This is a genomic window from Sediminicoccus rosea, assembly GCF_033547095.1.
GTDB lineage: Bacteria > Pseudomonadota > Alphaproteobacteria > Acetobacterales > Acetobacteraceae > Roseococcus > Roseococcus rosea.
In genome coordinates, this window is record NZ_CP137852.1 from 3,745,001 (window position 1) to 3,857,840 (window position 112,840).

104 protein-coding genes and 3 tRNA genes (2 of these 107 cut by a window edge) are annotated in these 112,840 nt (G+C 69.3%); 31 read left to right on the top strand and 76 right to left on the bottom strand.

Going from position 1 to position 112,840, the window contains the following annotated elements; translation table 11 throughout:
- On the bottom strand, positions 1-444 hold the 5' end (the start) of the coding sequence (locus R9Z33_RS17895) for a Bug family tripartite tricarboxylate transporter substrate binding protein (RefSeq protein ID WP_318647920.1). It extends 522 nt beyond the left edge of the window; only the first 444 of its 966 coding nucleotides appear in the window; it begins with the start codon at positions 442-444; the stop codon falls past the left edge of the window.
- Between the two features lie 52 nt (positions 445-496).
- Positions 497-1,360, bottom strand: a complete 864-nt coding sequence (locus tag R9Z33_RS17900) for a LysR family transcriptional regulator (RefSeq protein WP_318647921.1) — start codon at positions 1,358-1,360, stop codon at positions 497-499.
- A gap of 104 nt (positions 1,361-1,464) precedes the next feature.
- Between R9Z33_RS17900 and R9Z33_RS17905 the strand changes: the two genes are divergently transcribed.
- Positions 1,465-1,695: a DUF1127 domain-containing protein gene (locus R9Z33_RS17905; RefSeq protein WP_318647922.1), complete on the top strand. Its 231-nt coding sequence runs from the start codon at positions 1,465-1,467 to the stop codon at positions 1,693-1,695.
- An 8-nt stretch (positions 1,696-1,703) separates the two neighbouring features.
- On the opposite strand, the gene R9Z33_RS17910 is transcribed toward R9Z33_RS17905, so the two are convergent.
- Positions 1,704-2,498: a serine protease gene (locus R9Z33_RS17910; RefSeq protein ID WP_318647923.1), complete on the bottom strand. Its 795-nt coding sequence runs from the start codon at positions 2,496-2,498 to the stop codon at positions 1,704-1,706.
- Between the two features lie 170 nt (positions 2,499-2,668).
- Here R9Z33_RS17910 and R9Z33_RS17915 point away from each other — a divergent pair, with 170 nt between their 5' ends.
- From R9Z33_RS17915 to R9Z33_RS17930, 4 genes are all read left to right on the top strand, one after another.
- Positions 2,669-3,436, top strand: a complete 768-nt coding sequence (locus R9Z33_RS17915) for an ImuA family protein (protein WP_318647924.1) — start codon at positions 2,669-2,671, stop codon at positions 3,434-3,436.
- A gap of 118 nt (positions 3,437-3,554) precedes the next feature.
- A complete protein-coding gene (locus R9Z33_RS17920; RefSeq protein ID WP_318647925.1) occupies positions 3,555-4,904 on the top strand; it encodes a DNA polymerase Y subunit UmuC family protein in 1,350 nt (449 codons plus the stop codon).
- Positions 4,905-5,138: 234 nt separating this feature from the next.
- A complete protein-coding gene (locus R9Z33_RS17925) occupies positions 5,139-8,285 on the top strand; it encodes an error-prone DNA polymerase (protein WP_318647926.1) in 3,147 nt (1,048 codons plus the stop codon).
- Positions 8,286-8,479: 194 nt separating this feature from the next.
- Complete coding sequence (locus R9Z33_RS17930; RefSeq protein ID WP_318647927.1) at positions 8,480-8,905, top strand: hypothetical protein; 426 nt, start codon at positions 8,480-8,482, stop codon at positions 8,903-8,905.
- On the opposite strand, the gene R9Z33_RS17935 is transcribed toward R9Z33_RS17930, so the two are convergent.
- Positions 8,900-10,222, bottom strand: coding sequence for an MATE family efflux transporter (locus R9Z33_RS17935; RefSeq protein WP_318651669.1), 1,323 nt, complete (start codon positions 10,220-10,222; stop codon positions 8,900-8,902). The genes R9Z33_RS17930 and R9Z33_RS17935 overlap by 6 nt on opposite strands.
- 5 nt (positions 10,223-10,227) lie before the next feature.
- Entirely contained in the window at positions 10,228-11,478 is a 1,251-nt protein-coding gene (locus tag R9Z33_RS17940; protein WP_318647928.1) for an NAD(P)/FAD-dependent oxidoreductase, read from the bottom strand.
- 73 nt (positions 11,479-11,551) lie between these two features.
- On the opposite strand from R9Z33_RS17940, the gene R9Z33_RS17945 reads away from it, so the two are divergent.
- The 4 genes from R9Z33_RS17945 to R9Z33_RS17960 all read left to right on the top strand — a co-directional run bounded on the left by R9Z33_RS17945 (position 11,552) and on the right by R9Z33_RS17960 (position 15,446).
- Positions 11,552-12,433 carry a TauD/TfdA dioxygenase family protein gene (locus R9Z33_RS17945; RefSeq protein WP_318647929.1) on the top strand — a complete coding sequence of 294 codons (882 nt, stop codon included), beginning with the start codon at positions 11,552-11,554 and terminating at the stop codon, positions 12,431-12,433.
- Positions 12,430-13,302, top strand: coding sequence for a fumarylacetoacetate hydrolase family protein (locus R9Z33_RS17950; protein ID WP_318647930.1), 873 nt, complete (start codon positions 12,430-12,432; stop codon positions 13,300-13,302). The genes R9Z33_RS17945 and R9Z33_RS17950 overlap by 4 nt, the downstream gene beginning before the upstream one ends.
- A gap of 71 nt (positions 13,303-13,373) precedes the next feature.
- Positions 13,374-14,348, top strand: coding sequence for a Bug family tripartite tricarboxylate transporter substrate binding protein (locus R9Z33_RS17955; RefSeq protein ID WP_318647931.1), 975 nt, complete (start codon positions 13,374-13,376; stop codon positions 14,346-14,348).
- A gap of 3 nt (positions 14,349-14,351) precedes the next feature.
- Positions 14,352-15,446, top strand: coding sequence for an Ldh family oxidoreductase (locus R9Z33_RS17960; protein WP_318647932.1), 1,095 nt, complete (start codon positions 14,352-14,354; stop codon positions 15,444-15,446).
- Between the two features lie 141 nt (positions 15,447-15,587).
- Here the strand turns inward: R9Z33_RS17960 and R9Z33_RS17965 are convergent, their stop codons facing one another.
- Together R9Z33_RS17965 and R9Z33_RS17970 are read right to left on the bottom strand one after the other, a co-directional pair.
- Entirely contained in the window at positions 15,588-15,983 is a 396-nt protein-coding gene (locus R9Z33_RS17965) for a nuclear transport factor 2 family protein (RefSeq protein ID WP_318647933.1), read from the bottom strand.
- Positions 15,983-17,194, bottom strand: a complete 1,212-nt coding sequence (locus R9Z33_RS17970) for a nucleotide sugar dehydrogenase (RefSeq protein WP_318647934.1) — start codon at positions 17,192-17,194, stop codon at positions 15,983-15,985. The genes R9Z33_RS17965 and R9Z33_RS17970 overlap by 1 nt, the downstream gene beginning before the upstream one ends.
- Positions 17,195-17,271: 77 nt before the next feature.
- Between R9Z33_RS17970 and R9Z33_RS17975 the strand changes: the two genes are divergently transcribed.
- Genes R9Z33_RS17975 through R9Z33_RS17985 form a run of 3 tightly spaced genes read left to right on the top strand, consistent with a single transcriptional unit; the run spans position 17,272 to position 19,837 of the window.
- On the top strand, positions 17,272-18,240 hold the full coding sequence (locus R9Z33_RS17975; RefSeq protein ID WP_318647935.1) for a Bug family tripartite tricarboxylate transporter substrate binding protein: 969 nt from the start codon (positions 17,272-17,274) through the stop codon (positions 18,238-18,240).
- A 9-nt stretch (positions 18,241-18,249) separates the two neighbouring features.
- Positions 18,250-19,119: an isocitrate lyase/PEP mutase family protein gene (locus R9Z33_RS17980; RefSeq protein WP_318647936.1), complete on the top strand. Its 870-nt coding sequence runs from the start codon at positions 18,250-18,252 to the stop codon at positions 19,117-19,119.
- 4 nt (positions 19,120-19,123) lie between these two features.
- On the top strand, positions 19,124-19,837 hold the full coding sequence (locus R9Z33_RS17985; protein ID WP_318647937.1) for a haloacid dehalogenase type II: 714 nt from the start codon (positions 19,124-19,126) through the stop codon (positions 19,835-19,837).
- On the opposite strand, the gene R9Z33_RS17990 is transcribed toward R9Z33_RS17985, so the two are convergent.
- The 10 genes from R9Z33_RS17990 to dusB form a co-directional block, all read right to left on the bottom strand.
- Positions 19,838-20,662 carry an inositol monophosphatase family protein gene (locus tag R9Z33_RS17990; RefSeq protein WP_318647938.1) on the bottom strand — a complete coding sequence of 275 codons (825 nt, stop codon included), beginning with the start codon at positions 20,660-20,662 and terminating at the stop codon, positions 19,838-19,840. It abuts the gene before it with no gap.
- Positions 20,659-21,987, bottom strand: a complete 1,329-nt coding sequence (gene hflX / locus R9Z33_RS17995; RefSeq protein ID WP_404830689.1) for a GTPase HflX — start codon at positions 21,985-21,987, stop codon at positions 20,659-20,661. The genes R9Z33_RS17990 and hflX overlap by 4 nt, the downstream gene beginning before the upstream one ends.
- Positions 21,971-22,300, bottom strand: coding sequence for an RNA chaperone Hfq (gene hfq, locus R9Z33_RS18000; RefSeq protein ID WP_404830612.1), 330 nt, complete (start codon positions 22,298-22,300; stop codon positions 21,971-21,973). The genes hflX and hfq overlap by 17 nt, the downstream gene beginning before the upstream one ends.
- Before the next feature lie 88 nt (positions 22,301-22,388).
- Entirely contained in the window at positions 22,389-23,033 is a 645-nt protein-coding gene (locus R9Z33_RS18005) for an HAD family hydrolase (RefSeq protein WP_318647940.1), read from the bottom strand.
- Entirely contained in the window at positions 23,030-23,902 is an 873-nt protein-coding gene (locus tag R9Z33_RS18010) for a D-amino-acid transaminase (protein ID WP_318647941.1), read from the bottom strand. The genes R9Z33_RS18005 and R9Z33_RS18010 overlap by 4 nt, the downstream gene beginning before the upstream one ends.
- A 24-nt stretch (positions 23,903-23,926) precedes the next feature.
- Positions 23,927-25,321, bottom strand: coding sequence for a nitrogen assimilation response regulator NtrX (gene ntrX, locus R9Z33_RS18015; protein WP_318647942.1), 1,395 nt, complete (start codon positions 25,319-25,321; stop codon positions 23,927-23,929).
- A complete protein-coding gene (locus R9Z33_RS18020) occupies positions 25,311-27,554 on the bottom strand; it encodes a sensor histidine kinase NtrY-like (RefSeq protein WP_318647943.1) in 2,244 nt (747 codons plus the stop codon). Before R9Z33_RS18020 ends, ntrX begins: the two co-directional genes overlap by 11 nt.
- A gap of 13 nt (positions 27,555-27,567) precedes the next feature.
- Positions 27,568-29,010, bottom strand: coding sequence for a nitrogen regulation protein NR(I) (ntrC, locus tag R9Z33_RS18025; protein ID WP_318647944.1), 1,443 nt, complete (start codon positions 29,008-29,010; stop codon positions 27,568-27,570).
- A complete protein-coding gene (locus R9Z33_RS18030) occupies positions 29,007-30,176 on the bottom strand; it encodes a two-component system sensor histidine kinase NtrB (RefSeq protein ID WP_318647945.1) in 1,170 nt (389 codons plus the stop codon). Before R9Z33_RS18030 ends, ntrC begins: the two co-directional genes overlap by 4 nt.
- Positions 30,173-31,213 (bottom strand): tRNA dihydrouridine synthase DusB, encoded by a 1,041-nt coding sequence (dusB, locus tag R9Z33_RS18035; protein WP_404830614.1) that lies wholly within the window; start codon positions 31,211-31,213, stop codon positions 30,173-30,175. Before dusB ends, R9Z33_RS18030 begins: the two co-directional genes overlap by 4 nt.
- Before the next feature lie 112 nt (positions 31,214-31,325).
- Between dusB and R9Z33_RS18040 the strand changes: the two genes are divergently transcribed.
- The 3 genes from R9Z33_RS18040 (at position 31,326) to ypfJ (ending at position 34,809) form a co-directional block, all read left to right on the top strand.
- Complete coding sequence (locus R9Z33_RS18040) at positions 31,326-32,471, top strand: bifunctional 2-C-methyl-D-erythritol 4-phosphate cytidylyltransferase/2-C-methyl-D-erythritol 2,4-cyclodiphosphate synthase (protein ID WP_318651671.1); 1,146 nt, start codon at positions 31,326-31,328, stop codon at positions 32,469-32,471.
- A gap of 293 nt (positions 32,472-32,764) precedes the next feature.
- Positions 32,765-33,946 (top strand): acetyl-CoA acetyltransferase, encoded by a 1,182-nt coding sequence (locus R9Z33_RS18045; RefSeq protein WP_318647947.1) that lies wholly within the window; start codon positions 32,765-32,767, stop codon positions 33,944-33,946.
- Positions 33,947-33,987: 41 nt separating this feature from the next.
- Positions 33,988-34,809 carry a KPN_02809 family neutral zinc metallopeptidase gene (ypfJ, locus tag R9Z33_RS18050; protein WP_318647948.1) on the top strand — a complete coding sequence of 274 codons (822 nt, stop codon included), beginning with the start codon at positions 33,988-33,990 and terminating at the stop codon, positions 34,807-34,809.
- A gap of 15 nt (positions 34,810-34,824) precedes the next feature.
- On the opposite strand, the gene R9Z33_RS18055 is transcribed toward ypfJ, so the two are convergent.
- From R9Z33_RS18055 to R9Z33_RS18080, 6 genes are read right to left on the bottom strand one after another with little or no spacing between them, the layout of a single operon-like run.
- Entirely contained in the window at positions 34,825-35,856 is a 1,032-nt protein-coding gene (locus R9Z33_RS18055) for an ABC transporter ATP-binding protein (protein WP_318647949.1), read from the bottom strand.
- Complete coding sequence (locus R9Z33_RS18060; RefSeq protein WP_318647950.1) at positions 35,853-36,821, bottom strand: ABC transporter ATP-binding protein; 969 nt, start codon at positions 36,819-36,821, stop codon at positions 35,853-35,855. Before R9Z33_RS18060 ends, R9Z33_RS18055 begins: the two co-directional genes overlap by 4 nt.
- Positions 36,821-37,723, bottom strand: coding sequence for an ABC transporter permease (locus tag R9Z33_RS18065; RefSeq protein WP_318647951.1), 903 nt, complete (start codon positions 37,721-37,723; stop codon positions 36,821-36,823). Before R9Z33_RS18065 ends, R9Z33_RS18060 begins: the two co-directional genes overlap by 1 nt.
- A gap of 3 nt (positions 37,724-37,726) precedes the next feature.
- Positions 37,727-38,707, bottom strand: a complete 981-nt coding sequence (locus tag R9Z33_RS18070; RefSeq protein WP_318647952.1) for an ABC transporter permease — start codon at positions 38,705-38,707, stop codon at positions 37,727-37,729.
- A 6-nt stretch (positions 38,708-38,713) separates the two neighbouring features.
- Complete coding sequence (locus R9Z33_RS18075; RefSeq protein WP_318647953.1) at positions 38,714-40,294, bottom strand: ABC transporter substrate-binding protein; 1,581 nt, start codon at positions 40,292-40,294, stop codon at positions 38,714-38,716.
- A 43-nt stretch (positions 40,295-40,337) separates the two neighbouring features.
- On the bottom strand, positions 40,338-41,417 hold the full coding sequence (locus R9Z33_RS18080; RefSeq protein ID WP_318647954.1) for an AI-2E family transporter: 1,080 nt from the start codon (positions 41,415-41,417) through the stop codon (positions 40,338-40,340).
- A gap of 43 nt (positions 41,418-41,460) precedes the next feature.
- Between R9Z33_RS18080 and R9Z33_RS18085 the strand changes: the two genes are divergently transcribed.
- On the top strand, positions 41,461-42,120 hold the full coding sequence (locus R9Z33_RS18085; RefSeq protein WP_318647955.1) for a DsbA family oxidoreductase: 660 nt from the start codon (positions 41,461-41,463) through the stop codon (positions 42,118-42,120).
- Positions 42,121-42,204: 84 nt separating this feature from the next.
- Positions 42,205-44,652 carry a PAS domain-containing sensor histidine kinase gene (locus tag R9Z33_RS18090; RefSeq protein WP_318647956.1) on the top strand — a complete coding sequence of 816 codons (2,448 nt, stop codon included), beginning with the start codon at positions 42,205-42,207 and terminating at the stop codon, positions 44,650-44,652.
- Positions 44,653-44,659: 7 nt separating this feature from the next.
- Here the strand turns inward: R9Z33_RS18090 and mfd are convergent, their stop codons facing one another.
- Entirely contained in the window at positions 44,660-48,100 is a 3,441-nt protein-coding gene (gene mfd / locus R9Z33_RS18095) for a transcription-repair coupling factor (protein ID WP_318647957.1), read from the bottom strand.
- Positions 48,097-48,402 (bottom strand): FAD assembly factor SdhE, encoded by a 306-nt coding sequence (locus R9Z33_RS18100; protein WP_318647958.1) that lies wholly within the window; start codon positions 48,400-48,402, stop codon positions 48,097-48,099. Before R9Z33_RS18100 ends, mfd begins: the two co-directional genes overlap by 4 nt.
- Before the next feature lie 19 nt (positions 48,403-48,421).
- Between R9Z33_RS18100 and recG the strand changes: the two genes are divergently transcribed.
- The 9 genes from recG to R9Z33_RS18145 all read left to right on the top strand — a co-directional run bounded on the left by recG (position 48,422) and on the right by R9Z33_RS18145 (position 57,849).
- Positions 48,422-50,512, top strand: coding sequence for an ATP-dependent DNA helicase RecG (gene recG, locus R9Z33_RS18105; protein WP_318647959.1), 2,091 nt, complete (start codon positions 48,422-48,424; stop codon positions 50,510-50,512).
- Positions 50,513-50,567: 55 nt separating this feature from the next.
- Positions 50,568-51,311 (top strand): ABC transporter ATP-binding protein, encoded by a 744-nt coding sequence (locus R9Z33_RS18110; RefSeq protein ID WP_318647960.1) that lies wholly within the window; start codon positions 50,568-50,570, stop codon positions 51,309-51,311.
- Entirely contained in the window at positions 51,308-52,039 is a 732-nt protein-coding gene (locus R9Z33_RS18115) for an ABC transporter permease subunit (RefSeq protein WP_318647961.1), read from the top strand. Before R9Z33_RS18110 ends, R9Z33_RS18115 begins: the two co-directional genes overlap by 4 nt.
- Positions 52,040-52,043: 4 nt before the next feature.
- On the top strand, positions 52,044-53,963 hold the full coding sequence (locus R9Z33_RS18120; RefSeq protein ID WP_318647962.1) for a GldG family protein: 1,920 nt from the start codon (positions 52,044-52,046) through the stop codon (positions 53,961-53,963).
- Entirely contained in the window at positions 53,960-54,952 is a 993-nt protein-coding gene (locus R9Z33_RS18125) for a DUF4340 domain-containing protein (protein ID WP_318647963.1), read from the top strand. Before R9Z33_RS18120 ends, R9Z33_RS18125 begins: the two co-directional genes overlap by 4 nt.
- Positions 54,953-55,001: 49 nt before the next feature.
- The gene (locus R9Z33_RS18130) at positions 55,002-55,442 is read left to right on the top strand and encodes an NUDIX hydrolase (protein ID WP_318647964.1); all 441 of its coding nucleotides are present in this window, start codon (positions 55,002-55,004) and stop codon (positions 55,440-55,442) included.
- A gap of 38 nt (positions 55,443-55,480) precedes the next feature.
- Positions 55,481-56,464 (top strand): Bug family tripartite tricarboxylate transporter substrate binding protein, encoded by a 984-nt coding sequence (locus tag R9Z33_RS18135; protein ID WP_318647966.1) that lies wholly within the window; start codon positions 55,481-55,483, stop codon positions 56,462-56,464.
- Positions 56,465-57,226 carry a TorF family putative porin gene (locus tag R9Z33_RS18140; protein WP_318647967.1) on the top strand — a complete coding sequence of 254 codons (762 nt, stop codon included), beginning with the start codon at positions 56,465-56,467 and terminating at the stop codon, positions 57,224-57,226. It begins immediately after the preceding gene.
- 62 nt (positions 57,227-57,288) lie between these two features.
- Positions 57,289-57,849 (top strand): histidine phosphatase family protein, encoded by a 561-nt coding sequence (locus tag R9Z33_RS18145; RefSeq protein WP_318647968.1) that lies wholly within the window; start codon positions 57,289-57,291, stop codon positions 57,847-57,849.
- Positions 57,850-57,859: 10 nt separating this feature from the next.
- Here R9Z33_RS18145 and panC read toward each other — a convergent pair whose 3' ends face one another.
- From panC to R9Z33_RS18175, 6 genes are read right to left on the bottom strand one after another with little or no spacing between them, the layout of a single operon-like run.
- Positions 57,860-58,696, bottom strand: a complete 837-nt coding sequence (gene panC / locus R9Z33_RS18150; RefSeq protein WP_318647969.1) for a pantoate--beta-alanine ligase — start codon at positions 58,694-58,696, stop codon at positions 57,860-57,862.
- Entirely contained in the window at positions 58,696-60,114 is a 1,419-nt protein-coding gene (locus R9Z33_RS18155) for a M20 family metallopeptidase (protein WP_318647970.1), read from the bottom strand. The genes panC and R9Z33_RS18155 overlap by 1 nt, the downstream gene beginning before the upstream one ends.
- Positions 60,115-60,116: 2 nt before the next feature.
- Positions 60,117-60,677 carry a glutathione S-transferase family protein gene (locus tag R9Z33_RS18160; RefSeq protein WP_318647971.1) on the bottom strand — a complete coding sequence of 187 codons (561 nt, stop codon included), beginning with the start codon at positions 60,675-60,677 and terminating at the stop codon, positions 60,117-60,119.
- The gene (locus R9Z33_RS18165; RefSeq protein WP_318647972.1) at positions 60,674-60,982 is read right to left on the bottom strand and encodes a c-type cytochrome; all 309 of its coding nucleotides are present in this window, start codon (positions 60,980-60,982) and stop codon (positions 60,674-60,676) included. The genes R9Z33_RS18160 and R9Z33_RS18165 overlap by 4 nt, the downstream gene beginning before the upstream one ends.
- A 58-nt stretch (positions 60,983-61,040) precedes the next feature.
- Positions 61,041-61,508, bottom strand: coding sequence for an MmcB family DNA repair protein (locus R9Z33_RS18170; RefSeq protein ID WP_318647973.1), 468 nt, complete (start codon positions 61,506-61,508; stop codon positions 61,041-61,043).
- Complete coding sequence (locus R9Z33_RS18175; protein WP_318647974.1) at positions 61,505-61,789, bottom strand: 4a-hydroxytetrahydrobiopterin dehydratase; 285 nt, start codon at positions 61,787-61,789, stop codon at positions 61,505-61,507. The genes R9Z33_RS18170 and R9Z33_RS18175 overlap by 4 nt, the downstream gene beginning before the upstream one ends.
- Before the next feature lie 26 nt (positions 61,790-61,815).
- Between R9Z33_RS18175 and R9Z33_RS18180 the strand changes: the two genes are divergently transcribed.
- On the top strand, positions 61,816-62,223 hold the full coding sequence (locus R9Z33_RS18180) for a metallopeptidase family protein (RefSeq protein ID WP_318647975.1): 408 nt from the start codon (positions 61,816-61,818) through the stop codon (positions 62,221-62,223).
- On the opposite strand, the gene R9Z33_RS18185 is transcribed toward R9Z33_RS18180, so the two are convergent.
- The 8 genes from R9Z33_RS18185 to R9Z33_RS18220 form a co-directional block, all read right to left on the bottom strand.
- Positions 62,220-62,696, bottom strand: a complete 477-nt coding sequence (locus tag R9Z33_RS18185) for an MOSC domain-containing protein (protein ID WP_318647976.1) — start codon at positions 62,694-62,696, stop codon at positions 62,220-62,222. The genes R9Z33_RS18180 and R9Z33_RS18185 overlap by 4 nt on opposite strands.
- 68 nt (positions 62,697-62,764) lie before the next feature.
- Complete coding sequence (locus R9Z33_RS18190) at positions 62,765-63,715, bottom strand: Bug family tripartite tricarboxylate transporter substrate binding protein (protein WP_318647977.1); 951 nt, start codon at positions 63,713-63,715, stop codon at positions 62,765-62,767.
- Between the two features lie 105 nt (positions 63,716-63,820).
- On the bottom strand, positions 63,821-64,573 hold the full coding sequence (locus R9Z33_RS18195) for a hypothetical protein (protein ID WP_318647978.1): 753 nt from the start codon (positions 64,571-64,573) through the stop codon (positions 63,821-63,823).
- A 96-nt stretch (positions 64,574-64,669) separates the two neighbouring features.
- Positions 64,670-64,999 carry a YnfA family protein gene (locus R9Z33_RS18200; RefSeq protein WP_318647979.1) on the bottom strand — a complete coding sequence of 110 codons (330 nt, stop codon included), beginning with the start codon at positions 64,997-64,999 and terminating at the stop codon, positions 64,670-64,672.
- 7 nt (positions 65,000-65,006) lie between these two features.
- Entirely contained in the window at positions 65,007-66,155 is a 1,149-nt protein-coding gene (locus R9Z33_RS18205) for a DegT/DnrJ/EryC1/StrS family aminotransferase (protein WP_318647980.1), read from the bottom strand.
- Positions 66,156-66,257: 102 nt separating this feature from the next.
- Positions 66,258-67,277: an NAD-dependent epimerase/dehydratase family protein gene (locus tag R9Z33_RS18210; RefSeq protein ID WP_318647981.1), complete on the bottom strand. Its 1,020-nt coding sequence runs from the start codon at positions 67,275-67,277 to the stop codon at positions 66,258-66,260.
- 70 nt (positions 67,278-67,347) lie between these two features.
- Entirely contained in the window at positions 67,348-68,271 is a 924-nt protein-coding gene (locus tag R9Z33_RS18215; RefSeq protein ID WP_318647982.1) for a potassium channel family protein, read from the bottom strand.
- Positions 68,271-68,618, bottom strand: a complete 348-nt coding sequence (locus tag R9Z33_RS18220; RefSeq protein ID WP_318647983.1) for a RidA family protein — start codon at positions 68,616-68,618, stop codon at positions 68,271-68,273. Before R9Z33_RS18220 ends, R9Z33_RS18215 begins: the two co-directional genes overlap by 1 nt.
- Before the next feature lie 47 nt (positions 68,619-68,665).
- On the opposite strand from R9Z33_RS18220, the gene R9Z33_RS18225 reads away from it, so the two are divergent.
- A complete protein-coding gene (locus tag R9Z33_RS18225) occupies positions 68,666-69,196 on the top strand; it encodes a TIGR00645 family protein (RefSeq protein ID WP_318647984.1) in 531 nt (176 codons plus the stop codon).
- Between the two features lie 18 nt (positions 69,197-69,214).
- On the opposite strand, the gene dnaE is transcribed toward R9Z33_RS18225, so the two are convergent.
- From dnaE to R9Z33_RS18400, 35 genes are all read right to left on the bottom strand, one after another.
- Positions 69,215-72,634, bottom strand: a complete 3,420-nt coding sequence (gene dnaE / locus R9Z33_RS18230) for a DNA polymerase III subunit alpha (protein WP_318647985.1) — start codon at positions 72,632-72,634, stop codon at positions 69,215-69,217.
- 38 nt (positions 72,635-72,672) lie between these two features.
- Complete coding sequence (locus R9Z33_RS18235) at positions 72,673-73,857, bottom strand: glycosyltransferase family 2 protein (RefSeq protein WP_318647986.1); 1,185 nt, start codon at positions 73,855-73,857, stop codon at positions 72,673-72,675.
- Positions 73,858-73,921: 64 nt separating this feature from the next.
- Positions 73,922-75,616 carry a hypothetical protein gene (locus R9Z33_RS18240; RefSeq protein WP_318647987.1) on the bottom strand — a complete coding sequence of 565 codons (1,695 nt, stop codon included), beginning with the start codon at positions 75,614-75,616 and terminating at the stop codon, positions 73,922-73,924.
- A 107-nt stretch (positions 75,617-75,723) separates the two neighbouring features.
- Positions 75,724-77,163, bottom strand: a complete 1,440-nt coding sequence (locus R9Z33_RS18245; RefSeq protein ID WP_318647988.1) for an NAD-dependent succinate-semialdehyde dehydrogenase — start codon at positions 77,161-77,163, stop codon at positions 75,724-75,726.
- Between the two features lie 133 nt (positions 77,164-77,296).
- The gene (locus R9Z33_RS18250) at positions 77,297-78,433 is read right to left on the bottom strand and encodes a CaiB/BaiF CoA transferase family protein (protein ID WP_318647989.1); all 1,137 of its coding nucleotides are present in this window, start codon (positions 78,431-78,433) and stop codon (positions 77,297-77,299) included.
- Positions 78,434-78,509: 76 nt separating this feature from the next.
- Positions 78,510-79,190, bottom strand: coding sequence for an ABC transporter ATP-binding protein (locus R9Z33_RS18255; RefSeq protein ID WP_318647990.1), 681 nt, complete (start codon positions 79,188-79,190; stop codon positions 78,510-78,512).
- Positions 79,191-79,232: 42 nt separating this feature from the next.
- Positions 79,233-80,483: a lipoprotein-releasing ABC transporter permease subunit gene (locus tag R9Z33_RS18260; RefSeq protein WP_318647991.1), complete on the bottom strand. Its 1,251-nt coding sequence runs from the start codon at positions 80,481-80,483 to the stop codon at positions 79,233-79,235.
- Positions 80,483-81,796: a proline--tRNA ligase gene (gene proS, locus R9Z33_RS18265; RefSeq protein ID WP_318647992.1), complete on the bottom strand. Its 1,314-nt coding sequence runs from the start codon at positions 81,794-81,796 to the stop codon at positions 80,483-80,485. Before proS ends, R9Z33_RS18260 begins: the two co-directional genes overlap by 1 nt.
- A gap of 438 nt (positions 81,797-82,234) precedes the next feature.
- Positions 82,235-82,528 carry a DUF1467 family protein gene (locus tag R9Z33_RS18270; protein WP_318647993.1) on the bottom strand — a complete coding sequence of 98 codons (294 nt, stop codon included), beginning with the start codon at positions 82,526-82,528 and terminating at the stop codon, positions 82,235-82,237.
- On the bottom strand, positions 82,500-84,134 hold the full coding sequence (locus tag R9Z33_RS18275; RefSeq protein WP_318647994.1) for a ribonuclease J: 1,635 nt from the start codon (positions 84,132-84,134) through the stop codon (positions 82,500-82,502). Before R9Z33_RS18275 ends, R9Z33_RS18270 begins: the two co-directional genes overlap by 29 nt.
- 14 nt (positions 84,135-84,148) lie before the next feature.
- The gene (locus R9Z33_RS18280; RefSeq protein ID WP_318647995.1) at positions 84,149-84,943 is read right to left on the bottom strand and encodes a type III pantothenate kinase; all 795 of its coding nucleotides are present in this window, start codon (positions 84,941-84,943) and stop codon (positions 84,149-84,151) included.
- Positions 84,927-85,661 carry a biotin--[acetyl-CoA-carboxylase] ligase gene (locus tag R9Z33_RS18285; protein WP_318647996.1) on the bottom strand — a complete coding sequence of 245 codons (735 nt, stop codon included), beginning with the start codon at positions 85,659-85,661 and terminating at the stop codon, positions 84,927-84,929. The genes R9Z33_RS18280 and R9Z33_RS18285 overlap by 17 nt, the downstream gene beginning before the upstream one ends.
- On the bottom strand, positions 85,658-87,079 hold the full coding sequence (gene nuoN / locus R9Z33_RS18290) for an NADH-quinone oxidoreductase subunit NuoN (RefSeq protein ID WP_318647997.1): 1,422 nt from the start codon (positions 87,077-87,079) through the stop codon (positions 85,658-85,660). The genes R9Z33_RS18285 and nuoN overlap by 4 nt, the downstream gene beginning before the upstream one ends.
- Entirely contained in the window at positions 87,079-88,584 is a 1,506-nt protein-coding gene (locus R9Z33_RS18295; RefSeq protein ID WP_318647998.1) for an NADH-quinone oxidoreductase subunit M, read from the bottom strand. Before R9Z33_RS18295 ends, nuoN begins: the two co-directional genes overlap by 1 nt.
- A 3-nt stretch (positions 88,585-88,587) precedes the next feature.
- On the bottom strand, positions 88,588-90,498 hold the full coding sequence (gene nuoL / locus R9Z33_RS18300; RefSeq protein ID WP_318647999.1) for an NADH-quinone oxidoreductase subunit L: 1,911 nt from the start codon (positions 90,496-90,498) through the stop codon (positions 88,588-88,590).
- Between the two features lie 4 nt (positions 90,499-90,502).
- The gene (nuoK, locus tag R9Z33_RS18305; protein ID WP_318648000.1) at positions 90,503-90,814 is read right to left on the bottom strand and encodes an NADH-quinone oxidoreductase subunit NuoK; all 312 of its coding nucleotides are present in this window, start codon (positions 90,812-90,814) and stop codon (positions 90,503-90,505) included.
- Positions 90,814-91,497, bottom strand: coding sequence for an NADH-quinone oxidoreductase subunit J (locus R9Z33_RS18310; RefSeq protein ID WP_318648001.1), 684 nt, complete (start codon positions 91,495-91,497; stop codon positions 90,814-90,816). Before R9Z33_RS18310 ends, nuoK begins: the two co-directional genes overlap by 1 nt.
- Positions 91,494-91,982, bottom strand: a complete 489-nt coding sequence (gene nuoI / locus R9Z33_RS18315; protein WP_318648002.1) for an NADH-quinone oxidoreductase subunit NuoI — start codon at positions 91,980-91,982, stop codon at positions 91,494-91,496. The genes R9Z33_RS18310 and nuoI overlap by 4 nt, the downstream gene beginning before the upstream one ends.
- A complete protein-coding gene (gene nuoH, locus R9Z33_RS18320) occupies positions 91,979-92,989 on the bottom strand; it encodes an NADH-quinone oxidoreductase subunit NuoH (RefSeq protein ID WP_318648003.1) in 1,011 nt (336 codons plus the stop codon). Before nuoH ends, nuoI begins: the two co-directional genes overlap by 4 nt.
- Positions 92,990-92,993: 4 nt before the next feature.
- The gene (gene nuoG / locus R9Z33_RS18325) at positions 92,994-95,015 is read right to left on the bottom strand and encodes an NADH-quinone oxidoreductase subunit NuoG (protein ID WP_318648004.1); all 2,022 of its coding nucleotides are present in this window, start codon (positions 95,013-95,015) and stop codon (positions 92,994-92,996) included.
- 4 nt (positions 95,016-95,019) lie between these two features.
- On the bottom strand, positions 95,020-96,321 hold the full coding sequence (gene nuoF, locus R9Z33_RS18330) for an NADH-quinone oxidoreductase subunit NuoF (RefSeq protein ID WP_318648005.1): 1,302 nt from the start codon (positions 96,319-96,321) through the stop codon (positions 95,020-95,022).
- Between the two features lie 3 nt (positions 96,322-96,324).
- Complete coding sequence (locus R9Z33_RS18335) at positions 96,325-96,927, bottom strand: complex I 24 kDa subunit family protein (RefSeq protein ID WP_318648006.1); 603 nt, start codon at positions 96,925-96,927, stop codon at positions 96,325-96,327.
- Positions 96,928-96,932: 5 nt separating this feature from the next.
- A complete protein-coding gene (locus tag R9Z33_RS18340; RefSeq protein ID WP_318648007.1) occupies positions 96,933-97,088 on the bottom strand; it encodes a hypothetical protein in 156 nt (51 codons plus the stop codon).
- Positions 97,085-98,317 carry an NADH-quinone oxidoreductase subunit D gene (locus R9Z33_RS18345; protein WP_318648008.1) on the bottom strand — a complete coding sequence of 411 codons (1,233 nt, stop codon included), beginning with the start codon at positions 98,315-98,317 and terminating at the stop codon, positions 97,085-97,087. The genes R9Z33_RS18340 and R9Z33_RS18345 overlap by 4 nt, the downstream gene beginning before the upstream one ends.
- Positions 98,314-98,922: an NADH-quinone oxidoreductase subunit C gene (locus tag R9Z33_RS18350; protein ID WP_404830690.1), complete on the bottom strand. Its 609-nt coding sequence runs from the start codon at positions 98,920-98,922 to the stop codon at positions 98,314-98,316. The genes R9Z33_RS18345 and R9Z33_RS18350 overlap by 4 nt, the downstream gene beginning before the upstream one ends.
- Before the next feature lie 25 nt (positions 98,923-98,947).
- Entirely contained in the window at positions 98,948-99,481 is a 534-nt protein-coding gene (locus R9Z33_RS18355; protein ID WP_249732032.1) for a NuoB/complex I 20 kDa subunit family protein, read from the bottom strand.
- Between the two features lie 4 nt (positions 99,482-99,485).
- On the bottom strand, positions 99,486-99,854 hold the full coding sequence (locus tag R9Z33_RS18360; RefSeq protein ID WP_213612655.1) for an NADH-quinone oxidoreductase subunit A: 369 nt from the start codon (positions 99,852-99,854) through the stop codon (positions 99,486-99,488).
- Between the two features lie 221 nt (positions 99,855-100,075).
- Positions 100,076-100,152 (bottom strand) — tRNA-Asp (locus R9Z33_RS18365).
- Positions 100,153-100,215: 63 nt separating this feature from the next.
- A tRNA-Val gene (locus R9Z33_RS18370) sits at positions 100,216-100,290 on the bottom strand.
- 109 nt (positions 100,291-100,399) lie between these two features.
- On the bottom strand, positions 100,400-100,672 hold the full coding sequence (locus tag R9Z33_RS18375) for an HU family DNA-binding protein (RefSeq protein WP_213612654.1): 273 nt from the start codon (positions 100,670-100,672) through the stop codon (positions 100,400-100,402).
- 229 nt (positions 100,673-100,901) lie between these two features.
- Entirely contained in the window at positions 100,902-103,298 is a 2,397-nt protein-coding gene (lon, locus tag R9Z33_RS18380; RefSeq protein WP_318648009.1) for an endopeptidase La, read from the bottom strand.
- Between the two features lie 130 nt (positions 103,299-103,428).
- Positions 103,429-104,685: an ATP-dependent Clp protease ATP-binding subunit ClpX gene (gene clpX / locus R9Z33_RS18385; protein ID WP_318648010.1), complete on the bottom strand. Its 1,257-nt coding sequence runs from the start codon at positions 104,683-104,685 to the stop codon at positions 103,429-103,431.
- A 158-nt stretch (positions 104,686-104,843) separates the two neighbouring features.
- Positions 104,844-105,515, bottom strand: coding sequence for an ATP-dependent Clp endopeptidase proteolytic subunit ClpP (gene clpP / locus R9Z33_RS18390; protein ID WP_318648011.1), 672 nt, complete (start codon positions 105,513-105,515; stop codon positions 104,844-104,846).
- A gap of 176 nt (positions 105,516-105,691) precedes the next feature.
- Positions 105,692-107,014, bottom strand: a complete 1,323-nt coding sequence (tig, locus tag R9Z33_RS18395; RefSeq protein WP_318648012.1) for a trigger factor — start codon at positions 107,012-107,014, stop codon at positions 105,692-105,694.
- A gap of 40 nt (positions 107,015-107,054) precedes the next feature.
- Positions 107,055-107,139: transfer RNA gene (locus tag R9Z33_RS18400), tRNA-Leu, on the bottom strand.
- A gap of 69 nt (positions 107,140-107,208) precedes the next feature.
- Between R9Z33_RS18400 and R9Z33_RS18405 the strand changes: the two genes are divergently transcribed.
- From R9Z33_RS18405 to R9Z33_RS18415, 3 genes are all read left to right on the top strand, one after another.
- On the top strand, positions 107,209-107,793 hold the full coding sequence (locus tag R9Z33_RS18405; RefSeq protein WP_318648014.1) for a DUF1643 domain-containing protein: 585 nt from the start codon (positions 107,209-107,211) through the stop codon (positions 107,791-107,793).
- Positions 107,790-108,767, top strand: coding sequence for a polysaccharide pyruvyl transferase family protein (locus tag R9Z33_RS18410; protein WP_318648015.1), 978 nt, complete (start codon positions 107,790-107,792; stop codon positions 108,765-108,767). Before R9Z33_RS18405 ends, R9Z33_RS18410 begins: the two co-directional genes overlap by 4 nt.
- A gap of 157 nt (positions 108,768-108,924) precedes the next feature.
- A complete protein-coding gene (locus R9Z33_RS18415; RefSeq protein WP_318648016.1) occupies positions 108,925-109,785 on the top strand; it encodes a hypothetical protein in 861 nt (286 codons plus the stop codon).
- Positions 109,786-109,789: 4 nt separating this feature from the next.
- Here the strand turns inward: R9Z33_RS18415 and R9Z33_RS18420 are convergent, their stop codons facing one another.
- Positions 109,790-112,177 carry a 1-deoxy-D-xylulose-5-phosphate synthase N-terminal domain-containing protein gene (locus R9Z33_RS18420; RefSeq protein ID WP_318648017.1) on the bottom strand — a complete coding sequence of 796 codons (2,388 nt, stop codon included), beginning with the start codon at positions 112,175-112,177 and terminating at the stop codon, positions 109,790-109,792.
- A gap of 71 nt (positions 112,178-112,248) precedes the next feature.
- A protein-coding gene (locus tag R9Z33_RS18425) for a malonyl-CoA decarboxylase (protein ID WP_318648018.1) crosses the window boundary here: on the bottom strand, positions 112,249-112,840 show its 3' portion. It continues 809 nt past the right edge of the window; 592 of the gene's 1,401 nt are visible here — the last part of the coding sequence; its start codon lies beyond the right edge, outside the window; it ends in the stop codon at positions 112,249-112,251.

Genomic DNA, 112,840 nt, shown 5'->3' on the forward strand with positions numbered 1-112,840 from the left:
ATCGGGCCGCGCCTTCGCCGCCTCGATCATCTGCGCCAGGGTGCGGAAGGGCGTGGAGGGATGCGCCGTCAGCGCATAGGGACAGGTGCCCAGCAGCGAGCAGAAGGTGAAGGCCTCCATCACCCGGTAGGGCAGGCTCATCAACGTCTCATTGCCGGCCAGCGTATCATTCGCCAGCATCCAGGTGTGGCCGTCGGGCTGCGCGCGCGCCGTCTCGGTCGAGGCGACGGAGCCCGAGGCGCCGGCGCGGTTGTCCACCACGACCGGCCGGCCGAGGATCTCCTGCAGGCGCGGCTGCAGGATGCGCGCCACCGTGTCGTTCGAGCCGCCCGGCGGGAAGGGGATGATGATGCGGACCGGCCGCTCGGGCCAGGATTGAGCCCAGCTTCCCGTGGCCAGGGCGGGACTCGCGAGCAGGGCGGTGATGGCGGAACGGCGCTGCATGTTGGTTTCCCCGGTGTGACCGCGGCAGCAGATCACAGCCATGCGCGCCGCCTCAAGCGGCTTGTGCGAAGCCCGCGCGGATCGCCTCGACCAGCGCCTTGCCGCCGGGCAGCAGCGGCGCCTCGCCCAGCGCCAGGAGAATTCCCATTTCGCCGAGCGGCGGCAGGCCCTCCGCCTCCCCCATCCAGACCAGCCCCGGCGGCAGGCGCGTCGGCGTCGAGATGGTCAGCGCCAGGCCCGCCAGGGCCACAGCGAAGCAGCCCGACTGCGTGGTGCTGTTGTAGCTGACGCGCACCCGCCGGCCCTCGCGCCCCAGCGCCTCCAGCGCGGCACGGCGCCAGGTGCAGCCGGGATGGGCCGCGGCCAACGGCAGCGGGTCGCGCTTGTGCAGCGTGCTGCCCTGCGGGCCCACCCAGCGCAGCGGGCCGCGCCACACCTCCTCGCCATCGCGCCCATGGCCCTCGGTCAGCAGGGCGAGGTCCAGATGGCCGTGCTCCAGGCGTTGCGCGAGTTCCTCGGAACTCATGCAGAGCACATCCACCTCGATCCCCGGATGGGTGCGGGCGAAATGCGCGAGGATGCCGGGCAGCCATTGCAGGGCGTAGTCATCGGGGCTGCCCAGGCGCACCTGGCCGGTGAGTGCGGGCGCCCGGAAGGTGGTGATGATCTCCTCGTTCAGCGCCAGCAGGGTGCGGGCACGCTCCAGCAGCCAGGCGCCCTTGGGCGTGGGCTCCAGGCCGCGATGGCCGCGGCGCAGCAATTCCTCGCCCAGGATCTCCTCGAGGCGGCGCATCTGCATGGAGACGGCGGATTGGGTGCGGCCGATCTTCTCGGCCGTGCGGGTCACGCTCTCCCCCTCGGCGATGAGGACGAAGCTGCGGAGCAGTTCAGGGTCGAGGCCGGCGGGGAGGTTCATGTGGCAACATCACGATAATTGATGTTCACCGTCAAGATTAGTCGTTTGAATGATGATTCCAGGGCTGGGATAACCCAAGGGCGCTTTCACCAAAGGAAAAGATCATGTCCGCCCAGTTCAGCCCCCTTCCCTCCGCCCTGCGGCTTTCCGCGCGGTTCGGGACGCCGAAGGTCGGCCTTGGCTGGGTGACGTGGCTGGCCCGCTTCTGGCGCGCCTATGACACGCGCCGCCAATTGGCCGAGTTGGACCCGCATCTGCTGCGCGACATCGGCGTGACGCGGCTGGACGCGCAGCTCGAGGCCGCCCGCAAGCCCTGGGACATCCAGGGCGGCTGAACCCGGCCTCAGGGTCGGGGGGCGGTGCCGGCCAGCCGGCCCGCCGCCCACCCGGCCGCCTCCCGCCAGGGCCGATGGCGCATCGCCACCGCCGGCTGCTCCGGCGCGGCGGCGAGCGGAACGCCCAGGCGCTCCGCCTCGGCCATCGCCTCGCGGATGTCGAGGATGAAGACCTGCCGCCGTGCCCCCTCGGCCAGGCCGGCCAGGTCCATGCCGGTCAGGGCCGCGAGCAGCGGCGCGGCGCCCGGCTGCGGCAGGGCCGTGGTCAGCCCCATTACACGGCCGCTGCCATCCACCACGGGCCCGCCGGAAAATCCCATCAGCGCGCCGAGTCCCGCCGTGAAGCCGGGGCCGAAGCCGCGCATCTGCACATAGGGCCGCGCCACCCGCCCCTCGGCCAGGGCGCGCCCCAGTCCCTCGGGCCCGAGCGCCCAGACCGCCTCCCCCGTCACCGGCAATTCAGGCGCGAGCGGCGCCGGGCGCAGGAATCCCTCGGGCATGCGCAGCACGGCGAGGTCCATGCGCGGGCTGGCGGCGACCAGCCGGGCCGGCGCCTCGGCCAGCCCATCGGCCCGGCGCAGCGTGACCGGGCCACCCGCCTGGCGCAGCACATGGGCGTTGGTCAGGACGTGGCGGCCATCCACCGCGATCGCCGCACCCACGGTGACGCCGCCCGCCTGCAGGCTGGCCAGGCTGTCCCGCGCCACCCGCGCGGCGGGCGTCCCCGCGGCCTGCTCCGCCGGCAGGGCGGCGCAGCCGGCCAGAAGCAGCAACCCCAGGAACATTCCGAGAAAGCGGCGCATGTTTTCCGGCATGGCAATGTTGCACCCGCGGTTCGATCTCCTTCAGATTGAGATGTAAAAATTAACAATTTCCGAAAGATGGACGTCGGACATGGAACTCCAAGACCCTGTCGCGGCACCCAAAGCTTGACCTGCGGGGGCGCCAGGGATTAGAACATTTCAAGAACAACATGCTGCTCTCCCCGCGCCCCTCCCCGCCCGAACCCGAGACGCCCAGCCCGGCGGCGATGGACCGCGCCGCCCTGCTGGCGGGGCTGCGCGCGCGGATCGCCCGCTTCGATCCGGGGCTCGAGACCGGCCGTGCCACCCTGCCCCTCTCGCCCGAGCTGGACGCCCACCTCCCCTGGGGCGGCCTGCCGCTCGCCGGGCTGCATGAGGTGCTGGCGGCCGAGCCCGGGGCCGGCATGGGCTTCGCTGGCCTGCTGCTGGCCCGCGCCCAGGCGGCGCTGCCCGGCCGTTCCGTCCTCTGGATCGCCGATGAGCCGGATGCCTATCCGCCCGGCCTCGCCAGCCTGGGCCTTTCCGCCGCCAGCCTGATCCTGGTCCGCGCGCCCCGCCCGGCCGATGCGCTCTGGGCGGCCGAGGAAGGGTTGCGCTGCCCGGCCATCGCCGCCGCCCTGGTGATGAACGTGACGCCCGACCTCACCGCCGCGCGCCGCCTGCAACTTGCCGCCGAGACGGGGGGCGGCATCGGCCTGCTGCTGCGCGGCGAAGATGAGAGCCCCGGCCCCACCGCGGCGCTGACCCGCTGGCGCCTGGCGGCCCGGCCCAGCGAGGGTGGCTCGGTCCATCAGCTCGGTGACCCGGCCTGGGAGATCGCGCTGCTGCGGGCGCGGGGCGGACGGCCGGGGGCCTGGGCGGGCGAGTGGGACGCGCTCAGGGGCGAATTGCGGGTGATGGGGGCGGCCGCGCCAAGCCGGCGGGCGTTGGGCGCATGAAAAGGGCACGAAAAGAGGCCTCCGGGGGCTGGGCCCGGGAGGCCCCAGCCCCCAATCCCTTCAAGGCACTGCGCGCCGCGGCCCGGAAAATCCATTTGTCCGAAAAGGCACATGGCGCATGACGGGGCGGCGCGCTGCACGGACGCCGCGGCTGCCGCTCTTCGAGGCGGGGCCGCCAGTGGCACCGGCCCTCGCCCCCGCCACCGGGGAAGCCACCGGAACCCGCCGCTTCCTCATGCTGCACGGGCCAGGCCTGGCCTCCCCGCGCGCCGCCATCTGGGCGCTGCGCTTCTCCCCCCTCGTCGGCCTCTGGCGCGACGAAGGGCTGCTCATCGAGACCACCGGCCTGCCGGAGCCCGAACCCGCTTTGCTGGCCCGCGTGCTGGCGGCCTTCGAGACAGCCGGGCATCCGGCGCGGGGCTTGATCGGCGCTGCCCCCGCCGCGCTGGCCGCCCTGCTGCGCGCCGGCCTGCCCCCCCAGGTGCTGGACCCCATGCCCGATCTGGCACGCCTGCCGGTCAGCGCCCTCGCCCTGCCGGCCGAGGTGATCGCCGCCCTGCATCGCCTCGGCCTGCGCGAGGTGGCGGCGCTGGAGGCACAGCCGCGCGGCCCGCTGGCCCGGCGCTTCGGCCCCGCCATCGCACAGGAACTGGCGGCGCTGCGCGGCGCCATCGCCCCCTTCACCCCCATCCGCCCGCCGCCCCGCCACCGCGTGGCGCGGGACTGCCTTTCGCCGCTGGTCACCGCCCCAGGACTGGAGCGCGCCATCGGCGGGCTGATCGCGCAGCTTTGCGAGGGGCTGCTCGCCGCCGGCGAGGGCGCGCGGGTGCTGCGCCTCACCGCCTTCCGCGGCGATGCCTCCTGGCAGGAACTCCGCCAGGGCCTGGGCCAGGCGAGCCGCGAGCCCGCCCATCTGCACCGCCTGCTGGCCCGGCGCGTGGAGGAACTGCGGCCCGAACTGGGCTTCGAGCGCCTGGTCCTGGCGGCCGAGGTGACGGAGGCGCTTGCCCCCCGCCAGGCCGGATTGCCGGGCGAGGACACGGCGCCCGAGGAACTGGCCGCTCTGCTCGACCGGCTGGGGCAGCGGGTGAAGCTCTGGCGCCTCGCGCCCCATGCCTCGCATTGGCCCGAGCGCGCGCTGCGCCGCGTCAGCCCCTTCGCGAAGGTGGCCGAGTTCCAGCCGGCGTCACGCCCGGTGCGGCTGCTGCGGCGCCCCCTGGCGCTGGAGGCCGTGGCCCTGCTGCCCGATGCGCCCCCTTCCCTGCTGCGGCTGGGGCGGCAGAGCCACCGCATCCTGCGCGCCATGGGGCCGGAGCGGCTGGAGCCCGAATGGTGGAGCGGCCACGGCGCCCGCCCGCGCGACTATTACCTGGTGCAGACCCAGGACGGCGCCCGCTGGTGGGTCTGCCGCAGCGGCGCCCCCGGCGCCGCGGACGCCAAGTGGTATCTGCATGGATATGTGTGTTGATGCCCTCAGACGCCGGGCGCCGGCTCTGCCGGCTTGGCTTCGCCGCGCCACGGGTGCGCCGGGCCATGGGTCCGGTTGGGCGGCGCCGGCCGCAGGCGCGGCCGGATTCTCGGAAGGAGCGCTGCTCATCCGAGCGCGGGAGCGCCCTCCGCGTATCCGCGCCGAATAGGCGCGGCGGAACGCTTCAGCGTTCCGAAGCCAAGCCGGCGGAGCCGGCGCCCGGCGCCTGAGGGCATGACATATGGCGAGCCCGCGGCGCTCTCGAACTTCTCCTTCCTGGAGGGGGCCTCGCATGCGCGGGAGCTGGTCGAGACGGCGCAGCGCCTGGGCCACTCGCTGATCGGCGTGGCGGACCGGCAGGGCTTCGCCGGCAGCGTGCAGGCCATGGTGGCGGCCGAGCAGGCGGGGCTGCGCTACCTGCTGGGTGTGCGGCTCACCTTGCTGGACGGCACGGAATACCTGGCCTGGCCCAGCGACCGCGCCGCCTATGGGCGGCTGACCGCCATGCTCTCGGCGGCACGGATGGAGGCGCCCAAGGGCGAATGCCCGCTGACGCGCGAGGCGCTGCTCGCCGCCGCACCCGGCCAGGCCCTGGCGCTGTTGGCCCCTCGCAAGCCCGACGCCGCCTTCGCCGCGCGGCTCCGGCGCGATGCGGCGGAGTTCGGCCGCGCGCTGGCGATGCCGCTCATGGTCGCCGCCCATCACCGCGCCATCGGCGATGACCGCGCGCGGCTCGATGCGCTGGCCGCCATGGGTGCCAGGCTGATCGCGGCCGGCGGCGTGCGCTACCACGTCCCGCAGCGGCGCCGGCTGGCCGATGTGCTGACCGCCATCCGCCTGGGCCGCCCCGTGGAGGAGCTCGGCCTGGACGCCGAGCCCAATGGCGAGGCCTGCCTCAAGCCGGAGGGCGAGTTGCGCCGCCTCTTCCAGGGGCATGAGGCGGCGGTGGATCGCGTGGCGGAGCTGGCGGAGGTCGCGCGGTTTTCCCTCCGCGAGCTCGCCTATGAATACCCGGATGAGATCCTCGACCCCGGCCGCACCCCGCAGCAGACGCTGGAAGCCCGCGTGGCCGAGGCCGAGCGCCGGATCTGGCCGGAAGGCACGCCGCCGAAGGTGGCGCGCCAGATCGCGCATGAACTCGCGCTGATCGCGAAGCTGAACTACGCGCCCTATTTCCTGACGGTGCACGAGATCGTGCGCTATGCGCGCTCGCGCGGCATCCTCTGCCAGGGGCGCGGCTCGGCGGCCAATTCGGCGGTGTGCTACGCGCTCGGCATCACCGCCGTGCCGCCCGACAAGCATGACCTGCTCTTCGAGCGCTTCATCAGCGAGGCGCGCGACGAACCGCCCGACATCGACGTGGATTTCGAACATGAGCGGCGCGAGGAGGTGATCCAGCACATCTACGAACGCTACGGCCGCCACCGCGCGGCCATCGCCGCCACCGTGATCCGCTTCCGCGAGCGCAGCGCGATCCGCGAGGTGGGCAAGGCGCTGGGCCTGGATGAGGCGGTGACGGCGCCGCTCGCCAAGGCCGTCTGGGGGGCGGGCGACGCCACCTGGGCGGAGATCGCGGCCGAGCATGGGCTGGATGCGGAGGACCCGCGCCTCAAGCTCGCCTGCGAGCTGGCCGATGAGATCCAGGATTTCCCGCGCCACCTCGCCACCCATGTCGGCGGCTTCGTCATCACGCGCGGGCCGCTCACCGAGCTGTGCGTCGTGACCCGCGCGGCGATGGAGAACCGCCACACCATCGAATGGGACAAGGACGACATCGAGGCGCTGCGCATGCTGAAGGTGGATGTGCTGGGCCTGGGCATGCTGAGCTGCATCCGGCGCGGCCTGGCGCTGATCGGCAAGTCGGCGCTGACCGAAATCCCGCAGGACGACCCCGCCACCTATGAGATGCTGAGCCGGGCGGACAGCCTCGGCGTCTTCCAGGTGGAGAGCCGGGCGCAGATGAACATGCTGCCGCGCCTGCGCCCGCGCGAGTTCTACGACCTGGTGATCGAGGTCGCGATCGTGCGCCCGGGCCCGATCCAGGGCGACATGGTCCATCCCTATCTGCGCCGCCGCAATGGCGAGGAGGCGGTGGAGGTGCCGCCGGGATTGGAGGAGGTGCTGGGCAAGACGCTCGGCGTGCCGCTCTTCCAGGAGCAGGCGATGAAGATCGCGATCGTCGGCGCCGGCTTCTCGGCCACGCGCGCGGACCAGTTGCGGCGTGCCATGGCGACCTTCAAGCGCAACGGCCAGCTCCCGCAATTCCGCGCGGAGTTCCTCGAGGGCATGGCGCGCAACGGCTATGACCCCGGCTTCGCCGAGCGCTGCTTCCGCCAGCTGGAAGGCTTCGGCACCTATGGCTTCCCGGAGAGCCATGCGGCGAGCTTCGCGCAGCTGGTCTACATCTCGGCCTGGCTGAAATGCCACCACCCGGCGGCCTTCGCGGCGGCGCTGCTGAACAGCCAGCCCATGGGCTTCTATGCGCCGGCGCAGATCATCCGCGACGCGCGCGAGCATGGCGTGCGGGTGCGGCCGATCGATGTGACCATCAGCGAGTGGGACTGCACGCTGGAGGGGGAAGAGCTGCGCCTCGGCCTGCGCCAGGTGACGGGCCTTTCCGACAAGGTGGCCGGGCGCATCATGGCCGCACGCCCCTTCGCCGATTTCCGCGACCTGGTGCGGCGTGCGAGCCTGGATCGGGGCGCGGTGGAGCGCCTGGCCGAGGCCGATGCGCTGCGGGGCCTGGGTCTCGACCGCCGCGCGGCACTCTGGGAAGCGGCGGCCGTCGAACACGCGACAGCCCTCGCCGCCCCCATCACCGAGGCCGCGCCGCAACTCCCGCTGGCGACGGCGGGCGAGCGCGTGGTGCTGGATTATGCCGGCACCGGCCTGACCCTCGGCCCGCATCCGCTGGCGCTGCTGCGGGGTGAACTCGCACGGCGCGGCGCCGTCAGCACGCTGGACTACGCCCGCGCGCGGCAGGGGAAGTGGCTGCGCGTGGCGGGGCTCGTGCTGGTGCGGCAGCGGCCGGGCAGTGCCAAGGGCGTGATGTTCTTCACCATCGAGGATGAGCACGGCACGGCCAATCTCGTCCTCTTCCCCGACATCTCGCAGCGCTTCCGGCGCGAGGTGGTGGCGGCACGCCTGGTCATCGCCGAAGGGCGCCTGGAGCGCACCGAAGCGCATGTGCCCATCCTGCACCTGCTGGTCCGCAAGCTGGAGGATCATTCGGCCCTGCTGCACGGGCTGCATGAGCTGGATGGCGACACCTGGGCCAGGACCATCGCCCATGCGGATGAGGTGCTGCGGCCCAACCTCTCGCCCGATCCACGGGTGAAGCGGAAGGAAGCGCTACGCCAGCCCAGCAGGGATTTTAAGTGATGGCCTTCTTGCCTCGAGCGCCGGCGCAGGCTGCGGCGGCTTGGGGGGCGGCCTTCCGACATGTGGCGTGGTTGGGGAAGGCATCGCGTAGCCGCCGGCGGCGGTGCGGCCGGATCCTCCAGAGGCCGTCCCAATGGTTATTTGCGAATCATTCTCATTTGCAGCATACTCGCCGCAGCACGGAGAACCTGCCCATGGCGACTCGCGGCCTTCCCACCTGGCCCCACCTCAATGAGTGCGCGGACAACCTGCCCGATCCCGAGCGGCTGCTGCTGGATGCCGCCCGCGCCTGGGCCGGGCCCGGCCCCGCCGGCCCGGTGGCGGAGGCCGCGCTGGTCCTCGCCGCCGCGGGCATCGAGGGCGCGGCGCTTCGCCTCGATCCGCTGCTGCGCGCCCTGCCCGGCCTGCAGCTCGCCTGCCCACTCTGCCCCGCGATCCACACCACGGAGGCCGCGCTGCTGCTGGCGATCGGCGCCGTGCAGCAGGGCCGGCGCAGCGTGGCGCTCGGCCTGCTGCATCGCCTGGCCCCGCCGCTTGCCGCCTATCGGGCCATGCCGGCGCTCATCCTCCTGGCCTGCGCGCTGCGCCGCGGCGGCGTCACCTTCGAGCCGCGCCTATGAGCGTGGCCCCCAGACGCTGGCCCGCACCGCCACCGCCGCGAGCACGCCATAGGCGGTGACACCCAGCGCCACGGCGAGGAACTGCCCATCCATGCCGAAGCCCAGCACATCGCCCAGCAGCCAGCCGCCGCCCACCGCGATGCCCAGGCGCGAGAGGCCGGCCGCGATCGGGTAGCCCATCCGCCCCGCACCCATCGCCGCGAAATACATCGCCATGCCGAGGCCGAAGCCGCCAAAGGCCGGCCCGATGAAGGTCAGCGCGCGGGCCGCGATCGCCGCCACCTCGGCATCCGAGGCGAAGAGGTTGGCGAAGAACATCGGGAAGATCGCGACCGAGATGCCCACGCTGGAACAGACGCCGAAGGCCATCATCCCGCCCACCCAGGCGGTGCGCCGCGCCGTCTCCCAATCGCCCTGCCCCACCGCGCGGCCGACCAGGGCCGTGAGCGCCGAGCCCACGCCGAAGGCGAGCGGGATCATCATGAATTCCAGCCGCGCCGAGACGCCGTAAGCCGCCACCACCGCCGCGCCATAGGAGGCGAGCCGCGCCGTCACCAGGATGGTGGCGAGGTTCGCGATCAGCGCCAGCGTGCAGGCGATGGCGCCGACGGCCAGGATGCGCCGGAACAGCGCCCATTCCAGCCGTACGCGCAGATTGGGCGTGAAGCCCGCAGCACCCGAGAACACGACCTTCGCCATCACCCCCGCCGCCGCCCAGAAGCAGAGCGCGAAGGCGAGACCGAGCCCGATCAGCCCGAGGCCCAGCACCTCCGCCAGCACGAAGCCCAGCGCGGGGTAGCCGAGCCAGGCGAAATTCAGCACCCGCGCCGCCAGCGCATGCTTGCCCGCGCCACGCAGGATGGAGCCGAGCGTATTGGCCATCCAGGCCGGCACGGCGCCGAGCCCGAACATCACCGCCGCATAGGGCGCACCCGCCGCCGCCGCCTCCGGCCCGCCGATCCAGGTCAGCAGCGTCCAGGGGAAGCCCGCGAGCAGGATGACGAACATGGCCGCGAAGCCGAGCGCGATGAGCAGCGCATGCACGGCAAGCGCCGAGGCCTCCTCCGGCTTCTTGGCACCCAAGGCGCGGGCGATGGCGCTGACCACGCCGCCGCCCATGGCACCCGCCGACATCTGCCCCAGCAGCAGCGCGAAGGGCAGCACCACCGCCCAGCCCGCCAGCGCCGAACGGCCGAGCCGCGCCGCGATCCAGGTCTCGATCAGCAGCGCCACCACCTGCAAGGCGGAGAGCACCGTGGTGGGCGCGGCCAAAGCCAGGATCCGCTTGGCCAGCTCGGCCGAGCTGGGCCGCGCCATGGCGCTCACGCGAAGCGCTCCACCCCGAAGGGCGTGAGGTCGGCATTGGGCCGCGGCCCCAGCATGGCGGCGGCGAGCAGCGCGCCGGTCGGCGCCGAGCCGGTGAGCCCGAGATGCCCATGACCGAAGGCGCACCAGAGGCCGGGCCAGGCCTTCACCGGGCCGACCACGGGCAGGCTGTCCGGCAGGCAGGGGCGATGCCCCATCCAATGCGGCTTCGCCCCACGCGTATCGGCCTGCGGATAGACCTTCGCCAGATCCTCCAGCAGCAGCGCGGCGCGGGCCGGATTGGGGGGCGCCTCCGTGCCGCCGAACTCGACGGTGCCTGCGATGCGAAGCCCCTCCTCCATCGGCGTGATGAAGGCCTTGCGGTCGGCCGGTACCACAGGGCGGCGCGGCATGACGCCCGGATTGGGCAGCATGATGTGATAGCCGCGCTGGCTCTCCAGCGGCACCTTGATGCCGAGCGGTGCGAGCAGCTTGGCCGACCAGGCGCCGGCGGCCAGCACCACATGGTCGGCCAGGAGCGGCGTGCCATCCACCAGCGCGCCCGTGACGCGATGCCCCTCGGTGGTCAGGGCCGAGACGCTGCCGCGCAGGATGCGCCCGCCCATGCGCTCGATGCCGCGCGCGATGACGCGCGCCTGGCGCAGAGGATTCACCGAATGGCCCTGGCGCGGCAGGAAGACGCCCACGCCATAGGTGGAGGATACCTCCGGCTCCAGCGCCAGGATCCCGGCGCGGTCCAGCACCTGCATCTCGAGCCCATGCGCGCGGCGCAGCGCCCAGGCCGCATCATCTTTCGCGAGGTGCTCGGCGTCCCGATAGAGGTAGAGCTGGCCGTGATGGGCGATGAGGTCGAGCGCGCCTTCCGCCTCCAGGATTTCCAGGTGCCGCTCCTCCGCGCCGTGCAGCAGTACGGCCAGTGCCTCGGCGATCTCCTGCACGCGCTCTGGCCGCGCCTCGAGCACGAAGCGCCAGAGCCAGGGGAAGGCCGCGGGCCAGTAGCGCGTTGGGATATGCAGCGCGCCCTTGGGGTCGAGCAGCATGCCAGGCACCTGCTTCAGCACGCCCGGCATGGCGAGCGGCGCAACCGAACCGCCCGAGATCGCGCCCGCATTGCCCGAGGAGGTCCCCTCGCCAGGACCGTCGCGGTCCACCAGCGTCACCTCCGCGCCCTGGCGCGCCAGATACCAGGCGGAGCACAGCCCGACGATGCCGGCGCCGATGACGAGGATGCGAGGTCTGGGGTCCATGGGAGCGATGCTCGCGCATGATTGACGCGCCCGCAATGCGGCCCGACACTTTCGGCAAAGACGGAGGAACACCATGCGGATCGTGCCCAACAACACGGGCCTCGGCGCGCGCATCTTCGACCTGGATCTGAGCCGGCCGCTGGAGGCCGGGGAGTTCCGCACCCTGCTACGGGCACTTGGCGAATATGGCGTGCTCTGCTTTCCCGGGCAGGACCTCGATGCGCCGCAGCTTTCGGCCTATGCGCGCCGCTTCGGTGACCTGGAGGTGAACGTGGCGAACATGTTCCACGCGCCGGGCCTGCCCGAGATCATGATCCTCTCCAACAAGCGCGATGCGGCGGGCAAGCCCGTCGGGCTGAACGATGCTGGCCAGGGCTGGCACACCGACATGAGCTATTCGACCGAGATCGCGCTCGCCAATGTGCTGCACGCCAAGGAAGTGCCTCTGCGCGATGGCCGGCCGCTCGGCGACACGCAGTTCCGCAACATGCACGCCGCTTATGAGGACCTGCCGGCCGAGGTGAAGCAGCGCCTGGAGGGCCGCGTCGCCATCCATGACTTCCAGAAGTTCTGGGACATGATGCGCATCCGCCCCGGCTCCATCCGCGCGCCGTTGACGCCGGAGCAGCGCGCGAAGAAGCCGCCGGTGCGCCAGCCCATCTTCCGCACGCACCCCATCACCGGCCGGCGCGTGCTCTATTGCAACCCGGGCTATGCCATGGAGATCGAGGGGCTGGCAAAGACCGAGAGCGACGCGCTGCTCGACTATCTCTTCCGCCATCAGAGCCAGGCGAAATACCTGCACAGCCATGCGTGGACGCCGGGCGATGTGCTGATGTGGGACAATATCGGCACCACCCACAACGCCAAGGCCGATTACGGTCCGGACGAACCGCGCTTTATCCTCCGCGCCCAGGTGATGGCGAGCCTCGACTACGCGGCGCTGGCGGCATGAGGCTCGCGACGCTGAAGGATGGCCGGCTCGCCGGCGTGCTGCCCGGTGCGCTGGTGCCGCTGGCGGAAGCGCTGCGCGCGGCGGGTGGCGGCGCCCTGCCCCAGGCGATGACCGCGCTGCTGGCCGACGAGGCGGCGATGACCGAGGCCGCACGCGCCATCGCCTTCGCCGCCCGCCCGGAAAACGCGGCGCTGCGCGTGCCACTGGACGAGGCGCTGCTGGAGGCGCCGCTGCGCCCGGGCAAGATCATCGGCGTCGGCCGCAATTACGGCGCGCATGCGAGCGAGGTGGGCGGGCCGAAGCTCGAAGCACCCAAGCTCTTCCTCAAGCCCACCTCCTCCATCTGCGGCCCGGGTACCGCCGTGCAAATCCCGCGCGCCGTGACCAAGCCGGATTGGGAGGCGGAGCTTGCCGTCATCATCGGCGCGCCGGCCTATGAGGTGGAGGAGCGCGTGGCCCTCGATCATGTCGCCGGCTACACCATCCTGAACGACATCTCGGCGCGCGAATTCCAGTTCGACCAGCCGCTGGCCATGACCAGCTTCGCCAAGGGCCTCGCGCAATTCTGCCCGATCGGCCCCTGGATCGTGACGGCCGATGAACTGAGCGAGCCCTGGGCGCTGGACGTGGACTGCACGCTCAACGGCGAGAGCGTGCAGCATGGCAACACGCGGGAGCTGATCTTCTCCGTGCCCGCGCTGATTGCCTACATCAGCCGCTTCATGCGGCTGGACACGGGCGATGTCATCGCCACCGGCACGCCCGCCGGCTCCGGCCATTTCCGCACCCCGCCCCGCTACCTGAGAAGCGGCGATGCCCTGGCGCTCAGCGTCGCGGGCATCGGCACGCTCCGACATTCGATCGCGTAGGAGGCTGATCGCTTCTGTTGGGTTCACCAGAAGCGTGAATCAGCCTCCCAACATCGTCGAGGAAACCACCCATGCTCCGCGCCCTCAGCCTGCTGCTCCTGCTGACGACACCTGCCCTCGCCCAGCCCCGCGCGCCAGGGACGGACTACCCGAACCGCCCGGTGCGCGTCGTCGTGGCGCTCGCCCCCGGCGGCAATGCCGACATCAATGCGCGCCTTGTTTCCACCGCGCTCGGCAATGCGCTCGGCCAGCAATTCATCGTCGAGAACCGGCCCTCGGGCGGCGGCGTGGTGGCGATGGAGACGGTGGGGCGCGCGGCGCCCGATGGCTATACGCTGCTGGTCGGCGCGCTCGGCTCGCATGCGCTGAATGTCGGGCTCTACCGCAACCTGCCGGTGCATCCGCTGACCGGGCTTGATCACATCACCATCAGCTCGGAGAGCGCGATGGTGGTGGTGGCGCACCCGTCCACCGGCTGGCGCAGCCTGGCCGACATGCGCGCGGCGCTGCTGGCGCGGCCGAACCACTACACCTTCGGCTCCTCCGGCAACGGCACCACGGGGCACATCGCCTCGGCGCTGCTGCTCAGCCAGATGGGGGTGACGGCGCAGCACATTCCCTATCGAGGCTCGGCCGCATCCTTCGCCGATCTCTCCGCCGGGCGCCTGCAGTTCCAGACGGACACGATCTCCTTCGTCGAGCAGCATGTGCGCTCGGGCACAGTGACAGGCCTGGCCATCGGCACCAACACGCGCTCGCCCATGCTGCCCGACGTGCCGACGGCGGCCGAGGCGGGCGTTCCCGGCTTCCAGGCGACGACCTGGACGCCGTGGTCGAGCGCCATCGGCACGCCGCCGGTCATCCTCGAATTCCTGCAGCAGCAGATCGCGGCGCAGCTCGCCGCGGGGCCGGTGCGCGAGCGCATCCTGGCACTCGGCAACACCATCCCGGAGAACATGACGCCGGTGCGCACCCGCGCCTTCATCGCCGCCGAGATCGAGAAATGGGTGCCCATCGTGCGGGCCACCGGTGCGACGGTGGATTGAGCCATGCTGCACGCGAGCCATGATTCCATCCGCGCCCAGATCCTCGCCATCCTGGCGGCCTGGGGCAGCCCGCCGCACCTGGCCGAGACCACGGCCGACATCATGGTCGAGACCGACCTGACCGGCGTGGACAGCCACGGCATCTCCATGCTGATGGCCTATGAGGAGCTGCTTCAGAAGGGCCAGCTCCGCATCGCGGGCGAGCCGCGCGTGGTGCGCGACTTCGCGGCAACGGCGATGGTGGATGGCGCGGACGGCCTCGGCCATCCAGCGGCCTTCATGGCGATGAAGCTGGCGGTCGAGAAGGCGCGGGCCTTTGGCATCGGCGCGGTGGGCGTGGTGAACAGCCACCATTTCGGGGCGGCCGGCTGCTATGCGCGCATCGCCTCCGATGCCGGGCTGATCGGGCTGGTGACCTCCTCCACCCGGGGCATCCTGATGGTGCCGACTCGCGCGGCGGAACCGGTGCTGGGGACCAACCCCATCGCCTTCGCGGCACCCGCCGGCAAGCACAAGCCGGTCGTGCTCGACATGGCGACCACGACCGTCGCGGGCAACAAGGTGAAGGTCTATCACCTGAACGACAAACCCATCCCGGAAGGCTGGGTGCAGGATGGCGAAGGGCGGCCCGTGACGGACAGCCACGTCGCCAATGACTACGTGTTCAAGCACAAGGATGGCGGCATCACGCCGGTGGGCGGGCCGGAATCACTGGGCGGGCACAAGGGCTACGGCCTGGCGCTGATGGCGCATATCCTGGGCGGCACGCTGGTGGGCGCCAGTTTCTCGCCCCTGCGCAACCGCACGCAGAAGCCGGATGACCCGAACAATATCGGCCACTTCATGCTGGCGGTGGACCCGCGCGCCTTCCGCGACATCGATGGTTACGAGAGCGACCTCGACGCGGTGATCGACGTGCTCCACGCAACCCGCCCGGCCGATCCCGCCAAGCCCGTGCTCGTGCCGGGCGAGCCGGAAGAGGCCTCGCGCGCCAGGCGCCTGGTCGAGGGCATCCCCATGCCCGAGAGCCTGGTGCAGCATGTGAAGGACGTCGCCGCCCGCGCCGGCGTGGACTACATGCTGAAGGCGGCCCACTGATCCCGACCGCCCAGCAAGCGCAACAGATCAAACGAAAGCGTGCCTCCTGAGGATCCGGGCCGAACAGGCCCGGCGGCTCACTTCAGCGATCCGAAGCCAAGCGCGCGGACGCGCGCGCCCGGCGCCTGAGGGCATCAAAAATCAAACGGAGCGCAGCTCCGTATGAAAGCTTTTGCTGACGATCTTCCAGCCCTCGGCTGTCTTCAGCAGCAGCAGGTAGTCCGTGAAGTAGCGCGGCGGGATGCAGCAATTCACCTTCACGCAGGCAGCGTCCTCGCCCGCCATGTCGATGGCGAGGATGCGATCCTCCCGCGCCAGGCCGCGCGAGGCGGGCGAAGGGCGGCCCGCGATCATCGTGAGCCAGTCCGCGCGAGGCAGGTCCACCACCGCGCCCTCCACCACGTTGTAGAGATGCGCGACCGGATGGAAGGCGGCCGCGATCTTCGTGCCGTCGCCCTCATGCAGCCCATCGAGATAGGTGCGGACGACGGCCTCGATCTGGGCCAGGGCGGGCAGCGTCATGGAACCATCGGGCATCACATGTCCTCCTCGTCGCGGAACAGGCCGCGTGTGTCCAGGATGCGCCGCCCGGCGCGCTGCTCGGGCCGGATGCGGCGGAAGGCGGCGTGGTCGGTCAATACCAGCAAGGCACCAGGGCCGGCCAGGGCCTGGTCCAGCGGCAGCAGCGGGGCCGGAAGACCGGCGGGGGCGGCGGGCAGGTGCGGTTCCACCACCACCACCTGCCCCGGATGGCGCCGCGCCAACTCTGTCGCGATGTCGAGCGCCGGACTCTCGCGCAGGTCCCCCACATCCGCCTTGAAGGCGAGGCCGAGGCAGATCACCCGCTCACCCGCCGTGCAAAGCGCCGAGGCCTCCTCCAGCACCGCTGCGCGCTTGGCCGCGTCCACCGCGCGCGCGGCGGGGATGAGGCGCGCGGCCTGCGGCGCGCCATGCGCCAGGAACCAGGGATCCACCGCGATGCAATGGCCGCCGACGCCGGGCCCGGGCCGCAGGATGTTCACGCGCGGGTGGCGGTTCGCCAGCTCGATGACGCGCCAGGCATCCAGCCCATGGCGCGCCGCGATCAGCGAAAGCTCATTGGCGAAGGCGATGTTCACGTCGCGGAAGGCGTTCTCCGAGAGCTTCACCATCTCGGCCGTCGCCGCATCCGTGCCCACCACCTCGCCACGCACGAAGAGGCGGTAGAAGGCCTGGGCGCGGCGCGTGGCCTCGTGCGTCAGGCCGCCGGCCACGCGGTCATTCTCCACCAACTCGGTCAGGATGCGGCCGGGCAGCACGCGCTCCGGCCCATAGGCGATGGCGAGGTCGGTGAGGCCGGGGCGGAGTTCGCGCAACAGCGCGCCCACGCGCGCTGTTGTGCCGATGGGGCTCGTGCTCTCCAGCAGCACGAGGTTGCCCGGGCGCAGCGCGGGAGCAAGCGCCCGCGTCGCGTCCCAGACATGGTCCAGCAGCGGGGCCTGGCCGGGCCCGAGTGGCGTCGGCACCGCGATGATGAACACATCGGCCGGCGGCGGCTCGGCGTGCACTGTGAAATGGCCGGCGCGGAGCGCGCGCTCCAGCAACGCCTCGACCGCGGCCTCGGTGATGTGGATGCGGCCTGCGGCCAGGGTGGCGCGCACCTCGGCGTTGCTGTCCACGCCCTGCACCGCCATGCCGCGGCTGGCGAGCAGGGCCGCGGTGGGCAGGCCGACATAGCCGAGGCCGATCACGGTGACGCGTGGATTCATGAATCCAGGGTTGCATATTCGCGGGGCTTCCGCCCACAGCGAACACGGGTGAAACTCCCCGCCAAAGGGGAAACTTCATGATCCGCAGACGTTCACTGCTGGCCGCGCCGGCCATCCTTCCCGCCCTTGCCTCAACGGGGGCGCAAGCCCAGCCGGCCTGGCCGCAAAAGCCCGTGCGCCTCGTCGTGCCCTATGCGGCCGGCGGCGGCACCGACATCCTGGCGCGCGCCCTGGCCGAGGCGCTGCGGCCGACGCTGCCGCACCCCATCATCGTCGAGAATCGGGCGGGTGCAGCCGGCGTGATCGGCAGCGAGCTCGTGGCCCGCGCGGAACCTGACGGCCACACTCTGACCGCCGTCGTCTCGACGCATGTGATGAACCGCCACGTGCTGGCGCAGATTCCCTTCGACCCGATCCGCGACTTCACGCCCGTTTCCATGCTGACGCGCAACACCATGGTGCTGGCGGCGTCGCACACGCTGCCCTTCACCGACATCCAGGGCCTGCGCGCCTTCGCCGCCGCCAATCCCGCGCGGCTCTCCACCGGCAGCACAGAGGCGCTGTCGCAATTCATCGGGCAGGAGCTGGCACGCCGCCTGCGCCTGGAAATCCCCGATGTGCAGTATCGCTCGGGCGGGCAATTGATGACGGATGTCGTGGCGGGCCACCTGCCGCTCGGCTGGACCAGCACGGCGAGCGCCACGCCGCATCTCGCCACCGGCCGCACGCGCATCATCGCGGTCAGCACGGCCACGCGCACGCCCTTCTTCCCGGACGTGCCCACGGTGCAGGAGCAGGGCATCCCCGATTTCGACCTGGCAGGCTGGGTCGCGTTGCTGGCGCCGGCCGGGCTGCCTGATGCCATCTCGGCCCGCATCCGCGCCGCGGTGGATGGCGCCTTCGCCGACCAGGCCTTCCGCGCCCGCTTGACGGCGCTCGGCATCGAGCCTGACCTGCGCCCGCCCGCCGAAACCCTCGCCGCCATGCAGCGCGAGGACCGCATCTGGGCCGCGGCCTCCGCCGCCGGCCACATTCAACGCCAGTAGAGGAATTCCATGGCAAACCCCTCCCTCAAGGCCGCCTTCGACGCGAAGAAGTTCATCGTCGCCCCCGGCATCTTCGACATGATCAGCACCCGGGTCGCGGATGGCATGGGGTTCGATTGCCTCTACGCCACGGGCTTCGGCACCGTCGCCTCGCATCTGGGTGTCGCCGATGCCGGCATCGCGACCTACACCGACATGGTGGGCCGCATGGGCCGCTTCGCGCAGATGGCGAAGACGCCGATCATCGCCGATGCCGATACCGGCTACGGCGGCCTGCTGAACGTGCGCCACACCGTGATGGGCTATGAGGCGGCCGGCATCTCGGGCATCCAGCTCGAGGACCAGGAGATGCCTAAGAAGTGCGGCCACACGCCCGGCCGCAGCGTGATCCCGGCGGAGGACATGGTTCTCAAGCTCAAGGTCGCGGTGGAAGCCCGGCGTGATCCCAACTTCCTGATCGTGGCCCGCACCGATGCGCGCACCAGTCTGGGTTTGGAAGAGGCGATCCGCCGCGGCCGCATGTATGGCGATGCGGGCGCCGACATCGTCTTCATCGAAAGCCCCGAGACCGAGGCCGAGATGGTCGAGATCGGCCGCTCCATCAACAAGCCGCTGCTGGCGAACAATGTGGAAGGTGGGCGCACGCCCATCCTGCCCGCCGCGCGCCTGAAGGAGATCGGCTACAGCATCGCGATCTATCCGGGGGCGGGCTTCCTGGCGGTGAGCGCGGCGCTGGAGCGCGTCTATTCCCACCTGCTGAAGAACGGCGACACCAACGGCCTGCCGGCGCAGGAAAGCTATGGGTTCGGCCGCATGTGCGAGCTGATGGGCTTCCCGGAGGTCTGGGAGTTCGACAAGAAATGGGCGCGGAAGGACTGAGCGGATGCAACAGGTCAAGGCTCTCGTCTTCGACGTCTTCGGCACGGTGGTGGATTGGCGCAGCGGCGTCGCGCGCGAACTCGCGGGCTATCTCTCGGCGATCGGCCGCACCGACCTCGATCCCTTCCTGCTGGCCGATGCCTGGCGCCGCCGCTACCAGCCCGCGATGGAGGAATGCCGCTCGGGCCGGCGGCCCTTCACGCGGCTCGACGTGCTGCACCGGGAGAACCTGGAGGCGATGCTGGGCGATCACGGCGTCACCGGCTGCAAGGCGAGTGACCTGGATGCGCTGAATCTCGCCTGGCACAAGCTCGATCCCTGGCCGGACGTGCTGCTGGGCCTGCATCGGCTGAAGCGCAAGTATTTCCTGGCGCCGCTCTCCAACGGCAACATCGCGCTGCTGGCGAACATGGCCAAGCGCGCGCGCATCCCCTGGGATGCGATCCTCGGCGCCGAGCCGGTGCAGGCCTACAAGCCGCAGCCCGAGGCCTATCTCCGCACCGCCGAATTGCTGGCGATGCAGCCGCATGAGGTCTGCCTCGTGGCCGCCCATAATGGCGACCTGCGGGCGGCGCGCGCGGCGGGCCTCGCCACCGCCTTCATCCCCCGCCCGGTGGAACATGGCGCAGGGCAGACGATCGACCTCACGGCCGAGGACCCGTGGGACTGCGTGGCGGCGGATTTCGTGGATCTGGCGGCGCGGCTCGGCGCCGGCTGATCAACCGAGCAGGCCCTCGCGCAGGGCCTGCCACCCTTCCCGGTCGGGCGCGCAAACCAGCCCGCCCGTATGCTTGCGCGGCGAATAGGCGCTGCCATCGAACTGCGCCGAATAGCCGCCCGCCTCGGCATGGATGAGCACGCCGGCTGCATGATCCCAGGGCATGAGCTTGTTGTAGACCAGCGCGTGCAGCCCGCCCGTCGCGGCCAGGCGGTATTCGTGCGCGGCGCAGCGGAAATTGAGCGTGCCCGCAAGCTGCGCGAGGCGCGGCAGGAGATGCGCCTTGCGCTCCGGCGGCAGGAATCCCCAGGAGATGGCGCCCACCATCCCGCCCAGCGGCACGGGAGCGGCGACGCGGCAATCCACCCGATGGCCGGAGGGCGCCTCCACCCAGGCCCCCTCGCCACGCAGCGCGATGACCGTGTCGTCGCCCATCGGGTCATGGATCCAACCCGCGATGGTCTCACCGTGATGAACCGCCGCCAGCATGACGCCGAACAGGGGCACGCCGCCCGCGAAGTTCGCCGTGCCGTCCACCGGGTCCAGGATGAAGCAGAGCTCGGCATCCAGCATGCGCGTGAGCAGGCCGGGATCGGCCGCCGCCGCTTCCTCGCCCAGGATCATCGCCGCCGGATATCGCGCCGAGAGCTCGGCCGTCAGCGCGCGCTCCGCCGCTTCATCCGCCTCGGTGACGAGGTCGAGCGGGCCGGATTTCGTGCGGATGTCGCCGCTGGCAAGGCGCCGGAAGCGCGGCAGGATCTCGGCCTGGGCGGTGCGGCGCAGCAGCCCCGCCACCTCGCTGGCGGCAGCGGCGGAGAACCTCAAGACAGCAGCTCGTAGCGCGCGCGGTTGGCGGGCGAGATGCGAACGGTGAGCTGGATGCGATCCTCGCCGTCCACGCGCTCCAGCACCTCGCCATGGCGGTAGAGCCAGGCGAGGCGCGAGCCATCCTCGCTCGGCAGGTCGAAGCGCTCGGTCAGCATGCTCTCGGCGAGGCGCGCATCCAGCGCATCGCGCAGCACGTCCAGCCCCTCGCCCGTCAGCGCCGAGACCGCGACCGCACCGGCCGCGCGCGAGGCGATCGCCTCGGGCCCGCCCAGCAGGTCGGCCTTGTTCAGCACCTCGATGCAGCGGCCGCGCCAGCCCTGATCGAGCGCCGCATCGGGCCCTTCGGTCATCTCGTCCAGCACGGAATTCACGTCGTTGCGCTGCGCCGTGCTGTCAGGATGCGCCACGTCCCGCACATGCAGGATGATGTCGGCTGCCGCGACTTCTTCCAGCGTGGCGCGGAAGGCCTCGATGAGCTGCGTCGGCAGGTCGCTGATGAAGCCCACTGTGTCGGAGAGGATGGCATGCCGCCCCGAGGGAAGCGTGATCTGCCGCATCGTGGGATCGAGCGTCGCAAACAGCTGGTCCTGCGCGTAGACGGCGGCGCCGGTCAGCGCGTTGAACAGCGTGGACTTGCCGGCATTGGTGTAACCGACCAGCGCGATGACCGGGAACGGCACGCGCTCGCGCGCCTTGCGGTGCAGGCCGCGGGTGCGCCGCACCTGCTCCAGTTCGCGTTTGAGCTTGATGATGCGCTCGCCGATCAGGCGGCGGTCGATCTCGATCTGACTTTCGCCTGGGCCGCCCAGGAAGCCGAAGCCGCCGCGCTGCCGCTCCAGGTGCGTCCAGGAGCGGACGAGGCGCGTGCGCTGGTATTCGAGATGCGCGAGTTCGACCTGCAACGTGCCCTCGCGCGTGCGGGCGCGCTCGCCGAAGATCTCGAGGATGAGGCCGGTGCGGTCGATGACCTTCGCACCCCATTCACGCTCCAGGTTGCGCTGCTGCACGGGGGTGAGTGCCGCGTCCACGATGACAAGGGTGGCGCCCTGCTCCTGCAGCGCCTGGCGGACCATCTCCACCTGCCCCTCGCCGAGCAGGGTGGAAGGCCGGCGCTGACGCAGCGGATGGATCGCCGAATGGACGATCATCACCCCGATGGAGGCAGCGAGGCCGACTGCCTCGGCCAGCCGGGCCTCCGCCGCGCGAGGCAGGCCGCCCGTGGGCGCGAATTCCAGGATGTTCGAACGCTGGGTGCGCTCGAAGGGCAGGATGACGGCGGCGCGGGTCGGCGCCGCCGCGACATCTTCACTCTTCGCGGGCAGCGGCCGGCTCCCGCGACATGGTGAGCGTGGTCTCGCGCAGCGGCGTGCCCGTCGCGGGCGGCGTGGCCGCAGCGGTGCCCGCTGCCTGCGGATCGAACAGCATGATGGGCGCGCCCGGCATCACCGTGCTGATCGCATGCTTGTAGACCAGCTGCGTGTGCCCATCGCGCCGAAGCAGGACGGAGAAATTGTCGAACCAGGTGATGATGCCCTGGAGTTTGACACCGTTGACGAGGAACACCGTCACCGGGGTCTTGCTCTTGCGAACGTGGTTCAGGAACACGTCCTGCACGTTCTGGGATTTCTCGGCCATCACGGCCTCCTTCTTCTTCTTGGTCGCGGGTCCCCGTCACCGGGAAGGCCCGTCGCCTTGCCATCAGGGCAATGTCGGGCGTCCCGGATCACTTGTCCAGAGCGTGCAAGCGGGCCGCAAGTTGCACGCCGTCGGTGAAGGCCAGGTCGGGGGCGCAGGCGGCGATGCCGCCATCATGCGCGGCATCGCCCAGCAGCACGGCGCAGCAGCCCGCCGCCCGCGCCGCCTGCATGTCGATCGCCGTATCGCCCACGTACCAGACATGCGGGCCGGCACTGAGGCCCATCTGTTGCAAGGCCAGGTGCAGGGGCGCGCCGGAGGGCTTGTCCGCCACCGCATCCCCCGCGCCCACCAGCGTGCGGAATCGCGGCGCCCAGCCGAGATGCGCGGCCTCCTTCCGCAGGAGCGGCCCCTGCTTGTTGGAGACGACGCCAAGCGGCAGATGCGCCAGTGCATCCAGCATGGCGAGGCTCGCCGGCAGGGGCCGGATCACCTGTAGATGCGTCGCGTGGACCGAATCGTAGAAGATGTCCCGCGCGCGCTCCCACTCCGCGCCGAAATGCTCCGGAAAGCTGTCGCGGAGCGACTTGCGGACATTGGCCAGCACCTGTTCGCGCGTCCATGCGGGCTTGCCGAAGGCGGCGAAGGCCGCGTTCAGCCCGGCCTCGATCGCAGCCCAGCCATCGATCAGCGTGTTGTCCCAGTCGAACAGGATGGCGGTGGGCGCCCTCATGCGGCGTTCCCAAGCCCGGCATGCACATGCCGCGAGAAAAGATCGAAGAGGCGCCGCGTGACGGGGCCGACCGTACCATCCCCCACCGCGCGGCCGTCAATCTTCACGATCGGCTTCACGAAGGACGTGGCGGAGGTCAGGAAGGCCTCCCGCGCCGCCTGCAACTCCGCGAGGCTGAAGGGTTCGAGGCTGTAGGGGATGCCCGCCGCCTCCATCTCCGCGATCAGCGCGCCGCGCGTGCAGCCGGGCAGGATCACATGATCCAGCGCGCGGGTGCGGAGCACACCCGCCGCATCCACGATCCAGAAGGAAGTGGCGGCGCCCTCGGTCACCATGCCGGTCGCTTCCTCAAAGAGGATGGCCTCGGCCGCGCCCGCATCGCGCGCCGCCTGGCGGGCCAGAACATTGGGCAAAAGGTTCACGCTCTTGATGTCCCGCCGCGCCCAGCGCAGGTCGGGATGGGTGATCGCCGCGATGGTCCAGCGCTCCACATCCTTGGGATAGGGCGGGATGTGCCGCACGGTGACGACGAGCGAGACCGGTACGGGCGTCTTCGGGAAGGCATGGTCGCGCCGCGCCACGCCGCGCGTCACCTGCATGTAGAGCAGGCCATCCGTCACGCGGTTGCGGCGGGCCACCTCCATCAACACCATGCGGAGTGCCGCGCGCGGCATGGGCATGGGCAGGTGGATCTCCTTCAGCGAGCGTTCCAGCCGGTCGAGATGGCGGCCCTCATCGATGAAGCGGCCGCGGTAGAGGTGCACCACCTCATAGATCCCGTCGCCGAACTGGTAGCCGCGATCCTCGATGTTCACCGAGGCGTGGCGTTGGGGCAGGTAGGCCCCGTTCACATAAGCGATCTTCGACATGCAGCCCTTCTTTCCCCGCGCAGGTTACGCGGTTCCGGAGGCCCTGTCTTCGGCGTGGACGCCCAGGAATTTCAACTTCCGGTGCAGCGCGCTGCGCTCCATGCCGACGAAATTGGCAGTCCGGCTGATATTGCCGCCGAAGCGCAGCAGCTGCGCCTCCAGATATTGCCGCTCGAAGGCCTCGCGCGCGTCGCGCAGCGGCAGCGTCATGATCTCGCTGGAACGGTCGAGCCGCAGCATGGAGGGTGCGGTGGAAACGATCTCGGGCGGCAGGGATTCGGCCCGGATTGGCGAACCGGAATCGCCCGGCGCCATGATCAGCAGCCAGTCCATCAGGTTGCGAAGCTGGCGCACATTGCCTGGCCAGTCATGCGTCTGCAGTGCGGCTATGGTGTCCTCCGCCAGCGCACGGGGTGCCAGGCCGGAGCTCTCGATGGAGCGCGTCATGAAATGGCGGGCGAGCGCGGGCACATCCTCCCGCCGCTCGCGCAGGGCCGGCATGCGGAGCGGCACGACGGAGAGGCGGTAGAACAGGTCCTCGCGGAAGCGCCCCGCCGCGATCTCGGCCTGCAAGTCCTTGTTGGTGGTGGCGATGACGCGCACATCCACCTTCACGCGCGTGGCGCCGCCGATGCGCTCGAAGCCCTGCTCCTGCAGGGCGCGGACGATCTTGCCCTGGGTCTCCAGCGGCATGTCCGAGACCTCGTCCAGCAGCAGCGTGCCACCATGGGCGCGCTCCAGCGTGCCGGCGCGGCGCGGCTGGTCGCCGCGCGGCTCCACGCCGAACAGCTCCTCCTCGATGCGCGAGGGGTCGAGCGTCGCGCAGTTCAGCGCGACGAAGGGGCCATCGGCGCGGCGCGAGCGGGCATGCAGCATGCGCGCCGCCACCTCCTTGCCGGTGCCGGGCGGGCCGCTGATCAGCACGCGCGAATTGGTCGGCGCCACGCGCTCGATGGCCGCGCGGATCTGCGCCATGGCGGGCGAGACGCCGATCAGCTCCGCCTCCGAACCCGCACGCAGACGAAGGTCGCTGATCTCGCGCTTGAGCTTCGCCGCCTCGAGCGCACGCGAGACGATGAGCAGCAACCGGTCGCTCTTGAAGGGCTTCTCGATGAAATCGAAGGCGCCCTTCTGGATCGCCTGCACCGCCGTCTCGATATTGCCATGGCCCGAGATCATCACGCAGGGCACATGCGGCTCCTCGCGATGGAGAGCATCGAGGATCTCGAGCCCATCCAGGCGCGAATTGGCCAGCCAGATGTCCAGGATGACGAGCGATGGCCGGCGCGCGCGGAAATGCGCGATGGCCGTGTCGGAATTATGCGCCTGCCGCGTCTCGTAGCCCTCATCGGAGAGGATGCCGTCGATCAGCGAGCGGATATCCGGCTCGTCGTCTACGATCAGGATGTCATGCGCCATGGCGAGGCTCCCTGCTCTCCGTCTCGGCGCCGGCGGCCTCGGCCTCCAGCTCCGGCAGGATCAATTCGGCGCGCGCACCCAGGCCCGCACGCGCGTCGCCGAGCCGGATGCTCCCGCGGTGGTCCTCCATGATCTTCTTCACGATCGCGAGACCAAGGCCGGTTCCCTTTGTCTTGTGCGTCACATAGGGCTCGGTCAGCCGGTCCCGCTGGTCACCCCCCGGCAGTCCGATCCCGTCATCTTCGACGGCGATGATCAATCGCCCCGCCTCGGAAGACAAGCTCACACGGATATGGCCGACCGGCCTGGGGCAGGCAAGGCCCTCATCCTCATCCCGCTGCACGCGCATGGCGATGGCATCCGCCGCATTGTTGAGCAGATTCGTGAGGGCCTGGTTGATCAGGCGGCGGTCACAGGCGGCAAAGTGCTTTTCCTCGGGCAGGTCGGTCACCCAGGCGATCTCGGGGCGGGATTGCTGCTGCAGCACCAGGGCCTCGCGCACCAGCCGGCCCATCTCCTCGGGGCGAATCACCGGCTGGGGCATGCGGGCGAAGGCGCTGAACTCATCCACCATGCGCCCGATGTCGCCAACCTGGCGGACGATGGTGTCGGTGCAGGCGGTGAAGGTCTCGGGGTCGTGCGTGATCTGCTTCAGGTAGCGCCGCTTCAGGCGCTCGGCACTGAGTTGGATGGGGGTCAGCGGGTTCTTGATCTCATGCGCGATGCGCCGGGCCACATCCGCCCAGGCGGCCTGGCGCTGGGCGGTGAGCAGGGCGGAGATGTCGTCGAAGGTCAGCACATGGCCCTGCCCCTCCATCTCGGGCGAGAGGCGGGCCAGCAGCGTCTTGCGTTCATTGGGCGGGCCCACGCGGATCTCAGCCGTGCGGGTGGTGCCGGGCTGGGCCAGCAGCCCGGCGAATTCCGGCGCCACCTCGGCCATCGGCCGGCCGATCTCGCGCTCCAGATCGAGGCCGAGGAGCTGGCTCGCGCTGCGGTTGGGCAGGTTCACCCGCAGATCCTGGTCGAGCCCCACGATGCCGGCCGAGACGCCGCCCAGCACGGCCTCGGTGAAGTTCTGCCGGTCGGCGATCTGGCGATAAGCTTCGAGGAGCTCGCTGCGCTGGGCGGCGAGCTGGTTCGTCATGCGGTTGAAGGCCCGGCTGAGGCTGCCGATCTCGTCATCGCCATCCCCTTCCTCCACGCGCACCGAGAGGTCACCGCCGCGCACCCGCTCGGCCGCGGTGATGAGGCGCGAGATGGGCCCGGCGAGCTGGTTGGCCAGGACAAGGCCGACCAGCACGGCGGCCAGCAGCACGAGCAGCGCGCCGATGGCGAAGATCATCACGAAGGTGATCTGCAGCCCCTCGCGGTTGCGGTCGATCGCCTGGTAGGCGGTCACCGCCTGCTCGGTGCGCTGCATGTGCTCCAGCACCGAGGAATCGACCGGCCGGCCGATCATCAGCTGCAGGCCGGAAGCCGGGGTCAGCGCCACGATGGCCCGCACCCGATTCTCCTCCTCGACCGCGACCACCGCGACCTCGCCGCCGGTCGCGATCTCGATCGCCCAGTCGGGCGGGGGCGAGAGCAGGAAGGCGGAACTGACCCCGGCATGCGCGACGACGCGCCCCAGCAGCGGCTCGAACACCACCGCCTCGGTCAGGCCGCGGGCGCTGGCCTGGGTGGCCAGCACGCGGGCGAAGGCGAGGCTCTGGTCGGGCAGCAGCACCACGGCGCGGTTCAGGTCATTCGCCATGGCCAGCGCGTCGGCGCGAATGTTGTTCTGGTGCTCCTCGAAATAGGCGCGGCTCGCCATGAGCGAGGCTTCGAGGGCGGTGCGCACGCGGTCGCTGAACCAGGCCTGGATGCCGAGGTTGAAGAAGATCGCCGAGAAGCCGGCGAGCAGCATGGCCGGCACGATGGCGACGACCGAGAAGAGCAGCACCAGCCGCGTGTGCAGCCGAGAGCCGGCCGAGCCGCGCCGCCGCTCAGCCCAGACGCGCACCAGCTGCCCGGCGAGCGAGGCCAGCAGCAGCAGGATGATGGCGAGGTTGATGAGGACGAGCGCGACCACCTGCCCCGGCCGGGTCGGCCCGAGCGGGCTGCCGTCGGAGAGCACGACGAAGGTGAGGATGCCCATCACCAGGGCGCCCACCGCGAGGCCGAGCGTCACACCCCGGCCGAGCAGCATGTCGGCCAGGCGTCGCAGCAGCGGCACCCGGGCTGGTTTCGACATGCTCAGGGCGTGCTCATGACAGGCCGCGCACGACCGGCAATTCGAGGTCGCGCAGCTTCTTGCGCAGCGTGTTGCGGTTGAGCCCCAGCAGCGCCGCGGCCTTGATCTGGTTGCCGCGGGTGGCGCTGAGCGCGAGGCGCAGCAGCGGGCGCTCCACCTCCGAGATCACGCGGTCATGCAGGTCGCGAATGGGGATGCCATCCTTGTGGGCGGCCATGAAGAGCTTGAGGTGGCGCTCCACGGCCTGTTCCAGCGTCTCGCTCGCGCGCGGCGCGCCATCGGCGGGCGCCTCGGCCTCGGCCAGCTCGGCGGCGACCGCTTCCTCGCCGATCGTCTCCTGCGGGTAGAGGGCGGCAAGCCGGCGCATCAGGTTTTCCAGCTCGCGCGCATTGCCGGGCCAGGAATGGCGCTTCAGCCGCTCGAGCGCCTCGTTGCTCAGCGACTTCATGGGCAGGCCGGAGGCGCGGGCGCGTTCCAGGAAGTGCCGCGCCAGCAGGGGGATGTCCTCGGTCCGCTCGCGCAGCGGCGGCAGACGGATGGGCACCACGTTCAGGCGGTAGAACAGGTCCTCGCGAAACAGGCCGGCGCGGATCGAGGCGCGCAGGTCCCGGTGGGTCGCGGCGACGATGCGGACATTGGCCTTCACCGGCTGGCGGCCGCCCACCGTGGTGAACTCACCCTCCTGCAGCACGCGCAAGAGCCGGGTCTGAGCCTCGGCCGGCATGTCGCCGATCTCGTCCAGGAACAGCGTGCCGCCGGCGGCCTGCTCGAACCGGCCTACGCCGCGGGTCAGCGCACCGGTGAAGGCGCCGCGCTCATGCCCGAAGAGCTCGCTCTCGATCAGCTCGCGCGGGATGGCCGCCATGTTGATGGCGACGAAGGGGCCCTGCCGGCGCTTGCCATAGTCATGCAGCGCGCGGGCGATCAGCTCCTTGCCGGTGCCGCTCTCGCCCGTGACCATGACGGTGAGGTCGGCGGTCGTCAGGCGCGCGACGGTGCGGTAGATTTCCTGCATCGCGGTGCTGCGGCCCACGAGCGGGAGGCGCTCGCCCGGCTCGCCCTCCTCGTCCGCGGGCAGGGCTGTCGCGGGCTGCGCCAGGGCGCGCTCGACGACGTTGAGCAGCTCCTTCAGGTCGAAGGGCTTGGGCAGGTATTCGAAGGCGCCGCGTTGGGCGGCCTTCACCGCCGTCGTGAAGGTGGATTGCGCCGACATCACCACCACCCGGAGATCGGGGCGGATGCGCTTCATGCGCGGCAGCAGGTCCAGTCCGTTCTCGTCCGGCATGACGACATCGGTCACGACGAGATCGCCCTCGCCATCCTCCACCCAGCGCCACAGCGTGGAGGCGGAGGAGGTCGCGCGCACATTGTATCCAGCGCGCGTCAGCGCCTGGGAGAGGACGGTGCGGATCGCGCGGTCGTCATCGGCGATCAGGATGGTGCGGGATTCGGTCATTCGTCACTCTCGTTCGCCGCCTCGTCCCCACGCAGATTGGGCGGCTGGGCTGGCAGGGACAGTCGGAAGGTGGTGCGGCCGGGACGGCTGTCGCATTCGATGAGGCCGCCGTGATTGGAAACCAGCTTCGCCACGAGCGCGAGGCCGAGCCCCTGCCCGCCGCGCTTCGTGGTCACGAAGGGCTCGAACAGGGTGGAGCGCAGCGCCTCGGGGATGCCGGGGCCGTTGTCGCGCACGATGACCTGCAAGGGCAGGTGCACGCGCTCGCTGCTGCCGGGCACCGCGATCCGCACGCCGTGGTGATAGGCGGTGGCGAGCTGGATCTCGCCCGCGCCGCCGGTGGCGCCGCCATCGCTCAGCGCCTCGGAGGCGTTCTTCACGAGGTTGAGCAGGATCTGGATCAGCTGGTCCCGGTCGCCCCAGACGGCGGGCAGCGAGGGGTCGTATTCCTCGACGATGCGCAGGTGGCAGGCGAAGCCCGATTGCGCCACGCGGCGCACATGGTCGAGCACGGAATGGATGTTCACCGCGCGGCGCGTGATCGGCCGGTCGGAGAACATCTCCATCCGGTCCACCAGGTTGCGGATGCGATCGCTCTCTTCCTGGATCAGCAGGCAGAGCTCGCGGTCGCCCTCCGAGGCGCCCTGCTCCAGCAACTGCGCGGCGCCGCGGATGCCGGAGAGCGGATTCTTCACCTCATGCGCCAGCATGGCGGCCATGGCGGTGGCGCCGCGCGCCGCGCCCAGGAAGTGCAGCTGGCGGTCCAGCATCGCGGCGGTCGAGCCATCCTGCAGGGTCAGCACCACGCCATCCTGCAGGTCCGGCATGGGCGCGCCATAGACCGAGACGCCATGCCGGTGCAGCCGCGGGCTTTCGAGCGACAGGTCATGGTCCGCCACCGGGCTGTCCTGCAGGCGGATCTGGTGCAACAGCGCGAAGAGCCGGTGGTCGGCCGGCAGCAGCTCGGCCAGCTGCATGCCCATCAGGGTCTGCTGGGATTGCTGGAAGAAGAGCTCGGCCGCCGGGTTCACGAAGCGGAAGCGGTCCTCGCCATCCAGCACCACGGCCGGCATGGGCAGCGCCAGAAGGATGGCGGCGCTGTCCGGCGGTGCCAGGGCGCGCGGGCGGCGGGCCAGGGCGGCCACGCGGCTGATCACACCGGTCATGCCGCCTCCTGCCAGGGGGTTTCGGCCGGCGCGTGGCCGCGCTCAATCAGCGGCCCGTAGAAGCCCATGATGAGGGATTCCGCCGCCTCGCCCATCTCGACGCGATTGACCTGGGCGCGGAACTCGGCACTGCCCGGCAGGCCGCGCGAATACCAGGCGACATGCTTGCGCGCCATGCGCACGCCCACCCCCTCCCCGTGATGCTCCAGGATGGCGCGGTAATGCTTGAGCAGGATGGCCAGCTGCTCCTCCAGCGTCGGGTCGGGCAGGCGGATGCCCTCGCGCAGGAAGGCGGCGACCTGGCGCGGGAACCAGGGCCGGCCATAGCAGCCACGCCCGATCATCACGCCATCGGCGCCCGAGCGCGTCAGCGCATCCAGCGCATTGTCCACCGTCACGATGTCGCCATTGGCGATGACCGGGATGCTGACCGCCGCCTTCACCGAGGCGATGAAATCCCAGTCCGCGACACCGGTGTAGAGCTGCTGGCGCGTGCGGCCGTGGATGGTGACAAGGCGGATGCCGCATTCCTCGGCGATGCGGGCGAGCTTGGGCGCGTTCAGGCTCTGGTGGTCCCAGCCCATCCGCATCTTCAGCGTCACGGGCACGGGCACGGCCTTGACCACCGCCTCGAGGATCGCGGCCGCGCGGATTTCGTCGCGCATCAGCGCCGAGCCGGCGCTCTGGCCGACCGCGACCTTCTTCACCGGGCAGCCGAAATTGATGTCCACGATCGCGGCGCCCTTGTCCACGACGAGGCGAGCCGCATCGGCCATCACCGCCGGGTCGCAGCCGGCGAGCTGGACCGAGGACGGCCCGCCCAGTTCGTCCGTCGTGTCGCACATCTTCAGGCTCTGGCGATTCTCGCGGATCATGGCGGCCGAGGCGATCATCTCGCTCACCACGAGCCCGGTGCCCTCGGCCCGCGCAAGGCGGCGGAAGGGCAGGTCCGTCACGCCCGACATGGGTGCCAGGATCACGGGCGTTTCGATGGTCACATCGCGCGCAAGCGAGATGGGCCGAAGGCGGTTGCTCATCATTTGGGCAGGCATACGCAAAACCGAGCCCGGCGTCCACGGCGCGCGTATCGCCGCGCGAGATTTCCGTCCCAGAATTCCCGTCCCCGCCGATATGGCCTATTCGGACGGGATCATGATCGCAGCCCTTCTCCTGGCCGCCGGGCGCGGCGAGCGCTTCGGCGCCCCCGAACCCAAGCAATATGCGCTGCTGCTCGGCCGCCCCGTGCTCCGGGTGGCGGCGGAGGCGCTGCTGGCCGGCGGGCATGTCCAGGCGTTGCAGCCGGTCTGCGCCGCGGGCGAGGAGGTGCGCATCACCGCCATGCTGGAGGGGCTGCCCCATCTGCCGCCCGTGACCGGAGGGGCCACGCGCCAGGCCAGCGTGAAGGCCGGCCTCGCCGCCCTCGCGGCGCTCAACCCCAGCGCCGTGCTGGTGCATGACGCGGCCCGGCCGGTGATCCCTGCCGGGACCATCCCTGCCCTGCTCGCCGCCCTCGAACACCGCGCCGGCGCCATTCCGGCGCAGCCCGTCTCGGACACGCTGAAGCGCGGCGAGGCCGGCGTGATCGGCGAGACGGTGCCCCGCGCCGGCCTGTTCCGCGCCCAGACGCCCCAGGCCTTCCGCTTCGAAACATTGCGCGCCGCCCATGAGGCCGCCTCCGCCGAGGCGACGGATGACGCGCAGCTGCTGGAATGGATCGGCGAGAGCGTGGCGCTCGTCCCCGGCCACGAAAGCAACGTGAAAATCACCTTCCCGGAGGATCTGGCCCGCGTGGAATCCACCCTTCAGCCGCGGCTGCTGCCGCGCATCGGCACTGGTTTCGACGTGCACCGCCTGGTGCCCGGCCGCCCCCTCATCCTCTGCGGCGTGACCATCCCGCACGAACTCGGCCTCGATGGCCATTCGGACGCCGATGTCGGCATCCATGCGCTGTGCGACGCGATCTACGGCGCGCTGGCCGAGGGCGACATCGGCCGCCACTTCCCGCCCTCGCAGATGAAGTGGCGCGACGCCGACAGCGCGCAATTCCTGGTCCATGCCATGGAGCGCGTGCGGGCGCGCGGGGGCATGCTGGTCAATGCCGACGTCACCCTGATCTGCGAGCAGCCCAAGATCGGCCCCCACGCGGCGGCCATGATCGCGCGCCTCGCGGAGATCATGGGGGTGGAAGCACGGCGCGTCGGCGTGAAGGCGACCACGACGGAGCGGCTGGGCTTCCCCGGCCGAGGCGAGGGCATCGCCTGCCAGGCGGCGGTCAGCCTCATGGTTCCGGACTGACTTTTGTCCGATTGAATCGCGCCCGGCGAGCGGCCGAAAAAAAAGCCGCTCCTTGCGGAGCGGCCAAGTCAAGGTTGAGGAAGGCAAAGCTGTCGGGGCTGAGTCAGCGCCCGACGAAGGCAGATATAGGTTGCGCGAAGGGCGGTTCAATACCCTTTCGAAAATGTATCGCTTAACGAAGTCTCCATATGTGCTATTTTCGCAACATGTCCGGACCTTGTCCCGGCGCCGCGGTAGCACTGGCGGCCCTTCTGGGCCTGCCCTAACCTCACCGAAACGAGAGGGAAGCTGCCATGACCGCATCGCAACATGACGCCGCCATCATCGGCTGGGCGCATAGCCGCTTCGGCAAGCTGGAGGACGCACCGGACGCCGAGGCCCTGATCGGCCTTGTCGCGCGGGAGGCCATCGCCGATGCCGGGCTGGAGCCGCACGAGGTGGATGCCGTCTTCCTGGGCACCTTCAACGGCGGTTTCCAGGCGCAGGACTTCCCCTCCTCCCTGGTGTTCCAGGCCGTGCCGGAGCTGCGCTTCAAGCCCGCCACCCGCTTCGAGAATGCCTGCGCCACCGGCACCGCCGCGATCCATGGCGCGCTGGACTTCCTCGGCGCGAAGCGCGGCCGCATCACGCTTGTGGTCGGCGTGGAGAAGATGACTTCCACCCCCGGGCCGCGCGTGGGCGAGATCCTGCTCTCCGCCTCGCACCTCAAGACCGAGAGCGGGATCGAGGCGGGCTTCGCCGGCGTCTTCGCCCGCATCGCCGAGGCCTATTTCCAGCGCCATGGCGACAGCTCCGACGCGCTGGCCGCCATCGCCGCCAAGAACCACGCGAACGGCGTGGACAACCCCTATGCCCAGATGCGGAAAGACCTCGGCTACGAGTTCTGCCGCAACGAGAGCGAGAAGAACCCCTTCGTCGCCCGCCCGCTGAAGCGCACCGATTGCAGCCTCGTCTCGGACGGCGCGGCCGCGCTCATCATCGCCGAGGGCGACGTGGCCGCCACCGCCCGCCGCGCCGTGCGCTTCCGCGGCACCGCCCAGGTGAATGACTTCCTGCCCATCGCCCGGCGCGACATCATCCGCTTCGAGGGCGCTCGGGAGGCCTGGGCGCGGGCCTTCGCAGCCTCCGGCCTGACGCTGGCCGACCTCTCCTTCGCCGAGACGCATGACTGCTTCACGATCGCGGAACTCATCGAATACGAGGCGATGGGCCTGACGCCGGAAGGCCAGGGCAGCCGCGCCATCCTCGAAGGCTGGACCCGCAAGGATGGCCGCCTGCCGGTCAACCGCTCGGGCGGGCTGAAATCCAAGGGGCATCCGATCGGCGCGACGGGCGTTTCCATGCACGCGCTCGCCGCCATGCAGCTCACCGGCGAGGCGGGCGCGATGCAATTGCCGCGCGCCGAGATCGGCGGCGTCTTCAACATGGGCGGGGCCGCCGTCGCCAACTATGTGAGCATCCTCGAACGCGTCTGAGCCCGGCGCGGGCCTGCGCGAAGGAGCCGGCGCCGATGCGGATGGATGACGAACGCGAGAGCCGCAACCTCGAGGACCGACGGGGCTCGCGGGGCGGATCCGGCGGCGGCCTGGGCGGAGGCGCGCGGATCGGCGGCCTCGGCCTCGTCGCCGTCATCGTCATCTCGCTCTTGCTGGGCGTGGACCCGGGCGTCGTGCTTTCCACGCTGGAGACCGGCCAGGCGCCCGTCACCCAGCAGGCCGCGCAGGCGCCGCCGCGCGACGATCCGGCCGCGCGCTTCGTCAGCCGCGTGCTGGCGAGCACGGAGGATGTCTGGACGGCGGAATTCGCCCGGCATGGGCAGCGCTACGAGCCGCCGCGCCTCGTGCTCTTCTCGGGCCAGGTCGCATCCGGCTGTGGCACCGCGCAATCGGCCATGGGGCCCTTCTATTGCCCCGCCGACCGCCGCGTTTACCTCGACCTCGCCTTCTTCCGGGATCTCTCGCAGCGCATGGGCGCACCGGGGGACTTCGCCCAGGCCTATGTCATCGCGCATGAGGTCGGCCATCATGTGCAGAACCTGCTCGGGCGCCTCGGCGGCGGGCGGGACAATGCGGCGTCGGTGCGGACGGAGTTGCAGGCCGATTGCCTGGCCGGCTTCTGGGCGCGGCGGGCCAACGAAACGCGCCGCATCCTGGAGGCCGGCGACATCGAGGAGGGGCTCTCTGCCGCAGCCGCGGTGGGCGATGACCGGCTGCAGCAGCAAGCGCGCGGCCATGTGGTGCCGGAGAGCTTTACCCATGGCAGCAGCGCGCAGCGGGTCCGCGCGCTCAAGACGGGCCTGGGCAGCGCCGATGTGGGCGCCTGCCTCGGCCGGGGCTGAGACGCGCGAAGCGCCTCAGGCGTGGGCGCGGCCTTCCTCGACCGCGTGGCAGGCCACCATCGCGTCGCCCGCGGACAGCGGCGAAGCCGCGTGAGGCGCCGAAGCCACCGGCTTCATCACCGGCACCTCCGACTTGCAGCGCGCATTGGCAAGGGGGCAGCGCGGATGGAAGGTGCAGCCCGAGGGCGGTGAGATCGGGCTCGGCACCTCGCCACCCACCGGGATGCGCTGGCGGCCGGTCATTTCCAGATCCGGGATCGCCTCCATCAGGGCACGCGTGTAGGGGTGGCGCGGCGCCTGGAAGAGGCTCTCCGCCGGAGACAGCTCGACGAGCTTGCCGAGATACATGACGCCGATGCGGTCACTCACCTGCCGGACGACCGCGAGGTTGTGGCTGATGAAGAGGTAGGTCAGACCGAGCCGGGTCTGGAGTTCCTTCATCAGGTTCAGGATCTGCGCCTGGACCGACACGTCGAGAGCGGAGGTCGGCTCGTCGCAGACCAGGAATTCCGGGTTGGACGACAGCGCGCGCGCGATCGAAATGCGCTGCCGTTGCCCACCCGAGAATTCATGCGGGTATTTCTGGCCATCCAGCGGCGAGAGGCCGACCTGCGTGAGCAATTCGCCGACACGGTTCAGGATGGCCTGCTTGTCCTCGATCAGACGGAAGGCGCGGATCGGCTCGGCAACGATGTCGACCACGCGCCAGCGCGGATTGAGCGAGGCATAGGGATCCTGGAAGATCATCTGCATGCGGCTGCGCTGCTTGGAATCGGCGCGCGCCAGCGAGAGATCCTGCCCGTCGAACATCACGCGCCCGCGCGTGGTGGGGTAGAGGCCCACCATGAGGCGCGCGACGGTGGACTTGCCGCAGCCGCTCTCGCCGACGAGGGAGAGCGTCGTGCCCTTCGGGATGTCGAAGGAGATGCCATCCACCGCGCGCAACGTGCGCTTGCCCTCGCGCGCGACGATGCGCTGGATCAGCGGCTTGGAGACATCGAAATAGCGCGCGACATCCTCGGCCGCGATCATCGGGGTCGGGCTCATCGCTTGCCCTCCGCATAGAGCCAGCAGGCGGCGCGGGTGGTGCCCGCATCCAGCAGATCAGGCCGCTCCACCGCGCAGCGCGCGAAGACCTGAGGGCAGCGCGGGTTGTAGGCACAGCCCTGGGGGATGGCCGTCAGCCGCGGCATGGCGCCATCAATCTGCTGCAGGCGCTCGACGCGCCGGTCGAGCGGCGGAATCGAACCCATCAGGCCCTGCGAATAGGGGTGGCGCGCCTGGCGCACCACCTCGCGCACAGGGCCGATTTCGGCGATGCGGCCGGCATACATCACGGCGACCCGATCGGCGGTTTCCGCGATCACGCCCATGTCATGGGTGACCAGCATCATCGCCGTCCCCTTCTCCCGCGCCAGGGTCTTGAGCATGGCGATGACCTGCGCCTGGATCGAGACGTCGAGCGCGGTGGTCGGCTCATCGGCCACGATCAGCTTGGGCTCGGCGCAGAGGGCGAGCGCGATCACCACGCGCTGGCGCATGCCGCCCGAGAACTCGTGCGGATAGCTGTCGATGCGCTCCCGCGCCGCCGGGATGCCCACGAGTTCGAGCCAGCCGATTGCCTTCTCCCGGGCCTCGGCGGGGCCGATGGGCAGGTGGGTCGTCATCGTCTCCACCAACTGCCGGCCGATGGTGTAGAGCGGGTTCAGCGTGGTCAGCGGATCCTGGAAGATCGCGCCGATCTCGCGGCCGCGGATGCGGCGCATCTGCTCATAGGGCAGGTTGTCGATGCGCCGCCCCTCCAGCAGGATCTCGCCCTTGGCGATGCGGCCCGGCGGCTCCAGCAGGCCGATGATGGCGGCCCCGGTCATGGACTTGCCGGCGCCGGATTCACCCACGACGCCCAGCACCTCGCCCGGGGCGATGTCAAAGGAGACATCGTCCAGCGCCACCAGCGTGCCGCGCCGCGTCGGGAATTCGACGCGGAGGTTCTTCACTTGCAACAGAGACATCAGCGCAGCCTCGGGTTCAGCGCGTCGCGCAGCCAGTCGCCCAACAGGTTCACGGAAAGCACCATCACGATGAGGGCGACACCCGGGAAGATCGTGATCCACCACTCGCCCGAGAACAGGAAGTCATTGCCGATGCGGATCAGCGTGCCGAGCGAGGGCTGCGTCGGCGGCACGCCGACGCCGAGGAAGCTCAGCGTCGCCTCGGCCAGGATGGCGAAGCCGAGGTTGAGCGTCGCGATCACGAGCACGGGGGACATGACGTTGGGCAGCACGTGGCTGCGCATGATGCGCAGCGGCGAGAGGCCGATGACGCGCGCCGCCTGCACATATTCCTTGTTGCGTTCCACCAGGGTGGAGCCGCGCACCGTGCGGGCGAATTGCGGCCAGTTGGAGATGCCGATGGCGAAGATGACGACGAAGAGCGCCACCTCGCTATGCGTCTCGCGCGGCAGCACGGCGCGCACCACGCCATCGATCAGCAAAGCCACCAGGATGGAGGGGAAGGTCAGCTGGATGTCGGCGATGCGCATCAGCAGTGCGTCCACCTTCCCGCCGAGATACCCGGCCAGCAGGCCCACCGTGACGCCCACCAGCGTCGAGAAGATCACCGCCGCGAAGCCCACCAGCAGCGAGACGCGCGCGCCATACATGATGGCCGAGAGCATGTCCCGCCCCTGGTCATCGGTGCCGAGCGGATAACTGGCATCGCCCTCCGACTGCCAGGCCGGCGGCTTGAAGGCATCCATGAGCTGGAGCGAAGCGAGGTCGAACGGATTGTGCGGCGCCAGCACCGGCGCCAGCACCGCGCCCGCGATGCAGATGAAGGCCACGATGGCCGAAATCACCGTGACGGGCGAGCGGGTGAAGCTCCACCAGAGGTCGCTGTCGAAGAAGGCCTTCATGGCTTAGTGCCCCTTCCCGCGGCCGACGCGCAGCCTGGGGTCCACCGCGTAATAGAGAAGGTCCACCACCAGGTTGATGGTGACGAAGACCAGCGCGATCAGCATGAGGTAGGCCGCCATGACGGGAATGTCGGCCGCACCCACGCTCTGGATGAAGAGCAGCCCCATGCCCGGCCACTGGAACACCGTCTCGGTCACGATGGCGAAGGCGATGATGCCGCCGAGCTGCAGGCCCGCGATGGTGATGACCGGCACCAGCGTGTTTTTCAGCGCATGGCCGAAATTGATGGCGCGATTGGTCAGGCCGCGCGCGCGGGCGAATTTCACGTAGTCGGTCCGCAGCACCTCCATCATCTCCGAGCGCACGAGGCGCATGATGAGCGTGAGCTGGAACAGGCCGAGCGTGATGGCCGGCAGGACCAGCGCCTTGAGGCCCGACCAGGTGAAGAAGCCCGACGTCCACCAGCCGATGCGCGTCACGTCACCCCGCCCGAAGCTGGGCAGCCAGCCCAGCCAGACCGAGAAGGTGAGGATGAGCAGGATGCCGATCAGGAAGGTCGGCAGCGAGACACCGACCAGGCTGAAGGTGAGGAAGAAGCGGGAGAGCCAGGAATTGCGATAGAGGCCGGTATAGACCCCCATCGGCACGCCGATCATCAGCGCCAGGAAGGCGGCCGTCAGCGCCAGTTCCAGCGTCGCCGGCGCGCGCTCGGCAATCAGCTCCGCCACCGGTCGCGAGAGCCGATAGGAAAGGCCGAACTCGCCCTGCACGGCATTGCCGAGGAAGGTCGCGAACTGGACGAAGAAGGGCTGGTCGAGACCGAGGTCACGCACCAGCGCCTCGCGCTGCGCCTCGGTGAAGTCCTGGCCCAGCATGATCGCCACCGGGTCGCCCACATAGGCGAACATGGCGAAGCTGATGAGCGAGACCACGAACATCACCGGCAGCGCCTGGAGGATGCGGGAGACGATGAAGGAGAACATGCGGCCTCAGTTCACCACGGCCCATCGGAAATAGGGCTGGTTGTTCGCCATGTGCGGGATGGCGAGCGTGGACCGCATCGCCCAGGGGATCATCTGGTGATGCAGCGGGATATGCGGCACGTCCTCGCGATACAGCCGCAGCGCCTCGCGGATCGTGGCCAAGCGCGCCTCGCCCGTCTCGACCTTCATGCGCTGGATCAGCGCGTCCATCTGCGGGTTGGAGTAGCGGCCATAGTTCCAGATGCCGTCGCCCTGGGCGCCGTTGCGCGTGGCGAGCAGCGACTGGAAGGAATAGAGCGCATCCAGCGTCGGCACGCCCCAGCCCAGCATGTAGATGCTGGTGTCGTCGCGCTGGATCTTGGCGAAGAAGGGACCGAGCGGCATGGCGTTCAGCCGCGCCCGGATGCCCACGCGCGCCCACATGGCGACGATCGCCTGGCAGATCTGCTCGTCATTGATGTAGCGGTTGTTGGAGCAGTCGAGCGTGATCTCGAAGCCGTTGGGGTAGCCGGCTTCCGTCAGCAGCGCGCGGGCGCGGGCCTGATCGTAGGGCAGGCGCACATCCTCCTCGCGGGCATAGCCGTTCACCTGCTCGGGGAAGAGGGTGCCGGTCACCACGCTCTGGTTGCGCATGATGGTGCGATGGATCGCCTGGATGTCGATCGCCTGGTACAGCGCCCGGCGCACCCGCACGTCGCGCAGCGGGTTGCGGCCGCGCACGTCGGAGTAGAGCAGCTCGTCGCGCGCCACATCCATGGCGAGGAAGATGGTCCGAACCTCGGGGCCTTCCAGCACGCGCAGCCCCTGGGCGTTGCGCAGCCGCGCGAGGTCCTGCAGCGGCGGATCCATCACGAAATCAATTTCGTTGGAGAGCAGGGCGGCCACACGCGTCGCATCGCTCGCGATCGGGCGGAAGACGATCTCGGTCACGTTGCCGTTGTTGGTCGGCACCTGCCAGCCCCACCAGTCCGGGTTGCGGACCAGCACGGTGCGGACATCAGGCTCGCGCGTCTGCAGGCGGAAGGCGCCCGTGCCGTTGGTGTTGCGCGTGGTGTGCATCTCCTCGCGCTGGCGGGTGTTCTGCGGGCGGGCCGCATTGTTCCGTTCGGACCAGGAGCGCGACATCATGAACACGGAGGCGAGCTTGTTGGGCAGGATCGGGTCCGGCGCCTTGGTGATGATGTCCACCGTCAGCGCATCCACCGCGACGGCGCGCTCGATCGTATCCACGAATATGCCGAAATTGCTGGTGGGGGCCAGCGCCCGGGTGATGCTGAACACCACGTCGTCGCTGGTGAAGGCCTCGCCCTCATGGAAGCGGACATTGGGGCGCAGCGTGAAGCGCCAGCGGGTCGGCTCCTCCTGCCGCCAGGCCGTGGCGAGGCCGGGTTCGAGGCCAAGCTGCTGGTTGCGGCTGATCAGCGCGTCATAGATTTGCTGCAGCACCATGGTGACGGTGCCGACATTCTGGCTGTGCGGGTCCATCGTGTTGGGGTCGCCACTCGCGGCCCAGCGCACGGTCCGCGCCTCGGCAACACCCACCATCAGCGCCACGACCAGGATCGCGGCCCGCCACAAAGCCCTCATTGATGTCTCCCGAACCCCAGGCCGTCCCGGCCGGAAGCGCCCGCTATACGGGCGGACGCGCCTCGGGGGAAGCCTCTTCCGCCTCGCCGGTGGCCCATTCCTTGATCAGGGTATAGCCCAGCGCCAGCAGCACGGGTCCCAGGAACAGCCCCAGGAAACCAAAGGCGAGAACGCCGCCCAGCGCGCCCAGGATGGTCAGCAGCAAGGGCAGATCGGCACCGCGCGAGATGAACCAGGGCCGGATCACATTGTCCACCGAGGAGATCCCCAGCCCCCCGTAGAGCGCCAGGAAGATGCCCCAGCCGATGCTCCCCGTGGCCAGAAGCCAGATCGACGCCGGGATCCAGACCAGCGGCGCCCCCACCGGCAGGATGGAGATGACACCGGCGATGACCGCCAGCAGCACGGGCTGCGGCACGCCCGAGATCCAGAGGCCGAAGAAGGTCATGAAGCCTTGCGCGACGGCCGTGCCCAGCATGCCATAGACCACGCCGCGGGTGACATTGCCCGTCAGTTCCCACAGATGCGGCGCGCGCACGCCGGCCAGCCGCTCCAGCAGGCCATAGGCGCCCTTCGCCAGGGCCGGGCCATCCTTATAGATGAAGAAGGCGAGCAGGATGGCGATCAGCATCTCCGCCACGCCCGAGAGCAGGCCGAGCAGCAGGGACAGCGCGAATTGCGCGATATCCCCGGCATAGGGGCGGATGGCGGCGACCAGGTGGGAGGCATCACCGGCCAGCGCCTGCCACCAATCGTTCAGGTAGGGACCGACCATCGGGATCAGCAGGAAGACGCCGGAGAGATCGGGCAGGCCCTCGCTGAAGACGCGCACCAGCCAGTTGCGGATGCCCTCGATGTCCTCGCGCCGGACCGGCGTGGCGAAGACCAGCGGCAGGCCGATCAGCAGGAACTCGGCCGATACCATCACGCCCGCCGCGCTCCCCGCCCCCAGGCGCAGCCGGTCGGTCAGGAAGCGATAGGCGGGCCAGGTGCAGAAGACGAGGATGACGGCCCACATGAGCGCCGAAATGAAGGGCTTGAGCACCAGGAAGCAGCCCGCCGCCAGTGCCCCGGCGGCGATGAAACCCACCAGCCTCGCCAGTTGCTCCTTGTTCTCCATCATGCACCCTTTGCCGAGACCCGCGGGAAGCCTGTAGCATGCACGGGTGAACATCCTTGCGCCACCACGCCCGCGGCTCTCGGTCGAGATCGTCTTCGATCTCGTCTGCCCCTGGTGCTACCTCGGCATCCGCCGCCTGATGCGGGTGCTGGCCGAGCGTCATGACCTGCAGCCGGACCTGCAATGGCGCCCCTTCCTGCTGAACCCGGAAATCGCGCCCGGCGGCATCCCCCGGCAGGACTGGCTGGCCCGCAAGTTCGGCGGCGAGGACCGCGCCCGGCGCCTGCACGGCACCATCACCGAACTCGGGCGCGCCGAGGGAATCGCCTTCCGCTTCGACCTGCTGCGCCGCATCCCGGCCAGCCTCGACGCCCACCGCCTGCTGCGCTGGGCTGGGCGGCACGCGCCGGTGGACCGCCTCGTGGAGCGCCTCTTTGCCGCCTATTTCTGCGAGGGGCTGGACATCGGGCAGCATGCGACGCTGGCCATGCTGGCGGGCGAGGAAGGCTTCGACCAGGCCGCCGCCCTCCGGCTGCTGGGCGGCGCAGGCGAGACGGAGTGGGTCCACCTGGAGAACCTCCGCGCGCACCGCCTCGGCATCAACGGCGTTCCCTGCTTCCTGGTGGATGGCGAGCACGCGATCGCCGGCGCACAGGAGCCCGAGGTGCTGGAGCGGCTCATCGAAGTGGCGCTGGCCGCGGGCTGAGGCTCGCCCACCGTCTTGCGCGCCGGCGCAATTCGGCCATGGTTGGCCGGGAGGGAGGCGGAAGGGCCTCGGAAAGTTGAAGAAATGAACGAAACCGAGCGAGTCTGGGAGGCGGAGCTAGCATCGCACGAGCTGCTGGGGACCCCGAGCGAGCGGGAGCACGCACGCATTCTGCGCCTGGCCCTGCGCCTCTGCGATGCCCCGGCCGGCGCCATCATCTTTAGGGAGGGCGGGCCACGCACGCTGCTGGGCCCGGCGGCAGAGGCCAGCGCCGCGGCGCTGGACGCCCTCGCCCATCGGGTCATGGAAGCCGGTGCCCCCCAGCTCGCCTCCGCCCCCCGACTCGAGGCCGGCATTCCCCTCACCACCCCGGGCGGCGCGACGCTCGGCGCCCTCTGCGTCCTCGACCCTCGCGCCGGCGCCCCCCCTCTTGCGGCGGACCGGGCGGCGAGCCTGCACGAGGGCCTGCTCGACCTCGCGCGGATCGTCATGGACCAGCTGGGGGAGCGCCGCCGCGCACTCGACCAGGCCCGCATGGAACGCGATGCCCGGTTGCTGCGGCGCTGGATGGCGGTGGCCGCCGAAGCGACCGACCTGGAAAGCTCCGCCCGCTCGGCGGCGCTTGCGCTGTGCGAGGCAACGGGCGCCCTCACCTGCCAGCTCTGGCAGCGGTTGGGCGGCAAGGAGCCGAGTGCCCGCTTCCTCGGCGGCTGGAGCGACAGCAGCTTCGGCCTGCCCGACGACCCGGGCGCGCAACGCAACCTGACCATCTCCGCACCCAACTCGCCCACCCTGCGCGCGCTCCGCGAGGAACGGCAGATCATCGTCACCGACGTGACGACGGAGGACTGGGCCAGCAACCCCTTGCTCGGCCCCGCCGCGCAGCGGGGCCTGCGCTCCCTGATGGTCTCGCCCTTCCGGCTGGAGGCGCAGGGCTTCGCGCTGCTGATCGGCCTCGGCGAGGGGCGCAGCAACTTCAACGAACTGTCGCAGCTGCTCGACCAGGCGGTGTCCGTCCTGCGCCCCATCCTCCGCCGCATCCGCAACGAGGACGAGGCGCGCCTGATGCGCCGCGTGGTGGAGGCGACCTCCGACGTGGTGCTGATCACCGAGGCCGAGCCGGTGGACACGCCCGGGCCGCGGATCGTCTATGCCAATCCCGCCTTCGAGCGGGAGACGGGCTACACCCAGGCCGAGGTGCTGGGCCTCACGCCGCGCCTGCTGCAGGGCGCCGGCACATCGGCCAAGGCCCGACGCAACATCCGCAACGCGTTGGAGGCCTGGAAGCCGGTCCGCCAGGCGGTGCTGAACTACCGCAAGGATGGCAGCAGCTTCTGGTCCGACCTTCGCATCTCGCCCGTGGCCGACAGCGAGGGCTGGTTCACCCATTGGGTCTCCGTCCAGCGCGACGTGACCCTGGAGCGCGAGGCTGAGATCGCCCGCGCGGAGGCGCTGGCCGAACGGGATGCGATGCTGGCCCGCCTGCCGGGCGTGCTGTTCCGCTTCGAACGCCAGCCCGATGGCCGCTGGTTCCGCCGCTATGCCTCGGCGCAGCTGGAGGCGCTCACCGGCTTCACGCCGGCGGAGGCAACGCAGCTCGGCTGGTTCCAGGCCCATGCGCATCCGGACGACTGCGACCGCATCATGGCCCTGCCGGACGCCACGATCGGACAACCGGAATCCACGACGGAGTTCCGCTTCCGCCACAAGGACGGGCGCTGGCTCTGGATCCGCGGAATCCAGCGCGGCCAGGTGACGCCCGCCGGCGTGCCCGAGCTGATGAGCATCTGGACCGACATCACGCGTGAGAAGCAGCTGGCCGAGCAGCTGGCCCATTCGGCCAAGCTCGCCCAGCTGGGCGAGGTGACGACAGGCATGGCGCATGAGCTGAACCAGCCGCTCGCCACCATCAGCATGGCGGCGGACATCATGCTGCTGCAGCTCGACGGCAACGATCCGGCCCTGGCACCCATGCGGGACCGGCTCGAGAAGATCATCGGCCAGACGGCCCGCATGGCGAATCTGATCGACCACATGCGGATCTTTGGGCGCGCGGAGAACCTGCCGGCGGCGCCCCTCCAACTCCGGCAGGTGATCCATGACGCGCTGGAGATGCTCAACAGCAAGCTGACGCTCTCGGCCGTGCGGGTGACGCAGGAGGTGGAGGCGGAACTGCCCCCGGTGCTCGGCATCGCCATCCCGCTGGAGCAGGTGCTGATGAACCTCATCGCGAATGCCTGCGACGCCTATCATGCGCAGTCGCCCGAGGGCGGCGGGGAGCGGATGATCCGGCTGCGCGCCTGGCGGGCGGGCGGTGAGGTCCGGCTGGAGGTGCGCGACGCGGCGGGCGGCATCCCGGCCGACATCCTGCCGCGCATCTTCGAGCCCTTCTTCACGACCAAGCCCGAGGGCCAGGGCACCGGCCTCGGCCTCTCGATCAGCTACGGCATCATCCAGGACATGGGCGGCAGGCTGGCCGCCGAGAACGTGCCGGGCGGCACGGCCTTCACGATCAGTTTACCCGCCGCCTGAGGGCGGCTCACGCCGCCTTCGCCTGCTCCACCACGCGCACGAGGTTGGCAACCAGCCCGCGCGCCGCCTTCACCCGCGCATCGAAAGGCAGTTCCCGCAGCAAGGCGAGCTTGTGGTCCGGCCGCAGCGAGACCAGGCCCTTCTGGCCCGAAACCCAGGCTACCAACCCGGCCGGATTGGCGAAGCGGTTCTTGTGGAAGGCGATGACGACGCCCTTGGGCCCCGCATCCACCTTCTCGACGCCGGCCGCACGGCAGGCGAGCTTGAGGCTGACCACCTGCAGCAGGTTCTCCACCTCGGGCGGGATGGGGCCGAAGCGGTCGGCGAATTCCGCGGCCATCGCCTCGACCTCGGCCTCGGTCTCGAGCCCGCCGATGCGGCGATAGAGGCCGAGGCGCACGGGCAGCTCCTGCACGTAGTTCTCGGGGATCAGCACCGGCAGGCCGAGATTGATCTGCGGCGTGAACTTGCCCTCCGCCTCGCGCGCGCGCTTGGAGCCGGCGCGGAGATCGGCCACGGCTTCCTCCAGCATCTCCTGGTAGAGCTCGATGCCGACCTCGCGGATCTGGCCGGACTGCTCCTCGCCCAGCAGGTTGCCGGCGCCGCGGATGTCGAGGTCGTGGCTCGCCAGCGTGAAGCCGGCGCCGAGATTGTCCAGCGTCTGCATCACCTCGAGCCGCTTCTGCGAGGTGGGGCTGAGGCGGTGATGCGGCGGCCAGGTCAGGTAGGCATAGCCGCGCTGCTTGCCGCGCCCGACGCGCCCGCGCAGCTGGTAGAGCTGGCCCAGGCCGAACATGTCGGCGCGGTGGATGATCAGCGTGTTCACCGCCGGCATGTCGAGGCCGGATTCCACGATATTGGTGGCGAGCAGGATGTCGTATTTGCCGTCACCGAACTCGGTCATCACCTGCTCGAGCTCGGTCGGCGCAAGCCTTCCATGCGCCTGCACCACGCGCGCCTCGGGCGCCACTTCGGCCAGGCGCTCATACATCTTCGCCATGTCCTCGATGCGGGGCACGACAACGAAGACCTGCCCGCCGCGGAAGCGCTCGCGCTGCACCGCCTCGCGCAGGACGAGGCTGTCCCAGGGCATGATGAAGGTGCGCACCGCGAGGCGGTCCACCGGCGGTGTCGCGATCACGCTCATCTCGCGCACGCCGGACAGCGCCAGCTGCAAGGTGCGCGGGATGGGGGTCGCGGTCAGCGTCAGCACATGCACGCCGGCCTCGAGTTCCTTCAGCCTTTCCTTGTGCTTCACGCCGAAATGCTGCTCTTCATCCACGATGACGAGGCCGAGATTGTCGAAGCTGATCGTCTTGCCCAGCAGCGCGTGGGTGCCGACGACGATGTCCACCTCGCCCGCCGCCAGCGCCGCCTTGACCTGGGCGGCCTCCTTCGCCGTCACCATGCGCGAGAGCTGCGCGACCTTGATCGGCAGGCCCGCGAAGCGCGCGGTGAAGATGCGGTGGTGCTGGCGCGCCAGCAGGGTGGTGGGCACGACGACGGCGACCTGCGAGCCGGACATGGCGACGGTGAAGGCCGCGCGCAGCGCCACCTCCGTCTTGCCGAAGCCGACATCGCCGCAGATCAGACGGTCCATCGGGCGGCCGGAGGCGAGGTCCTCCAGCACATCGGCGATGGCGCGGGCCTGATCGTCCGTCTCCACATAGGGGAAGCGGGCGCAGAATTCGTCCCAGGCGCCTTCGGGCGGGGCCATCATCGGCGCCTCGCGCGTCTGGCGTTCGGCGGCGATGCGGATCAGGGCGCCCGCCATGTCGGCGATGCGCTGCTTCGCCTTAGACTTGCGCGCCTGCCAGGAGGCGCCGCCCAGCTTGTCCAGCGCGACGCCGGCCGTCTCGCTGCCGAAGCGGCTGAGGATTTCGATGTTCTCGACGGGGACAAAGAGCTTGTCATTGCCGTCATAGATCATCCGCAGGCAGTCATGCGGCGCGCCGCTCACCTCGATGGTGGCCAGCCCGTCATAGCGCCCGATGCCGTGATCCTGATGCACCAGCAGATCTCCAACCTCGATCTGCGTGGCATCCGCGATGAACTGGTCGGCGCGCTTCTTGCGGCGCGCGGGGCGGGCGATGCGCTCGCCCAGCAGGTCCTGCTCGGCGGTGATGGAGAGCTGTTCGGCGGTGAAGCCGCGCTCCAGCCCCAGGATGCCCACGCCGATGGTGCCGGGCGAAAGGCGCTGGAAGGCGTAGTAGTCGTCCACCGGCTCCGCCGCGACGCGGTTCTCGCGCAGCAGCGTCACCAGCCGCTCGCGCGAGCCGCGGGTCCAGGCGGCGAGCATGGGCTGCCGGCCGCGGCCGCGCTCAGTCTCGGCATGGGCGGCATAGGCGGAAAACAGGTTCTCCCCCGCCTGCCGGATCTCGGTGAAGAGGCGCCCGGCCCGGCCGCCCGCATCGAAGCCATCCGCGCCGTCTGGCTTGTGGAAGGGCGAGAAATGCAGCTCCTGCCCCCGGGCCAGCATGGCGTCCCAGCCGGCGCGGTCGAGGTAGAGGCGGCCGGGCGGCGCGGGGCGATAGGGCACCTCGCCCTCGCCGAGCCGGGCCGGGATGCGGCGGGCCTCGTAGTGGTCCTGGATCATCTCCAGCCGCGCCGTCAGCGCCTCCTCGGCCTGGGCGTCCAGGCTGACCGAGGCACCGGGCAGGTAGTCCAGCAGCGTCTCCATCTCGGCGTGGAAGAGGCCGGCCCAATGCTCCATGCCCGGATGCCGCCGCCCGGCGCTGACCGAGACATAAAGCGGGTCCTCGGCCGCAGCGTTGCCGAAGAGGTCACGATAGCCGGTCCGGAAGCGCTCGATGGAGGCCGGGTCGAGGAAGACCTCCCCCACCGGGCGCAGGGTCAGCCGGTCCACCGCCGCGCCGCTGCGCTGGGTGCCGGTGTCGAGGCGACGGATGCTCTCGAGCTCGTCGCCGAAGAGGTCGAGGCGCAGCGGGTCGGCCTCGCCCGAGGGGAAGAGGTCCAGGATGCCGCCGCGCACCGCGTATTCGCCGGGCTCCATGACGGTGCCGGTGCGGTTGTAGCCGTTGGTCTCCAGGAAGGCGGTGATCTGCTCGATGCTGGCGCGCCCGCCCTTGCGGAGCAGCAGCGCGGAATTGGCGAAGGCACTGCGCGGGGGCACGCGCTGCACCAGCGCATTCACCGTGGTCAGCACGATGCGCGGCCGCGCCGGCGGCGCCGTGAGTTCGGCCAAGGTGGCGACGCGCTCGGCGACCAGCTCCGGATTGGGCGAGACGCGGTCATAGGGCAGGCAGTCCCAGGCCGGCAGGCGCAGGACCTCGGCCTCGGGCATGAAGAAGGCCAGCGCATCGGCCATGCGGGCCATGCGGGCATCGTCGCGGCAGACATGCAGGACCGGCGCCTGGGTCTCGGCGCGGCGCTGGCGCAGCAGCAGGGCGTCATAGCCCTCGGGGGCGCCGTAGACCTTCAGCGTCATTTCAAATGATCCGGCATGCCCGCGCCGGGCGCCGCGCTCTCGGCCGCGATGCGGTCGAAGAGCGGCCCGCGCACCTCCGGCGGTGCGGGGCGGCGGCCGGAAAACCAGTCGGCCAAGTCCACATCCGGCAATTCCATGATGGCTTCCAGCTCATCCAGCTCGGCCGGCGTCAGCGCGGCGATATGCCGGCGGACGAAGCCGCCCAGCATCAGGTCGCATTCCTTGGTGCCGCGATGCAGGGCCCGGAAGAGCAGGCGGCGCTGGCGGTGGGGGAGTTCGGGGGTTTCGTCAGGACTCGTCACGGGTGGCATATAGGCCCGTGTGAGCCAGAGTGTCAGCCTCCAGAGCCTGCTTGATTCCCTCGAAACCCTGCCGGGCGTCGGGCCGAAGCGCGCTGCGCTCATCGCCAAGGCCTGCGGGGGCCCGCGCATCCTGGACCTTCTGTTTCACCTGCCCGACCGGATCGCGAGCCGGATGCGCATCAGCCATCCCGCGGAAGCGCAGCCCGAGAGCGATGCCGTGCTGCGTGTGACCCCCATCGCGACTCGCAGCGCGATGAGCCGCGCCACCCGCCGCCGCTATGTCGAGGTCCGCACGGCGGAGGAGGTGACCCTCCGCTTCATGCAATCCAACCTCGGCTGGATCGAGAAACTGCTGCCGCGTGGCGAGCCCCGCTGGATCTCCGGCCGCATCCGGCCCGAGGGCGATGGCTGGTCCTGCATCAGCCCCGATGTCGCGGCCAGCGAGGAGGGCTTCCCCGCGCTGGAGGCGATCTGGCCGCTCACCGAGGGGCTGAAGCGCGCCCATGTGGCGCCGGCCGTCATGGCCGCCCTGAAACGCCTGCCCGAGCTGCCCGAATGGCAGGACGCCCCCCTGCTCGCGCGCGAGGCCTGGCCCGGCTTCGCCGCCGCGCTCCGCGCCCTGCACGCCCCCGAAGCGCGCCCCGATGCGAAGCCCTGGGAGCGGCTCGCCTATGACGAGGCGCTGGCCGGGCAATTGGCGCTGGCCCTGCTGCGCCGGCGCAACCGCGAGGCGCCGGGCCGCGCACTGGCCGGCGATGGGAGCCTGCGCGCCCAGGCGCTGGCCGCCTTCGGCCACGAGCCGACGCCCGACCAGGCCCAGGCACTGGCCGAAATCTCCCGCGACCTCGCCGCCCCGCGCCGCATGCTGCGCCTGCTGCAGGGCGATGTCGGCTCGGGCAAGACGCTGGTCGCGGTGCTCGCCATGCTCCAGGCCGTCGAGGCCGGGGCCCAGGCTGCGATCATGGCACCGACGGAAATCCTGGCGCGGCAGCATCTGCGGACGCTGGAAAAGCTCTCACCCGTGCCGGTCGCCCTGCTGGCCGGCTCGGTGAAGGGGGCGGAGCGGCGGCGCGTGCTCAAGGGCTTCGCCGATGGCTCGATCCCCATCGCGATCGGCACCCATGCGCTGTTCCAGCAGGGGGTGGAGTTCCACGACCTGGCACTGGCCGTGGTGGATGAGCAGCACCGCTTCGGCGTCGCCCAGCGCCTCGAGCTGGCCGGCAAGGGCGAGCAGGTGGACATGCTGGTGATGACGGCCACGCCCATTCCCCGCACGCTCCAGCTGACGCATTGGGGCGAGATGCAGGTGAGCCGCATCGCCGGCAAGCCGCGCGGCCGCCAGCCCATCGCGACGCGCATCGCCTCCGCCGCCCGCCTGCCCGAGATCATCGCCCGCATGCGCCAGGCCCTGGCCAGGGGCGAGCGCGCCTATTGGGTGGTGCGCGCCATCACGGGCGGCGAGCATGATGACAGCATCGCCGCCGAGACCCGCTTCGCCGAGCTTTCCGAGCTCTTCCCCGGCCAGGTCGGCCTCGCCCATGGCGAGCTGGACATGGAGCTGCGCGAGGGCGCCCTGCGCGACTTCGCCGAGGGCCGCACGCAGATCCTGGTCGCCACCACCGTGATCGAGGTGGGGGTGGACGTGCCGGAAGCCACCATCATCCTGATCGAGCAAGCGGAACGCTTCGGCCTCTCGGCCCTGCACCAGTTGCGCGGCCGGGTCGGGCGCGGCAGCAAGCCTTCCTCATGCCTTCTGGTGCATTCCGAGCAGCTCTCCGAGCGCGAGCGGGAGCGCCTGCTGATCCTGCGCGACACGGAGGATGGCTTCGTCATCGCGGAGGAGGATCTTCGGCTGCGAGGGGGCGGCGAGGCGCTGGGCACGCGCCAGGCCGGCCAGGTGCAGTTCCGCCTGGGCCTGCGCGGCGAGGATGAGGCCGCCGCCCAGCGCGCCGCCAACCGCCAGAATGCCCTGATCGAGATGGCGGCCGGCGATGCCGAGGTGCTGCTGACCCGGGACCGGCACCTGGCCTCCCCCCGCGGCCAGGCGGCGCGCCTGCTGCTGGCGCTGTTTGACAAGCAGGACGCGGTCAGGCTCCTGGCGGCCGGGTGACTTGAAATCCCTGCCCGGTTTTTTAAATCGGCGGACCGAACCGGGAGACCATGGCTTGAGCGAGAGCACCGAAAACCAGGGCCTCATCGAAATCGAGGGCCTGACCAAACGGTTCGGCGGCTTCACCGCCGTGGATGGCGTCAGCTTTTCCGTCCAGCGCGGCGAGGTCGTGGGATTCCTCGGCCCCAATGGCGCCGGCAAGTCCACGACCATGCGGATGCTGGCCGGCTTCATGCTGCCGAGCGAGGGCACGGCCCGCATCTGCGGCGAGGATGTGGTGAAGCGCCCCGTGGCCGCCAAGCGCAACCTCGGCTTCCTGCCCGAGGGGGCCCCCACCTATCCCGAAATGAGCGTGGCCGATTTCCTGGATTTCTGCGCCCGCATCCGCGGCTTCGGCGGCGCCGAGCGGACCCGGCGCGTGGCCGAGGCCATGGCGCGGACGCAGTTGGAGGGCGTGCGCCTGCAACCGATCGAGACGCTCTCCAAGGGGTTCAAGCGCCGCGTGGGCCTCGCCCAGGCGCTGCTGCACTCGCCGCCCGTGCTGGTGCTGGACGAACCGACCGACGGCCTCGACCCCAACCAGAAGCATGAGGTGCGCGAATTGATCCGCGCCATGGCGCCCGAGAAGGCCATCATCATTTCGACCCATATTCTCGAAGAGGTCGCCGCCGTCTGCACCCGCGCCATCGTCATCGCGCGCGGCCGCGTGCTGGCCGATGCGACGCCCGCAGCCCTGGTGGCCGATGGCCGCAGCATGGAGGAAGTCTTCCGCTCCCTGACGCTGGGAGCCGCCGCATGAGGCCCGCGCTCACCGTCGCACGTCGTGAATTCGCGGCCTATTTCGCGACGCCCGTCGCCACAGTCTTCATCGTGATCTTCCTCGTCCTTTCGGGTGCGCTGACCTTCACGCTGGGCGGCTTCTTCGGGCGCGGCCAGGCGGATCTCATCCCCTTCTTCAGCTTCATTCCCTGGCTGTTCCTGTTCCTGGTGCCCGCGCTGACCATGCGCCTCTGGGCGGAAGAACGGCGCCTCGGCACCATCGAGCTGCTGCTGACCCTGCCCATCACGGCCGGCCAGGCGGTGGTCGGCAAGTTCCTCGCCGCCTGGGCCTTCTGCGCGGTGGCCCTCGCCCTCACCTTCCCGCTCGTCATCACCGTCAACCTGCTGGGCGAGCCGGATAATGGCGTGATCCTCACGGGCTATCTCGGCTGCTTCCTGGTGGCGGGCGCCTATCTCGCCGTGGGGGCCGCCATCTCGGCCGTCACGCGCAACCAGGTGATCGCCTTCGTCCTGGCCGTGGCCGGCTGCTTCCTCTTCGCCGCCGCCGGCTCCCCGGTGGTGACGGAGTTCCTCTCCTCACAATTCCCGGTGCTGGCCGAGGTGGCGCGCGGCATGAGCGTGAGCGAGCGGATCAATGGCTTCACCCGCGGCGTGATCTCGGCGCGGGACTTCGTCTTCTTCGCCAGCTTCATCGCCTTCTGGCTCTTCGTAAATACCGTGATCCTCGAGCACAAGAAGGCGGATTGAGACCATGCGCAATTCCCGCCTCGCCTACTCTGCCCTTGGCGTCCTCGCGGCGCTCGCACTCGCCATCGGCGTCAACATGCTGGCCGACCGGCTGCTCGCCTCCGCCCGCGTGGACCTCACCGAGAACCGCATCTACACCCTCTCGCCCGGCACGCGGCAGGTGCTGGAAGGGTTGCAGGACCCGATCACGCTGCGCTTTTTCTACTCGCGCAAGCTGGGCGCCGAGGCGCCGCAATTCGGCGCCTATGCCGAGCGCGTGCGCGAGATGCTGCGCGAATACGTGGCGGCCAGCCGCGGCAAGCTGCGCCTCGAGGTCTTCGACCCCGAGCCCTTCTCCGAGGTGGAGGACCGCGCCGTCTCGCTCGGTATCCAGGGCGTGCCGCTCGATCAGGGCGGGGAGCAGGTCTATTTCGGCCTCTCTGGCAGCAACCAGGTGGATGAGGAACGCAACATCCCCTTCTTCCAGCCGGAGCGCGAGCGCTTCCTGGAAGCCGACCTCACCCGCCTGATCTTCGAGCTTTCGAGCCCGGTGAAGCCGGTGCTCGGCGTCATGTCGCCGTTGCCGCTGAACGGCGACCCGCGCGCGATGATGATGCGCCAGCCGGCACTCGCCCAGCCGCAGGTGGTGATGCGCCAGTTGCGCGAGGGCTTCACGGTGCGCGACATCGGCTTCGACGTGCAGGCGATCCCGGCCGATGTGCAGATCCTGCTGCTTGCCCACCCGCAGGACCTGCCGGAGGCCGCGCAATACGCGGTGGACCAGTTCGTCATGCGCGGTGGCCGCCTCTTCCTGATGATCGACCCGCACAGCGAATTCCAGGCCGCCCGCCCCGGCCCCGGCGGCCGTCCGCCCGCCAACACCGCCTCGGTCCTCCCGCGCCTGCTGGAGGCCTGGGGCGTGGAGGCGCCGGCCGACCAGGTCGTGCTCGACCTGCGCGGCGCCTGGCGCGTGCGCGCGGCACCCAATGAGCGCGTGCAGGCGGTGGACTACATCGCCTGGTTCAACCTCCAGGGTGACAGCGTGAACCGCCAGGAGGTGGCGACGGCGCTGATCGAGCAGGTCACGGTCGCCTCCTCCGGCTATCTCGCGCCGCGCCCCAATGCGGGGATCGAGTTCATCCCGCTGCTGACCAGCTCCGCCCAATCCATGGTGGTGGACGCGGCACGCGTCAGGAACGAGCCCTCGCCCACGCGCATCCTGGCCGATTTCCGCGCCGATGGTCAGCGCCGCGTCATCGCGGCCCGGATCCGCGGCAACCTCCGCAGCGCCTTCCAGGAAGGCGCACCCGCGCCCGCCGAGGGCGTGGAGCGCCCGGCGGATTTCCCGGCGCATCTCGCCCGCAGCACGGGGCCGGCCAATATCGTCGTCGTGCATGACACGGATATCCTGGAGGACCGCTTCTGGGTCCGCGTCCAGGAGTTCTTCGGCCAGCCGGTCGCCACGCCCTTCTCGGGCAATGGCAGCTTCGTCGTGAACATCGCCGATACGCTGGCCGGTTCGGACGCCATGATCAGCCTGCGCTCGCGTGGCGAATCCCAGCGGCCCTTCGAGCTGGTGGAGGATATCCGCCGCCAGGCCGACGCCCAGTTCCGCCAGAGCGAGCAGCAGCTGACCGAGCGCCTGCAGGCCACCGAACGCCGCCTGCGCGAGTTGCGCCAGGGCACGGGCGGAGAGGGCGCGCGCAACACCAACCAGACCGTCATCACGCCGGAGCAGCGGGCCGAGATCGACCGCGCGCGGGAGGAGATCGCGAATACGCGGCGCCAGCTCCGCGCCGTGCAGCTCGAATTGCGGCGCGACATCGAGGCGCTGGAGACCTGGCTGCGTATCTTCAACATCGCCTTCGTGCCGGTGTTGCTGACCATCTTCGCCGTCGTCATCGGCGTGCTGCGCGCCCGCCGCCGCGCGAGGGCGCGGGCATGATCGGCAAGCGTGGCCTCATCGCGCTGGGCGGCGCCGCGGCGGCCAGCCTGGGCGCCGCCCTGCTGCTGCAACCCGAGGGCGAGGTGGAGGGGCGCATCAGCGAGGGCAGCCTGGCCTTCCCCGGCCTCGCCGCGCGCCTCGCCAATGCCCGGCGCATCGAGCTGCGGCGCGGCGCGCAGGGCACGACGCTGATCCGCGACGGCGACACCTGGCGCATCGCCGAAGCCCAGGGCTATCCCGCGCGCCCCGAGCGCGTGCGCGAAACGCTGGTCGGTCTGACGGAGCTGCGCCTCGTGGAAGAGCGCAGCGGCGACCCGGCGCAATGGCCGCGCCTCGGCGTGGAGGACCCCGCCGCACCCGGCACCACCGCCACCCTGCTGCGCGTCTTCGACGGTGAAGGGCGGCCATTGGCCGAGATGATCCTGGGCCGCCGCCGCATGCGCACCCAGGGCAACCAGCCTGAGGCCATCTATGCCCGCCGCCCCGGCGAGAACCGCGCCTGGCTGGCCGAAGGGCGCCTCGGCGCCGATGCAGACCCCTCGCTCTGGCTCGACCGGGATCTCGCGAGCCTCGCCCCGGCGCGCCTCCGCCGCGTCGAGGTCACGCGCATCGGGCAGCCTCCGCTCGTGCTGGCGCGCGCGGGCGAGGTGGATGCGCCGCTCGACATCATCACCCCCGCCGACCCGCCGGTGGCCGATCGCATCGCGCTGGACGAGGTGGGCCGCGCCTTCGACGGCCTGACCTTCGTCGAGGTCCGCAAGGACGCCCCGGGCGAGGCTCTGGGCGAGGCGCGCTTCCACTATACCGATGATGTCACCATCACTGTCCGCCCCCACCGCGAGGGCGAGCTGTTCTGGGTGCGCCTCGGCGCGGAGGGCGGCGAGGAGGCGCGGCGGCTGAACGCCCGCTTCGAGGGCTGGGCCTTCCAGCTCGGCCTCTGGAAGGAGAAGGCGATGATCCCGCGCCTGGAAGACTTGGTGGTTTCTTGACCCCCGTCCGATCGCGGCACGCAGCGGCGCGTGAAACGGGCATGTACCGATGACGCGCGAATATCCCGACCGGCCCTGGATCGGCATCGGCGTGATCGTCTTCCGCGGCGAGGAGGTGCTGCTGGTGCAGCGCGGCAAGCCGCCGCGCATCGGCTCCTGGTCGCTCCCCGGCGGCGCGCAGCATGTGGGCGAAGGCGCGCAGGAAGCCGCGCGCCGCGAATTGCTGGAGGAGACGGGCGTGACCGTCGGCCCGCTGCTGCTTGCCGATGTGATCGATTCCGTGACCCGCGATGAGGCGGGCGCCGTGCGCTACCACTACACCATCGTGGACTACTGTGCCGAATGGGCGGAGGGCGAGGCACGGGCGGGCGATGATGTCAGCGCCGTCGCCTGGGCGCGGCCGGAAGAGCTGGCGAAATATGCCCTGACACGCGAAGCGGAGGCGGTGATCGCGCTTTCGCGCAAGCGGCTTGCCGAGGCCCTGTCCTGAGACGCAATCTCTTCCGGAAAACGCGGGAGACAACGTCCATGACCCAAAGACGCAGCCTGATCCTCGGCGCCGCGGCCCTGCCGCTTGCCGCACCGGCCATCGCGCAGGGGCGCCCGCTGCGCATCATCGTCCCCTTCCCACCGGGCGGCGCGGTGGACATCCTGGGCCGTGTCCTGGCCGAGCGGCTGCCCGCAGCGCTCGGCACGCCCGTCGTCGTCGAGAACCGGGGCGGCGCGGGCGGCCTGATCGGTGCCGACGCCCTGGCCAAGGGCGACCGCGACGGAACGATGATCGGGCTGATCAGCGTCACCACGCTCTGCGCCTTCCCCTTCATGACCTCGCGCCTGCCCTTCAACCCGCGCACCGACCTGGCACCCGTCACGCAGATCACCGATGGCGCGCTGCTCTGCGTGGTGAATGCCGAGAAGGCGCGCCGCGAGGGCTGGAGCGATTTCCGCCGCCTCGTCACCTGGAGCCGGGCGAACCCCGAGCAGGTGAAGATGGGCAGCAGCGGCACCGGCACGACGAGCCACATCAACATCGAGGCGATCAACGCCGAGGCGGGCGCCAAGATCCTGCATGTGCCCTATCGCGGCGGCGGCCCCGCCATCACAGACCTGCTGGCCGGCACGATCGACATGATGTTCGACGTGATGCCCGCCCTGATGCCGCATGTGACGGCCGGGCGCTTCCTGCCGCTGGCGGTGAGTTCCGCCGCCCGCCTCTCCATCCTGCCCGATGTGCCGGGCATGGCCGATTTCGCCGATCTCGGCCTCGGCCGGCATGACGTGGTGACGTGGAACGCCGTGATGGCGCCGGGCGGCACGCCGCCCGAGCACATCCAGCGACTGCACGCCGCCATCCGCGCCGTGGGCGCGCAGAGCGAGTTCGTGGAGCGGCTGAAACCGCTCGGCTACGGCACCGTGGTCAGCCCGACCCCGGCCGCGCTGACAGCGCTGATCGAGCGCGACACGCCCAATTGGCAGCGGCTGGTTCAGCTCTCCGGCGCGCGGCTCGAATAGGTGCGGCGCGCGCTTGCTGGTCTGCTGCTGCTCGCTCTCGCGCTGCCGGCGCGTGCGCAGGTGGCGCTGGGCGAGAGCGGCTGGACCCTCAGCGGCACCGGCAGCTTCGGCAGCGACTATGTCTCGCGCGGCATTAGCCAGACCATGGGGCGCATGGCCTACCAGGCGAGCGCCGAGCTCGCGCATGAGAGTGGCGTCTATATCGGCGGCTTCATCGGCAATGTGCGCTTCGCCGGCACCGACGCCCGCGAGGAGATCGACCTCCTGGCCGGCTTCCGCTTCGCCTGGGGCGACACCAACTTCGATATCGGCGGCATCGGCACCTTCTACCCCAACTATTCCGCCGGCCGCGCCAGCGACGCGGTGGATTACGGTGAGGCCTATCTCCGGGTGAACCGCGCCTTTGGACCGGTGAAGCTCATGGCCTCCATCAATGTCTCGCCCAACTACTTCGATGCGACGGGACTTGGCGTCTATGTCGAGGGCGGCGCGGATTGGGACACGGGCCTCTGGGGCCTCACGCTCGGTGCGCGGCTCGGCTACCAGTTCATCGAGAAGAACCCGCGCTACGGCACGCCGGACTACACCTGGTGGGGCCTGGCGCTGAGCCGGGATTTCGCGGTGGACGGCGTCGGCACCTTCACCGCGAGCGTGAACTATTTCGACACCACCATCCCACGCACCCAATGCCTCAGCGGCCAGGGGGTGCAGCAGGATGTCTGCACGGCGCGGGTCATCGCCACCCTCGCCTTCCGGTTTTGAGCGCGCCGCGCCGCGCACTCCTGGGCCTTGCCCTCGCCGGTCCGGCGATGGCGCAGCGGATGGTGCCTGTCGAGGTGGAGAACTCTCCCCTGCTCGCGCGGCTGCGCGCGGGTGGCCTCGTCCTCTTCTTCCGCCATGCCGATACGGCGGGCGAGCCCTGCGACCGCAGCTACCGCGTCGGGGACCGGCCGGGCCAGCGCAACCTCTCGCCGCGCGGGCGGGAGCAAGCGCGGCGGATCGGCGCACGCTTCACGGAACTCGGCATCCCCGTGCAGTTTCCGGTGCAGGCGGGGCCCGTCTATCGCGCGCGCGATACGGCGGAGGAGGCTTGGGGCGCCGCGCGCGTGACCGTGACGGACAGCCTGCTGGCGGATGACTATGCGGGCGCGCGGCTCGGCTGGGTGCTGGCCGAGCATCGCCGGCTGTTCCATGCACCGGTGCCACCCGGCGTGAACCGCGTGCTGGTAGGCCACCGCACGCCCGCCATCATGCTCTACGGCGACTCCGTGGCAGGCCGCGCCTTCCCCGAGGGCGCCGCACTGGTGGTCGAGCCCGGCGCCGCCTCGCCGCTCGCCATCCTGGAATTCGTGCCCCTGCCGGGGGGCGGCTTTCACGCCTGCTGAGCGGCGCGTGTCAGACCGGCAGGTTGTCGATCAGCCGCACCTGGCCGAGCCAGGCGGCGCCCAGCACGCGGCCGGCTTCTTCGAGCCTCGTCATCTCGCCGAAATCACGCGCGCGGCGCAGCGCCACATAGTCCACCTGGCGGAAGCCGGCCTCGCGCAGCCGGGCCTCGGCCTCGCCGCAGGCCTCGGCCGCCGTGGCGCCTGCGCGCAGCCGCGCCGCGGCATGCTCCAGCGCCGCATGCAGCGCCGTGGCCTGCTGCCGGCCAGCCGCATCGAGATAGGCATTGCGCGAGGAGAGGGCGAGGCCATCCGGGGCGCGGATGGTGGGGACCGTCTCGATCTCCAGGGGCAAGGCAAGGTCGCGCGCGACCTGCCGCACCACCATCACCTGCTGCCAGTCCTTCTCGCCGAAGACGGCCACATCCGCCGCACAGAGGCCGAACAGCCGCGTGCAGACGAGCGCCACGCCGCCGAACATCTGAGGGCGGTGCGTGCCCTCGAGCCCCTCCGCCGGCCCGCGCATGGTGATGCTGGTGGCGAAACCCGGCGGATAGACCGTGGGCACACCCGGGGCGAAGAGCAGGTCGCAGCCGGCCGCCTCCAGCTTGGCGATGTCACCCGCCTCGTCACGCGGATAGCGGCCGAGATCCTCATGCGGCGCGAATTGCGTCGGATTGACGAAGATGGTCGTGATGACGCGCGGGGCGAGTTGCCGCGCGCGCGCGACCAGGGCGAGGTGCCCGTCATGCAGATAGCCCATGGTCGGCACCAGGGCGATGCGCTCGCCCTGGCTCTTCCAACCCTGGGTGGCGGCCCTCAGTTCGGCCGCATCCCGGATGATCCGCATCAGACCGCCAGCGACATCCCGATCGGCGGCTTCGCGTCGGCCGGCAGCGGGCATACGTAGGGCCCGCCCGCGCGCGCCGCGTGGTCGGCCTTGGCGGCGGCGATGATCTCGGGCTTCTGCAGCGCCTCGACCGCCGTGCTCGCCATCACCTTGGCCACATGCACCATGCCCTTGTGCGCATGCGGCAGCTTGCCCTGCGCCGTCGCCTGCCAGGAATGCAGCGGCGTGCCGATGGCGTGCGTCGCACCGCGCGCCTGCACCGTCGGCACCACCCAGGAGACGTCGCCCACATCGGTGCTGCCGATCATCGGCGCGCGCTTGGAATCGAGCGGCACGATACTGCCCGCCAGCGGGTCGTCATTGCGCGGCATGCCCACCTTGCGGAAGGCGGCGGCGATGTCCTCCTCCGAGAGCGTCGCCTGGAACTCGGCCGCGCGCTTGCGGTCCTCGGCGTCGAAGGGTGGCGGGCCCAGGCGGTCCAGCGCATCCTGCATCAGGCGCTCCAGCGGCGTGTTGCCGAGCAGGTTGGAGACGGCCGAGATCACCTGCGTCTCCACGCGCGTATCCGTCATCAGGGCCGCGCCATCGGCGATCTTGCGCACGCGCGCCACCAGGCTGTTCAGCGCCTTCACATCCGCCGCGCGGATCAGGTAGCGCACCTTCGCCTTGGCCTGCACCACATTGGGGGCCACGCCACCGGCATCGAGATAGGCGTAGTGGATGCGGCTTTCCTGCGGGATGTGCTCGCGCAGGTAGTTCACGCCGACCGACATGAGCTCGACAGCATCCAGCGCGCTGCGTCCCAGATGCGGCGAGGCGGCGGCATGGCTCGCGCGGCCGTGGAAGGTGAAGTCGATACGGGTGTTGGCGAGCGAGAGCGGCTCGTTCACCGAGGCGAAGCTGCCGGGATGCCAGGAGATGGCGATGTCCACATCGTCGAACAGGCCGGCGCGGGCCATGAAGCCCTTGGCGGCGCCACCTTCCTCGGCCGGGCAGCCGTAATAGCGCACGCGGCCCTGGATGCCGTTGGCGGCCAGGTAGTCCTTCACCGCGGTGGCGGCGAGCAGCGAGGCCGCGCCCAGCAGGTTGTGGCCGCAGGCATGGCCATTGCCGTCACCCGGCACCGGGCGATGCTCGGCCACGCCCGCCTCGTTGGAGAGGCCGGGCAGCGCGTCGAACTCGCCCAGGATGGCGATGACCGGCCCGCCCTCGCCCGCCTCGCCCATCATGGCGGTCGGGATGCCGGCCAGCTGCTCCGTCACGCGGAAGCCCTCGGCCTGAAGGTAGGCGGTGTGTTCGGCGGCCGATTTGTGCTCGTTGTAGGCGAGCTCCGGCATGCCCCAGACGCGGTCGCTCAGCTCGATGGCGGGCCCGGCCTTCTCATCAACGAGGCGCCAGACGGGTTCGGTGTTCTGCATGCTCAAATTCCGGAAACGGGTGGGATGGTCTCGGCGAAGGCGGGCCGGGCGATCATGTCCTCATACCACAGCGCGAGGGCCTGGCGCCCCTCGCGCCAGGCAAAGACGGTATGCCGCCGGTCGCAGTAGCCAAGCCCGCAGGCGAGGGCGACGGCTTCCACCGAATGGGGCGCGTGGGCCGGCAGGTCCAGCGCGTCCAGGATGCGGCCGGCGCGCATCCGCTCCAGCGCCTGGAAGGCCGGCGAGCGCTCCTGCGGCGGGCGGCGCAGATCACGGTTCCAGACCGCGATGCCATCGAGCAAGGCGAGCGCCTGGCCAAGCCGCGACAGCGCTGCGGGCTCACGCGGCAGCCAGCCGAGATGCGCCAGGATCAGCGGCGTCTCGCAGATCAGCGTGCCACCATCCAGCAGAGCCGGCACGCGCCCCGCCGGATTGTGCGCGAGCTGCGGCGCGGCCGGATCGCGCAGCGGGGTCTCCACCTCGGTCAGCGCCAGCCCGCGCTCCCGCGCCAGGATGCGGATGATGCGCGCGAAGGGGCTGCCCGGCGCGAAGTAGAGGATCATCGGCCGAGCGAGAGGATATAGGCGACCACGGCGTCAAGATCGGTCCGGCTGAGCTGCCAGTTGGGCATGTTGGCATGCGGCGTCTGCAGGAAGACGCGCAGGCTCGATTCCGTCGTGGAGGCACGGGCGGCGACGCTCGGGAAGCTTGGCGCGGCATCCGCGGCGGGCGGCGGCATGTCGCGCGAGACGACGTGGCAGGTGGCGCACCATTGCCGCGCGACGCGCAGGCCCTCGCCCGCCATGGGCTGCTGCTGGGCGCTGGCCGTGCCCGCGACGAGCGCGAGCGGCAGCAGGTATCTGAGCATGTCCGGATCCTCCGATCCCGCATGCTGGCCGCAACGCGAGCTCCCGGCAACGGAAGGTTCAGTCGAGCCGCAGCGCCGCCCGCCGCTCGGCCAGGCCCACCGGGTCGCTCACCGCGGCCAGGCGCGTCGCGGCGAGGCTCGCGAAGCGGTGCAGCAGGGCGCGGCGCCGCCCCGGCGCCAGCGGATGCGCGGGGGCGGGGCGCAGGGCCGCGGCCTCATAGCCGTCGCAGACCAGCAGGCCGACATCGCCAGGCAGCAGGGCCTGCGGGAAGTCAAGGTCCACGGCGAAGTGCAGTTCATCGGAGAAGGCGCGGTAATCCTGCCACTTGCCGTCGCTGAGAAAGTCCCGCGCGCAGGACTTCACCTCGATGATCACGAAGCCGCCATCGGGGCGCAGCGCCAGGATATCGGCCCGCCGGCCATCGGGCAGCGGCACCTCGGCCAGCGGTGACCAGGCGCAGGCCAGGCAGTAGCGCATGGCAGAGCGCGTCACGGCCTGCGTGCGCTGGGCCGCGTCAAGGCTCACAGCGCGTCAATGGCAAGGGCGAGGCGCAGATCCCGCGCCGAAAGCCCGCCCGCGTCATGGGTGGTGAGCGTGATCTCGACGCGGTTATAAACGTTGGACCATTCCGGGTGGTGGTCCTGCGCCTCGGCGAGCAGGGCCACGCGGCTCATGAAGCCCCAGGCCGCGTTGAAGTCGCGGAAGCGGAATTCGCGCCGGATCGCGTCCCGCTCCGGCAGCACGCGCCATTCGGGCAGACGGGCCGGCAGTTCCGCCCGCGCCCCCGCATCCAGCCGCTCGACCATCCGCCCCTCCCCTTTCCCTGCCCCGCATGGCACAAGTCCCCATGCGCCCGACCACGCCCCCGAGCCTCGAAGACCTGCTGGAAATGGCCGAGGACGCCCTCGCCGCCATCCCCCAGCCGCTGCGCGACATGGTGCGCGGGACCGCCATCATCGTGGAAGAGGTCCCGGAGGATGAGGTGGTGGCCGAGCTCGGCCTTGAAAGCCCCTGGGAGCTGACGGGCCTCTATCGCGGCACGCCGCTCACCCACAAATCCACCCAGGACACGCCGGCCGAGCCCGACACCATCCTGCTCTACCGCGAGCCCATCCTGCTCGAATGGATCGAGACCGGCGAGGACCTGTTTCGCCTCGTCCGCAACGTGCTGCTGCACGAGGTCGGGCACCATTTCGGCCTCTCGGACGAGGATATCGAGCGGCTGGAGAACGAGGATTAGAGGGGCGTGATCGCGTCGCCCGGGCGGATCACGCCGCCCTTGGTGATCATGCAGTTCAGCCCCGAGCGGTTGGTCAGCGGGCCAAACAGCGGCTTGCCCAGCAGCTTGTCGAGATAGACGCAGGGCACGTTCAGCCGGCCGCCGAACAGTTCCACCTCGCCCACGCGGAAGGCGCGGCCCACCAGATGGTTCAGCGGCACGCCGCGGGTCAGCAGGTTGCGGCGCGTCTCATGCGGCGGCAGCGTGATCTTGTGGTCGCGCTCGATGGCTTCCAGCGTCTCCACCTCGATCAGCGTCACCTGGCGCTCGGGCTGCGGCTTCTTGCTGTAGGTGCCGCGGCCGGTCGCATAGCGGTCGCCCTCGATGCCGACGCCGGCGATCAGCTTCGCCTCCGCCAACTCCTGCATGTCGGCCGCGGCCTGCTCGGTGATGTGGATGGCGAGCAGGCGGCCCGCCCAGGTGAATTCGCTCAAGGATCTTCTCCGATCAGGCAATGTTGGCGCGATGTGACCACGCTTCCGCGCGCGCGGCCATCCGCCGCTCAGCCCGGCTGGATGCCGGCGAGCAGCGGCCGCCACCGCGCGACCTCGCGCGTGATGAGGCCGGTGAATTCCGCGCCCGTGCCGCCCAGCGGGATGGTGCCCTGCTGGCTGAGGCGCGCGCGCGTCTCGGGCGCCGCCATCGCGGCGCGGAAGCCCTCGGCCAGGCGCGCCAGCACCGCATCCGGCGTGCCGCGCGGGGCGACGATGGCGGAGGTGGAGCCGTTCTCCAGGCCCGGCAGCCCCGCCTCGGCCGCCGTGGGCACATCGGGCAGCAAGGCAAGCCGCTCGGACGAGGCGACGGCCAGCGCGGCCAGCGTGCCGGCGCGCACATGCTCGGCGACGATCGGCGTGGCCTCGGCGGTGAGCGCCACCTGCCCCGCGATCACCGATTGCACGCTCGCGGCGCCGCTGCGGAAATGCACCGGCAGGAAGCGCGTGCCCGAGAGCGATTGCAGCAGGATCTGCGTGAGGTGCGGGCTGCTGCCCGCCCCGGCCGTGCCCCAGCTCAGCGCCTCCGGCCGGGCGCGGGCGGCGGCCAGCATGGCGCCGAAGCCCACGGGCACGCTGCCCGGATGCGCCACCACCACATGCGGCGTGCTGGCGGCGAGTGCGACCGGCGCGAAATCCGTCAGCGGATCATAGGTCATGCGCGGATAGATCACCGGGTTCACCGCGAACATGGCCAGCGAGGCCATGAGCAGCGTCGTGCCATCCGGCGCCGCGCGCGCGACGTACTCGCCCGCGATGTTGCCATTCGCCCCGGCCCGGTTCTCGGCGACGATGGTGACACCCAGCTCCACCGAGGCGCGCTCGGCCAGGATGCGCGCGACCAGGTCGGTGATGCCGCCCGCGCCGAAAGGAATCACCAGCCGGATGGTGCGGCCTTGGGCGCGCAATGCGGGGGCTGAGAGCAGCAGCGCCGCGACGGGCAGGGTTCGACGTGTCAGCATCCGCATTCCCCTTGGGTCCAGGCCATCAGCCTGCGCTGGCCCTGCTGCCGCCGCCATCGCGGGATCGGAGAAAAACGGCCACGCCGCGCGCGACCTGCCCAAGGATCAGGCGTCGGTGGCACGCCGGGGATACTGCAGGATCAGCAGTTCGGCGCCCTCCGCCCCGGCCTCGGCCGCGCGGGCAGCATCCTCTGGATGCACATAGACCAGCGAGAGCGGCGGCATGCCGTCCAGGCTTCCCGCCGTCACTACCCAGAACTGGCCCATGCCCGCGGACGGGTCCGGGCCGGTCACGCGCGCGCCGGGCGGCAGGATGTGGCGCCACGCGCCGAGGCCATCGGCGCGCGGCTCCAGCATCTCCTCGACGCGGGCCGGGCCCGTGATGGTGGGCATGGGTTCGACCGGGGCGGTCGTGGTCTGCCAGGGCTTGCGGCCGGGAACGGCCTTCAGCGCCGCCGCCTCCTGCGCGACGTAGCGCGCGCCGGGATCATAGCCGTTGCGCAGCGTGAAATAATGCAGCCCCTCCTCGCCCGCGGTGATCGGCCCGTAGGCCGTGTGGGCATTGGTGTAGTGCACCGTCACCGGCCGCACCGGGTGCCGGCCGAGATGCCCGCCACCGGCCACCACGACCTGGAACTGGTCCGCCGCGTGGAAATGCGACTGCACGACGGAGCCCGGCGGCTGCTCGACCAGGAAGGCCATCGGGTAGTAGGTGCCGGGTGCGGGCGGCGGCGGGCTGTCCGCCGTACGGTTGGTCCAGTTGGTGCCGATATAGGTGGTGGTGTGGATCGGTACGCCATTGGCGGTGACGGGGCGGCGGCTGGGGCGGACGGCCTCGGCGGAGGCGGCGATGGGCATGGCTGGTTTCCCCTGGTGCACAGGGAGGCCCGGCCTCCCGCTTGCCGCGCAGACTAGGGGCTGCGCCTCATGCCGCGCAAGAACGGTCCGGACAAATCAGGCCCGCATCGCCCCGGCGAGGATCACCGCTGTTCCGGCCAGGCAGAGCGTGACACCGGCAAGGTCCCAGGCGGTGGGCCGCAGCCCTTCCGCCAGCATCAGCCAGGCGAGGGTCGCGGCGACATAGATTCCGCCATAGGCGGCGAAGGCCCGCCCCGCCGCGATCTCGCCCGGCACCAGCGTCAGCAGCCAGGCGAAGGCAAAGAGCGCGGCGCCGCCGGGCACGAGCCAGAGCAGCGAAGCCCCCTGCCGGAGCACCGCCCAGAAGGCGAAGCATCCGGCGATCTCGAAGAGCGCCGCCAGCGCGAAGACCAGCCAGGTGCCCAAAGGGCGCCTAGAGGCCCGACAGCGCTTCGCAGACCCGCGCCACCTGTTCATCCGTCAGCTCGGGATACATCGGGAGGCTGAACACCTCCTCCGCGACGCGGGCGGTCTCGGCGCAATTGGCGGGGCCGAGCGGCACGCGGCCGGCATAGGCGGGCTGGCTGTGCACCGGCATGGGGTAGTGGATGCCCGTGCCGATGCCGCGCGCCTTGAGCGAGAACATGAACTCGTCCCGCTTCGGGTGGCGCAGCACATAAAGGTGAAACACGTGATGCGCGCCTGGCCGCCGCGCGGGCGGCGTCAGCGCCGTGCCGGCCAGCGCCGCGTCATAGGCGGCGGCGATCTGGCGGCGGCGGTCATTCTGCCGGTCCAGGTGCTGCAGCTTCACGCGCAGGATCGCGGCCTGCACCTCGTCCAGCCGGGAATTCACGCCCTGAAGGTCGCTGATGTAGCGGCGCTTCCAGCCATATTGGCGGATCGCGCCGATGCGCGCCGCGAGTTCCCGGTCCGGCGTGGCGAGGATGCCGCCATCACCCAGCGCACCCAGGTTCTTGGTGGGATAGAGGCTGAAGGCCGCCGCATGGCCGATGGTGCCGAGCTTCGCGCCGCCCAGCATCGCGCCATGGCATTGCGCGCAATCCTCGATGAGGAAGACGCCCGCCTCGTCGCAGGCGGCCTTGATCGGCCCGAGATCCACCGCTTGACCGTAGATGTGGACGGGGATCACGGCGCGGATCGGCGGCAGGCCGGGCGGCGGGTCGGCCAGGACGGAGGCCAGCTCATCCGGGTCCATGGTGTAGGTGTCGGGGTCGATGTCGAGCAGCAGGGGCGTGGCGCCCACCATCTCGATGGCGGCGACGGTGGCGACGGCGGTGTGGCTGACCGTGACGACGGTGCTGCCCTCACCGATGCCCATGCCGCGCAGGATCAGCATGATGGCATCCGTGCCGTTGGCGCAGCCCACGGCGTGCATGGTGGGCGCGCCCGGCTGGTCGCCCAGCCAGGCGGCGAATTCCGCCTCGAAGGCCTCGCCCTCGCGGCCCAGGATGTACCAGCCCGAGGCCAGCGCGCGGGCCACGGCGGCGTCGATTTCCGGTTGCAGGGCGCGGTAGCCCGCACCCGGATCGGCGAAGGGAAGGATGGCGGGGGAGGCGTTCATGGGCGTGGCTCTTGATGGCTGTCCGCCTCGGCCCCGGGGGCTCCGGCAGTGTGATTCGACATGCGGCGCGGCCCCCTCGCCTCCGGCGGCGGGGGCCTCGCGTCAGGTGGGCGCGTTGGTGAAAATGTAGTCGCTCATCCGCTCGCGATACCAGTCCAGGCTGAGGCGCAGCCCCTCCTCCAGGCTGGTCAAGGGCGCCCAGCCGGTGGCGGCGCGGAAGGCCTGGTCATCGGCGTGGTAGCTGCCGATGTCGATCGGCGCGCGGTCGGCCGGGAATTCGCGCGTGGTGAAGCTGCCCCGCCCGCCATTCGCCGCGATGACCAACCGCGCCAGGTCGAGCAGCGAGACCGGCGGCGCACCGCCCAGGTTGAACACATGCCCCGCGACATCGGAACTCGCGGCCTGCTCGGCCGCCATCAGGAAGGCGCGGGTCACGTCATCCACATAGGCGAGGTCGCGCAGCTGGGCGCCGCCCCAGACCTCGAAGGGCTCATCCTCCAGCAGGCGGCGCAGCCAGATGCCGAGGAAGGTCTGCCGCGCATCGGCGATGCGCAGGCGCGGGCCGTAGCAATTGGTCAGCCGCAGCGAGACGACGGGGCGGTGCAGCACCCGGTTCTCGAGCATCCAGTACTGCTCACCCGCCCATTTCGAGACGCCATTGGCATCGGGCGGGTTCACCGGGTGCAGCTCGTTCACCGGCAGGCTGATCGGGCGGCCATAGAACTGGCGGGTCGAGGCATGGATCACCGCGGCCTTCGGCGCTGCCTCGCGCATGACCTGCACGAGGCGCACCTGGGCCACCGCATTGATCGCGATGTCGGCCACCGGGTCTCGCTGGCCGCCCATGTGGCTGGTCTGGGCCGCCATGTTGAACAGCACGTCCACGCCCTGGCAGAGCGTGGCCAGCTCGGTGTCGCGCAGGTCGCCGCGGACCAGCATCACGCCCGCGCCCTCGAGATTGGCCGGGTTGGCGCCCCCATCGGGCAGCATGGCGTCCAGCGCCGTCACGCGCGCGCCGAGGCCGGCCAGCGCATGGCAGAGATTGCTGCCGAGAAAGCCCGCGCCGCCGGTCACCAGAACCCGCTTCCGGCGCCAGAAGCCGGGATCACCCAATCCAGTCACGTTCGCCACCTGTGTTCGACGTCCCTCATCATGGCCCGCATTGCGGCGGAATCACGCCCGCGGCGTGGTATCATTTGTCCTCGTCCCGCGTGCCGCCGCCATGGCTGCGCATGATCTCGGCAAAGCCGAAGAGCAGCAGCAACTGACCCAGGATCATCTGGATCGCCGCCAGCAGCCGGATGCCGTCATCCGAGGGCTGGATGTCGCCATAGCCCACCGTCGAGAGCGTGACGATGCTGAAATGCAGCGCGTCCGAGAAGGAAAGCCGCCCGGGCTGGCCCATCAGGATGAAGATCTCCCCGCGTGAGAACTCGTCGGCGATCCGGTAGAAGCAGGCGAAGCCCACCGAGAGCAGGGCGAAGATGCTGACATAGGTGGCGACGGGCACGGCGAGGAACTGGAGCCGCATGCCCACCCGGCGCAGGATGGCCGAGACGTCCACCAGCAGCCGCACGATGTGGCCCACCGAGAAGGCGCCGATCACGGCGATGCCCGCCATGGCGACGAGCAGCGCCACGCTCTGCCATTCCGGCGTGGCCCGGTTGATGGGCGTCGAGAGCGAGACGATGCCGATCATGCAGGTCGGCAGCAGCCAGCCGGCGGCGCGCGGGAGATGCCTGAGGTCGCTCCTGCCCTCGCCCGAGGCGGCGCCGACCAGGACATCCCGCCGCACCCAGCAGGCGAGCACGAAGGCCAGCACCGGCAGGAGGAAGGCCACCGCGCGCGACCACTCGGCCGCCGCGGGGAAGGAGGCGCGCCCGATCACCACGAAGAGGCTGACATAGATGGCAAGCCCGTTCGCGGCCCCCAATGCGAACATCAGCCCGTGCGGGAAGATCAGGTGCAGCCCGCCCAGGGCCAGGCTCGCGATCAGCAGTGCGAGTGCGGCGAAGATCCAGCCCTGGTCGGAGACGCCCATGGCGACCAGCAGCATGAAGGCCAGCGTCAGCACCGTCGCCAGCAAGGCCCGGCGGCGGCGCGAGGGCATGTCCATCAGGGGAGCGCCGCGATCCCGGTGATCTCGACGCGCCAGGCCGGGTCCACCAGCGGCGCCTGGATGGTCATTCGCGCCGGCTTGTTGCCGTGGTCGAGCCAGGCGTCCCAGGCGCGGTTCATGGCCGGCGCATCCGCGATGTCGCGCAGGATGATCTGCACGCTCAGCAGATGTGCCTTGCTGGTTCCCGCCTCGGCCAGCAAGGCGTCGATCTGGGCCAGGATGTCGGCCGTCTGGCCCTCGGCGTCGAGCGTCGCGTCATCGGCCACCTGGCCAGCCAGATAGACCAGGCCGCCATGCACCACGGCACCGGAGAGCCGCCCTTCCTCCGCCAAACGTCGGATCATCGAATCACCCCTTTTTTCCATGCCCTGGTTGAGCCAAATAGCATCCCATGCAGACTCTACTCGACCGCGCGATGATCGCCAGCCGCTACATCCTGGCGGTCTTCTACCTCGGCCTCGCCGTGGCGCTGGCGGCCTATGCCGTCAAGTTCGTCTTCAAGGTCTGGAAGTTCGCCACAACCATCCTGACCGAACAGGATGACAACCAGATCCTGCTCAGCATCCTCTACCTGGTGGACAGCGCGCTGGTCGCCTCGCTGGTCGCGATGGTCGCCATCTCCTCCTATGACAGCCTGGTCTCCCGCCTGATCAACGAGCAGGGCAAGTCCGAGATCGAATGGGTCTCGAACCTCGACCCGGGCAATCTGAAGCTGAAGGTGGCGCTCGCCATCATCGCCATCAGCTCGATCTACCTGCTGCAGAAGTTCATGAATGTGGACAGCCTGGATGACCGCGCGCTGACCTGGGGCATCGTCATCCACCTGTGCTTCGTGGTCGGCGCCCTGGTGCTGGCCTTCATCGACAGGATGCAGGCACAGACCAAGCTGATCGCCAAGGGCGGCAAGACCAAGGACGAGTGACGCCGCGGCGGGGCGGCGTCACACCTCCTCGACGCTGGCCACGCCCTGCACGAGCTTCATCGCCTGCATCATCCGCGGCGAGACATTCCAGCCGCCCGGCAGCGTCACCTCCACCTCCTGCCCCGGCGCCAGGCGCGGCACCAGGCTGACGCGGCCCTTGCCCCGGCCATCGCGCTCCAGGATGGAGCGGATGTCGGGCACGGCCGTCGCGGCTTCGATGAAGATCCGCATCCCCTGGCCCACGCCGGCCGCTGCCTTGTCCAGCCGCTCGACATCGAGAGCCGTCAGGCGCAGCGCCTCGCCCTCCAGCTTGGCGTCGGCCGTGATCAGCACCGCCGTCCCCTCCTCGAGCATGTCGCGGGAGCGGTTCAGCACCTCGCTGAAGAAGGTCACCTCATAGCTGCCCGCCTGGTCGGAGAGGCTGATCCAGGCCATCCGGCTGCCGGTCCGCGTATTGCGCTCCTTTTTCGCATTCACGGTACCGGCGAGCTTGAGCCGGGTGGAACCGCCGCGCACGCGGTCCCCGATCAGGGCGGAGGGTGTCGCCCCAAGCCGGCGCAGCGCGCCCTTGTATTCGTCGAGCGGATGCGCGGAGAGGTGGAAGCCCACCGCCTCCGCCTCAAAGGCCAGCTTGTCGAGCTGCGGCCAGTCCGGGATGTCGGGCAGGCGCAGCAAGGGCGGCCCCTGCTCCACCTCGCCGAAGAGGCCGATCTGGTTGCTCGCGCGGTCCTCGGCCGTCGCCTGCGCGCGGCGCAGCACCGTCTCGGCACCGGCCACGAGGCGGGCGCGGTTGCCCTCCAGGCTGTCGAAGGCGCCGGCCTTGGCAAGGTTTTCCAGCTGCATCTTGTTGAGCAGCTTCGGGTCCACCCGCGCCGCGAAATCGGCGATGCTGGTGAAGGGCGCGTCGCGCGCGGCGACGAGGTCCCGCATGGCCTGGAGGCCCACACGCTTGATCGCGGCCAGCGCGAAGCGGATGGCCGGCCCCTCCTCACGATCCTCAATCGTGAACTCGGCGCCGCTCAGGTTGATGTCGGGCGGCAGCACCTTGATCCCGAGCCGCGCCGCCTCCTGCATATGCGAGGCGAGCTTCTCCGTCTTGTCGAGATCGAGCGACATGGAGGCGGCGAGGAAGGCGACCGGATGGTTCGCCTTCAGCCAGGCCGTGTGATAGGCGACCAGCGCATAGGCCGCCGCGTGCGACTTGTTGAAGCCGTAATTCGCGAATTTCTCCATGAGGTCGAAGACCTCGCCCGCCTTCTCCGCCGGCACGCCGTTCTTGGCCGCACCCTCGCAGAAGATGGCGCGCTGCTTCGCCATGGCGGCCGCGTCCTTCTTGCCCATGGCGCGGCGCAGCAGGTCGGCGCCGCCGAGCGAATAGCCCGCCATGACCTGGGCGATCTGCATCACCTGCTCCTGGTAGACCATGATGCCGTAGGTCTCGCCCAGGATGTCCTGGATGGAGGGATGCGGCGCCTCCCATTTCTCGCCATGCTTGCGGGCGCAATAGGCGGGAATGTTCTCCATCGGGCCCGGCCGGTAGAGCGAGACGGCGGCGATCAGGTCTTCGAAGCGGTCGGGGCGCATGGAGCGCAGGCAGTCCCGCATCCCCTGGCCTTCGAACTGGAACACGCCGGCCGCATCGCCCTTGGCCAGCATGGCGTAGGTGCGCTCGTCATCCAGCGGCAGCTTGTCGAGGTCCACCTCGATGCCGCGCGCGTGCAAAAGCTGCACCGCGCGCTGCAGCACCGTGAGCGTCTTGAGGCCCAGGAAGTCGAACTTCACCAGGCTCGCCTGCTCGACATATTTCATCGAGTACTGGGTGATGAGCGAGGGCGAGCGCGGGTCGCGATAGATCGACGTGATCTCGATCAGCGGCTTGCGGCCGATGACGACGCCCGCCGCATGGGTCGAGGCGTTGCGGTAGAGCCCCTCCACCTGCAGGGCCGTGTCCAGCAGCTTGGCGATGGCTTCGTCGTTTTCCTGCATCTCCTGCAGCTTGGGCTCGCCCTTGATGGCATCGGCGAGGCTGACGGGATTGGCCGGGTTGTTGGGGATCAGGCTCGCGATCTTGTCCACCTGACCATAGGGCATGCCGAGCACGCGCCCCACATCGCGCACCGCCGCCTTGGCCTGCAGCTTGCCGAAGGTGATGATCTGCGCGACCCGGTCCGCGCCGTATTCGCGGCGGACGTAATCAATCACCTCGTCGCGCCGGTCCTGGCAGAAATCGATGTCGAAGTCGGGCATCGAGACGCGTTCGGGATTGAGGAAGCGCTCGAAGAGCAGCCCGAAGCGCAGCGGGTCGAGATCCGTGATGGAAAGCGCCCAGGCGGCGACCGAACCCGCGCCCGAGCCGCGGCCAGGCCCCACCGGGATGCCCTGCTGCTTCGCCCATTGGATGAAGTCGGCCACGATCAGGAAGTAGCCGGAGAAGCCCATCTGCTCGATGACGCCGAGTTCGTATTCCAGCCGCTCGGCATGGGTCGGGGGCACACCCTCGGGGAAGCGGCGCTTCAGGCCCTCGCGCGCCATGTCGGCCACCGTCTCCGCCTCGGTGCGGCCAGGGAGCACCTTGGGGCAGATGGGCAGTTCGGGCTTCTTCGATTCCGCCATGACGGCGCACATGCGCGCGATGGCGAGCGTGTTGTCGCAGGCCTCCGGCAGGTCGGCGAAGAGGGCGCGCATGGCATCTGCCGGCTTGAACCAGTGATGCGGCGTCACGCGGCGGCGATTCTGCTCCGCCACAAGGCGGCCCTCGGCGATGCAGAGCAGCGCGTCATGCGCCACATGAGTCTTCTCCTCGGCGAAGTAGACGTCGTTGGTGGCGACGATGGGCAGGCGCGCCTCATCGGCCAGGCGCAGCAGACCGGGCTCGAGCGCCTGCTGACGCTCGGTGTGGTGGCGCATCAGCTCGACGACGAGGCGCCCGTCATAGGCCTCGCCCAGCTCCCTCAGCAGGCGGACGGCCGCCTCGCGCCGCCCCTCGGCCAGCAGCCGGGAAAGCGGGCCATGGTCGCCGCCCGTCAGCAGCATGAGGCCAGGCGCGTGGGCGAGCAGTTGGTCGAGCGAAAGGGCGGGCTTGCCCGAGACATCCTCGCCAAGCCAGCCGAGCGAGGAGAGGCGCTGGAGGTTTTCCAGGCCTTGGGCGTTCATGGCCAGCGCCACCACGGCGTCAGCGCCGGCGCGCAGCGCCTCGGGCCGCTCCTCGCCCGTGGCCGAGCGGGAGAGCCAGAGCTGGCAGCCCATGATGGGCTGGACGCCCTTCCCCGAGGCGTATTGCGCGAATTCCAGCGCGCCGAAGAGGTTGGCCGTGTCGGTCAGCGCCACCGCCGGCATGCCGGCGGCGAGCGCCAGTCCCGGCAGCTTGTCCACCTTGATGGCGCCCTCGCTGAGCGAATAGGCGGAATGGGTGTGCAGGTGGATGAAGGACTCGGCCATGGCTCAGATTACCATCTGGCAGCCAAGCTGCACGCCCTTCAGCGCCGCGCGCGGACCATGTCCAGCACGGCGATGAAGAAGGCGCCCATGGCCAGCTGAAGCCCGAGCAGCATGCATGTCATGGAGGCGATGGCGAGCCGCATGGTCCCATGCCCGCCGATCTCGCCGAAGCTGACCGCCCCCCAGATGGCGACGGCGGCGAGGCCCAGCAGCAGGCCCAGCACGAAGAGGCCGAGCGCCGTCAGCAGCGCCGGTTCCAGCCCGAAGCGGGCCAGGAAGCGTGTGAGCATGGGCTGTTCCGGCACCAGCCCCTCTCGCGCACCATGGATGCGGGCGAAGGCCCAGAAGAGAATAAGCTGAAACCCCATGCTGACCGCGGCCGAGGCATAGAGCAGCGTGTGCACGTCCAGCGTCAGGCCGCCGAGCTTCGCCGGCCCGGTCAGCAGCGCGCCCATGCCGAAGAGGCCTCCCAGGAAGAGGATCAGACCCGGATAGAGGAAGAGCCAGCGCGGGCAGAAGACCAGCAGGAAGCGCAGATGCCGCCAGCCATCCCGCCAGGAGCGCAGATGCGGCGGGCGCGAGCGGCCATCGGGCGAGAGCGTCGTCGGCACTTCGGTGATGCGCAGCTTCTGCAGCGTCGCCTTCACCACCATCTCGCTCGCGAATTCCATGCCCGGCGCCCGCAGGTCGAGCCCGAGGATCGCATCGCGGTTGAAGCCGCGCAGGCCGCAATGGAAATCCCCGCTCGGGCTGCCGAAGAAGACGCGGCCGATCGTGGTCAGCACCGGGTTGCCCAGGTAGCGATGCAGTGGCGGCATGGCGCCGGGCTTGATGCCGCCCTTGAAGCGGTTGCCCATGACGAGGTCATGGCCTTCGCGCAACTTGGCCACGAAGGGGTCCAGGTTCTCGAAATCGTAGCTGTCGTCGCTGTCACCCATGATGACGTAGCGGCCGCGCGCGCCCTTGATGCCGGCGATCAGCGCGGCACCGTAGCCGCGCTCGGGCACCGGCAGCACCCGCGCGCCGAGGCTGGTCGCGATCTCCTGGCTGCCATCGGTGCTGCCATTGTCGGCGATCAGCACCTCGCCCTGCACGCCGCTGCGCTCGAGATAGCCCATGGCCTTGCGGATGCAGGTGGCCAGCGTCTCCGCCTCGTTCAGGCAGGGCATCAGGATGGTGAGTTCGAGGGGCGTCTCGGGCACGGCGGCCGGCGTGATGGTCATGGCTTCTCCTGGGCCGGTCTCGGCTGCGGCCATATATGGGGTGCGACCCGCGCCTGGAACCCGGTCACCGGGGCGCCTCCCGCCGCAGCGTCCGCCACAGCAGCATCAGCGGCAGGGCGAGGCCCAGCAGCAGGCAGGGCATGGCGGGCGAGAGATAGAGCATGTTCACGCTCGGGATGGCGACGGTGTCGAGATAGGCCAGCAGCGCCACCCGGGTGGCGAAGAGGAGGTAGGCGCCGGCGCAAAGGGCCAGCAACGGCCAGCAGGCGCGCGCCGGCCTTGCCCGCCACAACAGAGGAAGGGCGAGCAGCGCCAGCAGCGCGGCCAGCTGCAGCACCGGCCCGATGATCCCCCAGGCCCGCATCCACCCCTCCAGCCCGCGCAGGATGCGCGTCGCGCGTTCGACAGCGAGCGAGGGGAAGGCATAGGCGGGCGTCGCCTCCTGCCTCAGCACGTCCACGAAGAGGTCACCCCGGACGACATCGAGGAAGGCCGAGGCGCGCGGCTCCAGCTCGGCACCGGAGAAGTAGACGGAGCGCATCTGCCGCGGATCAGGCAGGCGCACCGGAGCGAGGCCGGTGGTCCAGACCTGCCAGGCGGCCCGCAGGCTCGGCAGGATGTAGGCGGTGCGGAAGCGCGGCGCGAGGCTATGGCGTGGCGGCAGGCAGGAGAGCTCGCCCCGCGCGCAGGCGGCGTTCACCTCCTCGGCCAGGCGCTGGTAGAAGCGCCGGACCGCGACCGCATCCGCATGGCCGGCGACGACCACCGTCGCATCGCGCAGCGCCCACATGAACCAGGCGGCGCGGAACTCGTCGTCACAGGGGGTGATGCGGTAGGTCTGGCAGCCCACATTCAGGTAGTCGCGCCCGCGCTCGCTGGCGAAATAGGGGGCAAGCTCGGCCGCCGCCGGGCTTGCGGCGAAGAGCGCTGGCAGCCTCTCCCTCGGCAGCACGATGAGCGAGGGTGCCTCCGGGCCGAGCCGGGCCAGGGCGGAATAGGCGGCGATGAAGGCCGGGTCGCGGAACTCGACGGTGCGAAAGACGCCATAGTGCCGCGCATTGAGGGCGCTGACCGCAAGCACCGGAAGCACCGCCAGGGCGCCGCAGGCCAGCAGCGCCGCCGCCTCGGGCCGCCAGGAGGAGCCGGCCCAGCCACGCCAGAGCGCCAGGCCGCGCAGCGCGAGACAGCCGAGCAGGAAGGGCAGGATCCACACGCTTTCTTCGCGCGTCAGGTGAAACACACCGAGGGCGAGACCCAGCCCGGCAGCCAGCAGCAGGCGCCGGCCCAGCGCCTCGCCGGACCACCGGACCCACCAGAGCAGCAGGGCCAGGATCAGCAGGAGGGTGGGCGTGTAGAAGCCCTCACGGATGATGCGCAGGTTCTCGGTGCCGTAGAGGCCGGGATTGGCCAGCAGTAGCACCAGCAAGGCGAAGAGCGCGCCCTCCTGCGGGATCCAGCGCGACAGGGCGCGCACCAGCAGCACGGCCGCGGCGGCATAGAGCAGCGCCTGGCCGAGCAGCGCGGGAATCGCGAGCCCGCCGGTCAGCGCCAGCCAGAGCGGATAGCCCACGCCCTTGGCCAGGGTGAATTGCGTGTAGGGGCCGAGCCACTGGCCGCTCAGTATGAGCGCCGCATGCCGCACGAAGAGCGCATCATCCACGCCCGCATTGGGGATCGCCATGAGCGGCAAGCTCGCCCAGACCCAGGCGAAGCCGGCCAGGAGCAGGCCATAGAGCGGAATCCAGGGGCGGCCGGGCATGCCGGGCGGGGTAGCCCAGCCCCGGGGCGCCAGCAACCCGCCCCAAAATGAGACAGCCCGCCGCCCGGCCGGGGCCGGAGGGCGGGCTGATCCCGGAAGGCCAGACCTTACAGGCCGGCCTGCGTCACGAACTTGGTGTTGAGGTAGGCCTCGATCGCCTCGTCGCCGCCCTCGGTGCCGTAGCCGCTGTCCTTCACGCCGCCGAAGGGCACCTCGGGGATGGCGAGGCCCAGGTGGTTGATGGTCATCATCCCCACCTCGACGCCGGCCGCCAGCGCGGACGCCGTCTTGCCGCTGCTGGTGAAGGCGTAGCTGGCGAGGCCGAAGGGCAGGCGGTTCGCCTCGGTCACCACATCCTCGAGCGTCTTGAAGGGGCGCATGAGGGCAACGGGGCCGAAGGGCTCCTCGTTCATCGCACGCATGTCGGTGGTGACACCCGCGACGATGGTCGGCTCGAAGAAATAGCCCTTGTTGCCGATGCGGTTGCCACCAGTGACAACCTCCGCACCCTTCTGCTTCGCGTCGGCGATCAGCACCTCCATCTGCGGCACGCGGCGCTCATTGGCCATCGGGCCCATCTGGGTGTCGGCATCGAGCCCGTTGCCGACCTTCAGCGCCTTGGCATGGCCCGCGAAGCTCGCGACGAACTGGTCATAGACCCGCTCCTGCACCAGGAAGCGCGTGGGGGAGACGCAAACCTGGCCGGCATTGCGAAACTTGGCGAAGGCCAGCGTCTTGGCCGCGTGCTCGACATCGGCATCGTCGAAGACCATCGCTGGCGCATGGCCGCCGAGTTCCATGGTCACCCGCTTCATGTGCTGGCCGGCCATCGCCGCCAGCATCTTGCCGACGGGGGTGGAGCCCGTGAACGTCACCTTGCGGATGATCGGGCTCGCGATGAGGTAGGAGCTGATCTCGCTCGGCACGCCGTAGACCAGGCCGATCACGTCACCCGGCACGCCGGCGTCGAGGAAGCACTTGATGAGCGCGGCGGGGCTGGCCGGCGTCTCCTCCGGCGCCTTCACGATGATCGAGCAGCCCGTGGTCAGTGCCGCCGAGAGCTTGCGGACGATCTGGTTGATCGGGAAGTTCCAGGGCGTGAAGGCAGCGACGGGGCCGACCGGCTCCTTGATGGTCATCTGGTAGATGCCGGGCGCACGGGCCGGGATGACATGGCCATAGGCGCGGCGGCCTTCCTCGGCGAACCAGTCGATCGTGTCGGCGCCGCCCATGATCTCGACCTTGGCCTCGGCCAGCGGCTTGCCCTGCTCCATCGTCATCAGGCGGGCGATGTCGTCGGCACGCGCGCGCATCAGGTCGGCCGCCTTGCGCATCATCTTGGAGCGGTCATAGGTGCCGACCTTGCGCCACATCGCGAAGCCGCGTTCGGTCGCGGCCAGCGCCGCATCGAGATCGGCGATGGAGGCGTGCGCAACCGTGCCGATCACCTCCTCATTGGCGGGGTTCAGGACGTCGATCTTGCGGCCATTCTCGCCATCGCGCCATTCGCCAGCGATGTGGAGGAGGGTGTTCGGATAATCGGCCATGCGGGTCTCTCCGGTTGCTTTGAGGTGAAGGTGGGGCAGCTTCGCCCCATGCACAACCCGCCGGCCGCGCCTTACTTGGCCACGGGGCGGGGCCAGCGACGCACCGGCGAGGCGCGCCGCTCCGGCGGGCAGGCTAGTCCCGCCCCAGGATCTCGCGGTTGTGCTGGCCGAGACGCGGCGAATCGCTGCGCGGCGACGGCCGCTTCCGGTTGAAGGAGAGCGGCAGGCCGATCACCTTGGGCCCGCCGCCCGGCAGGTCCTGGATCAGGTCCACCGCCGCCATCTGCGGGCTCGCCGTCACCTCGGCGATGTCGTTCACCGGACCGCTGGGCACGCCGACCGCATCAAGCGCGGCGAGCCATTCATCACGCGGGCGGGTGCGCAGCACCGCGGCGATGAGCGGCAGCAGCGCCTCCTTGTTCCGCACCCGGTTGCCGCCGGTCGCGAAGCGCGGGTCGGCCGCCCATTCCGGATGGCCCATCACCTTGGCGGCGCGGGCGAAGAGCCGGTCATTGCCGGCGGCCAGGCAGAGCGGCCGGTCGGCAGTATCAAAGACCTGGTAGGGCACGATCACCGCCGCCCCCGTGCCGTGGCGCTTGGGCACATCCCCGGTGGCGAGGTGGTTGTTGATCTGGCCCTCCACCCAGAAGGCCGCGGTTTCGAACAGGCTGCCATCCACGAGGCAGCCCTTGCCGGTGCGGTCGCGCCAGCGCAGCGCCGCAAGCGCGCCAATGGTGATGAAAAGGCCGGTCGCCTTGTCGTTGATCGAGGCGCCGCAGAAGGTGGGCGGGCCGTCGGGCTGGCCGGTCACGCTCATCATGCCGCCATAGGCCTGGAGCAGCGGGTCGAAGCCCGGCTTCATCTTCATCGGGCCATCGAAGCCGAAGGCCCAGATGGAGCAGTAGATCAGCCGCGGATGCCGCTCCAGCATGGCCTCCGGCCCGATGCCGATCTCATCCACCACGCCCGGACGAAGGTTCTGGATCAGGATGTCCGCGTTTTCGCAAAGCCGGTGCAGCTCGGCGATGTCCTCGGGCCGCTTCAGGTCGAGCGTGATGGAACGCTTGGAGCGGTTCTGGCCGTGGAAATAGAGCGAGGTGACGCCGTCCGGCCCATAGGGCGGGCCCCAGAGACGGGCGTCATCGCCGCCATCGGGCTTTTCCACCTTGATGACATCGGCCCCCATATCGGCCAGCACCACGCCGGCCAGCGGCCCGGCGAGCGCCTGGCCCACTTCGATCACGGTGAGCCCGGTCAGCGGCAGATCCATCTTGCGTCCTCCTGTTGAGGCGCAGTTTAGGCCTTGGCGCCCAACGCGCTACCCGGGGCGCGCTCCCCAGGGCGCGCTAACCGGGGACGACGCGCCCCTCGCGCAGCGTGACCTTGCGGTCCATCCGCGCGGCCAGCTCCGGATTATGGGTCGCGATCAGGCAGGCGAGGCCCCTGCCCCGCGCCTCGCGCAGCAGCTCGTCGAAGACCAGATTCGCCGTCGCGGTGTCGAGATTGCCGGTCGGCTCGTCGGCCAGCAGGACACGCGGCGCATTGGCCAGGGCACGCGCGATGGCGACGCGTTGCTGCTCGCCGCCCGAAAGCTTGCCCGGCCGGTGCTGCAAGCGTGCGGCGAGGCCGAACTGGCCCAGGATCTCCGCCGCCCGCGCACGCGCCGCGGCGCGCGGCGTGCCGGCGGCGAGCTGCGGCAGCATCACATTCTCCTCCGCCGTGAATTCGGGCAGGAGGTGATGGAACTGGTAGACGAAGCCGATGGTGTTGCGGCGGATCGCCGTGCGCGCGTCATCGCCGAGCGTGCCGGCGGCGGCACCCTCGATGAAGACCTCGCCGCCATCGGGGCGTTCGAGGAGGCCGGTCACATGCAGCAGCGTGGACTTGCCCGTGCCCGAGGGGGCGACGAGAGCCACGATCTCGCCCGGCTGCAAGGTGAGGTCGGCGCCGCGCAGCACCTCCAGCGCACCCGCCTCGGTCTTGTAGCGGCGCTCGACGGCGCGGAGTTCCAAGGGGGCGTGACTCATGGCGTCATGCCGGAGGCGTGCGCCCCGGCCTCTTGGTCGGGGCTATTCATTGCGAAGCATCTCGACAGGGTCGGTCCTGGCCGCGCGCCAGCTCGGATAGATCGTCGCCAGCAGCGCGAGCGAGAGGGCGAGCGCCACCACCTGCATCACCTCCGTCCAGTTCAGCACGGCGGGCAATTGGGTCAGGAAGTAGATCTCGGCGCTGAACAGCTCGGTGCCGCTCAGCATCTGGATGAATTGCCGGATGCTCTCGATGTTGAGGCAAAAGACGACGCCCACCACGAAGCCGGCCGTTGTGCCGACCACGCCGATCCAGGCGCCGCACATCAGGAAGATCCGCATGATGGCCCCGCGCGTGGCACCCATGGTGCGCAGCACCGCGATGTCCCGTCCCTTGTCCTTCACCAGCATGATCAGGCTCGAGATGATGTTGAAGGCGGCGACGATGATGATGAGGGTGAGGATCAGGAACATCACGTTCCGCTCCACCTGCACCGCCGCAAAGAAGCTGGAATTCGCATCCTGCCAGTCAAGGATGCGGACCGGCTGGTTGAGCGCCGCGCGGATCTCTCGGTTCACCGCCCGCACGCGCGTCGGATCGGCCACGAAGACCTCGACCTGTGAGGCGGCGTCGCCGGTCTGGAAATAGATCTGCGCGGCGTTGAGCGGCATGAAGACATAGGTGCTGTCATACTCGTTCATGCCGACTTCGAAGATCGCGGTGACGGTATAGGCGCGCAGCCGCGGGATGGTCCCGATCACGGTGGCGCGCCCCTGCGGGCTGACCAGCGTGATCTTGTCGCCGATGGAGAGCCCGAGGCGGAAGGCGAGGCGCGTGCCGATGGCGACCGCGTCCTCCCCCTCGAAATTCGCGAGCGAGCCGGCGCGGATATTCTCCGCGATGATCGGTCGCGCGCGCAGATCCTCGGGCCGGATGCCGCGGGCCAGGCCACCCGTGGCCGTGCTGCCCGCGCCCGTCAGCAGGACCTGGCCCTCCACGATGGGCGTCGCGGAGACGACATTGGGCAGGCGGCGGATGGTGGCGGCGATCGCGTCGAAATCGCGCAGATTGCCGCGATCAGCCGCATAGACGCCGAGATGCCCGTTGAGTCCGAGGATGCGGCCCAGCAATTCCTGCCGGAAGCCGCCCATGACGGACATGACGATGATGAGCGTGGCCACGCCCAACATGATGCCGACGAGCGAGAAGCCCGCGATCACGGAGGTGAAGCGGTCGCTCTTGCGCGAGAGAAGATATCGCGCGGCGACCGTTCGTTCGAAGGCGTTGAACATCAAGCGCTGAGACGCGCCAGCGCGTCTTCGAAGGAGAGTTCCTCGCGCTCGCCCGTCATGCGGCGCTTCAACTCCACGCGACCGTTGGCGGCACCCCGCGGCCCAATAATGGCCTGCCAGGGAAAGCCCATCAGGTCGGCGTCGTTGAACTTGACGCCGGCGCGCTCGGCGCGATCGTCATAGACGGCCTGGTCCGGGAAGGCGGCGTAGAGCTTCTCGCAAAGCGCGTCACAGCCGGCATCGCCGGGCTTGAGGTTCAGGATGGCGAGCTTCCAGGGGGCAACCGCGTCCGGCCACTTGATCCCGGCCTCGTCATGGTTCGCCTCGATCAGCGCGGCCACGAGGCGCGAGACCCCGATGCCGTAGCTGCCCATCTCAGGCACCACGGTCGTGCCGTCCGGGCCTGCCACGGAGAGGCCCATGGTCGCGGAATACTTCTGGCCGAAATAGAAGATATGGCCGACCTCGATGCCCTTGCCCTCACGGCGGCGCGCCTCGGGAACACTCTGCCAGGCGGTGGCGTCGTGCATCTCCTCGGTCGCCGCATACATCGAGGTGACCTGGTCGAAGAAGCCCTGCAGCGCCGGCACATCGTCATAGCCGAGGCTCGTATCGGCCCAGTCGCGGCTCTCGAACTCGCTGTCGTAGAAGACGGTGCTCTCGCCCGTCTCGGCCAGGATGATGAATTCATGGGAGAGGTTGCCGCCGATCGGGCCCGTATCGGCGCGCATCGGCACGGCCTTGAGGCCCATGCGCTGGAAGGTGCGCAGATAGGCCAGCATCATCTGGCGGTAGGAGTGCTGTGCGCCCTCCATCGTCATATCGAAGGAATAGGCATCCTTCATCAGGAATTCGCGGCCGCGCATCACGCCGAAGCGGGGGCGCACCTCGTCCCGGAACTTCCACTGGATGTGGTAGAGGTTGCGCGGCAGGTCGCGATAGCTGGTGGCATAGCCGCGGAAGATGTCGGTGATCATCTCCTCATTCGTCGGCCCGAAGAGCATGTCGCGGTCATGCCGGTCCTTCAGGCGCAGCATCTCCTTGCCGTAATCCTCGTAGCGCCCGGAGCGCTGCCAGAGCTCGGCCGATTGGATGGTGGGCATGAGGACTTCCTGCGCGCCGGCGCGGTCCTGCTCCTCGCGGACGATCTGGGTGACGCGCTGCAGCACGCGCCAGCCAGCCGGCAGCCAGGCGTAGATCCCGGCCGAGGTCTGCCGGATCAGGCCCGCGCGCAGCATCAGCCGGTGCGAGACGATCTGCGCCTCGGCGGGGGTTTCCTTGAGGGTGGGCAGGAAGGCGCGGGTGAGACGCAAGGCGGAGATTCCTTACCGGGTGAGAGCATGATCCGCTGAGGTGGAGCCACCGAGGCGGTGAATCATCCTCTCAGCAGGGCGGCGGAACCTAACCGAGAAAGGGTTGGGCCGAAACCGCCTACCCAGCCGCGCAATAATGCTGCGCCGCAACATGCGAGGGAGGCTCGAAAATGTCTTGATAGGCGTTAACGAAATGGCTTAAACAAAAGAAAGGGCCACCCCCGCGAGGGAGTGGCCCAAGTTTAGGGAGGAAACGCCAGTCACACGGCAGAAAGAGGAAGATCCTCTCTCTGACGTGAAGATTGCCGCAAAAGGCCGGGAAGCCTCAACGCCAATCGGTGCTGTAGACGGCGAAAAAACGAGCGTCCGGCCAACGGATGCTCAAAACGCAGGCGGCGGTTCAGGGAAACCCGAACAGTCGCCTTTTCTTTGTGCATCTCACCGATCCGGGATGGAAAGCCAGGGGTCGCGGAAGCTGATCCAGTTGCTTTCGACCAGCGCATAGATGCACACCCACACCACGGCAGACAGAATCGTGGTGCCCAGCAGCTTGCGCCCGAGGTGCAACTGGGTGGGCGTGCCCCGCCAGCCGCCCTTCTCCGGATCGCCCTGGGCGTCGGGGCGCACGCCGACCGGCAGGACGCAGAACAGCAGCGTCCACCAGACCAAGGCATAGACGACAAAGCCCAGAAACCAGCCCATCTCAGACCCGCAGAAGGTGGATTTCGACATTGGGGCGCTTCTTCAGGCGGCGCCCCACCGCCTTGCGCAGCACGGCGCGCGCGGCCTCGGTCAGCGCGTCATCCTCACGGCGCAGCCCCTTGGGCAGTTCGCCGACACCGCGCGCCAGTTCATCCTCGAGCTGCCCCGATTCCGGCCCCTCCGCCTCGAAGAGACCCGGCGCCGAGACGCGCGGCCGGCCGACCACGCGACCCGCCTCGTCCACCGCCAGGCTCGCCACCACGATGCCGTTGAACAGCATGCGCTTGCGCGCGCCGATCACGGCCCCCTCCATCGGCAGCAGCCGTGGGCCATCCACCGCGAGGCGCCCGACCGGCACGCTGTCGGTGATCTTGGGCTTGCCCGGGCCCAGGCGAACCACGTCGCCATCCTCGACCAGGATGGGCTCGGCGCCGCATTCCTGCGCGAGGTCGGCATGCTGCGACAGGTGCCGCCACTCGCCATGCACCGGAATGGCGACCTTGGGCTTCACCAGGGCGTAGAGCTTCTTCAGCTCGTCCCGCGCCGGGTGGCCCGAGACATGCACCGCGTGGTCATCCGCCGTCATCACGCGGCAGCCGGCGCGCGTCAGCTCATCCTGCACATGCAGGATGCCGCGCTCATTCCCCGGGATCATGCGCGAGGAGAAGATCACCGTATCCCCCTCCCCCAGCGAGATGTTGGGGTGGGTATCGGCCGCGATCTTGGCGAGCGCGCTGCGCTCCTCCCCCTGGCTGCCGGTGCAGATGATCAGGAGGTCGTCATCCGGCAGGCGGTCCGCCTCCTCCTCGCTGATGAAGTCCCGCACCGAGGAGAGGTAGCCGCAATCCCGCGCCGACTGCACGGCGTTGCGGAGCGACCGGCCGAACAGCGCCACCTCCCGCCCGGCCGCCTGGCCGGCCAGCGCGATGGATTCGATGCGTGCCAGATTGGTCGAGAAGCAGGTGACCGCCACGCGGCCGCGCAGGCCCGCGATGATGGCCTTGAGGTTGCGCCGCACCTCCGCCTCGCTGCCCGAATGGCCCTCGACCATGGCGTTCGTGCTGTCGCAGACCATGGCGAGCACGCCCTCGGCGCCGAGGCGCGCGAAGGCCGCCTCATCCGTCGGCGGACCGATCAGCGGCGAGGGGTCGAGCTTCCAGTCGCCGGTATGCACGATCAGTCCGTGCCGCGTGCGGATGGCCAGCGCGCAGGCCTCTGGCACCGAATGGGTCACCTGGATGAATTCGAGACCGAAGGGCCCGACCTCGTGCCGCCCGGGCAGGCTGTGGGTGATGATCTTCACATCCTGGCCGAGGCCGGCCTCGGCCAGCTTGCGGCGCAGCACGTTGCTGGCGAAGGGCCCGGCGATGACCGGGCATTTCAGGCTCGGCCAGAGATGGGCCACCGCACCGATATGGTCCTCATGCGCATGGGTGATGACGAGCGCCACCAGGTCCTTGCTGCGTTCGGAAAGCCAGGCGGGATCCGGCACCATCACGTCCACGGCAGGGTTTTCCGCCCCGCCGAAGCCGATGCCGCAATCCACCGCGAGATACTTGCCGTCGCAGCGATACACATTGAGGTTCATGCCGATCTCGCCGGTGCCACCGAGCGGGATGAAGGCCAAGTCGTCCATGGGTTCTGTTGATTTCACAAACTGTCTTTTTGAGAGATGGGGCTGGGGTTGCGTTCCGCCAACAGGCGGAGCCCCTCCAGCGTGATATCGGGGTCGATGCGTTCGATCAGGGTGGTGCCCTCGGCCAGCAGCGGCGCCAGGCCACCGGTCGCGATCACCTTCATCCGGGGCAGTTCCACCTCGGCGCGGATGCGCGAGACGATGCCCTCGATCATGCCGACATAGCCCCAGAAGATGCCAGACTGCATCGCCGAGACCGTGTTGCGGCCGATCGCCGCCTGGGGCCGGCCGATGCCGATGCGTGGCAGGCGGGCGGCGGCGCGGTGCAGCGCCTCGATCGAGAGGTTGATGCCTGGGGCGATGACGCCGCCGAGATAGGCGCCCGTTTCATCCACCACGTCGAAGGTGGTGGCGGTGCCGAAATCGATGACGATGAGCGGGCCGCGGTAATGGTGGTGCGCGGCGAGTGCATTCAGCAGGCGGTCCGCGCCCACCTCCTGCGGCTGGTCCACCTTGATCTCGAAGCCCCAGTCGAGGATGGAGCGCGCCACCAGCGGCTCATTGCCGAACCAGTCACGGCAGAGGCGGCGCAGATTGTAGAGGGCGACGGGCACGACAGTGCCGATCACGCAGCGCTGCACATCGGCCGGCCGCAGCCCCGCATGCTGCATCAGCGCGAGCAGCCAGACGGCGTATTCGTCGCTGGTGCGGTTGGGATCGGTCGCGATGCGCCAGCGGCCACGCCATTCGGCGCCATCATGCACGGCGAAGACAACATTGGTGTTGCCGGCGTCAATCGCGAGAAGCATCGGGTCGTTCCATCACCTCACCCGCATGGAAGACATGCGGGCCTTCGGCCGTGGCGAGCATGATCCCGCCATCCTCGGCGAGCCCTTCGTAGCTTCCCGTGACGGGATTGTCGCCTTGCCGCAGCGTCATGCGTGAGCCGCGCTCAGGGCCGCGCTCCATCCAGGCGGCCCGGATGGGGGCGAAGCCCTCGGCGCGGCGCCGCTCCATCCAATGGGCCAGGCGCTCCAGCAGCGTCGCCGCGAAGACCTCCGGCGCGATCGGGCCGAGGCAGGTGACGCTGCGCCCCTCCACCTCGGGCGCATGGGCCAGGTTCACCCCGATGCCGAAGATGAGCTGCGCGATGCCGCCATGCACGTCCAGCGCCGCCTCGGAGAGGATCCCGGCGAGCTTCGCCCCGCCCTCCAGCAGGTCATTGGGCCATTTCAGCCGGAAGTCCCGCCCTGGCGCGTGGCGGCACGCCGCGTCATGCAGGGCGACGGCGGCCAGCAGGGCATGGCCCGGGATGTCCCGCGCCGGGCCCTCGGGGCGCAGCAGGATGGAGATGTGCAGGTTGCCGCCCCGGGACTGCCAGGGCCGGCCCGCGCGCCCCCTCCCCGCGCTCTGCCGGCGGGCGAGGATGGCGAGCCCGGCGGGCTCCCCCTGCGCCGCCCGTTCGGCCAGGAGGGTCTGCGTACTGGGGAGAAGGTCGTGGATCTCGAGGCGAAAGCCGCCCGTCACCCGATCAGCGCCGCCACCGCCTGCCGCGCGGCCGCGAGCAGCGGCGCCGGGAAGAGAAAGAAGAAGAGGGTGAAGGCGCCGGTGCCAGCCAGCACGACCGAGACGCCCGTGGGGCGCGTGTCGAAGGCCGGCTTCGCCGCGTCGAAATACATCACCTTCACGATGCGCAGGTAATAATAGGCCGAGACGACCGAGGAGAGCACGGCCACCACCGCCAGCACCCAGAAGCCCTGCTCGATCGCCGGCAGCAGCACGTAGAGCTTGGCGAAGAAGCCGGCCATGGGCGGGATGCCCGCCATGGAGAACATGAAGATCGCCATGGCCAGCGCCATGCCCGGATCACTGCGGCCGAGACCCGCCAAGTCATCCACGCCCTCAACCGCGCGGCCGTCACGCCGCATGGCGATGAGCACGGCGAAGGCGCCGATGTTCATGGCGATGTAGATCGCCATGTAGACCAGCACGCCGCGCAGCCCGCTCTCCCCGCCGACGGCGAGGCCCATCAGGGTGAAGCCGACATGGCCGATGGAGGAATAGGCCATCAGCCGCTTGATGTTGGACTGCCCGATGGCGGCGAAGGCGCCCAGCATCATGGAACCGAGCGAGGCGAGGACGATCACCTGCTGCCACTGGCCGACCACGTCGCTGAAGGGGCCGGCCAGGATGCGGACCAGCAGCGCGATCGCGGCCACCTTGGGCGCCGAGGCGAAGAAGGCGGTCACCGGCGTCGGTGCGCCCTCATAGACATCGGGCGTCCACATGTGGAAGGGCACGGCCGCGATCTTGAAGGCCATGGCGGCGATGATGAAGATGATGCCGACGACCACGCCGTTCGACACATCCTGCGGCGAGGAGAGCGCATCAGCCAGGCGGTCGAAATTCGTGGTGCCCGCGAAGCCATAGACCAGCGAGGCGCCGTAGAGCATCAGGCCCGAGGCCAGCGCGCCCAGCACGAAATATTTGAGCCCCGCCTCGGCCGAGCGGCCATTGTCGCGGTCGAAGGAGGCAAGCACGTAAAGCGGCAGCGACAGAAGCTCGAGCCCGAGATAGAGGCTCATCAGATCATTCGCCGAGATCATGACCATCATGCCGAGCGTGGCGAAGAGGACCAGCACCGGGAATTCGAAGCGCGAGAGCCGCTCCTTCTCGTTCCAGTCCAGCGCCAGGAGCAAGCCGAGCGCGGCCGCGGCCAGCGCCAGCAGCTTCATGAAGCCGGAGAAGGCATCGGCCACATATTGCCCGGAGAAGGCCGTGCCCTCGCCTTGGGCCAGCACCAGCACCCCGGTCAGCAGGAAGGCGCCCAACACCAGCATGGTGCAGGGGAAGGTCGTATCGCGCTTGGGGATCACGCCATAGACGAGGATCGCAAGGCCCGAGAGCGCCAGCGCCAGTTCCGGGAGGGCGAGGGTCCAGTTCATCAGAGGCCTGCCAGACGCGATGCGGCGCTGATCGCGGCCTGATGCTCCAGCACCAGTTCCGCCACCGTCACCGAGAAGAAGGAGAGGAAGGATTGCGGGTAGATGCCCATCCACAGCGTCAGCACGATCAGCGGCGCGAAGATGGCATATTCGCGCGGGCTGAGATCGAGCAGGGACTTGAGGTCCTCGCGCAGGATCCGCCCGAAGGCGACGCGGCGATAGAGCAGCAGCATGTAGGCCGCGCCCAGGATCATGCCGAGCGCCGCGCCGAAGGCGACCCAGGGGTTCACCGCCCAGGCCCCGAGGATCACGAGGAACTCGCCCGGGAAACCCGCGGTGCCGGGCAGCGCGACCGAGGCCATGGTGAAGAGCATGAAGATCAGCGCGTAGGCCGGCATGATCTTGGCGACACCGCCATAGCGCGCGATCTCGCGGCTGTGGACGCGGTCATAGAGCACGCCCACGCAGAGGAAGAGCGCGCCGGAGACCACGCCATGCGAGAGCATGGTGAAGAGCGCGCCCTCGATGCCCTGCTGGTTGAAGGTGAAGATGCCGAGCGTGACGATGCCCATATGCGCGACGGAGGAATAGGCGATCAGCTTCTTCATGTCGGTCTGCGCGAGGGCGACGAGGCTGGTGTAGACCACCGCCACGATGCTCAGCACATAGATGAAGGGGGCGAAGTAGAGGCTGGCCTCCGGCAGCAGGGGCAGGCTGAAGCGCAGGAAGCCATAGGCGCCCATCTTCAGCAGCACGCCGGCCAGGATGACCGAGCCCGCGGTCGGCGCCTCGACATGCGCGTCGGGCAGCCAGGTGTGGACCGGCCACATGGGCACCTTCACCGCGAAGGAGGCGAAGAAGGCCAGGAAGAGCCAGACCTGCATGTTGAAGGGAATGTCGAACTCGCTGAGTTCGGCGATGTTCGTCGTGCCGGCCTGGTACCAGAGCGCGATGATCGCCAGCAGCATCAGCACCGAGCCGAGCAGCGTGTAGAGGAAGAACTTGTAGGAGGCGTAGACCCGACGCGCGCCGCCCCAGATGCCGATGATGAGGAACATCGGGATCAGCACGGCCTCGAAGAAGATGTAGAACAGCATGAAGTCGAGGGCCGCGAACATGCCCACCATCATCGTCTCGAGGATGAGGAAGGCGACCATGTATTCGCGCACGCGGTTCTGCACGCTCTCCCAGGAGGCGAGGACGCAGATGGGCGTCAGCAGGGTAGAGAGCAGGATGAAGAGGATGGAGATGCCATCCACGCCCATGATGTAGGAGACGCCGAATTCCGGCAGCCAGGAGACCTGCTCGACGAACTGGTAGTCCACGCTCGTCTTGTCGAACTGGACCCAGAGGATGAGCGACAGGCCGAAGGTGATGAGGCTGGTCCAGAGCGCCGTCCAGCGGGCATTGCTGGCAACGACCTGCTCCTCGCCGCGCACGCACATGATGATGGCGGCCCCGAGCAGAGGCAGGAAGGTGATCAGGGAGAGAAGCGGGAAGCCCATCGCTCAGCGCCCCATCAGGTAGATTGAGATGAAGACGACCAGGCCGATGATCATGGCGAAGGCGTAGTTCGCCACCCTCCCCGTCTGCAGCCGGACGACGCCGCGCGCCGTGCTGGCCGCCATGCTGGCCGCGCCATTGGGCATGCCGTCAATGATGCGGACATCGCCCACCTGCCAGAACTGCACCGCAAGGCGCCGCGCGGGCTGGACGAAGATGCGGTCATACAGCTCGTCGAAATACCACTTGTTCAGCAGGAACTGGTAGGCGCGCGGTGCAGCGGCCGCGACACGACCAGGCAACTGCGGCATGAAGCCATAGACCACGACCGCGAGCGCGATACCGCTGATCGCCACCGCCTTCGCCACGGTCGGCACCCAATGCGGGGCGTGGTGCAGCGCCTCCATCATGTGCTTGGCGGGCAGGTTGAAGATGGCGCCGTTCCAGAAGGCCGTCGCGTTGTCGCCGATGAAATAGGGAGCGAAGACGAAACCGGTGGTGATGGCTCCGACCGAGAGCACCAGCAGGGGCACGAGCATGACGAGCGGGCTCTCATGCACATGCTCCATGGTATGGTGATCCGCCCGCGGCTTGCCATGGAAGGTCAGGATCAGCAGGCGCCAGGAGTAGAAGGCCGTCAGGAACGCGGCGAGGATGCCGCAGGCGAAGGCATAGGCGCCCACCACGGAGCCGGCCGCTGCCGCGCCCTCCAGGATGGCGTCCTTCGAGTAGTAGCCCGCGAAGACCGGGATACCAGCCAGCGCCAGCGAGCCGACCCACATGACGAGATAGGTGACCGGGATCTTCTTCCAGATGCCGCCCATCTTCCGGATATCCTGCTCATCCGACATCGCATGGATGACGGAGCCGGCGCCCAGGAAGAGCAGCGCCTTGAAGAAGGCATGGGTGAAGAGGTGGAACATCGCCGCCTGATAGAGGCCCACGCCGGCTGCGAAGAACATGTAGCCCAGCTGCGAGCAGGTGCTGTAGGCGATGATGCGCTTGATGTCGTTCTGCACGCAGCCGATGGTCGCCGCGAAGAGCGCCGTGGAGGCACCCACCACCGTCACGATGGCCAGTGCCACCGGCGCGTATTCCATCACGGGCGACATGCGGCAGATCAGGAAAACACCCGCCGTCACCATCGTCGCCGCGTGGATCAGCGCGGAGACCGGCGTCGGCCCCTCCATCGCGTCCGGCAGCCAGGTGTGCAGGCCGAGCTGCGCCGACTTGCCGCAGGCGCCCAGGAAGAGCAGCACGCCGATGAGCTCGAGCGCGGGCAGACCGAGGAAGGTCTCGTCCACCTTGGAGGCGGCCGCGGCGAAGATCGTGTTGAACTCGAGGCTGCCGAAAACCAGGAAGGTCAGCGCCATGCCGAGCATGAAGAACAGGTCGCCCACGCGGTTCACGATGAAGGCCTTCATCGCCGCGGCGCAGGCGCTCTCCTTCTCATACCAGTAGCCGATGAGCAGGTAGCTCGCGAGGCCCACGCCCTCCCAGCCGAAGAAGAGCTGCACGAGGTTGTCCGCCGTCACCAGCATCAGCATCATGAAGGTGAAGAGGCTGAGATAGGCGAAAAAGCGGCTCGGCGTCGCGTCGTGGGACATGTAGCCGATGCTGTAGAGATGGATCAGCGTGGAGATCAGCGTCACCATGCCGACCATGATGGCGCTCAGCGTGTCGTAGCGAAGGGCCCAGGCGAATTCGAGCTCGCCCACATCCATCCAGGTGAGCAGCGTGACGGTGGTGGGCTGGCCGCCTAGGGCCACCTGCCAGAAGGCCATGCTGCCGCAGATGGCGGCCAGCGCCATGCAGACCACGGTGGACCACATGGCCGCCCGGTCGCCGATCCAGCGACCGAAAAAGCCGCTGATGCAGGCGCCCAGCAGAGGGAAGAAGATGGCTCCGACGAACATCGGGTCAGCCTTTCAGCGCCGAGACGTCATCAACCTCGATGCTGCCCCGGTTTCGGAAGTAGATGACGACAATGGCCAGCCCGATCGCCGCCTCGGCGGCCGCAACGGTCAGGATGAACATGGCGAAGACTTGGCCGGTCAGATCGTCCAGCCGGGCGGAGAAGGCCACGAAGTTCAGGTTCACCGCGAGCAGGATGAGCTCGACGCTCATCAGGATCACGATGACGTTCTTGCGGTTCATGAAGATGCCGAGCACGCCCAGCACGAAGAGGATGGCGCCCACCGTCAGGTAGTGCGCGAGGCCGATGGTCAGCATCAGTGGTGCCCCCCGCCATGGGATTCGACCTGCCTCGGTGCCGGCTTCTCGGGCGGCGGCAGCGGGCGCAGGATCTCGGCGCGGTTGATGCCCGCACCGATGGCGGGCTGCGCCATCACCACCTCGGAGGAACGGGCGATCTGCTCGGCGATGTTCTGGCGCTTCGCCGTCGGCTTGTCGCGCAGCGTCAGCACGATGGCGCCGATCATGGCGACCAGCAGGATCAGGCCCGATGCCTGGAAGAGGTAGATATAGTCCGTATAGATGATCCGCCCCAGAGCTTCGGTGTTGGAGACGCCGGCCGGCGTCGGCGAAAGCCGCAGGTCACCGACATCCGCCGCGAACCGCCAGGCGCCCAGCACCAGCAGCAGCTCGAGAAAGAGGATGCCGCCGATGACGGCGCCGACCGGCAGGTAGCGCTGGAACCCCTCGCGCATCTGCGCGAAGTCGATATCGAGCATCATCACGACGAAGAGGAACAGCACCGCGACCGCACCGACATAGACGATGACCAGGATCATCGCCAGGAACTCGGCGCCCGCGATCAGGAAGAGCGCCGCCGCGTTGAAGAAGGCGAGGATGAGGTACAGCACTGAATAGACGGGGTTGCGCGACGTCACCACCATCACCGCCGACGCGATGAGGATGAAGGCGAAGAGGTAGAAGGCGAGGCCGGCGATCATCGGTAGGGTGCATCCAGTTCGAGGCGCTTGGCGAGAAGGCTCTCCCACCTGTCGCCATTCGCGAGCAGGCGCTCCTTGTCGTACATGAGCTCCTCGCGCGTCTCGGTGGCGAATTCCGCGTTCGGGCCCTCGACGATGGCATCCACCGGGCAGGCTTCCTCGCACATGCCGCAATAGATGCACTTCGTCATGTCGATGTCGTAGCGCGTGGTCCGGCGGGAGCCATCCTCGCGCGGTTCGGCTTCGATGGTGATGGCAAGCGCCGGGCAGACCGCCTCGCAGAGCTTGCAGGCGATGCAGCGTTCCTCGCCATTCGGATAGCGGCGCAGCGCGTGCTCACCCTTGAAGCGGGGCGAGAGCGGCGTCTTCTCATAGGGGTAGTTCAGCGTGACCTTGCGGCTGAAGAATTGCTTCAAGGTCTGGGCCATGCCGCTGACGAGTTCCGCCAGCAGAAAGGAGCGCGCGAAGCGGTCGAGACCGGTCATGCGGGGAGCAATCCTGTCAGCTTGAGGAAGGCCGCGGTCAGCACCAGCCAGACCAGGCTGAAGGGCAGGAAGACCTTCCAGCCCAGGCGCATCAGCTGGTCATAGCGATAGCGCGGGAAGGTCGCGCGCACCCAGATGAAGACGAAGAGCAGCGCCGCGACCTTGAGCGCGAACCACACGGGCCCGGGGATCCAGTTCAGCGGCGCGATGTCGAGCGGCGGGTACCACCCCCCGAGGAAGAGGATGGTGGTCAGCGCCGACATCAAAATCATGTTCGCGTATTCGCCGAGGAAGAACAGCGCGAAGCTCATCGAGCTGTATTCGACGAAGAAGCCCGCCACCAGCTCGCTCTCGCCCTCCGGCAGGTCGAAGGGGGCGCGGTTGGTCTCGGCCAGCGTGCTGATGAAGAAGATGACGAACATCGGGAAGAGCGGGATGGCGAACCAGAGGTTCTCCTGCGCGCGGACGATCTCCGTCAGGTTCAGCGAACCCACGCAAAGCAGCACGGTCACGATCACGAAGCCCATGCTGACTTCGTAGGACACCATCTGCGCCGCCGAGCGCAGCGCGCCCAGGAAGGCGTATTTCGAGTTGGACGCCCAGCCCGCGATGATGATGCCGTAGACACCCAGCGAGGAGATGGCGAAGAGATAGAGGATGCCGACATTGATGTCGGCGATCGCCCAGCCGTCATTCACCGGGATCACCGCCCAGGCCAGCATCGCGAGCACGAAGGTCAGCATCGGCGCCAGGATGAAGAGACCGCGCGAGGCGCCGGAAGGAATGATGGTCTCCTTCATCAGCATCTTGATGGCGTCGGCGAAGGGCTGCAGCAGGCCGAAGGGGCCGACGACATTGGGCCCGCGCCGCATCTGCATCGCGCCCAGCACCTTGCGCTCGGCCCAGGTGAGGTAGGCAACGGCAATCAGCACGGGCACCAGCAGCGCCAGGGTCTGCGCCACGGTCAGCGCCAGCACGCCGATGGGGGAGTTGAGGAAATCCGTCATGCGCTCACTCCGCCGCCAGCGCAGGGCGCAGGTAGGTGGCCGCGCACTCGGCCATGGTGGAGCTGGCGCGGGTGATGGGGTCGACCTGCCAGTAGTTGCGGATCGGCAGACCGAAGGGCGCATGGCTCGGTGCGCCCGCCGCTTCCGGCCCGGCATCATCGGTGCAGCCGGGCAGCGGTGCCTGGTCGAGCCGCGCGAAGACCGGATGCGCGGCCGCCATCTCGGCCCGCAGCGCCTCCAGCGTGTCGAAGGGCAGCGTGACGCCGAGGAACTGCGAGGCGGCGCGGATGATGCGCCAATCCTCGCGCGCCTCGCCGGGCGGCGGCACGGCCATGCGGCCCCGCTGCACGCGGCCTTCCGTGTTGACGTAGGTGCCGTCCTTCTCGGTATAGGCCGCACCCGGCAGGATCACGTCTGCGCGTGCGGCCGCGGCCTCGCCATGATGGCCCTGATAGATCACGAAGGTCCCGGGCTTGATGCGCGAGACATCGAAACCATCGGCGCCCAGCAGCCAGAGCGCATCAACGCCGCCCGCCAGCATGGCCTCCATGTCGAGGCCCCCCTCGCCCGGCACGAAACCGAGGTCGAGTGCGGCCACCTGGCCGCCGAATTGATGCAGGAGGTTGAACCCATGCCAATCCTCACGCAGCGCCTCGGCGCCCTTGGCGAGTTCCCAAGCGGCGGCGAGCACCGCCGCGCCATCCGCCCGCGCCAGCGCGCCACGGCCGAGGATGACCATCGGCTTGGCAGCGCCCTTCAGGAACTCCGCACCCGCCGCAAAATCGGCCGGGCCCGCGCCCAGATGCGTCACGGGATAGGTCAGGTCCACCGCCTCGCCAATCACACCGACGCGCATCCCGCCCGCGACCCAGCGCTTGCGGATGCGCGCATTGATCACCGGCGCTTCGACGCGCGGATTGCTGCCGATGATGAGGATGGCGTCCGCCTCCTCGATCCCGGCGATGCTGGAATTGAAGAGGTAATAGTCGGGCCGCGAGGCATCGAGCTTCGCGCCATCCTGCCGCGCATCCAGGTTCGTGCTGCCCATGGCGTTCAGCATCGCCTTCAGCGCAAACAGGCTCTCCGCATCCATCGTGTCGCCGGCAACCGCGCCGATGCGCTGGCCGCGCACATTCTGCACGATGGCGCCGAAGGCCTCGGCCCAGGAGGCCGGCTTGAGCTGGCCATCGCGCCGCACCCAGGGCCGGTCCAGCCGCTTGCGCTTGAGGCCATCGAAGGAGAAGCGCGAGCGGTCGCCCAGCCACTCCTCGTTCACGTCGTCATTCACGCGGGGCAGCATGCGGAGCACCTCGCCGCCGCGCACATCCACGCGGATGGCGGCCCCCGTCGCGTCCAGCACATCCACGCTGTCCGTCTTCGACAGCTCCCAAGGGCGGGAGACGAAGGCATAGGGCCGGCTGGTCAGCGCGCCGACAGGGCAGAGATCAATCAGGTTGCCGGAAAGCTCGCTGGACAGCGCCTTCTCGACATAGGTGCCGACTTCCATGTTCTCGCCGCGACCCGTCGCACCCATCTCCGGCACGCCGGCCACCTCGGCCGCGAAGCGGATGCAGCGCGTGCAATGGATGCAGCGGTTCATCACTGTCTTGATCAGCGGGCCGACATACTTGTCCTTCACCGAGCGCTTCTGCTCGTGATAGCGGCTGCCATCCTTGCCGTAGGAGACGGCCTGGTCCTGCAGGTCGCATTCGCCGCCCTGGTCGCAGATCGGGCAGTCGAGCGGATGGTTGATCAGCAGGAATTCCATCACGCCGCGCCGCGCATTGCGCACCACCGGCGTGTCGGTGAAGACCTTCATGCCATCCATGACGGGATATGCGCAGGAGGCGACGGGCTTCGGCGCCTTCTCCACTTCCACCAGGCACATGCGGCAATTGCCGGCGACCGAGAGGCGCTCATGGTAGCAGAAGCGCGGGATTTCCTTGCCCGCGGCCTCGCAGGCCTGCAGCACGGAGGACCCGTTCGGGACCTCGACCTCGATGCCGTCGATGGTGACCTTGGCCATGACCTTACTCCGCCGCCATGGGCAGGTTGTTGCGCGCCTTGTAGGCCGCGATCCGCTCTTCCATCATCGGGCGGAAGTGGCGGATCAGCCCCTGCACCGGCCAGACGCCGCCATCTGCGAGTGCGCAGATGGTGTGGCCCTCGATCTGCCGCGTCACCTGCTCCAGCACGTCGATCTCCTCGATCTCGGCGCGGCCTTCGACCATGCGCAGCATCACGCGGTTCACCCAGCCCATGCCCTCGCGGCAGGGCGTGCACTGGCCGCAGCTCTCATGCTTATAGAAGGCGGAAAGGCGCTGGATCGCCTTGATCAGGTCGGTGGACTTGTCCATCACGATCACGCCCGCCGTGCCGAGGCCGGTCTTGTGTTCGCGCAGCGCGTCGAAGTCCATCAGCACGTCGTCGCAGACGCTCTTCGGGATCATCGGCGTGGAAGAACCGCCGGGGATGACGGCCAGGAGATTGTCCCAGCCGCCGCGCACGCCGCCGGCATAGCGATCAATCAGCTCGCGCAGCGGGATGCTCATCTCGGCTTCCACGTTGCACGGCTTGTTCACATGGCCCTGGAGGCAGAAGATCTTGGTGCCCGAATTCTTCGGCCGCCCGAAGCTGGAGAACCAGGAAGCGCCGCGCCGCAGGATGGTCGGCACCACCGCGATGGTCTCGACGTTGTTCACCGTCGTCGGGCAGCCATAGAGGCCGACGGCGGCAGGGAATGGCGGCTTCAGCCGCGGCATGCCCTTCTTGCCTTCGAGGCTTTCGATCAGCGCCGTCTCTTCGCCGCAGATGTACGCGCCGGCGCCGCGATGCACGAAGACGTCGAAATCATAGCCCGAACCGCAGGCATTCTTGCCGATCAGCCCGGCGTCATAGGCCTCGTCGATCGCGGCCTGCAGCACCTGGATCTCGTTGTAGTATTCGCCGCGCACATAGATGTAGGCGGCGACTGCCCCCATAGCGAAGCCCGCAATCAGGCAGCCCTCGACCAGCTTGTGCGGGTCGTGGCGGATGATGTCGCGGTCCTTGCAGGTGCCGGGCTCGCTCTCATCGCCATTGACGACGAGATAGGAGGGGCGGCCCTCGACCGGCGCCTTCGGCATGAAGGACCACTTCATGCCGGTCGGGAAGCCGGCACCGCCGCGGCCGCGCAGGCCGGAATTCTTCACCTCCTCGATCAGCGCGTCGCGCCCTTTCGAGAGCAGATCCTTCGTGCCGTCCCAGTCGCCGCGCATGCGTGCGGCCTGGAGGTTCCAGGGCTGCGTGCCATAGAGATTGGTGAAGATGCGATCCTTGTCGGAGAGCGCCATGTCTCAGTCCTCCGCCCCGTTCAGCACCTGAGGGCCGCCGACGGGCGCACTGGTCTGGCGGCCGATCATCGAGCCGGGCTTCGGCCGCTCGCCGCGCTTCAGCGCCTCGATCAGCTTCACCGTGCTGTCGTAATCCATGTCCTCGTAGTAGTCGTCATCCACCTGGAGGATCGGCGCGTTCACGCAGCCGCCCAGGCATTCGACTTCCGTCAGTGTGAAGTTGCCGTCGGCGCTGGTGTCGCCATAGCCCTTCAGCGCGCCCGCATCCTTGCAGGCGCGTAGCACGTCGTCCGAACCCCGCAGCCAGCAGGGCGTGGTGCCGCAGACCTGCAGGTGATACCGGCCGATCGGCTTGGTGTTGTACATGAAGTAGAAGGTCGCGACCTCGTAGACGCGCATCGGCGCCATGCCGAGGCGCGCCGCGATCACGTCCATGGCCACGCGCGGCACCCAGGCCGAGCCGGTCAGCCGGCCCATCTGCTTCTGCGCGACATAGAGCAGCGGCATCACCGCGCTGGCCTGCTTGCCGGCCGGATAGCGCGGCAGGATCTTGGCGATCTGCGCTTCGCTCGCGGCGTCGAATTCGAAGGAGGTCGGCTCGCTCATGGGGCTTACAGCTTCTGCACGAAGAAAACGGCCGCGGTGAGGATCACCGCGAGCCAGAGTGGCGTCCAGCCCCAGGCGGGCTTCAGCCAACGAAACAGCACGCCCGCGACCAGCGCCGGCACGTAGAAGCCGATGAAGCTGATCAGGGCGTTCCCGCTCACCGGTCGATCTCGCCGAACACGATGTCGAGGCTGCCGATGATGGCCACCGCATCGGCCAGCATGTGGCCCTTGCTCAGCACCTCCATGGCCTGGAGATGCGCGTAGCCAGGGGCGCGGATCTTGCAGCGATACGGCTTGTTGGTGCCGTCAGCGACCAGATAGACGCCGAACTCGCCCTTGGGCGCCTCGGTCACCGTGTAGGTGCTGCCGGCGGGCACGTGGTAACCCTCGGTGTAGAGCTTGAAGTGATGGATGAGCGCTTCCATCGAGCGCTTCATCTGCCCGCGCGTCGGCGGGACGATCTTGTTGTCCAGCACCTTGATCGGGCCCGGCTTCATCTGGTCCAGGCATTGCCGGATGATGCGCAGCGACTGCCGCATCTCCTGCATGCGCAGCAGATAGCGGTCATAGCAATCGCCGTTGCGGCCGACCGGTACGTCGAATTCCATCCGGTCATAGACATCATAGGGCTGCGACTTCCGCAGGTCCCACGCCACACCTGAGGCGCGCAGGCAGGGGCCGGAGAAGCCCCATTCCATCGCCTGCTCGGCCGTCATCACGCCGATATCCACGGTGCGCTGCTTGAAGATACGATTGCTGGTGAGCAGCCCTTCCAGCTCATCGAGGAAGGCCGGGAACTGCGCCATCCAGCGCTCGATCTTCTCCGGCAGCGCGGCCGGGATGTCCTTCGCCACACCGCCAGGCCGAAAGTAGTTGGCGTGGTAATGGCTGCCCGAGGTCATCTCGTACATCTCGAGCAGGTGCTCGCGCTGCTCGAAGCCCCAGAGCGCGGGCGTGATGGCGCCGCAGTCGAGTGCGTAGGTCGTCACGTTCAGCAGGTGGTTCGCGATGCGCGTGATCTCGGCGAAGAGCACACGGATGTATTGCGCGCGCTCCGGCACGTCCTGCGTGATGCCGAGCAGCCGCTCCGTCGCCAGCGCGAAGCTGTGCTCCATGCACATGGGGCTGACGTAGTCGAGCCGGTCGAAATAGGGCAGCGCCTGCAGGTAGGTCTTGTACTCGATCAGCTTCTCGGTGCCGCGATGTAGCAGGCCGATATGCGGATCGGCACGCTCCACCACCTCGCCCTTCATCTCGAGGATGAGGCGCAGGACGCCATGTGCGGCCGGATGCTGCGGGCCGAAGTTGATGGTGTGGCTGTCCATCTCGACGATGCGCCGCTCGGTCTCGTTCTGCGGGGCTTCGCCGATCGGGCTGAGGTCGCTCATGCCTTGTCCCCCTTCTCGTCTTCGGGGCGGGCGATGCGGTTCAGGTGCACCTTCTCATCGCCCGGCAGGGTGGTCATGGCCTCCCAGGGGCTCATGAAGTCGAAGCTGCGGAAATCCTGCACGAGCTTCACCGGTTCCTGCACCACGCGGCCGGCCTCGGCGTCGTAGCGCATCTCGACGAAGCCGGTGAGCGGGAAATCCTTGCGGAGCGGATGCCCCTCGAAGCCGTAATCCGTCAGCAGGCGACGCAGATCGGCGAGACCCGCAAAGACCACGCCATACATGTCCCAGGTCTCGCGCTCGAACCAGGTGGCGGTGGGCCAGATGGAGGCGATGCTCGGCACCGGCTGCTCGGCATCCGTCGTCGTCACCACGCGCAGGCGCTCATTCCGCGTCAGCGAGAGGAGGTTGTACACGACCTCGAAGCGCTCCGGCCGGTCGGGCCAGTCCACGCCGCAGACATCCATGAGCTGCGCGAAATCGAGCGAGGGCGCGTCGCGCAGCAGTGCCATCAGCGGCAGCAACGCATCGCGCGTCACATGCAGAACCAGCTCGGCCCCGTAGCGCTCGCGCGTATAGGCGACCGGCAGCCGGTCCGCGATCAGGCCGCGGAGTTCGTTCTCGAGTGCGTCAACCACGGAGGATGGTCCCCGTGCGGCGGATCTTCTTCTGCAATTGCAGGATCCCGTAGACCAGCGCCTCGGCCGTGGGTGGGCAGCCGGGGACATAGATGTCCACGGGCACGATGCGGTCGCAGCCGCGCACCACCGAGTAGCTGTAGTGGTAATAGCCCCCGCCATTGGCGCAGGAGCCCATGGAGATCACCCAGCGCGGCTCGCTCATCTGGTCGTAGACCTTGCGCAACGCGGGCGCCATCTTGTTGGTCAGCGTGCCGGCCACGATCATCACGTCGCTCTGCCGCGGCGAACCGCGCGGGATGATGCCGAAGCGGTCGAGATCGTAGCGGGCCATGTAGGCATGGATCATCGGCACGGCGCAGCACGCGAGGCCGAAGGTCATCGGCCAGAGCGAACCCGTGCGGGCCCAGTTCACCACCTTGTCGAGGTTGGCGACGACGAAGCCCTTTTCCTCGATCTCGCCGGTGACGGCGCGGATCACCGCATCCTGCGGGGCGCCGGCCGGGTTCCAGGCAATCTCGTTCATGGCCCTATTCCCAATCCAGGGCGCCTTTGCGCCACTCGTAGATGAAGCCGACCGTCAGCACGCCGAGGAAGCCCATCATCGAGAAGAAGCCGAGCCAGCCGATCTCGCCCAGCGTCACCGCCCAGGGGAAGAGGAAGGCCACTTCGAGGTCGAAGATGATGAAGAGGATCGCGACCAGGTAGAACCGCACGTCGAAGCGGCGGCGCGTGTCGTCGAAGGGGGCGAAGCCGCACTCATAGGCGGAGAGCTTCTCGGCATTGGGCTTCTGCCGCGCGACCAGCAGGCTGCCGCCCACCATGGCGAGGGCGATGCCTCCCGCGATCCCCAGGAAGACGAGGATGGGGAAATACTCGGCGAGCAACGGCTGCGTCATCTTTGCCTCGGCGACTCTTTGCCTCGCCCATTCCTGGCCGCTTTGCCACGGCGGATGGACGATGGGCCAGGGGTGCGGGACTGCGCCTCTGACGCGGCGCACCATACAGCAAGGCGGGCCTGCTCCGCCATAGGGGGGTCAAGTTAAACCCACGTCAGCACAAGCGGTTGCGCCCCAGGATCGGTGCGAAGTGGCAATGTCCGAATTGTCTGGAAAAGGTCTGGCGCGAGTGACGGGGCTCGAACCCGCGACCTCCGGCGTGACAGGCCGGCGCTCTAACCGACTGAGCTACACCCGCAGCAGACGAAGGGGCGTTTAGGCCCCGCCTCGGTGGCTGTCAACCAACCGGGGCCGGAAAAGATGGTGGGCGCTGACGGGGTCGAACCGCCGACATCCTGCGTGTAAAGCAGGCGCTCTACCTCTGAGCTAAGCGCCCGGCGGCGCCATCATGCCATGGCGTGGCGAAAAAAAAGAGAGGGCCGGAAAACGAGAAGGGCCGGCCCGTGCATGACGGACCGGCCCCGCAAGATCGAGCCTCGGTCAGCTCAGTTCACGGCATCCTTGAGGTTCTTGCCGGCCTTGAAGCGCACCGTGGTCGAGGCGGGGATCTTGATCTCCTCGCCCGTCCGCGGGTTGCGGCCCTTGCCGGCCTTCCGCTTGCTGGTGCTGAAGGTGCCGAAGCCGACGAGGCGGACTTCCTGCTTCTTCTTCAGCGCCTTCGTGATCGCCTCGAAGACGGAATCGAGAACGTCGCCGGCCTTCGCCTTGGACAGTTCGCCCGACTCGGCAACGACGGCCACCAGATCCTGCTTGTTCATGGGACGGTCCCCTTGCTGAACGGCCTACCCACGTGAAGACCGATTCTCCGCGCTGGCCTGGGCGGGACAGTAAGCGGCGGTTTTCCGCCACGTCAATCAGCCACCCCTCCGATTCGCGGCGGTTTGCCTGGGTTTTTTGGGGATAGCTTCGGCAAACCCTTGAGGAAGGTGGCGAAAATGAAAAGGGCGCCCACGAGGGGCGCCCTTCCTGGAATGCAATTCCGGCCTTTCAGTGCGGCCGGACCACCGCCTCCGATTCGACCGGCGGCACCTGCGCCTCCTCAGGCTCCACCCAGGTGATCGCCTCGGGCGGGCGCACCAGGGCTTGGCTGATCACCTGGTCCACATGACTGACCGCGATGATCTTCAGCGCCTTTTTCACGCTCTCCGGGATGTCGGCCAGGTCCTTCTCATTGTCCTTCGGGATGAAGACCGTGGTGATGCCCGCGCGCAGCGCAGCCAGCAGCTTCTCCTTCAGGCCGCCGATCGGCAGGACGCGCCCGCGCAGCGTGATCTCGCCGGTCATCGCCACCTCGCGCCGCACCGGAATCCCAGTGAGGACCGAGATGATGGAGGTCGCCATCGCGACACCGGCGCTCGGGCCATCCTTGGGCGTCGCGCCCTCGGGCACGTGCACATGGATGTCGCGCTTCTCGAACAGCGTCGGCTTGATGCCGAAGGTGATCGAGCGCGAGCGGACGTAGGAGAGCGCCGCGCTGACCGATTCCTTCATCACGTCGCCCAGCTGCCCGGTCGGCTTGATGTTGCCCTTGCCGGGCACCACCACGCTTTCGATGGAGAGGATGTCGCCCCCCACCTCGGTCCAGGCGAGGCCGGTGACGACACCCACCATGTCCTCGCTCTCGGCCTCGCCATAGCGGAACTTCTTCACGCCCGCGTATTTCTCGAGGTTCTTGCGGTTGATCGCGACCTTCTTCGCCTTGCCGGTGACGATCTCCTTCACCGCCTTGCGCGCGAGGCCGCCTAGCTCGCGCTCGAGGTTCCGCACGCCGGCCTCGCGCGTGTAGTAGCGCACGAGGTCGAGCAGGGCTTCGTCGGTCAGCGACCACTCGCTGGGCTTCAGCCCGTTCGCCTCGGTCACCTTCGGCATGAGGTGCCTCTTGGAGATCTGCACCTTCTCATCCTCGGTGTAGCCGGGGATGCGGATGATCTCCATGCGGTCCAGCAGCGGCTGGGGCATGCGCAGCGAATTGGCGGTCGTGATGAACATCACGTCCGACAGGTCGTAATCCACTTCGAGGTAGTGGTCGGCGAAGGTGCCGTTCTGCTCGGGGTCGAGCACCTCGAGCAGCGCGCTCGACGGATCCCCCCGCCAATCGGCGCCGAGCTTGTCGATCTCGTCCAGCAGGAAGAGCGGATTGCTCGTCTTCGCCTTCTTCATGCCCTGGATGACCTTGCCCGGCATGGAGCCGATATAGGTCCGCCGGTGGCCACGGATCTCGGCTTCGTCGCGCACGCCGCCCAGCGACATGCGGACGAAGTTGCGCCCCGTCGCCTTGGCGATGGACTTGCCGAGCGAGGTCTTGCCCACGCCCGGCGGGCCGACCAGGCAGAGAATCGGCCCGCGGATCTTCTTGCTGCGCGCCTGCACAGCCAGATACTCGATGATCCGCTCCTTCACCTTCTCCAGGCCATAATGGTCGGCGTCGAGCACCTTCTCGGCCGCGGTGATGTCGCGGCGCACCACGCTGCGCTTCTTCCAGGGGATGCTGAGGATCCAGTCGAGGTAGTTGCGCACCACGGTCGCCTCGGCCGACATAGGCGACATGGTCCGCAGCTTCTTCAGCTCCGCCATCGCCTTGTCATGCGCTTCCTTGGAGAGCTTCGTGGCCTTGATCTTGGCCTCGATCTCCGCCGCCTCGTCCTTGCCGTCCTCGCCCTCGCCCAGCTCCTTCTGGATCGCGCGCATCTGCTCGTTCAGGTAATACTCGCGCTGCGTCTTCTCCATCTGCCGCTTCACGCGGCTGCGGATGCGCTTCTCCACCTGCAGCACGCTCATCTCGCCTTCCATATGCGAGAAGACGCGCTCCAGCCGCGCCGCGACGGAGGCAATCTCGAGCAGCTCCTGCTTCTCGGGAATCTTGATGGACAGGTGGCTCGCGACCGTGTCGGCGAGCTTTCCGGCGTCGTCGATCTGGTTGATCGAGACCAGCACCTCGGGCGCGATCTTCTTGTTGAGCTTGATGTAGCTCTCGAACTGCGAGACCACGGTGCGCATCAGCGCCTCGACCTCGCGCTTGTCCGAAGGGGCCTCGGCCATCGGCTCGGTGAAGGCCTCGAAGTAGTTCTCGGTTTCCTTGAAGCCCACGATCTTCGCGCGGCGCCCGCCTTCGACCAGCACCTTCACGGTACCGTCGGGCAGCTTGAGCAGCTGCAGGACGGTGGAGACGGTCCCGGTCTCGAAGAGATCGGGTGCGCCGGGATCATCCTGCAAAGCGTTCTTCTGCGCGACGAGCAGGATCTGCTTGTCCTCGCGCATCACGGCCTCGAGAGCGCGAACGGATTTCTCACGGCCGACGAAAAGTGGCACGATCATGTGCGGGAAGACGACGATATCCCGCAGCGGCAATACGGGAAGCAAGTCGCCGCGGATGGTTTCCGTCATGAGGACCTCACTGGGACAGTCGGCGGGGCGGGCGCCCGGATTCGGCACGCCCACCCGGAGCCACGGGTTGGTGACCTTATTTGGTCATGAAAGGGCGGCAAACAAGCCGCCCTCCCTGCCCTCCGCCGGCTCAGGCGGAGGTCTGCTCGGCCGGCTTCTCGCCGTAGATGAAGAGCGGCTGCGCCCGCGTCTCCGCCACTTCGCGGTTCACCACCACCTCCTCCACATCGGCGAGGCCGGGCAGCTCGAACATGGTGGAGAGCAAAATCTGCTCCATGATGGAGCGCAGGCCGCGGGCGCCCGTCTTCCGCTGGATGGCGCGCGTGGCGACGGAACGCAGCGCGTCGTCGGTGAAGGTGAGCTTGGCGCCCTCCATCTCGAAGAGGCGCTGGTACTGCTTGAGCAGCGCGTTCTTCGGCCGCGTCAGGATCTCGATGAGCGCCTTCTCATCCAGGTCCTCCAGCGTGGCGACGACGGGCAGGCGGCCGATGAATTCCGGGATCAGGCCGAACTTCAGCAGATCCTCGGGCTCCACCTCGCGCAGCACGGCACCCATGCGGCGATCCTCGGGGCTGCGCACCTCGGCGCCATAGCCGATGCCCGAACCCTTGCCGCGCGCGCCGATGATCCGCTCCAGCCCGGCAAAGGCGCCACCGCAGATGAAGAGGATGTTCGTCGTGTCCACCTGCAGGAATTCCTGCTGCGGATGCTTGCGCCCGCCCTGTGGCGGCACGGAGGCCACGGTGCCCTCCATGATCTTCAGCAGGGCCTGCTGCACGCCCTCGCCCGAGACATCCCGCGTGATGGAAGGGTTGTCCGACTTGCGCGAGATCTTGTCCACCTCGTCGATGTAGACGATGCCGCGCTGCGCGCGCTCGACATTGTAGTCGGCCGCCTGCAGCAGCTTGAGGATGATGTTCTCGACATCCTCGCCCACATAGCCGGCCTCGGTCAGCGTCGTCGCATCCGCCATGGTGAAGGGTACGTCGAGGATGCGGGCCAGCGTCTGCGCGAGCAGCGTCTTGCCCGAGCCCGTCGGCCCGATCAGCATGATGTTGGACTTGGCGATCTCGACGTCGTTGTTCTTGGCGACCGCGGCGAGGCGCTTGTAGTGGTTGTGCACCGCCACCGCGAGCACCTTCTTCGCGTGCTCCTGGCCGATCACGTAGTCGTCGAGGACCTTGCAGATCTCCTTGGGAGTCGGCACGCCATCGCGCGTCTTCACCATGTGCGTCTTGTGCTCTTCACGGATGATATCCATGCAGAGTTCGACGCATTCATCGCAGATGAACACGGTCGGGCCCGCGATGAGCTTGCGCACCTCGTGCTGCGATTTCCCGCAGAAGGAGCAGTAAAGGGTGTTCTTGCTGTCGCCAGACTTGCTCATGCGCACTCCTCGCGGCGGGGAGGGACCCGGCTGTCTGCCCCCAGGCCGCGTTTCAAACTCGTGACCCGGGAATCTACCCTCCCGGGGGCCTGCAAGGGAAGCTTTGCCACCCTGGCCGGCTCATCCTGCCCCATAAATCCCTAACCGTTTGTCAGGGCTCAGGTTTTCGGCGCTTCCGCGGCCGGCGGGCGCTTGTCCACCACCTGGTCGATCAGCCCCCAATCCCGGGCCTCCTCGGCCGACATGTAGCTGTCGCGCTCCAGCTTGGCCTCGATCGCCTCGACCGGCTGGCCCGTATGGGTGACGTAGATCTGGTTCAGGCGCTTGCGCAGTTCCAGGATCTCGCGCGCCTGGATCTCGATATCCGTCGCCTGGCCCTGGGCGCCGCCGGAAGGCTGGTGCACCATCACGCGGGCGTTCGGCAGCGCGAAGCGCTTGCCCTTGGCGCCGGCCGTCAGCAGCAGCGAGCCCATGGAGGCCGCCATGCCAAGGCAGACCGTGCTGACCGGGCTGCGGATGAACTGCATCGTATCGTAGATCGCGAGCCCGGCGCTCACCACGCCGCCCGGGCTGTTGATGTAGAAGGAAATTTCCTTGTTCGGGTTTTCGCTCTCGAGGAACAGGAGCTGGGCGCAGATCAGGGAGGAGACCTGGTCATAGACCGCGCCGGTCAGGAAGATGATCCGCTCCTTGAGCATCCGCGAATAGATGTCATAGGCGCGCTCACCACGGCTGGATTGCTCCACCACCATGGGGACGAGGGAGTTGTTATAGATTTCAACAGGATCGCGATCCTGGGTCCCCACATATCGCACGTCTTGAATTCCCATCTTCTGAGGTCCGCCCCAGGATGGGCACGGCCTGGTTAAGGCCGGACGAATCGTGCCCCGGCCCCTTGGTCAGGCACAGCATGTGGGCAGAGACATGTCCAAGGAAAGAGGGGGCCTAAGGAAAGAGGGGCCCCCAAGGGAAGAGGGGGCGCGAAGCCCCCTCGCCCATCGCCGCCTCAGATCTGCTGGGCGGCCTCGGCCAGCTTCTCCGGCGTCACGGTCTCTTCCTCGACCTTCGCCAGCTCCAGCATGAAGTCCACGACCTTCTCCTCGAAGATCGGGCTGCGGAGGTTCTCCAGCGCCTGCGGGTTCTTCTGGAAGAAGTCGAAGACCTGCTTTTCCTGGCCGGGATAACGCTGCACCTCGGCGCGCATCGCGTTGCCCAGCTCCTCGCGCGTCACCGTGATGTTGTTGGTCGTGCCGATCTCGGAGAGCAGCAGGCCCAGGCGGATGCGGCGCTCAGCGATGGCGCGGTACTCGCCCTTCAGCGTCGCCTCGTCCTTGCCCGCGTCCTCGCCATCCAGGCGGCCGGCCTTCATGTCGGCCTCGACCCGCTCCCAGATCTGCTTGAACTCGTTCTCGACCATGCCCTCGGGCACCTCAAAGCTGGCGCGCTCGGCCAGCGCGTCCAGCAGCTTGCGCTTCAGGGCCATGCGGCTCTGGCTGTCATATTCGCGCTGCAGGCTCTCGAGGATGACCTCGCGCAGCTTCTCGAAGCTCTCGAGGCCGAGCTTCTTCGCCAGCTCGTCATCCAGCGCGGGCTTGGAATAGGTCTTGAGCGCCTTGGCCGTCACGGTGAACTCGGCATCCTTGCCGGCCAGCTCGGCCGAGCCGTATTCGGCCGGGAAGGTGACCTTGATCACGCGCTCCTCGCCGGGGGCCAGGCCTTCGAGCTGCTCGGTGAAGCCCGGGATGAAGCCGGGGCCGGCCACCTCGATCGGCATGTCGGTCGCGGAGCCACCCTGGAACTCCTCACCGCCGATGCGGCCCACGAAGTCGCAGACCAGCACCTCGCCCTTGGCGGCGGCGCGGGCTTCCGTCTCCTCCAGGCTCGCCTGGCGGCGGCTGATGCTGTCCAGCGCCTTGGACACTTCCTCGTCACCCGGCGCGGCCTTGAGGCGCGTCAGGCTGATGCTGGCGAAATCCGGCATCGGGATGGTGGGGAGCACCTCCACATCCATGCGGAATTCGAGGTCGGCGCCGTCCGCGAAATTCACCAGCTCGATCTTGGGCTGCAGCGCGGGGCGGAGGTTGTTGTCGGCCACCACCTTGCTCGTCGCCTCCTGGACGGAGCTTTCCAGCACCTCGCCCATCACCGCCTGGCCGTAACGGGCCAGCACCACCTTCTGCGGGACCTTGCCGGGACGGAAGCCCGGCATCTTCATGTCCTTGGCCAGCTCCGCGAGGCGCTTGTCCTTCTGGGCGGCGATGCTCGTCGCGGGAACCACCACCGTATAGGCCCGCTTGAGCCCCTCGTTCGCGACCTCAGTGACCTGCATAGTGAGCGATTCCGTTCATGCGTTGATGGGCGCGGCCAAGTGGTGCGGGCGGAGGGATTTGAACCCCCACGGCTTGCGCCACTGGAACCTAAATCCAGCGTGTCTGCCAATTCCACCACGCCCGCATGACCGCGCGGCCAAATGGGAAGCGGCGCATGTAGCCGAAACGGCCGCCCTCGCCAATACTGGCCCGCATGACCACCCCCCCCCTGACGACCACGCATGATCCCGGTGGAAAGGTGCGCCTCCGGCTCGCTTCCGACATCGTCTCGGCCGCCGCCTTCTCCGATTGCCGCCGCTGGCGCTGGTGGCTGGAGCGGCGCTGGGACGGGGCGCCCATCGGCACGCCGGGCTTCGGCGTGGTGATCGGCATGAACCCCTCCACCGCCGATCTCGACGCGGATGACCCGACGGTGGCGGGCTGCGTCTGGCGCGCCCGCCACCGCTGGGGGCTGGGCGGCCTCGTCATGCTTAACGCCTTCGCCTACCGCGCCACCGACAAGAAGCGCCTGCTGGAGGTGGATGACCCTGTCGGCACGGAGAATGACGCGACGATCCTGCATTACGCCCGCAGCGCGGCCCTGGTCGTCGTGGCCTGGGGGCAGCCGCCCCGGCCGCTGATGGGCCGGGGCGCCGCCCTGGCGGCGCTGCTGCGGGGGGCCGGCGTCACCCCGATGTGCTTCGGCGTGAACAATGACGGCAGCCCGAAGCACCCGCTCTACCAACGGCGCGACGCGCCCCTCCTGCCCTGGGCCGGCCTGCCCGACGCGCCGCCTTGAGCGCCATTCGCCTCGCCTACGCCCTCGCCGCCCCCGGCGTCGGCAATTTCGGCGATGTGCTGGGCCCGCTGCTCGTCGCCGCCTTTTCCGGGCGGGAGGTCGCCCCGGCTGCGCCGGCCTCCCTCCGCCGGCGGCTCGCATCCATCGGCACCATCGCCCAGAGCCTGGCTCTCGGTACGGTGGACCTCTGGGGCACAGGGGCCGCCGGGCGCAACAATCCCTTCGCCCCGCAGCGCGGCTTCCAGCGGCGCTTCGCCACGCGACTCGTCGCGCACGCGCTGCGTGGTCCCTTCTCCGCCCGCCTGCTGGCCGAGGCCGGCTTCGCAACCCCGGGCCCCTTCGGCGATCCCGGTTGGCTGCTCCCCCGCCTCTGGCCGGCGCCAGCGCGACCGCCGCGCCATGAACTGGGCGTCATCCTGCATCTGAGCGAGGTGGCCGCGCGCCGGCCCGAGGCAGGGCCGCGACCGGAATTCCTGCGCTACCAGGTCCCGCCGGGCCTTGCGGGCGCCGTGCGGATCATCTCCCCGCTCCACCGGCTCGACCTCACCGCCATGCGCGCCAAGCTGGACGAAATCCTGGATTGCCGACGCATCCTCTCGACCGGCCTGCATGGGCTGATCCTGGCCGAGGCCTATGGCCGCCCCTGCGCTGCCTTCGACATCCATGCTGGGGAGAATGGCCGCCTCGCGGTGACGACCGAAGCGCCGCTCGACCATCGGATCCGGGACTTCTATGCGGGAATCGGCCAGAAATCCGCGCTCGTCCTGCGCCAGCCGCGCCATGGGCCGACGGATTGGGAGGCGGCCATCCGCTTCCTGGATCACGAATGGTCGCCCGTCGCCTTCGATGCGAGCGACCTGCTCGCGGCCTTTCCGGCCTGGTATGGCCGCCTCTCCGAGGGGAACCTGCCCGCCGGCGTGACGGAGCTTCAGGCGCGGCTGCGCCGGATCTTGCCGGGCCCATCGCCTGGCTGAGCGACGGCTTGCCGAACGGCGCAATCCGGATCACGCTTTACGACATTTTCATGACAGGATTCCGGATGAAGCCGCCACGCTTCGCGCCACCCTCCTGGGTGTTGCGCTCCCCGGCCTTTCCGGCTGCTCCGGCAACAATGGCGAGCTGTGGCTCAGCATGAGCCGGGAGCCCCAGCCGCCCACCATGCAGGGGCTGCGGACGGCGGTCATGGTCGCCGAAGGGATTTCGCCCAGCAGCGATGGGACCGCCCTGAACGCGGCGATGGCCCGCCTCAATGGCCGCGAGAGCCTGGCGGTGCTGCGCGCGGAGCTGGACGCGAGCTGCGCGCATTTCCTCAACCGGATGCGGGCGGCGCAGGCGGCCTCGCGGATGACCTCCATCGGCATCAGCACCACCAACGCGCTCACGCTCGGCATCATGGGCGCCACCTCGGCGGCGGCCCCGGCCATCGCGATCGTCGGCGCCTCCATCGCGGCGATGAATTCGCTGAACAGCGGCTTCGATGAAAACGTCCTGATGACCCAGTATGCCGACCGCATCGCCGACCTCGTCGCGGCAGAGCAGATGCGCCTGCGCTCCGAATGGGAGAACGACGCGCAGCTCAACGAGACGGGCACCCCGGGCCATGCGCGTGCAGTGGGCCGAGGCGTCGAATACGCGCGAAGCTGCAACTACTCCGGTCTTCGCAGGCTGCTGGACCGCGCGGTCAACACGGGCACGCTGGAGGCCCAGTTCCGGGCCACCACGCTGGAAGCGGAGGCGCAGGGCCTGCACGCCGCGCTGGCGGGCATCGGCACGGTGTTGAGCCAGACGGTCTCGCTCGAGAATGCGGCGATGCTGCGTCTCGGGCTGGACAATCCGTCGCGCCTTGAGGCCCTGCCGCTCTCGCTGCGCGAGGCGGCCAAGCCGCTTCTCACCAATCGCGGCGACCGTGCCGATCGTGCGCGCTTGCTCGCCTATCTCAGCCAGGCCGAGCGCAGCGCCGCCTTCCGCAGCGCCGTCGCCGCCCTGCGCTGAGCCTTCAGCCCAGCAGCAGCTCCGCGCAGGCGTCGAGGATCGCGGCCTCGTCCAAGCCGTATTCGGCATAGAGCGCCGGGATGTCCCCGCCCTGGCCGAAACGGTCCACGCCCAGGGCCGCGACACGCTGGCCGCGCACGCCGCCCATCCAGTCGAGCGCGGCCGGATGGCCATCCAGCAACGTCACGATGCCGGCACCGGCGGCCAGCGGCGCCAGCAGGGTCTCGATGTGCGACGGCTTCGCCCCGGGCCCACTCCGGGCGCGCTTGCGGGATCCGAGCCAGCCCTGGTGCAGCCGGTCGGGCGAGGTGACGGCCAGCAGGCCGGCGCCCGGCTCCTCCGCGCGCAGCGTCTCGAAGGCCGCCATGGCCTCCGGCGCCAGGGCACCCTGATAGGCGATGGCGATGCGCCCACCCGGGGCGGGCGGCACCATCCAATAGCCGCCGGCGATGACCTGCGCGGGGTCGAGCTGCCGCTCGGGCTGGGCCAGGCCCCGCGTCGAGAGCCGCAGCCAGACGGAGGAGCCATCGGCCTCCTGCATATGCGCGAAGGCGTGGCGCATCAGGATGGCGAGCTCATCGGCGAAGGCGGGCTCGTAGGCGGCGAGGCGATCCTGCGCCATGCCGATCAGCGGTGTGTTCACCGACTGGTGCTGCCCGCCCTCGGCCGCCAGCGTAATGCCGGACGGCGTGCTGACCAGCAGGAAGCGCGCATCCATGTAGCAACCATAGATCAGCGCATCGAGGCCACGGTTCACGAAGGGGTCATAGACCGTCCCGATCGGCAGCAGCCGCGCGCCATAGAGACGATCCGACAGGCCCAGCGCGGCCAGGACCAGGAAGAGGTTCTGCTCGGCGATGCCGAGTTCCACATGCTGCCCGTCTGGCGACATGCCCCAGCGTTGGGCCGAGGCCAGCTTCGCGTCACGGAAGACGTCGTTCTTCAGATGCCGGTCGAAGATGCCGCGCCGGTTCACCCAGGGACCGAGATTGGTGGAGACCGTGACATCCGGGCTGGTGGTGACGATGCGCCCCGCCATGGGCGCGAATTCGCCCTCGCCCCGGCCGATCCCGGCCAGGATCTCGCCAAAGGCCGCCTGGGTCGAAAGCTTGCGCCCCGCCGGCACGCGCGGCACCGGCAGCACGGCCGGGATGGGAATCTTGGGCGAGGTGAGCGACCGGCCCTCGGGCGTCAGCTTCTGGGCGAAGGGCACGCTCTGGATGAAGCCGCGCATCTCCTCGGCCGGGATGTCGAGGCCCTCGAACTCATCCCATTCATGGCCGGGGCGGATGCGCATGGCGGAGCGGAACTCCTCCATCTGCTCCTTGGTCATCAGCCCGGCATGGTTGTCCTTGTGGCCGGCGAAGGGCAGGCCCATGCCCTTCACGGTATAGGCGATGAAGCAGGTGGGCTGGTCGCCCGCCGCATCCTGCGCGCGGAAGGCCTCCATCAGCGTCTCGATGTCGTGCCCGCCCAGGTTGTTCATCAGCGCGGCCAGCTCGTCATCGGTCAGCGGATCGATGATGGCGCGCAGCCCTTCCTCGCGGCCCAGCTCAGCCAGCAAGGCGGCACGCCAGGCCGCGCCGCCCTGGAAGGTGAGCGCGGCGTAGAGGCTGTTGGGGCAGTCATCGATCCAGCGGCGCAGCGCGTCGCCGCCGGGGCGTGCGAAGGCGGCCTGCAGCTTGCGCCCGTATTTGAGGGTGACGACGTTCCAGCCCATGTCGCGGAACAGGCCCTCGATCCGGCCGAAGAGGCGGTCCTGCACCACGGAATCCAGGCTCTGGCGGTTGTAGTCCACCACCCACCAGACATTGCGGATATCGTGCTTCCAGCCCTCCAGCAGGGCCTCGTAAATGTTGCCCTCGTCCAGCTCGGCATCGCCCACGATGGCGACGTGGCGGCCAGCGGGCAGGCCCTCGGGTGCCAGCTTCTTCAGCCGGACATAGTCCTGCACCAGGCTGCCGAAGCTGGTGAGTGCCACGCCCAGGCCGACAGAACCGGTGGAGAAATCCACCTCGCCGCCATCCTTCATGCGCGAAGGATAGGGCTGGATGCCGCCGAACTGGCGCAGCGTGGAGAGCCGCTCCGCGCTCTGCCGGCCGAGCAGCAGGTTCATGGCATGGAAGACCGGGCCCGCATGCGGCTTGATCGCGACACGGTCGGCCGGCTTCAGGATATCGAAGTAGAGCGCCGTCAGGATCGAGATGACCGAGGCGCAGGAGGCCTGGTGGCCGCCCACCTTCAGCCCGTCCCGGCTGGGGCGGACATGGTTCGCATGGTGGATCATCCAGGCCGAGATCCAGAGCAGCTTCCGCTCGACGGCGTTGAGCAGGGCCACGCGTCGCGCCTCGTCCGGGCTGTCGGCACGCAGGAGGGGGGATTGCTGGTTCATGGCGTCATCTTCCTGGCTTGGGGAAGCTTACCCCCATCCCCCCCATGCGTGGCTAGACCCGTCCGCGCCCCCTAGCCCTTGACCAGCTTGCGCACAGCGCTGGCCATGGCGCGCTTGCCCTCGCCCGCATAGGCCTCGTGGTTGTCCTCGATGAAGGCCGGGTCGTAGAGGTAGTTCACCATCAGCCCCGCACTCTCCCGCATACCCTTGGCCGAGGTGTCGGCGCGCCAGTTGATGCGCTCGACGCGGGCGCCGTTGGAGAGGTGGAAATGCGCCACCGGATCGGCCGCCCGCTTGGGGTTCCGGCCGGCCTCGACGGCGACGAAGCGGGCGCAGAGCCGCACCAGGACCGGCTCCAGCACCTTGGCCAGGGCCGGCGGCCATTCCTTGCGCGAGAGCAGCAATTGCAGCGCGGCGCCCGGCGAGGTCTCGGCCGGCACGCCCGCGGCGCTGCGGATGGCGGTGAGTTCCTCGGGCGTCAGCAACGCGGCGTCGCCCGCCTCCTCCCGCGCATTGAGCCAGCGGCAGAAGCCGGGCACGGGCGAGAGGGTGGCGAATTGCTTGAGGCCGCGGAATTCCTGGCCCAGCACCTCGACCACGCGCTTGATCAGGAAGTTGCCGAAGGCGATGCCGTCCAGCCCGCGCTGGCAGTTGTTGATGGAG

Excerpts from the sequence above, each read along its gene's own strand:
- R9Z33_RS17900 (WP_318647921.1), bottom strand. The coding sequence starts at position 1,360 with ATGAACCTCCCCGCCGGCCTCGACCCTGAACTGCTCCGCAGCTTCGTC.
- R9Z33_RS17905 (WP_318647922.1), top strand. The coding sequence starts at position 1,465 with ATGTCCGCCCAGTTCAGCCCCCTTCCCTCCGCCCTGCGGCTTTCCGCG.
- R9Z33_RS17910 (WP_318647923.1), bottom strand. The coding sequence starts at position 2,498 with ATGCGCCGCTTTCTCGGAATGTTCCTGGGGTTGCTGCTTCTGGCCGGC.
- R9Z33_RS17915 (WP_318647924.1), top strand. The coding sequence starts at position 2,669 with ATGCTGCTCTCCCCGCGCCCCTCCCCGCCCGAACCCGAGACGCCCAGC.
- R9Z33_RS17920 (WP_318647925.1), top strand. The coding sequence starts at position 3,555 with ATGACGGGGCGGCGCGCTGCACGGACGCCGCGGCTGCCGCTCTTCGAG.
- R9Z33_RS17925 (WP_318647926.1), top strand. The coding sequence starts at position 5,139 with ATGACATATGGCGAGCCCGCGGCGCTCTCGAACTTCTCCTTCCTGGAG.
- R9Z33_RS17930 (WP_318647927.1), top strand. The coding sequence starts at position 8,480 with ATGGCGACTCGCGGCCTTCCCACCTGGCCCCACCTCAATGAGTGCGCG.
- R9Z33_RS17935 (WP_318651669.1), bottom strand. The coding sequence starts at position 10,222 with ATGGCGCGGCCCAGCTCGGCCGAGCTGGCCAAGCGGATCCTGGCTTTG.
- R9Z33_RS17940 (WP_318647928.1), bottom strand. The coding sequence starts at position 11,478 with ATGGACCCCAGACCTCGCATCCTCGTCATCGGCGCCGGCATCGTCGGG.
- R9Z33_RS17945 (WP_318647929.1), top strand. The coding sequence starts at position 11,552 with ATGCGGATCGTGCCCAACAACACGGGCCTCGGCGCGCGCATCTTCGAC.
- R9Z33_RS17950 (WP_318647930.1), top strand. The coding sequence starts at position 12,430 with ATGAGGCTCGCGACGCTGAAGGATGGCCGGCTCGCCGGCGTGCTGCCC.
- R9Z33_RS17955 (WP_318647931.1), top strand. The coding sequence starts at position 13,374 with ATGCTCCGCGCCCTCAGCCTGCTGCTCCTGCTGACGACACCTGCCCTC.
- R9Z33_RS17960 (WP_318647932.1), top strand. The coding sequence starts at position 14,352 with ATGCTGCACGCGAGCCATGATTCCATCCGCGCCCAGATCCTCGCCATC.
- R9Z33_RS17965 (WP_318647933.1), bottom strand. The coding sequence starts at position 15,983 with ATGCCCGATGGTTCCATGACGCTGCCCGCCCTGGCCCAGATCGAGGCC.
- R9Z33_RS17970 (WP_318647934.1), bottom strand. The coding sequence starts at position 17,194 with ATGAATCCACGCGTCACCGTGATCGGCCTCGGCTATGTCGGCCTGCCC.
- R9Z33_RS17975 (WP_318647935.1), top strand. The coding sequence starts at position 17,272 with ATGATCCGCAGACGTTCACTGCTGGCCGCGCCGGCCATCCTTCCCGCC.
- R9Z33_RS17980 (WP_318647936.1), top strand. The coding sequence starts at position 18,250 with ATGGCAAACCCCTCCCTCAAGGCCGCCTTCGACGCGAAGAAGTTCATC.
- R9Z33_RS17985 (WP_318647937.1), top strand. The coding sequence starts at position 19,124 with ATGCAACAGGTCAAGGCTCTCGTCTTCGACGTCTTCGGCACGGTGGTG.
- hfq (WP_404830612.1), bottom strand. The coding sequence starts at position 22,300 with ATGGCCGAGAAATCCCAGAACGTGCAGGACGTGTTCCTGAACCACGTT.
- R9Z33_RS18005 (WP_318647940.1), bottom strand. The coding sequence starts at position 23,033 with ATGAGGGCGCCCACCGCCATCCTGTTCGACTGGGACAACACGCTGATC.
- R9Z33_RS18010 (WP_318647941.1), bottom strand. The coding sequence starts at position 23,902 with ATGTCGAAGATCGCTTATGTGAACGGGGCCTACCTGCCCCAACGCCAC.
- ntrX (WP_318647942.1), bottom strand. The coding sequence starts at position 25,321 with ATGGCGCATGACATCCTGATCGTAGACGACGAGCCGGATATCCGCTCG.
- R9Z33_RS18020 (WP_318647943.1), bottom strand. The coding sequence starts at position 27,554 with ATGTCGAAACCAGCCCGGGTGCCGCTGCTGCGACGCCTGGCCGACATG.
- ntrC (WP_318647944.1), bottom strand. The coding sequence starts at position 29,010 with ATGACCGAATCCCGCACCATCCTGATCGCCGATGACGACCGCGCGATC.
- R9Z33_RS18030 (WP_318647945.1), bottom strand. The coding sequence starts at position 30,176 with ATGACCGGTGTGATCAGCCGCGTGGCCGCCCTGGCCCGCCGCCCGCGC.
- dusB (WP_404830614.1), bottom strand. The coding sequence starts at position 31,213 with ATGAGCAACCGCCTTCGGCCCATCTCGCTTGCGCGCGATGTGACCATC.
- R9Z33_RS18045 (WP_318647947.1), top strand. The coding sequence starts at position 32,765 with ATGACCGCATCGCAACATGACGCCGCCATCATCGGCTGGGCGCATAGC.
- ypfJ (WP_318647948.1), top strand. The coding sequence starts at position 33,988 with ATGGATGACGAACGCGAGAGCCGCAACCTCGAGGACCGACGGGGCTCG.
- R9Z33_RS18055 (WP_318647949.1), bottom strand. The coding sequence starts at position 35,856 with ATGAGCCCGACCCCGATGATCGCGGCCGAGGATGTCGCGCGCTATTTC.
- R9Z33_RS18060 (WP_318647950.1), bottom strand. The coding sequence starts at position 36,821 with ATGTCTCTGTTGCAAGTGAAGAACCTCCGCGTCGAATTCCCGACGCGG.
- R9Z33_RS18065 (WP_318647951.1), bottom strand. The coding sequence starts at position 37,723 with ATGAAGGCCTTCTTCGACAGCGACCTCTGGTGGAGCTTCACCCGCTCG.
- R9Z33_RS18070 (WP_318647952.1), bottom strand. The coding sequence starts at position 38,707 with ATGTTCTCCTTCATCGTCTCCCGCATCCTCCAGGCGCTGCCGGTGATG.
- R9Z33_RS18075 (WP_318647953.1), bottom strand. The coding sequence starts at position 40,294 with ATGAGGGCTTTGTGGCGGGCCGCGATCCTGGTCGTGGCGCTGATGGTG.
- R9Z33_RS18080 (WP_318647954.1), bottom strand. The coding sequence starts at position 41,417 with ATGATGGAGAACAAGGAGCAACTGGCGAGGCTGGTGGGTTTCATCGCC.
- R9Z33_RS18090 (WP_318647956.1), top strand. The coding sequence starts at position 42,205 with ATGAACGAAACCGAGCGAGTCTGGGAGGCGGAGCTAGCATCGCACGAG.
- mfd (WP_318647957.1), bottom strand. The coding sequence starts at position 48,100 with ATGACGCTGAAGGTCTACGGCGCCCCCGAGGGCTATGACGCCCTGCTG.
- R9Z33_RS18115 (WP_318647961.1), top strand. The coding sequence starts at position 51,308 with ATGAGGCCCGCGCTCACCGTCGCACGTCGTGAATTCGCGGCCTATTTC.
- R9Z33_RS18120 (WP_318647962.1), top strand. The coding sequence starts at position 52,044 with ATGCGCAATTCCCGCCTCGCCTACTCTGCCCTTGGCGTCCTCGCGGCG.
- R9Z33_RS18125 (WP_318647963.1), top strand. The coding sequence starts at position 53,960 with ATGATCGGCAAGCGTGGCCTCATCGCGCTGGGCGGCGCCGCGGCGGCC.
- R9Z33_RS18130 (WP_318647964.1), top strand. The coding sequence starts at position 55,002 with ATGACGCGCGAATATCCCGACCGGCCCTGGATCGGCATCGGCGTGATC.
- R9Z33_RS18135 (WP_318647966.1), top strand. The coding sequence starts at position 55,481 with ATGACCCAAAGACGCAGCCTGATCCTCGGCGCCGCGGCCCTGCCGCTT.
- panC (WP_318647969.1), bottom strand. The coding sequence starts at position 58,696 with ATGCGGATCATCCGGGATGCGGCCGAACTGAGGGCCGCCACCCAGGGT.
- R9Z33_RS18155 (WP_318647970.1), bottom strand. The coding sequence starts at position 60,114 with ATGCAGAACACCGAACCCGTCTGGCGCCTCGTTGATGAGAAGGCCGGG.
- R9Z33_RS18160 (WP_318647971.1), bottom strand. The coding sequence starts at position 60,677 with ATGATCCTCTACTTCGCGCCGGGCAGCCCCTTCGCGCGCATCATCCGC.
- R9Z33_RS18165 (WP_318647972.1), bottom strand. The coding sequence starts at position 60,982 with ATGCTCAGATACCTGCTGCCGCTCGCGCTCGTCGCGGGCACGGCCAGC.
- R9Z33_RS18175 (WP_318647974.1), bottom strand. The coding sequence starts at position 61,789 with ATGGTCGAGCGGCTGGATGCGGGGGCGCGGGCGGAACTGCCGGCCCGT.
- R9Z33_RS18180 (WP_318647975.1), top strand. The coding sequence starts at position 61,816 with ATGGCACAAGTCCCCATGCGCCCGACCACGCCCCCGAGCCTCGAAGAC.
- R9Z33_RS18190 (WP_318647977.1), bottom strand. The coding sequence starts at position 63,715 with ATGCTGACACGTCGAACCCTGCCCGTCGCGGCGCTGCTGCTCTCAGCC.
- R9Z33_RS18195 (WP_318647978.1), bottom strand. The coding sequence starts at position 64,573 with ATGCCCATCGCCGCCTCCGCCGAGGCCGTCCGCCCCAGCCGCCGCCCC.
- R9Z33_RS18205 (WP_318647980.1), bottom strand. The coding sequence starts at position 66,155 with ATGAACGCCTCCCCCGCCATCCTTCCCTTCGCCGATCCGGGTGCGGGC.
- R9Z33_RS18215 (WP_318647982.1), bottom strand. The coding sequence starts at position 68,271 with ATGGACATGCCCTCGCGCCGCCGCCGGGCCTTGCTGGCGACGGTGCTG.
- R9Z33_RS18220 (WP_318647983.1), bottom strand. The coding sequence starts at position 68,618 with ATGATCCGACGTTTGGCGGAGGAAGGGCGGCTCTCCGGTGCCGTGGTG.
- R9Z33_RS18225 (WP_318647984.1), top strand. The coding sequence starts at position 68,666 with ATGCAGACTCTACTCGACCGCGCGATGATCGCCAGCCGCTACATCCTG.
- dnaE (WP_318647985.1), bottom strand. The coding sequence starts at position 72,634 with ATGGCCGAGTCCTTCATCCACCTGCACACCCATTCCGCCTATTCGCTC.
- R9Z33_RS18235 (WP_318647986.1), bottom strand. The coding sequence starts at position 73,857 with ATGACCATCACGCCGGCCGCCGTGCCCGAGACGCCCCTCGAACTCACC.
- R9Z33_RS18240 (WP_318647987.1), bottom strand. The coding sequence starts at position 75,616 with ATGCCCGGCCGCCCCTGGATTCCGCTCTATGGCCTGCTCCTGGCCGGC.
- R9Z33_RS18245 (WP_318647988.1), bottom strand. The coding sequence starts at position 77,163 with ATGGCCGATTATCCGAACACCCTCCTCCACATCGCTGGCGAATGGCGC.
- R9Z33_RS18250 (WP_318647989.1), bottom strand. The coding sequence starts at position 78,433 with ATGGATCTGCCGCTGACCGGGCTCACCGTGATCGAAGTGGGCCAGGCG.
- R9Z33_RS18255 (WP_318647990.1), bottom strand. The coding sequence starts at position 79,190 with ATGAGTCACGCCCCCTTGGAACTCCGCGCCGTCGAGCGCCGCTACAAG.
- R9Z33_RS18260 (WP_318647991.1), bottom strand. The coding sequence starts at position 80,483 with ATGTTCAACGCCTTCGAACGAACGGTCGCCGCGCGATATCTTCTCTCG.
- R9Z33_RS18270 (WP_318647993.1), bottom strand. The coding sequence starts at position 82,528 with ATGTCGAAATCCACCTTCTGCGGGTCTGAGATGGGCTGGTTTCTGGGC.
- R9Z33_RS18275 (WP_318647994.1), bottom strand. The coding sequence starts at position 84,134 with ATGGACGACTTGGCCTTCATCCCGCTCGGTGGCACCGGCGAGATCGGC.
- R9Z33_RS18280 (WP_318647995.1), bottom strand. The coding sequence starts at position 84,943 with ATGCTTCTCGCGATTGACGCCGGCAACACCAATGTTGTCTTCGCCGTG.
- nuoN (WP_318647997.1), bottom strand. The coding sequence starts at position 87,079 with ATGAACTGGACCCTCGCCCTCCCGGAACTGGCGCTGGCGCTCTCGGGC.
- R9Z33_RS18295 (WP_318647998.1), bottom strand. The coding sequence starts at position 88,584 with ATGGGCTTCCCGCTTCTCTCCCTGATCACCTTCCTGCCTCTGCTCGGG.
- nuoL (WP_318647999.1), bottom strand. The coding sequence starts at position 90,498 with ATGTTCGTCGGAGCCATCTTCTTCCCTCTGCTGGGCGCCTGCATCAGC.
- nuoK (WP_318648000.1), bottom strand. The coding sequence starts at position 90,814 with ATGCTGACCATCGGCCTCGCGCACTACCTGACGGTGGGCGCCATCCTC.
- R9Z33_RS18310 (WP_318648001.1), bottom strand. The coding sequence starts at position 91,497 with ATGATCGCCGGCCTCGCCTTCTACCTCTTCGCCTTCATCCTCATCGCG.
- nuoI (WP_318648002.1), bottom strand. The coding sequence starts at position 91,982 with ATGACCGGTCTCGACCGCTTCGCGCGCTCCTTTCTGCTGGCGGAACTC.
- nuoH (WP_318648003.1), bottom strand. The coding sequence starts at position 92,989 with ATGACGGATTTCCTCAACTCCCCCATCGGCGTGCTGGCGCTGACCGTG.
- nuoG (WP_318648004.1), bottom strand. The coding sequence starts at position 95,015 with ATGGCCAAGGTCACCATCGACGGCATCGAGGTCGAGGTCCCGAACGGG.
- nuoF (WP_318648005.1), bottom strand. The coding sequence starts at position 96,321 with ATGGCGCTCTCCGACAAGGATCGCATCTTCACCAATCTCTATGGCACG.
- R9Z33_RS18335 (WP_318648006.1), bottom strand. The coding sequence starts at position 96,927 with ATGAGCGAGCCGACCTCCTTCGAATTCGACGCCGCGAGCGAAGCGCAG.
- R9Z33_RS18345 (WP_318648008.1), bottom strand. The coding sequence starts at position 98,317 with ATGAGCGACCTCAGCCCGATCGGCGAAGCCCCGCAGAACGAGACCGAG.
- R9Z33_RS18355 (WP_249732032.1), bottom strand. The coding sequence starts at position 99,481 with ATGAACGAGATTGCCTGGAACCCGGCCGGCGCCCCGCAGGATGCGGTG.
- R9Z33_RS18360 (WP_213612655.1), bottom strand. The coding sequence starts at position 99,854 with ATGACGCAGCCGTTGCTCGCCGAGTATTTCCCCATCCTCGTCTTCCTG.
- R9Z33_RS18375 (WP_213612654.1), bottom strand. The coding sequence starts at position 100,672 with ATGAACAAGCAGGATCTGGTGGCCGTCGTTGCCGAGTCGGGCGAACTG.
- lon (WP_318648009.1), bottom strand. The coding sequence starts at position 103,298 with ATGACGGAAACCATCCGCGGCGACTTGCTTCCCGTATTGCCGCTGCGG.
- clpX (WP_318648010.1), bottom strand. The coding sequence starts at position 104,685 with ATGAGCAAGTCTGGCGACAGCAAGAACACCCTTTACTGCTCCTTCTGC.
- clpP (WP_318648011.1), bottom strand. The coding sequence starts at position 105,515 with ATGGGAATTCAAGACGTGCGATATGTGGGGACCCAGGATCGCGATCCT.
- tig (WP_318648012.1), bottom strand. The coding sequence starts at position 107,014 with ATGCAGGTCACTGAGGTCGCGAACGAGGGGCTCAAGCGGGCCTATACG.
- R9Z33_RS18405 (WP_318648014.1), top strand. The coding sequence starts at position 107,209 with ATGACCACCCCCCCCCTGACGACCACGCATGATCCCGGTGGAAAGGTG.
- R9Z33_RS18415 (WP_318648016.1), top strand. The coding sequence starts at position 108,925 with ATGAGCCGGGAGCCCCAGCCGCCCACCATGCAGGGGCTGCGGACGGCG.
- R9Z33_RS18420 (WP_318648017.1), bottom strand. The coding sequence starts at position 112,177 with ATGAACCAGCAATCCCCCCTCCTGCGTGCCGACAGCCCGGACGAGGCG.